This window comes from Chryseobacterium taeanense (assembly GCF_900099685.1).
In the GTDB taxonomy this organism is placed as follows: domain Bacteria; phylum Bacteroidota; class Bacteroidia; order Flavobacteriales; family Weeksellaceae; genus Chryseobacterium; species Chryseobacterium taeanense.
The window spans coordinates 57672-173014 of the sequence record NZ_FNDW01000004.1; the positions used below are offsets into that span (position 1 = coordinate 57672).

A 115343-nucleotide genomic window follows, 5' to 3' on the forward strand; every position below is an offset into this window, starting at 1 on the left:
ATGGGAATCGGAAAGGAGAAGGATTTTGGTCATGAAAAATATTTACATTGCAAATTTATGAAGATTTACTTTCTTATCAGCATCCCGGAATATTTAATTAAATTTGAAAAAATTAAAAAAATGAAGCAGAAACTTTCTTTTTTCCTTCTTTTGCTTGCTTTTGGTTTGGCCAATGCGCAGGTGGAAGAGAAAAAATTGGATGAATTAATACAAAACACGCTGAAAACTTTCGATGTACCGGGAATGTCGGTGGGAATCATTAAAGATGGTAAAGTAATTTATTCCAAAGGTTTTGGCGTACGTTCTTTGACCACTAAGCAACCGATGGACGAAAATACATTGGTCGGAATTGCTTCCAACTCCAAAGGTTTTACCTGTACAGCACTGGCAATTTTAGCAGATGAAGGAAAATTAAACTGGGACGATAAGGTGTCAAAGTATATTCCTGAATTCCAGATGTATGATCCGTATGTTTCCCGGAATGTTACTATTAAAGATCTGGTGACACATAGAGCCGGATTAGGATTAGGACAGGGAGATCTCATGTTCTTTCCTGAAGGTGGAAATTTAACCATAAATGATATCGTTCACAACGTTAGATATTTAAAACCTGAAAATCCTTTCAGAACAACATTAGATTACAATAATATTATGTTTATCGTGGCGGGTGAAGTGATTCACAGAGTTTCCGGGTTAAGCTGGGCTGAATTTATCGAACAGAGAATCATGAAACCTGTCGGAATGACCTCAAGTTTCGGAAGCTATAACAGAGCCAAAGCGGTTGCCAACAAAATCGATGCTCATGCACCTGTAGATGGAAAAGCGGTTGCTGTTCCTCACGACTGGAGCGAAACGGCCAATGCAGCCGGAGGAATTATGAGCAACATCAAAGACATGACCATCTGGGCAGAATTCCTGCTAAACAATTTCACCACCAAAGACGGTAAAAAATTAGTTTCAGACAAAAATATCCAGCAGCTTTGGAGTTTGCAGATTCCTGAAGCAGTGGCGGCGAAAAATCCTTATGACACCAGTTTCTACGGATATGGAATGGGTTGGTTCTTAAGCGATGTGAAAGGTCACAAACAAATTCAACACACCGGCGGATTGATCGGAACGGTGACGCAGTTTACCCTGATTCCGGATATGAAACTGGGAATCGTTGTCTTGACAAATCAACAGTCCGGAGCAGCTTTCAGTACAGTTACTAATACCGTAAAAGATTCTTATCTCGGTATTGCAGATCGCAACTGGCTAAAAACATACAGCGACAGAATGAAGAAATTGGAAGAGGGTTTTGACAAACAAAAAAAGGAAGCTTTTGCAAAATCTGAAGCTTTCCGAAAAGATAAAAATCTTCAACCAAAACCGGAGCAGTTTGTCGGAACATACAACGATAAATGGTTTGGGGATGTGGAAATTGCTCAACAAGGAAGTATTTACAGAATTTCATGTAAAAATTCTCCGAGATTAAAAGGTGAATTATTGCCTTTTTCCAACAATTCTTTTATCATCAAATGGGACGACAGAAGCTATGATGCCGATGCCTACATTATTTTTGATTATGACGAAACGGGAAAAGCACAGTCGGCGAGATTAAAACCTATTTCCGATGTTACGGATTTCAGTTTTGATTTTGATGATCTGGATTTGAGACGAAAATAATTAGCAACAAAGCTTTTTAAACACATGAGTCACGTTAGATTAAAGAATAAAGCTTTGCGCCTATTTTAGAACACATAAGTTTTTTAAAAATCTTTGATTTTTTTCTAATGCGTTTTGAAAATGTTTTTAATATTTAAAAAAAAATCTTCTGTGACTCATGTGTTAATTTTTCTGTGAAAACCTGCGCAATCTGTGGTAGATTTAACCACAAAAGTGGCAAAAGCTTTTAACACATAAGTCACATTAGATTAAAGAATAAAGCTTTGCGTAAATTTTAGAACACATAATTTTTTTAAAATCTTTGATTTTTTGTTTTGCATGAAAAATTGAAAGGTTTAGTGGCTCTCAGACCACGGCATCATCTGTAAAAATCCGTGCCAATCTGTGGTCATATAAAAAATAAACAGAATTATATTTTAACATTAAGAAGTTAAGATATTTTCTTAATTATCTTAATTTAAAATCAATGTATTGATTTCTTATATTTTTAGGTGTAATAAACTAAATTTCTTAATGTTAGAATTAAGAATAAACAAAGTTTATTTGAATGAAGCAAATTAAGCAAAATATCTCAAAAATTATTACGTAAAATTTAAACAGAATCTCGATGTTTTATTTAATCTTTCCCGGATCGTAAAAAAATATCAGTCTTTTTTTTGCACCGTCAAATTCAGACCAGGAATTACAGTCGATTTCAAAACCCGCTACGCCACAAGTCGGAAAGTGGAAAATATCTTCAGAAATAGAATTGGCAAAATTGGAAATGCCGTTATTGTGGGAGAAAAACGCTACGGAATTTACGTTGTCGTCCAGATCATAGATCACCGATTCAAAATTGCTTTCCGAAGGATTATAAAGCTTTTCATTCGTCGTCATATTGATATGGTAAGACTGGTTGAAAATTTTGCACGTATTCAATGCACGCACTGCGGGACTCGATACAAAATAATCGATCGACACATTATTGTTTTTCATGAACCTGGACATATGCATGGCTTCTTCTAAACCCTTGTCTGCCAATGGTCTGTCGAAGTCCTCCGTTTCTTCCGGCCAGTCACTTTTCGCATGTCTTACGAGAATGAGTTTCTTCATAATTACGTTTTTGGAAAATTAAATTTATAAAAAAATTAGCGGAATAAAAACATGATTTATAAAAAAAATGTGTTTGGAATAAAATCATTAAAATTTACTAAATTTGCAAACTTATGGGACAAATCCTTGCAATAGACTATGGAAAGGCACGTTGTGGTATTGCCGCAACCGACGATATGCAGATCATTGCAAGCGGTCTGGATACGGTTTCGACTCCGGTTCTCACTGAGTTTTTGAAGAAATATTTCAGCGAAAATAAAGTGGATGAAGTTGTGATCGGGCTTCCCGTAGATTTGAAAGGAAATATCTCCGAAGTGGAAACCGACATTTTGAAGTTTATAGAAATTTTTGAAAAAGAATTTCCAACGGTGAAGGTTAACCGCTTCGATGAAAGATTTACATCCAAAATGGCTTCTTTTTTTATCTCCCAAAGCGGAAAGAATAAAAAACAGAGACAGCAGAAAGGATTAATAGATAAAGTAAGTGCAACCATCATATTGCAGAATTTTTTAGAACAAAGAACAAGATGATTTTACCGATAAGAGCCTTTGGTGACCCCGTGTTAAGAAAAGTAGGAAAGGATATTGACAAAGATTATCCCAACCTGCAGGAATTGATAGAAAACATGTTCGAGACCATGTACAGCGCCAACGGAATTGGTCTGGCTGCCCCGCAGATCGGGCTGGATATCCGTCTGTTCGTAATCGACGTAAGTCCTTTGGCAGAAGACGAAGATTATGAGGACATCAAAGACGAGCTGGCAGAATTCAAAAAAGTTTTTATTAATGCTAAGATTCTTGAAGAATCCGGGGAAGAATGGAAATTCAACGAAGGATGTCTTTCTATTCCGGATGTGAGAGAAGATGTGAAAAGAAAAGGCACGATCGTGATCGAATATTATGACGAAAATTTTGTAAAACATACAGAAACTTTTTCCGATATTAGAGCCCGCGTAATTCAGCATGAATACGATCACATTGAAGGAATTTTGTTCACAGACCACCTCAGTGCTCTGAAAAAGAAGCTGGTAAAAGGAAAACTGACAAAAATAACCCAGGGTGACGTAAGCATCAATTATAAAATGAGATTCCCCAAATAGTTTAAATAAAAAAGAAGAAATAATAAAACGCAAAAAGTTGCCACACGGAGCTTGTTGAAGTGTACCGACCGATTGCAGAAATACAAAAAAATAAAATTATGCTGTTAGAAAAAATAATTTCAATTTCCGGAAAACCAGGACTTTTTAAATTAGTTTCTCAATTAAGAAACGGATTTATCATTGAAGATGTTACCACAAAGAAAAAAGTAAGCATTGGAAACTCCAGTCAGGTAAGTTTGTTGGATAACATCGCGATGTTTACTTTTGATAAAGAAGTTCCTTTGTTCGAAGTTTTTGAAAATATTGCTAAAAACTACGAGTACAAAGAAGCGATTCACCATAAGGCAACGGATGCCGAATTAAAAGAATTCATGACGGCTTCTCTTCCGAACTACGATACGGAAAGAGTTTACGCTTCTGATATCAAAAAACTGGCACAGTGGTACAACATCCTTCAGAAAGCAGGATACATCACTCCGGAAAGCTTTGTAAAAGCAGAGCCTGAAACACTGGATGGCGAACCGGCAACGGAAGAACTCAACGTAGAAAAAGAAGCGCCTAAAAAAGCAGCCCCAAAAGCTGAAAAGCCAGCCGCTCCAAAAGTAAAAGCGACTTCTGCAGCTAAAGCCGCTCCAAAAAGCACACACAGAAAACAGGGATAATTGATTTATCTTACTTAAAATATGAACCTCATCAGATTTGATGAGGTTTTTTTGTTGGTTTTGTGATGAAATGAAAAATATTCTGATATTAATTCAGTATAAATACGGATTGTCGTAAATATGAATAATTTCTTATTATTAAATTTGATATTTGAGTTATGAATAGATTTGTGTGATCTTAGAAATAATTTTTAAAATAATTTATTATAAATGTGAGGAGAAAAAGTTAATTCTGAAAAAGATTTAATTTTAGAATTAGTTTTTATAAATCCAACCTATATTCCCGTAGAAATTTATAAGGCACTTATTTCGACCAGTAATGGATTATAATTATTATAAATGTTGATAATAATATGAAATAAGAAAATAGCTATTACAAAATATCTTAATTATTAATTAAATATTATTATTTTAGTATTATAAGTAACTCATTTATTATTTAACCTGCATTAAAATACCCTTCATTAAAAAAAACTAACTATACATGAAACCACACATTAAGAATAAGTTAAAAGATTTAAAATATAATACTCATAAAGTCCAGCTGACTACAGGAAGATTAAAGAGAATACCGAATGAGCTAAAAATTTGTACTGAAGTTAAATATCTGGATTTATTTGGTAATTCAATTCCAGAAATTCCAGACTGGTTTTTTCAATTTAAAAGATTAGAACATTTAAGCTTAAAAAATAATACACTTAAAGAGTTACCAACAATTGTATTTACTTTAGAAAATATTAAATATCTGAATTTAGCAGACAATCAGATAAATTTGATAGATGGTCATTACTTTGAAAATCTAATGAATATTGAAAAAGTTGATATTAGCTACAATCAAATAACATTAATTCCAGAACATTTTATAGAATATCCGAAATGCAAAGATTTAAGTATTAAAGGCAACAGGTTACAAGTATTTCCGAAAGCTATTAGTGATGTATATACTTTGGAGAAATTAGATTTATCTGAGAATAAAATAGCTTCAATAGAAGATGATGCTTTTGATTGTTTGGAGAATTTAATTGAACTTGATCTGAGCTTCAACGAGCTTAAATATTTGCCAACTAGTATAGGTAAACTAAAAAAGCTGAAGAGACTGAATTTAAGTGGTAATAAAATTAGTTCATTACCGAAGGAGTTTGAAAATCTTACTTCACTTGAGTTTTTGGATTTTGATAGTAATCCAATTGGTAAAGTTCCAATAGAAATTTCCTCTCAGGGGGCTTCAGGAATAATAAATTATTATTTATCTCTTGGTGATAATGTACAATTATTTGAAGCAAAATTATTAATAGTTGGTCAAGGTAATGTTGGAAAAACTTACTTGATGAATCGTTTAATACATAACTCAATACCCGAAACGAATACTACGGAGGGAATTGATATAAAGTCATGGAAGGTAAAAACACAATCATCACCTGACTTTAGAGTTAACGTATGGGACTTTGGAGGTCAAGAAATTTATCATTCAACTCATCAATTTTTTCTAACAAACAGATCACTTTATTTATTAGTATGGGAAGCAAGAACAGATCAGCATTTGATTAGTTTTGATTATTGGCTAAATGTCATTCGTCTTTTGAGTAATAATTCTCCAATAATAATTGTATTGAACAAAATTGATGAGCGTATAATTAATATTGACGAGCGGTCACTCAAAGCAAAATTTAAAAATATTGTTTCATTTCACCAAGTGAGTGCTAGTAGCGGGCAAAATATTGATCTACTTACAACAAAAATTCAAGATGAAATCAATTCATTACCGCTGATAGGAGATAAGCTTCCTAAAGTTTGGTTAGAAATAAGAACAATATTGGAGTCTTTAGATTCAAATTATATTTCAGCAGAAGAATATTTAAATATTTGTAATCAACATGGATTGTCAAATCAAAGAGCACTTTTTTTAAGTCAGTATTTTCATGATCTTGGTGTTTTTCTTCATTTTCAAGATGACAATTTGCTAAGAAATATTTTATTTTTAAAACCTGAATGGGCAACTAATGCAGTATATAAGATACTTGATTCTAAAGAGGTTATCGCTCGTAATGGTGAATTTGACCCTGATATGTTAGATTCTATTCTTTATGAATTTCAGCGTGATAAGCATCCGTATATAGTTACGTTGATGAAAAAGTTTGAATTATGTTTTGAAGTTGAACAAAGTATTTTTTTAATCCCAGAGTTACTTAAACCAGAAAAACTTGAATTTGATTGGGATTATAATGATAATTTGCGTTTTGAGTATCATTATGATTTTATGCCGGCAGGAATAATGGCTAGATTTATTGTAAGAACAAGAAAATTGATTTATGATAAAACCTTTTGGAAAAATGGAGTAATTATTCAAAGAGAGAATACACGAGCATTGATAACTACTGATCAGTATTCTCGCAAACTATTTATTTGGATTCATGGCAATAACGCATCCTTTTTACTTGAAATAATAAGAAAAGAATTAAATGATATTCATCAGTCGTTAAATTATCCTGATGTTCCTGAAAAAATTCCATGTAATTGTCCAGAATGTATTAATTCAATGACTCCCCATTTATTTAATTATGTTTTTGTAAGAAGAATAGGGACAGAAAACACTTTTAAAACAATTCCATGTGAAGTAAGTGCTACAGGAGTGAATGTGCACAAACTTCTTGGTTTATATAAAATTGATAATGTAGAGCCAGAAAATAATCCTATGTATTCACTTGATAAGATTCTAAATGATCTGATTGAAATAGGATCACGAATTCTTGAGCGAAAATTTCAAAAGAGAATTGAAAATTTAATTAATGATGATATAGTTGATTTGTTGAGAACACAAGGACACAATGTTGCAGACCAGACAAGATCCGGAATTTCTAGTAATAGTAAAGATGCTGGTGAACTAGATATCATGATTAGGATGAACAATGGAATTCCAGTTACTATAATTGAATGCTTCAGACTTGAGAGTTGTGGACCTAAAAATACTGTAGTTTCAGGACATCTTATAAAATTACTCTCAAAATATGATACACATGAACTTCAACGCAAGTTTATTATTGTATTTGGAGAGGCTGAACGTTTTGATAACTTATGGGTTAGTTATTCTCACTATATTAGGAATTTAAATTCAAATGATAGTTATGGTAATAAATATCCTATTTCAGGATTTAGTGTTAGAGATGAACTTCATAGTTTTGCAAATATGAAAGTTGGTATTTCTAGACATGATAACAACGGCGAAACTGTTGAGGTTGTGCATATATTATTGAATATGAAATAGATATAGATTGAAACTCTTTAAAACCCCGTTTTTTTTTACATAGAATCTAATCTTATGTTTTGATTGAGAGAATAATAAATTTATTTTTTGAAAAGCTCTTCAATATTAATATCCAGAGCCTTACAAATTTTTAGAAGAGTAGAAAACAAAAAATCTTCTTTACCATTTTCAATGTCACTAATTTTAGATCGATCAATTTTACCAGCTAAATCTGCCAATTGTTGTTGCGATAGATTTTTTTCCTTTCGCTTATCTCTCAGATTTTCACCGATTGTTTTATAGATAGTTAAAAATTTTCCGTCCATATCAAAAAAAAATATTGTGGTTTTATTGCCACAATTAAAAATTGTTATTATATTTGTATCAGCGAATTAACAAAAGCCTCAAAAGACCTTTTAAAAAGACGCATTCCGAGTCAACAACGTCGGCAAAAATGTGTTCTTTACGCAGGTTTCAGGTGTAAAACTTTCATAATACACAAATGATGAGAAAGAAAATTTTAATCCCGTCGCTCACAGGTCCGCCGTAATAACTGCGGCCTTGCAACTTAGCCCAAGACAGCGCTACACCAAAACTGCCCGCAAATGCAGGAAGGCGGGGTATAGCCTCACCCAAAAACCGCCACCCTCCGAAATTCCTTTATGCCAAAAGGAAAGCCGAAGTACGCTAAAACTCATCCCTTAAAAGTACTGGCTTTCTGCCAATTTTCCAAATTATTTTCATCCCGAAAGGAATTTAAAAAAATGAACAGGGTCTTCCTGTGCATAATTGTTTTGTTATTCTTTGCATCCGGTAATGGTCTGCCAAAAGGCAGGCCGGCTCCGGTATGCTTAGAAAGCGAAGAATTTTTGAAATCCCCTGAATGAAAATCTTTGAATTCTTTGCTGAGTGAAATGCCTTTGCGAACTTAAAAACATTTGTTATAAAAGAATCTTATTGATCCTTTGCGTATAAAAAAGTATTATGCTTAATAGCGGATAATCAAAAAACAGAACGATGAAAAAGAAAAAAACAGACTTCGATGCCAAATTCTGGTCCGGAACAAGAAAACATTCTGCAGTAGGTTTGCTGGAAACCTTTTTCCAGTTCAATGATCTTGCTGCTACAAAAGAAACCCTTAATGAAATGGTTCAATCTTCGGTACAGAAAAACACCCGAATCGCGAAAGAACCAGACGAAATTTTCCATTTGTACCAATCATTACGTTCATTCATTCTCGTCTCTCATTACATCGCGAAAAAAACGAAAAAAGGAAAATTTAAAGTTTCAACGGAAGTCAGTTTTCCCAAAACAAAAATGATCTTCTCAGATAAAGGGCACAGGAATCCGTTGTGCGTATTTCAGGACGCTTTTAAAGTCTGCACTTTGCAGGATTTCGATGATTTTCTGTCGGCAGTAGCTTATTTCTCGTTAGGAAATTGCAGCTGTGACACAGAAAAGAATATCGTCATTCCGTACTTCCAACTCATAAAAATGCTGGAAGCCGCATGGATGATCGTGGAAAACTACCAAAGGATGAAGGGATAAGGTTGGCTTCGGCTCCGCTCAGCCAACTACAATGGTCTGTAAAATAAAATCTAAAATCAGAACAGAATGAGTAAAATCGTTGGCTGAGCGGAGCCGAAGCCAAGAACAACCCACTTTTATTCCAAGACAAAAGAACATTCAAAAAGATTTCCCGTAAATTTGTAAGACTTGAATTCTCAAACTATGAATACCAAACAGGAAAAACTGGAAGCGTTCGGAAGATTATTGGATATTATGGACGATCTGCGTGAGAAATGTCCGTGGGATCAGAAACAGACGCTGGAATCACTTCGGCATTTAACGTTGGAAGAAACTTACGAGCTATCAGATGCCATCCTTCAGAATGATTTACAGGAAATTAAAAAAGAATTAGGAGATGTTTTGCTTCATCTGGTTTTTTATGCAAAGATCGGTTCGGAGAAAGAAAGTTTCGATATTGCGGATGTCATTAATTCACTCAATGAAAAACTGATTTTCCGCCATCCTCATATTTACGGAGACACTGAGGTAAAAGATGAAGAAGAAGTAAAACAGAACTGGGAAAAATTAAAACTGAAAGAAGGAAACAAATCTATTCTGGGCGGCGTTCCGAAAAGTCTGCCGAGCATGGTAAAAGCGTACAGAATTCAGGATAAAGTAAAAGGAATAGGCTTTGAATTTCATGATGCGGAAGATGCCTGGAAAAAAGTAGATGAAGAAATTCAGGAATTTCATGCGGAAACAGATCTTAATAAAAAAGAACAGGAATTGGGTGATGTGTTTTTTTCATTAATCAATTATGCAAGAATCTCTGGAATTAATCCTGATTCGGCGCTGGAAAGAACCAATTTAAAATTTATCTCGAGATTTCAGAAGATGGAAGTTTTGGCGTTAGAAAAAAATCTGAAATTAGCAGATCTGTCGCTGGAAGAAATGGATGTTCTATGGGAAGAAGCTAAACTTTTGCAATAAATGAAAGTACAAAATCCGGGATATCAACGGTTTCAGTATTTACTGGAATTTAAACAGACAGAAAGAAAATGGCATTTTCCTTTTCTTGCAGCATTATGCATCGGAAGTTGCCTTTTCATCGGATATTTTTCAGGCAAACCGAATTATGGCGCACTTTCAAGTTTGGGTGCTTTAACGATTTTATATTTTACTTCCGCTCCCATCACGCAGAGAATGGTTCACCTGGCAGTTTGCGCATTCGGAATCGTTTTCTCGTTTTCAGTAAGTTCTTTTTTCGGTTTTAATATTTATTTTGCCGCGCTGTCGGTAGCCGTTATTTCTTTTCTGGCACATTTTATTTCTTCCTATTATAAAATTCCACCGCCTGGAAATTTTTTCTTTATTATGGTGGCGGCAATGGCGAGTACGTATAAATTTGATTTAGAACTGATTCCGGCAAGAGTAGGATTGGTGGCGATGGGAGCAATCTTATCGTGTTCCTTTGCTTTTCTGTACTCGGTTTTTATTGAAAAAAGTAAAGTGGTGGCGGTTCCCCGAAGAAGTTTTAATAAAAGAAGATACACCAAATTCGTCGAAAGCACGATTATCGGATTCTTTATGGCACTGACTTTAATTGTCGGTCATCTTTTACAGTTTAAAAATACGTACTGGATTTCTATTGCCGCGGTTGCCATTATTCAGGGACGTAATTTTGAGCATGTACGACAGAGAAATATGCACAGGATTTTAGGAACTTTCATAGGGATAGGTTTTGCATGGCTCATTCTTTTATTCAACCCTGAAAAGATTGTGATGATTATCATTATTACTGTTTTACAGTTTATTATTGAATTGCTGATCGTAAGGAATTATGGTTTTGCCGTGGTATTTATTACCCCATTAACAATTCTTCTGGCAGAAACGGGCAGCGACATTCATCATAATGTGGAAACACTAATGCAGGCAAGGCTTATTGATACGGTTATCGGGAGTTTAATCGGTCTGGCGGCAGGATTTTTTCTTCATCATCAGCAGATTATTAATAATTTAGAGAAAAATATCAGATTCTCTTATTTTCAGTTTAAAAAATTAAAAAAATAGATATGTTGCGTATTGTTATTGTATCGGCATTTTTCCTGTTGAGCTGCAATCCTAAAGCTCAGGATTCGCCTAAAACAGACGATTTAGAGATCGAATTTTCTTTACCTAAAAAGCTTAAAGAAGTTTCGGGAATTACCTTGTCGAAAGATAAAAATACGATCTGGGCTATTGAAGATCAAGGTAATAAAAATGTCGTTTATGGTTTGGATCTCAAAGGAAATCTTACGAGTGATGTTCTTGTAGAGAATACGGAAAATCATGATTGGGAAGATATTACTGCCGATTCTGCCGGAAATATTTACATCGGTGATTTTGGAAATAATGACAACGACAGGCGCAATTTATCCATTTTAAAAGTTGATTTGAAAGATGCTTCCCAAAAATCAACAACAGTTATCCAGACTACGAAATTTCATTATGAAGGACAAACGGAATTCCCGCCAAAAAAATCAAACTGGTTATACGATTGCGAGGCTTTTGTAGAATTAGAGGGTAATTTTTATCTCTTCACTAAAAACAGGAGCAAAGGCTTTGACGGAACTTTTCTGGTTTTCAAAATTCCGAACAGAGAAGGGGATTTTGAAGCGAAACTGGTTGGCCGACTGAAACTTAATGGAGGTTACAATGATGCAGCTATTACTTCAGCCGCAATTAACCAGACTAAAAATGAAATTGTTTTACTAAATCATAAAAATGTACAAATTCTGACGGGCTTTACATCTGACGATTTTAGCAAGGCGAAAATTCAGAAAATTCCTTTACATCATTTCTCACAAAAAGAAGCTGTTGTTTTTCTTGACGATAAAACATTGCTGATTGCCGATGAAAAGGATAAAAAAGAAGGAGGAAATGTTTACCAGTTTAAACTGAAATAAAATAACATCCGCGGAGATAACTCTGCGGATGTTTTTCTTGATAGATAAAAATTAAGTTCTTTAAAAGGTCATTCCGACACCTCCGGAGATTCTTCCGCCATCACTTCCGTAGAAGTAATTTAGCCTTGCGGAGAACATTTCAACGATGCTCATCCAGAAACCTGCGCCAACAGACTGATGCCACTTTTTAGAATCTTCGTGGTTCCACACTCTTCCTATGTCATAGCCCAGCAAAACGCCCATATTGGCAGGAACAATATTATTTTTCACCCTTCCGAAATCCCAGCGGATCTCAGAGTTGTTGGTAAAATACGATTTCCCTGAGAATCTTTCGTTTCTGAAGGCGCGCATTCCGTTGTTCCCACCGATTGCAGCGGCCTGATAGAACTCAAAGTTATTGTTGTTGATCCACATTCCATTGCTGGAGTTGGCAAAAACAAAATTCCCTCTTCTGTCTAATTTATGATCTAAAGATAAAGTACCTTTTATTATCAAAAAGTTAATTTTAGAATCATTCAGATTGGTTTTCCATTCAGCATTTGCTTTAAATTCCATGCCTAAGGTTGGGAAAGCTGTATTGTCAAGATTTTTGTATCCGAAAGTATAATTTGCACCCGCAAACTGCTGATTGTTAAAGACTTCTTGTCTTACATCCGGAGAAATATCCACAAAGCGGTCACCATTTCGCTGCACTTTATTATTTTCAAAAGTCATCTGAAACTGGTTGAAAACATTCGTCCAGCTCTTTTTATAAATGGATGGCGCAAAACTGATCTTTGAAATTCTGGCTCTGTTGAATTTTCTTTCTGTATCTTCCTTGTCATATTCACTTTCGTTAGACAGACCGAAAAAGTTCTCTGTGAAACGTGGGGTCGTAAAGGCAGCATCCAGATTAACATCCCAACTTCCGATTGCTTTTTTGAAGATGCCTTTGTAAGCCGCATTGAATCCGCCTGTTGCGGTATAAAAATTCACTTTCAGGCTGTGTTTCTGTGTGTACGGAGAGCGGATGAAATTATTCACAGTATAATTGGCTAAAACACCCAGGATAACGCCATCATCAGGATTATAGTCTGCATTCGGATAACCCGCAAAAAAGTTGTATTTCGGATGCTTATAATTGTATGTATTGATGTCGTAATCGTCTGAAATGTTTTTTGTGGCACCGTTTGTATTATACGTGTTTTTCTGTGATTTAAAATCATAAATCTTCACCTTTTTCCCATCAGCAACATTATAAGTATCATGATTATAACCTCCTATTAGACGTATGTTCATTTTGGGTCTTCCGTCGCCGGAAACTTCATAAATATCATCATCTTCCAAACCATATATCCAGAGTTCCTTCGTTTTGGAATCATCATAGGTTTTTTCAAAAACGAGTTCAGGATTTTCTTTATTTTTGTCTAACTTATATTGTTTTACATTAACCGAATTTCCGACCTTCGTAATCACAAATTTATCAGGATTAATTGTTCCGGCCAACGGAACTTTTTTCTGTAAGACATCGTAATATTGAGATGCATATTTCTCCAGTTTCGCTTTTCTGGATTTTAATTTTCCCTGAATCTCTGCGATTGTTTCATCCTGTACTTCTTTTGGCAGATTGCTGAAAGCTTCATCAATATCTTTATCTGTAAGATGTTCCTGGATATATTTTGCCTGTGCATCCCAGTCTTCTTTAGTTGAGCCTTTTAAAAATACCAGATCCAGTGGATAAGGTTCCATAGCGAGCCATTTTACACTGGAAATATCATCCTTAAAAGTTTTCATATGCCGAATGGCCGGAATATTCATGATGAGTTTAAAAGCATTCCCATCATATTTACTGAAAGCCTGATCTCTGTCTTTGCCAATGGGTTTATAAATGATTTTGTCTCCAACTTTATATTCTGCCCATTTCCATTGATCGGTGTGCCTGTCCCAGTCGCCGATCAGCATATCAAAAAGTCTGGCTCTGATGTATAATTCCTGATCTACAGAGTATTTATAGTTTTTATTAAAATTTTTCAGAACATCATCTGTCGAAACAATATCTCTGGCATCATCAAGTGAAGCCAAGGTTTTGGGATCTGAAGAAAAACGCTCTTCGATCATGTACATTTCATCGCCGTAATTCTGATTGTATTCTCCAAGAGCTTTTTGCTTCGGAATATAATATAATCTCGGATTGCTGTGATAAAGATTGATTTTATCTGCCATATTTCCAATTGCAAAAGGCGTAAACGGATGATTGGCTGTGTAAAAATCAAGTAAGAATTTTTCAGGAAATGTATTGTTCAATTCGTTTCCGAACGTACTTTTCTTGAAAGCCATATTGTTAAGAAAGCGCACTGCACTTTTTTTAATACCCCTCATTACAAATTCCTGTCCGTCCTCAGCTCTTAATCTTAGGCTGTTCGACTGATTTCCACCACCTTCTCTGAAAGGAATATAACCCCCATCAAGTGTTGAAATATTGGCTGTAGGAGCTTCTATAGGCATTCCGTAGTACTTTCTGTAATGTTCACCCCAAAGCCATGTATAAAATTTCCCTTTCTGCGTTAATTTTTCAGGATAAATCGTTGATGTAAAAGTTGCGGGAAAGGAATCCGGATAACTATTAACAAATTCTGCCGGTTTTTCAGTTACCTGAATATGTGAAAGCTTTTCAATACTATTATTTTTTGTTGAGAAATATTCAACATCAGAACTTTGATCTTTTCTTATATTTAAAACAGCAAAGCCACTTCCTCCGTACGAAAAATCAGTTTGTTCACCAATTGAAGAAGGATCTACTTTTGAACCTGCACCACTGATAATTTGCCGGATATTTTTTTCTTTATGATACTGTAAATTATGATCGTGCCCGGATACGAAGATCACATTTTCTTTGTCCTGAACAATGCTCTTGAGCCTGTTTGCCAAATCTGCGTAATGCTGGTTGTTGATGTCTTCAGGATTTGCTCCGGACGAGCTTCTTACAATATTGATGAGACTCGCCACACCAGGAGCCGGGATTTTACTTTTTAAAGGAAAAAGATGTGATTTTGCAGAGCTGTAGCCTGCATGCGTTCCGCTGCTTATGATGGGATGATGAAGCGCAACGATGATTTTCTTATCCTGATTTTTAACGATAAGATCTTTAAATTCCGTGTAAAGATCTTCACGCGTTTTAATGTCGCAGTCTTTATTAATTCCGGGATACTTGTCCCAGTTTACCAACGCCCATTCAGAATCGATTACAATCAGTTTGATGTCTTTCGTAAGGTTGATATCATCGATCGGACATGAATTTTTAGGAAGAAAAGCTTTTTTATCATCTAAATAGTTTTTCACAAAATCTTCCTGGGCTTTTAGTCCGTTCAGACCATGATACCAATCGTGATTCCCCGGAATAACCAATGTTTTTCCTTTAAAGTTTTTTACAATGGATAGCTGGTCTTCCAGCTTTTTTTTTGCCAGATCATACTCTTTATCAGATTTTTCCGGCATTCCTTTCGGATATATATTATCACCCAAAAAGATGAGCATTGAGTTACTGTCCGCGGTCTCCAACTGACCTTTAAGTAAATCCAAGGTACTCTGAGCCTGAGATTCGTCTGCATTTCCGGCATCTCCGACAAGAAAAACTTTAAAATCAGTTTCAGATTTTATATCAGAATTATTAATTTCAGATAAGTTTTTACCCTTTTTTACGTTATATGTTGCGCAGGAATAAAGAACCCCGGCGGATAATGCTACTCTTACGACAACGGAAGTATTTTTTAAATGTGTTTTAAAGGATAAATTCATAAATTTACATTAACAAAATTTCGGTGATGGACATTTTACAAAAAGCCAAGGATTATGTTGAAACCTTATTCAAAGATAAGTTATCTTCGGTATATTTTTATCATAATTTTATTCATACTACATTTACGGTAAATAAAGCTGAAGAGATTCTGAGAAACACTGATGTTTCACCGGAGGATCAGGAAAAGGTTCTGTTGGCTCTCTGGTTTCATGATACTGGATACATAGAATGTGCCAAAGAGCATGAGGAAGAAGGTGTAAAGATTGCGAAAAATTTTCTACAGAATGAAAATTATCCTGAAAGTTATATAGATGACGTTTCGAAGCTGATTTTGGCAACCAAAATTACCTATCAGCCACAGAATTTATTGGAAAAAATTGTGAAAGATGCTGACTGCAGCCATTTTGCCAGTCATGATTATAATGATATTTCCGATGCTTTGAGAAAAGAATGGGAACTGACAAACGTGAGATGTTTTTCCAACGACGAATGGAATGCCGGAAATCTTGATATGCTTAAAAACAGGCACCGTTTTTATACGGAATATGCACAGAAAAACTGGCAGCCTCTAAAGGATAAAAATATTAAAAAGATCGAAAAGAAGCTTGAAAAAGAGGATGTAAAAAAAGAATCTTCTGATAGCAAAAAGGTTAAAGAAAAGGAGCCGAAATCCGACCGAAGTGTTGATACTTTATTCAGGGTGACGTTGAGTAATCATACCAGGCTGAGTGATATTGCCGACAGCAAAGCGAATATTCTGCTTTCTGTAAACGCGATAATCATTTCGGTCTGTCTTTCTGTTCTCGTTCCAAAGTTGGATACGCCAAAAAATTCTCACCTGATTATCCCAAGTTTTATTCTGTTGCTTTCTGCTGTTTTAACGATTATTTTCGCAATTCTTTCTACAAAACCCAACGTTACAAAAGCAAGATTTACAGCGAAAGATATTGCCGACAGAAAAGTCAATCTTTTATTTTTCGGAAATTTTAACCGAATGATTTTTGATGATTATCAGGATGCTATGAATATATTAATCAAAGACAGAGATTATATTTACGATTCTATGGTGAAAGATCTATATTATCTGGGAAAAGTTTTGGACAGAAAATACAGGCTGTTATCAATAACCTATAAAATTTTCATGGCGGGTATCGTTATTTCGGTATTGTCTTTCGGTTATGCATTTTTAACTCTTTAGAAAAGAACATTTAACATAGTAAATGACTTATTTTCGCTAGTTTTTTTAAGCCAGAGAAACTCTCAAAGCAAGGAGTCCGGTTATTCCCTGTAGATCTTCGACTTTCAGGAATTCAATATCATTTTTCAGAATATCTTTTTTCTGTAGTTTGCTGATGTAATCGAGGTACTCTCTCTGGTTTTCCATCCCAAAATAAACAATAGTGATTTTTCCAGGGCAGGTAATTCTATCAGTAGAATCTTTAACAAGAGCTTTATCCAAACGTTTTTTAATGATTTCGTAATAAGAATTGTATGCACCATCTATATCAAAACGTTTTTCATCCATTCTGAAACGGATGTCTATTTTTTCATTGTATACAAAAATCAGCGAAGCAATATTCAGGTCAATCGGAAGATCTTTCCTGAAATTTCTGAAGTCAAGTTCCATATTGCAGACTGTTTTAAGTTGCCAGTACCTCAGTTTATGTACGATTTTGGAATGAAAGTGAAGATCAGGTGCAATATTCTTACCGATATATAAATTATGTTCAATACCGTCAGATTTAAACCTTTCGTAATAATGCGGGAAAATCTGCTGAGCCTTTATCTGAGCTTCGTCCAAAACATCAGCAAGCTTTCTGTTGACCAGTGTAATAGAATCGTCAAGGCTTTTTCTGTTCGTGTAGAAAAGATTGGTCTGGATAAAAACCTTAGCAAAATAATCTTTAATTTTTGCTTTTATTTCGCTTGATGGTTTTAGTTCAAGTTTTCCCTGTAGAAAAGGATGAATTTCATCCCGTAGTAATCTTTGAAAACGCTGTTCGCTGTCTGCTTTAATATCATTATTTAGTTCATTTTCAAAAATTTCTAAAGCCAGCATATATTTTTCCGAATCAGAATTAATTAAAGAAAAAATGTCATGAAGGGCATCAATCTGCTGGTTAAGATCCTCAAGCATCAGATGATATCTTTTTTCTGAAGATGAACGGATATCCGAAAACCCGAAAAGTGGTGTAAGACTTTTGAATGTGATCTGTTTTAAAGTATATATTTTTTTTGCCAGTGAGGCATTAAAATATTTTTCGGCTTCATTCCTGAATTTCCATACCACGCTGTCGTGGATAGTGGTGTATTCGCGCTGAATAATTGCCTCAATCTGATAGTTTTTTTCAAAACTGAAGCGGTTAAGAGAAAATAAAATCATATCCGTGAAAAATTCCATTTTCTTAAGCTTAATGCCATTAAAACTATTGGGAATGGGTGATGTAAATTCCATCATGGCGATCAATTCATTGTCTTTCATGATCGGAATAACCATAAAGCTGTTGATTTTATTTTCTCTTAAAATTCTGAATGATGGCATCGATTTAATGTCATGATCCAGATTTTCAATATTAGAAACGACAATCGGTCTGGAATTGTGATTTAAATTATTAAATGTTTTTTTCCTTGTTTCTTCATCTAAAGTATTGATCCAGAAATCTAAAATATGATTGGTAAAAACATTTTCATAAATCGGAAGTTTTTCAAGTTGCTGATCTTTTTTGTTAAAAAGCATGAGTCCAAAACTGAGATGAGCAACATCAAAATAAGATTTAAAGATTTCGATAAGATTTTCATCCGGACTTAAATCTTCCGGGTCGATCTGAATCATGGCAGACTTCAAATCTGAAAGCGCAACTTCGGAAGTGCAGTCGACGAGAGATACAATCGTAAATCCTTTTAATACCCAGGAATTAGATGGGAAATACTTTTTCCATAATTTAAAATCATCCAGATTTTCAAGAAGCGTATCAATCACTTCTTCTGACGGAATTTTTGCGTCTTTTGTCGGATAAACTTCAGTAAAATCAGCATTCACCGAAATTTTATAATGTTTCATGATTCCCTGTCTGTTGGGGATATCATAATAAAAGGGCATTGAACTTTTAATGTCTCTTTTAAAATAACTTTGTAAAATCAGGCAGCAGCAGAAAACATAAAATTCGTCGTCGTCGATATTTCTTAATTCTATTTCGAAATCTTTCCCGGCATCTTTTAATATAGCCTTGAATCTTTCTGTATAATTGAACGTAATGTTTGAAAGAGGTATGCTGGCCGCTTTTATTTCGTTATTCGTCAACCCGGTAGGGAAGAGGTCTGCCAATAGAAGTTTGATGAGATCTTCATTTTTTTCCAGCAGGGAAACGTCCTGAAACCCGTCTCTGAACTCCGTAAAATTTTTTGTTTTTTCAATTAATGATTTAGCATAATTCACTCGATATTCCAAACGGTCATTGTATCGGATATGTTCCAATACATCCAAATATTTTTTGAATGAAATATAAACCTGAAATGGAGCGTCCTGTTTATAAAGGTTTGCCAAAGCTGAAATTTAAAGTAAAGTTAAGAAAAATGCTTGATTTTATCTTTATTTAGAATGATTTTACTTAATTATTTTTTGAAGTGAAAGATTAAAAAAAATGAGTAAAATAAAATAGTCTGAATTGGTTTTTTCTGACAATTTTCATTCTAAACTTTAGAGCAAAATAAATAAAAAAACCACAACATTGCAGTTGTGGTTCTATATTTTTTAGTTGATTGTCTATAATCCGAACTGTTTTGCAAAAAGATCCGGAAATACACCTAATGCTATGATTGAGACTATAACAACTACAGCAACAATATTATAAGTAATGGTTACTTTTTCTGAAGATTTGAATGTACTTTCTTTAAAGAAAAACATTGAAATAATCAGTCTAAGGTAATAAGCAATAGATATTGCAGATCCTAAAACAGCTACCAGTACAAGGAACGTCCCATGATCGGAATTCATTGCCTGAGAGAATAATGCAAATTTCCCCATGAAACCTGCAGTTAATGGAATTCCCGCCATTGAAAGCATAGAAATCGCAGCAACTGTTGCCAGTAGAGGTTCTGTCTTTGCCAGACCTTTGAAAGCTCCGAAAGAAGTTTCTCTTTTTAGTTTTTCAACGTAAATTAAGCACATGAAAACTCCTACTGTTGCCAACGCGTAAGCAAATAAATAGAACGCTAAATTATAGGTAGAAAGGCTTGTCATTCCGAAGAATACCAATCCGATATATCCTGCGTGAGAAACTGAAGAGTAGGCCAACATTCTTTTTGCATTCGTCTGAGCAAGCCCCATAACGTTTGCCAAAAGCAATGTAATAATTAAGAATACTCCGAATACATTGATCCATTCTTCCGTAACGCCACCGAAGCCAATGGTCATCAGTCTGAATAAAGCATAGAATCCTGAAATCTTTACAACACTTGCCATAAAAGCAGTGATTAAAGAAGGTGCACCAAAATATACATCAGGACTCCACATATGGAAAGGTGCTAATGCTACTTTAAATGCCAACGCACAAAGAATTAATAATACTCCTAAGATAAACATTACATCTTTAGGATTTGAAACTCCGAAATCCTGGATTTTATATAAATCAAAACTTCCGACACTTCCGTAGATAAATGCGATACCGAATAACAAGAAACCTGTAGCGAATGCACCCATTAAGAAATATTTAATGGAAGCTTCATTTGATCTCAGATCCGTTTTGTTGGCTCCTGCCATTACGTATAGCGGAATAGAAAGAATTTCAACTCCTAAGAACAATGTTACTAAGTTTTGGTATCCGAAAAGGATGATTCCGCCACAAAGTGCAAAAAGCATTAGGGCGTATAATTCCGACTGGTGGCTTCTGTGGTTGCTGAATGCAAAACCTCCCAAAAAGAATAATAATAATGTCGTTACAATTGATATTTTAGTGAATAACGCCGTATTGTCAGTATAGTCATACATATGACGGTATTGCGCAAAGAATGCACATTCCGGCATAAAGCTTACCCATAACGCGATAATTAATCCCAAAATCCCAATGTACCTTGCGAATTTTCCCTGTTCAAAAACTCCTGAAAATAACGCAACAACTGCCGTTAGGAAAACAATAATTAAAACACTCATAATCTATATTTGAGATTTGAAGTTTAAAGTTCAAAGTTTTTAACCTTTTCTCTTCATTCTTCTCCGATCTCCTAGTTTTTTAATTTTTAAATCTTTTAATTTTTAGTTGGCCATTGCCGTGTAGATAAACTTCAATGAACTATTCACCATCTCAATGATCGGTTGTGGAAAAATACCAAATACAATCACAAAAACCGCTAAACTTGCCAATACAGAGAATTCTACTGCAGATAAATCTTTTGCTGTACTTAATACGGCATCATCACCAGGGCCAAACATTGCCTTTCCGTAAAATCTCAATAAATATACAGCGGCAAGAATTACGGTAAGACCGGCAATTACTGCTGCCAAGCCGTTAAAATCATAAATAGATTTCAATAAGATAAATTCCCCAATGAATCCATTAGTCAATGGAACTCCCATTGAACCTAATATAATAATTAAGAATAATACAGCAAACTTAGGTGCAACTTTTGCCAAACCTCCCATTTGTCTGATATCTCTTGATTTGAATCTCTTGTATAAAATATCACAGCAGTAGAATAAACCTACAACGTTGATACCGTGAGCAAAAGTCTGCACCAAAGCTCCTTCCGCTCCTTCAATATTGAAAGTTCCTCTTAAAGTAATTACTGCTGAAGCAAAAATACCTGCAACCATCAATCCAACGTGAGAGAAAGAAGAATACGCAATGATTCTCTTCATATCTGATTGAATAATAGCGATTAAAGCTCCATGTACAATTCCTACGATAGCAAGGATAATTACAATCTGCCCTGAAATTCCTGCAATTGGAAGCGGAGTGATTGGTAATAAATAACGCATAACTCCGTAGATCGCCATTTTAAGCATGATCCCTGATAAGAGCATCGATCCCTGAGTAGGCGAATACGTATAGGTATCCGGCTGCCAGGTGTGAAATGGAAATACCGGTAATTTCACTGCAAATGCAAAGAAGATAAACCAGAATACTACCGTCTGCTGTGTTTCGTTTAATTGAGCATTATACAAATCTGTTAGCGCAAAAGATGGTGAATGTATTCCAACATAAATCAATCCGGCTAACATGAATAATGATCCTACGAATGTATAAACAAAGAATTTCGTGGTGAACTCAAATCTTTTATTTTCCTGACCCCAAAGTCCGGCAATAAACCAGATCGGAATCAATGTTACTTCCCAGAAAATGTAGAATAATAGTCCGTCAAGCGAAGTGAAAACTCCTACAAGACCGAACTGCATCAGCAGGATCAAACCGTAGAATGTATTTCTGTAGCTTACATTTTCATTAAAAGAAGATAAAATAATGATTGGCGTTAAAATATTTGTCAGCAATAAAAGAAGTAGGCTCATTCCATCGATACCGAAGTGAAGAGAGCTTTTCATAAATTGTGACCAAGGGTAATTGATCTCATGCTGTAATACGCTGTCTACCGTTGGATTATAATCAAAATCCGCTGCAATGTAGAAGGTTATAAGCATTTGTACCAATGCAATTCCCAGTGCCAAATATTTGCTGGATTTATCTTTCCATGCAAAAACTAATCCCGAACCTACTAGAGGTAATAGTAATAATGTTAATAATAAACCAGACATTATTGTAATATAAAGTTAACAATCAGTATAATTCCCACCGCTAAAGACATGATTAAAATGTAATTCTCAACATTTCCATTCTGAATGCGCTTCATGGCTTTTCCGCTGTCTTCAGCACCTTCGCCTACAAAGTCTACAAAACGATCAAGAATACCTTTATCAAACATCTTTCCTCCGCGTCCTAATCCTTCAACAGTTTTTACAATCAATGCATTGTAAAGTTCGTCAACATATAATTTTCTGGCAGACAGTTTCTCCCATCCTGTGTACTGTTCTTCTGGTAATGCTTGCTTTTTCTTATTTACATAAGTGTTTTTAACAAGGAACCAAACTGCAAAGAACATCAAAACAGTCGCACCTAAAAGTATCATTTCAGTACCAAACGGAACTCCGGAAAGAGTTGCTTCCATTTGTTTAAAGCTTTCCTCAGTAAGAACCGGCTTCAGCCATTCCATTAATTTTGCATAATGACCGTGACCGATGAAGTGAGGAAGATTAATCAAACCGCCAACTACAGAAAGAATGGCCAATACGATCAATGGTAATGTCATATTTGTCGGACTTTCGTGTAAATGGTGTTTTTGTTCTTCAGTACCTCTGAACTCTCCGTGGAAAGTTAAATAGTACAATCTGAACATATAAGTTGCAGTAATTGCGGCTAAAATAAATAAGATCACCCAGTAGATTGGGTTTTTAGCAAAAGCAGCTACTAAAATTTCGTCTTTAGAAATCATCCCTGATAATAAAGGGAATCCTGAAATAGCCAATGTTCCGATAAGGAAAGTAGCGTGGGTAAGAGGAATATATTTCTTTAATCCCCCCATAAAACGCATATCCTGCTCGTTGCTCATCGCGTGAATTACAGAACCTGCTCCCAAGAACAATAAGGCTTTGAAGAAAGCGTGTGTCATTACGTGGAACATAGCTGTTGTATAAGCTCCGAGACCTAAAGCAATGAACATAAATCCAAGCTGTGAAACGGTAGAGTAGGCCAATACTTTTTTGATGTCGTTCTGACGTAATGCATAGAAGCCAGCTAAAGCAGCGGTTAAGAATCCGATGAATAAAATTCCTCCCTGAACGGTTGGTGCTAAAGTAAATAAGAAGTTAGATCTTACGACCAAATAGATACCTGCTGTTACCATTGTTGCTGCGTGAATCAATGCAGAAACAGGAGTTGGTCCCGCCATTGCATCTGGTAACCATGTATATAATGGAACCTGAGCAGACTTACCGGTAGCTCCGATAAACAAACTCGCCGTAATAAAGATAATTACACTTCCGTCCAATTCAAATTTTCCTGCATTTTCTCTGATCGTAAGATAATCAACCGCATTCGTTTGAGAAGCCAGCATGAAAATACCGATCAATAAAGCAAGGTCACCAATTCTGTTCATGATGAAAGCTTTTCTTGCTGCTTTACCATATTCTTCGTTGGTGTACCAGAATCCGATTAATAAATAAGAACACAATCCAACACCTTCCCATCCGATGAATAAGATCAGGTAATTGCTCCCCATTACCAATAACAGCATGGAGAAGATAAACAGATTTAAATAAGTGAAAAACTTATAGAAACCTTTATCATGGCTCATATATCCTATAGAGTAGAGGTGAATTAAAGAACCGATTCCTGTGATAATCATTATCATCATTAAGGATAACTGATCGATCTGGAACCCAAAATTGATTTGAACTCCGTTTACTCTAAACCATTCAAAAGCTTTTACAATGACAGGCTGGCTTTCAGAATCAAAATTCATAAAAATGCTTACTGCGATGCAGAAAGATGCAAAAACCATTGCCGTAGCCAAACTACCCACAACAATTTTTGGAAGATTTTTTCCGAATAACCCGTTTATAAGAAAACCTAAAAGTGGTAAAAGTATTATTGCATACACTAAATTTTCCATTCTTATCCTCTTAATTTATTAAATATACTTACATCAACAGAACGGGTATTTCTATACAGCATAGCAATAATTGCCAGACCTACCGCTACTTCCGCAGCAGCCACCACCATAATGAAGAAAACTAAAAGTTGTCCGTCGCCATTTCCTTTATATGCTGAAAAAGCAGCCAATAAAAGGTTTACAGAATTCAGCATAAGCTCTACACAACCCAAAATAACAATCGCATTTTTTCTCAACAATACGCCCAACACTCCTAAACTGAATAATACAGAAGAAAGAATGATGAAATAATTCAGAGGGATGCTTTGTATAAATGTATTTACTTCTCCCATAATTTTATAAATCTTTTTTACCGATTAATACCGCACCTACAATACCTGCCAAAATAAGGATGGATGCAAGCTCAAACGGTAAAACATATTCATTAAACAAAAGTCTTCCAAGATTTTTGGTAAGTCCAACACTTCCGTCCACATTTTCAACCATAACCTGGTTTTGCTGAACGCCTCTGAACACGCCTAAAACTCCAACTAATAAAAGACCAGCTGTAAAAACTCCAATAAATTTTAAAGTATTGTTCTTCTTACTTTCGTCTTGTTTATTAAGGTTAAGCATCATCAGGATATATAAGAATAATACCATGATGGCTCCGGCGTAAACAATAATCTGGATAATCGCAAGGAATTGTGCATTCAGCAGAATGTACATACCCGCAATAGAAAACATCGTAACAATTAATGACAAAATAGCATATAAAGGATTTCTCGCAAATACGAAATACACCGCACTTGCCACTGCTAAAAACGCCACCAAGAAAAATAAAAACTGATCCATTATTTTACCGCATTTTTTTGTTTCTCGGATTGTCTTTCTGTGATATCAATCCTTTCATTTATTTTTTCAACCAATTTATCTTTTCCGTAAATGAAAGAACCTCTGTTGGTTTCCACGTCTACCAGTCTGTCAGTAAGATAGATGGCAGATTTCGGACAAGCCTCTTCACACATTCCGCAGAAAATACATCTTAGCATATTGATTTCATATACTGAAGCATATTTTTCTTCTCTGTAAAGATCTCTTTCTTCCTTAGTTCTTTCAGCAGCAGTCATCGTAATTGCTTCTGCAGGACATGCTACCGCACAAAGTCCGCAAGCCGTACATCTTTCTCTGCCTTCTTCGTCTCTTTTCAAAACGTGCTGACCTCTCCAGATATCTGCTCTAGGTTTTTGTACCTCCGGATACGAATATACGGCAGGAGCACCTTTCAATACGGTTCTTACAGCATGCTTGAATGTAATCCCCATTCCTGTAAAAATTGCAGGCAAGTAGATTTTTTCAGCAAGGGTCATTTCCTTATTAGAAACAACTTTTGATCTGTTCGTAAGTTTCATTTAATTATAGATGTTAGATGTTAGACATCAGATTTTAGACTAATCTTGTCCGTTATCTTAATTAATTTTAATTGTTAATTTCCAAATGCTAAAATTACAGCTCCTGTAACCAGCAAGTTCACCAATGCCATTGGAATCAACGTTTTCCAACCTAAGTGCATTAACTGGTCATATCTGAATCTCGGAAGCGTCCATCTGATCCACATAAAGATCAAAATTCCGATTATCGTTTTGGTTAAAAATGCTACGATACTTAAAATTCCTGCAGTGTTTTCACCCCAGTGTTGAGTTACCCATTCAATTCCAGGATAATTGTAACCTCCGAAGAAAAGAACCACCATGAAAGCATTAGAAATAAACATATTCACGTATTCACCGAACATGTACAATCCTAATTTCATGGATGAATATTCTGTAGAATATCCTGTTACCAATTCAGATTCACACTCAGGTAAATCGAAAGGGTGTCTGTTTGTTTCTGCTAAAGCTGCTACGATAAACACCAGGAAAGCAATTGGCTGGTAGAAAATATTCCAGTTAAGACCGGAAACCCAAGGAATAACACCCCAAAGTTTTCCATTCGTCTGGCTCGCAGTAATTTCTTTTAAATCTAAACTTCCTGTCATCATAATGATAGAAAGTAAAGCCAATCCCATTGCCAATTCATAAGAAATCATCTGAGAAGAAGCACGGATGGCACCTAATAATGAGTATTTGTTATTTGAAGCCCAGCCACCGATCATGATTCCGTAAACACCAATTGAAGCCATTCCGATGATGAAAAGTACACCAACATCGATATTGGCAACCTGAAGATCATAAGAAGTACCTGCAATATTTAAACTTTTACCCCAAGGAATAACTGCTCCTGTGATTAATGATATAAACATTACTAAAGCCGGTCCCAATACGAAAAGGAATTTTTCTGCATTGGCAGGGGTAAAGTCTTCTTTAAAGAAAAACTTTCCACCGTCAGCAAGAGGTTGCAGCAATCCGAAAGGTCCTGATCTGTTGGGTCCGATTCGGTCCTGCATAATGGCAGCAACTTTTCTCTCTGCCCAGGTAGAGTAGGCCGCGATCGTTAATGAAAGCAGGAAAAGTGCTAATACAAGTATAAGTTTAAATGTAAGTAAATCCATTTTTATTTTTATAGATGTTAGATATTAGAAGTTAGAAATTAGATTAAATCTGTTTCTGAAATCCGTAATCTTATTTAAATTAAAATTTATTTTTCGTCTTTTTCACTGATTTCCTTAGCCATTGGATTGTCTAAAACTCTTAGTTCATCTTTTGGCTTTTCGTAATGGTTCAATGAAATTACAGAATGTCTGTCGATATGTCTAGGACCTTCAATGTTCCAGTCAGAAAGTTCTTTTCTTTCGAAACGGCAGGTATCACAGATAAATTCTTCAACCTCTCCCCATTGGTCTTTTCTTGCAGTCACTCTTACGATTTCGTCACCTTTCATCCAAACTACAGCTTTACCTGAACATTTATCGCAATTGCAAGACGCATTCATTGGCTTTGTAAACCAAACTCTGCTTGCAAAGCGGGCTGTTCTGTCTGTTAATGCTCCAACCGGACAAACGTCGATTACGTTTCCAATGAAATCATTATCCAAAGCTTTATTTAAATAAGTAGAAATTTCAGCATGATCTCCTCTGAACAAAATTCCGTGTTCTCTTTCACCTGTTAATTGATTGGCAGCCAAGACACATCTTGCACAAAGAATACAACGATTCATGTTTAATTTAATGTGCGGGCCAAGATCATCAGCTTCATAAGTATTTCTTTCGAATTCAGTTCTTGTATTTTCAACACCATGTTCATATCCCAGATCCTGAAGATGACATTCACCGGCCTGATCACAAATAGGGCAGTCTAATGGGTGATTAACCAATAAAAATTCAGTCACCGCTTTTCTGCCTTCCTGAGCTTTTTCGGAAGTAAGGTTTTTTACTTCCATACCATCCATTACATTGGTTCTGCAACTTGCAACCAATTTTGGCATAGGACGCGGATCTGCTTCCGATCCTTTAGAAACTTCCACAAGGCAAGTTCTGCATCTTCCTCCACTGGTTTCCAACTTGCTGTAATAGCACATTGCAGGAGGTACAGATTTTCCACCGATTTGTCTTGCTGCTTCCAGAATAGAAGTACCAGGCAAAACTTCGGTAGTCTGTCCGTCTATAGTTATTTTAAATTTTTTAACCTCTTCGCTCATATTCTATGCTTTTCGCTTATGCCTTAGCCATTAAGCTATATTTTAATTATACTTCTTCGTATTAAATGTATATCCGATTCCTGCTAAAACCTGTCCGAAAACAAAATCCTGACGGGCTTTATCCGGTTTGTTATTTAATGTAGTTTTGATATCCCACATATTGATATATCCGGCTTTTGCCTCTGCTCTTACCATCCAGTTTTTCCAGAAAACTAAGTTTAAGCTGGATCTAAGATCGGTTCCCATTCCGGCAACATGAAAACGGTCGCTTCTGTCATTACCAAAAAGCTTCACATTACTTTTCGGAAACATGAACCCGAGTCCGGCTCCGTAAGACCATACCAAATCTATATTTTTCTTATGAACCAGATTCTTATATTTTTCAAGACCTAAATTTTCATAATTCAATCCGTCTGTATGCTCAAAAGTGAGAAATTCGCCACTAGATAAATCTATTTGACCGTTCTGTACCATCGCCGCATATTTCGGATCTGAAATATATCCTGAAAAATCAACCGTCTGATTTTGCTTCATTACATATTTCATATGGTCAATCCCTAAAACTAGGGCTAAATTATCTTTAATAAAATATCCTAATCTGAAATTATACTGCGTTACTGTAAACCAGCTTGGATCAAAATATACAATCCCAAACTTTGTTGGTTTATCTCTTGCAGATACATTATTCAACTGAAAATCATAACCGTTTCCGGTAAAATGAATATCAGAATTACTGAATGCTCCTCTGTTCCATCCGTAAAAAACGAAAACCTGTCCTTTTTTGCTTAGTGGTAAAGGCTTTTCTTTTTTTTCAGCTTTAAATGGAGCAACCTCCAATTTATATTCTTTTTCTATTGTGTCTTTTTTGACTTGTCCGAAAGCAAAACCCGACACTATTAGACCGATTGCTAATATCTGTTTCATTTTAAGCATTATTCTCAACAGCAGGGATTGGGTCTGCATAATGCGCCAATCCGTAATTTTGTGTTAAACACAATTCTGGGTTTTTAACATGCCATTCAAATTCATCTCTGAAATGACGGATTGCTGCTGCAACAGGCCAAGCCGCAGCGTCACCCAATGGGCAAATTGTATTTCCCTCGATCTTTCTCTGAATATCCCAAAGCAGATCGATATCTTCCATTTTTCCTTCTCCTTTCTCGATTTTCTTTAAAATCTTATACATCCAACCTGTTCCTTCACGGCAAGGAGTACATTGTCCGCAACTTTCGTGATTATAGAATCTCGCTAGAGTCATGGTATGCTCTACGATACACTGGTCTTCATCCAATACGATGAAACCTCCTGAACCCATCATGGTACCGGTAGCAAAACCACCATCTGCCAATGATTCGTAGTTCATGTATCTTGGTTCTCCGTTTACGGTTTTTAATAATAAATTAGCAGGAACGATCGGAACTGAGCTTCCTCCGGGGATACAAGCTTTTAATTTTTTTCCGTCTTTAATACCGCCGCAATATTCATCTGAGTATATGAATTCTTCAACCGTAATGGTCATGTCGATTTCATAAACTCCTGGTTTGTTGATGTTTCCACAAGCAGAAATTAATTTTGTACCTGTAGATCTTCCAACACCGATTTTAGCGTATTCAGCACCTGTAATATCAATGATCGGAACAATTGCTGCGATAGATTCAACGTTATTAACTACTGTTGGTCTCTCCCAAAGTCCTTTCACAGCCGGAAATGGCGGTTTTAATCTTGGGTTTCCTCTTTTTCCTTCAAGAGATTCAAGCAATGCGGTTTCCTCACCACAAATATAGGCTCCTGCACCTCTCTGAACATAGATTTCAAGGTCGAAACCTGTTCCTAAAATATTTTTACCTAAAAATCCTGCTGCTTTCGCTTCTTCAATTGCCTCTTCCAGAATATCCGGAATCCATGAATATTCGCCACGAATGTAGATATAAGAAGTGTTTGAACCTAAACAATACGATGAAATCAGCATTCCTTCGATCAATAGATGAGGAAGAAACTCCATAAGATATCTGTCTTTGAAAGTTCCGGGTTCAGATTCATCGGCATTGACTACCAAGTGTCTCGGAACGCCTTCAGGTTTTGCCAAAAAGCTCCATTTCATCCCTGTTGGGAATCCTGCTCCACCACGTCCACGAAGTCCGGAAGCTTTTACTTCTTCAAGAATTTCGTCCGGTGTCATTTTCAAGGCTTTTTCAGCTGCTGTGTAACCTCCTTGCTTACGGTAAGTTTCAAAGTAGCGGATACCTTCTATATGTGCGTCTTTAAGTAAAAGTTTTTTACTCATTACTAATTATTAAATAAATTATTTTCTATAAACTTCAGCAGTTTATCTAAATTTTTGTTTTTATCTCTTTCAAAATTCCAAATGTCCAAACTTTGATATGGGATTTTTAATTTATCATCTCCAATTCCTTCAACTTGATACCTTCTGAATAAATCAATCTTTGAATATATAAATCCATGCTGAGCTGGAATATTCAAATTTTTAATTTCACTGCTTTCAATACAAGCTATCATTGAATTCCAACAGTCATCAAAAAAATTAAACTCTTCCTTAAAGCAAGTATTAATCAGATTTTCTAACATTCCTTCATTCTCATCATTAAATGGTAATAAGAATATAGAAAATTCAATTTCTAAAAGCGTTTTAATCTCATTAAGTTCTTTTAATCTTTCTTCTCTTCCACCTTTTTTATCTATACTGTCTGTATCAAATATTATTAGATTTTGAGAATTTTCCGAACGTCTTCTCTCATTAATCAGTAATGGACTGTTTTTTAATTTGTCTTTTCCTTCAACATCCACAACAATGCTTTTGTCATCAATTTTAAAGAAATGCAAAAGTAGAAAATCTATAAAAATTTTGTCTGATTTTCCTTCTACAAATATTTTATTTTCACCATATTCTTTCATTATGCTCTTAATTCTATGTCAGAATATAGTCCTGCTTCTATATTTTTAAAATTATAGGTTGTACTATAAATTTTATCTTGTTCTCCTTCTTGTAAACTTATTAATCTAATATCTTTTTGTTCATTTAACTCTTTGCCTGCTTCGTAAAATGCTTGAATGCACTCCTTAGAATGAGTACTAGCAAATAATTGAACATCTAATTCATTACAAATTTTAAGAATATTTGACCAAAAATCTTTTTGTCTGCTATAATGAATGCCTGTTTCAATTTCGTCAATCATTATCCTTTTTCCTTTAAGAGACATTATTTTTAAAATAATATAAAAAATCCTTTTAAATCCATCTCCTAAATAATTAACAGGAATAAATTCATCTTTATTTTTAAAGCTCAGCAGAAAAACTAAATTTAAATCCTCAAAGTTCTGTCTTAATTCAACATCAATTATATTAGTATCAATTACTTGTATAGTTCTTATTAAATTTTCTTTATCGCTTTTGGTTTTAATGTTATTATATAAAGAATAAATATCTTCAGTGAATAAAGAATTGAAACCTATAAATGGAGTTATATTTAAATATTTTGAAACATTTTTAATTTCATCAAAAGATATATTGTTGTGGAAAAAATCTAAATCATTATCTATTCTTTTTGAAGAGTAAAAACTAGATTTCAGAATAATTTTATTTAATAAATTTTGATCCTTTTCATCTATATAACTAAAAATCGCAACACCTTCGTCAACATTTTTTAGAATTCTATTTTTTATCCTCCGCTCATTTAATGAACTTGTGATTGAAATGTTATTATCCGCTGAAGTTTTATATTCCAAGAGACCTCTTCTTCGTAAAGAATCTAAAATATTAATTGCAAATAAGGCTTTACTTTTATCAAATAATAACGCTTCCAGAAAACACGTTTTCCCCACATTATTATCTCCAACAATTAAATTAAATTGACCAATATCTTTCACTTCAAGAGAATCAAATTTCTTGAAGTTTTCTACCTTGAAGTATGTAAGATGTTGGTTTTCCATAATATATTATTAGTCTAAAGCGATTTGTCCTTCTCTGCAAAGATCTAGGATTTCGTCTACTTTTTCTATCGTTAAATTTTCATGAAAGAACTTTCCTAACTGCATCATCGGCGCATATCCACAAGCGCCAAGGCATTCAGCAGGCTTTAAGGTGAACATTCCGTCTTCTGTCGTTTCTCCGTCTTTAATGTTCAGTTTAGTTCTGATATGATTAAGGATTTTTTCACTTCCTGAAACCATGCAAGGTCCCGTTCTGCAAACTTCCAAAACATATTTACCAACCGGCTTCATATTGAACATCGTATAGAAAGTTGCAACCTCATATACTTCAATTGGCTTAATATTCAATAATTCTGCAACATAATCCATTACTGGAACGTCTAACCATCCTCCGAATTCTTTTTGTGCTACGTGAAGTACAGGAATAAGAGCCGATTTTTGTCTTCCCTCAGGATATCTTGCGATAATTTTGTGTACCTGTGCTAAACTTTCCGGTTTAAAAGCTATTGTTTCGCTCATATCTAAAGATTTTAGATTTTAGATTCTAGATTTTAGATTAAAAATCATAGTCTAAAAATCTTATCATTTTTTATAATTTATCTTGAACAAGTATTTTAGATTAATTTAAAATCTAAAATTTATAATTTCAATTATGCGTCTAATTCTCCCGCAATAATATTCATACTACACATAGTCACGATCGCATCAGAAATTACAGAACCTGTAATCATCTCCGGATATGCCTGATAGTAGATAAAACATGGTCTTCTGAAGTGTAGTCTGTAAGGGCTTCTTCCGCCATCACTAACTAAATAGAAACCTAATTCTCCGTTTCCACCTTCCACAGCGTGATATACTTCACCTTTTGGTACATCTGTTTCTCCCATTACAATTTTAAAATGGTAGATTAACGCTTCCATTTTTTGATAAACATCAGCCTTTTCAGGAAGATAGAAATCAGGGACATCTGCGTGGAATGGTCCTTCAGGAAGATTTTCGTATGCTTGTTTGATGATTTTAATGGATTCCCAGATTTCCTGTTGACGAACCATGAAACGGTCGTAAGTATCACCTGCAGTTCCCACAGGGATAATAAAGTCGAAATCCTGGTAAGAAGAATATGGTTGTGCGACTCTTACATCATAATCTACCCCCGTTGCACGTAGGTTTGGACCAGTAAAACCATAGCTTAATGCTCTTTCTGCAGAAATAGCTCCTGCCCCGATGGTTCTGTCCATGAAAATTCTGTTTCTTTCTAATAGAGTACAGAATTCTTTAAATCTTGGCGGGAAAGTTTTAAGGAAATCCTTAATCAACTCATGGAATTTTGGTGTGAAATCTCTTTCAAAACCTCCAATTCTTCCCATATTGGTTGTCATTCTTGCTCCGCAGATCTGCTCGTACATATCATAAATACGCTCTCTTTCGATGAACATATAAGTAAGACCTGTGATTGCTCCGGAGTCCATCCCGGTTACACCGTTACAGATCAAGTGGTCACCGATTCTTGCAAGCTCCATTAAAATTACACGCATATAATCTACACGTTTTGGAACTTCAACTCCGATTAGCTTTTCCACTGTCATGTGCCACCCTAAATTATTGATCGGTGCAGAACAGTAATTCATACGGTCGGTAAGGGTAGTGATCTGAGCGTAGTTTCTTCTTTCAGAAATTTTCTCAAATGCTCTGTGGATATAACCTACCGTTTGCTCTGCGTGAAGGATTCTTTCTCCGTCCATCGTTAAAATGTTCTGGAAAATCCCGTGCGTTGCAGGGTGAGTGGGTCCTAAATTGAGGGTGTATAATTGTCCGTCAATCTGCTCCTTACTGTCGTACTGGTTTAGTATATTAGATAATGAGTTATCTTTCATAATTTAAATGCTTTAGGCTATAGGCATTAGGCGTTAAGCTTACTGCTTATTGCTTACTGCTTATTGCATTATTTTTTATCTTCCAAACATACTATCGTTCTTGTCGGTTCTTGTGCCGTCCTCCAAACGATATTCCTTCAACATTGGATGGTATCCGAGATCTTCCATATTCAAAATAGGTCTGAGATCAGGATGTCCTTTAAATTTAATTCCAAAGAAATCATAAGTTTCTCTTTCCATCCAGTTGGCTCCGGCGTATAATTCCACTAGAGAATCGACCTCGATATTTTCCCTGGACATAAAGATTTTAAGACGCAATCTGAAATTAGTCATCATATTATGCAGATGATAAACCACTCCGATTTCTTTTTCAGGGTATTCAGGGTAATGGATTCCACAAATATCTGTAAGGAAATTAATTTCTAAAGATGAATCTTTAAGATAATGTATAATCTTCTTAATATCTTCCTTTTTTACCTCAATTGTCAGCATTCCATAAGGCTCTGAACTCGAGATTACGGATTCCGGAAATTCTCTTGTGATTGCTTCTAATACAAATTCGTTTGTCATTTCCGTTAGTTGCTTATGTTGTAAGAATCTAATAATTTCTGGTATTCAGGCATATCTCTTCTTCTGATGCTTTCGCTTTCTGCCAAAGCCTGAACCTGCATTACACCTTCTATGATCTGCTCCGGTCTTGGAGGACACCCCGGAACATAAACGTCTACCGGAATAATTTTATCGATACCCTGCAAGACAGAATAGGTATCAAAAATACCACCGCTGGAAGCACATGCTCCAACTGCTACCACCCATTTCGGCTCTGCCATCTGAGTGTAAACTTCTTTTAGGACTGGTCCTAATTTTTTAGATATAGTTCCGCAAACCATCAGCATATCTGCCTGTCTTGGTGAGAAAGAGTTTCTTTCCATACCAAATCTTGAAGCGTCATATGTTGGGTTCAGGGTAGCCATAAACTCGATACCACAACAAGAGGTTGCAAAAGGCAACGGCCAAAGCGAAAACTTTCTTGCCATCCCGATTACACTGCTCAGTTTCGTTGCGAAAAACCCTTCTCCTTCAAATCCTTCCGGAGCAGGTGCATCTGTTCTTATTACTGGTTTGTTATCTGACATTTTTTTGATTTAAGATTTCTTTTTAGATTAAAAATCAATGTTAATGTTAGTTTTACAGAGATTCTTATATTCTAAAATTCTTATTTAAACTTTCTATTTCGTTATTTATCCCAATCTAATGCGCCACGTTTCCAGACATAGAAAAATGCCATAAAGAAAATCGCCACAAAGGTAAGAACGGCAAGGAATCCCTCCATCCCGAATTCTCTGAAGTTGACAGCATACGGATAAAAAAATACGATCTCAATATCGAATAATACGAATAATACCGCCGTTAAAAAGTATTTAATGGAAAACGGTGTTCTTGCATTTCCTTCTACCGGGACTCCACATTCCCAGCTTTGGTTTTTTACAGAATTTCCTTTTTTCTGTTTCGGACCTAAAAAATGCGCTCCAAGCAATGAAATGGCTACGAACCCTATCGCAACAGCTGCTTGTATAAGGATTGGAATATAACTTTCAGGTAAATTCATTTTTGCATTATTATCTCAATTTGCAAATTTAGCGAATAAACAAGAAAGCATGAAATTTATCGACTTAAAAGTCGCTTCAAAATGAAGAAAACCGATAATTTAGAATGAATAAAAATAGTGCTTATTTTTTCATTTTTTTGAGGAGAGAATAGGCCATAAAAGAAATATAGCCAAACAATATACTTGCATAAATAATATTAACAGCAGTATCAGTTCTGTCATCTCCCGATTGCAGGAAAATATTAAAAATGATGAATCCTGCAATTAAAACTCCAAAAATAATAAGATGGATTTTCATAAATCAAGACAAATAAGTCTACTTTTTTAAGTTAAAAAATTATTTAATATTTAAAGAATACGTTCGCCTTCTTTTATGGTTAACCGGGCCGTAATCCTGCCACAAAAGCTGAACGCTTTTGTTTTCTTCCAATTCCGGATTGGTTTCTAAGTATTTTACTCCTTTTTTCCTGAAAAGTTTCCAGATTTCCTTAAAAATGATGGAAGTAACGCCTCTTCGCTGGTAATCAGGATGGATTCCTATTAAATAAAAGTTTGCCCGGTCGTTCTTTTTTCCGGCTTTCAGAAAATGCCACCAACCGAAAGGCAGTAATTTTCCCTTTGATTTTTGTAAAGCCTTTGAGTAAGAAGGCATGGTAATGGCGAAAGCAATGAGCTGATCTGCATCATCTGCAACGCACACAATATAATCTTTATCGATTAACTTAAAATATTTCTCCTTGTACGTTTTGCGCTGTTCATCGGAAATAGGGGTGTAGGTAGATAAATGCTTATAGGTTTCATCCAGAAGATCAAACATAGGGTCAACATATTCAATAATTTCTTCCTTTGATTTGAAGTTTAAAACTTTAAGCTTGTATTTTTGTGAAATCAGTTCGTTGAATTTGTGGATTTTATCAGGCAATACTTCAGGGAACTGAAGCTCAAATTCCACCCATTCTTTTTCCTTCGTCAAGCCTAATTTTTCAAGATGTTTCGGATAATATTCATGATTGTAAATTCCGATCATGGTGGCAAGTCTATCGAATCCTAAAGTCAGCATTCCTGCTTTGTCAAGATTGGTGAAGCCCATCGGACCTTCTATTTTATCAATATTCTTTTCTTTAGCGTAAGCGATTGCAGTATCAATCAATGCTTTTGATACTTCGATATCATCAATAAAATCGATCCATCCGAACCGAACTTTTCTTATTCCAAGCTCTCGTTCTTCTTTGTGGTTTATTATCACGGCAATTCTGCCGGCTAATTTGTCATTTTTAAAAGCCAGAAACTGTTTCGCTTCAGAATATTGCATGGCGGGGTTTTCAGCAGGATTCCAGATATTAATTTCGTCATTAATGAATGATGGAACATAATACGGACTGTTTTTGTAAAGATCCATTGGAAACTTAACAAATTGCTTTAACTGTGCTGTGTTTTTTACTTCAATTACTGAAACTTTAGACATGGTTTTAAAGACAAATTAATGAGCAAATATAACCAATTAAATGTAATACTTTGGCACAGTTTTTACATCTTATCGTGTGAAAATATATTGTAAAGTTACTAAGATGAGTGGATATTACCTGATTATTATTGTTTCAATGGCTGTGAGCTGGTATGTCTCATGGAAATTGAAATCAAAGTTTGAACATTATTCTAAAATACACCTTAGAAACGGACTTTCCGGAAAAGAGGTTGCAGAAAGAATGCTTAGAGATAATGGAATTAATGATGTCCAGGTAATATCGGTTCCCGGACAACTGACAGACCACTACAATCCTGAGAATAAAACTGTAAATCTTTCCGAAGCCGTTTATATGCAAAGAAATGCAGCTGCTGCTGCTGTTGCAGCCCATGAATGCGGACACGCCGTTCAGCATAAAGTAGGGTATTCAATGCTACAGCTGCGTTCAAAACTTGTTCCTATTGTGCAGATCAGCTCAAATCTGATGCAGTTTGTAGTTATCGCAGGAGTCATGATTATGATTGCGACACGATCTATCGAAAATCCGACCGGTAACCGACTTGTATTGGCAATAGGAGTGATAATGTTTGCATTCACAACTCTTTTTGCATTCATAACATTACCTGTAGAATATGATGCCAGTAACAGGGCAATGAAATGGTTAAGAGATACAGGAACCGTAACAGCCGAGGAATATGTTGGGGTAAAAGACAGTCTAAAATGGGCTGCAAGAACATACGTTGTAGCTGCTATAGGTTCTCTTGCACAATTGCTCTATTTTGCTTCGTTATTGATGGGAGGAAGAAGAGATTAATAATCTTTAAAATTAAAAGTAATATATTGCATCTCTGACAATTTGTCTGAGATGCTTTCTTTTTGTGACAGTTTCATAGAAGCGGTGACAAGACACTGCTCATCGGCATCGAAATTCAACACTTTTGCGTCGTATTTTGAAAGCAGTGTGAAAATGATATTTTGTTGGTTGAAATTAAAGGTAATTTCTATAACTATCTCCAGTTCTTTTGTAATAATATTTGCCTCTTCAATGGTAATCTTTGCAGATTCTTTGTAAGCTTTTACCAAACCGGAAACTCCTAATTTTGTTCCGCCATAATAACGTACGGAAATCACCAGTACATTAGTAATTTCATTGGCTAATAATTGATTATAAATAGGAAGACCTGCGCTCCCTGATGGTTCTCCGTCGTCATTGGCGCGATAATTTTCTCCATTAAGACCTATTCTAAAGGCGTAACAATGATGTGTGGCTTTAGGATGTTCTGTTCTGATTTTTTCTAAAGCATTTTTAAGTTCTTCTTCATTGTTTACCGGAAATGCAAACCCGATAAATTTGCTGCCTTTTTCTTTTAATAAAGTATTTTCGACCGGAAATTCTATTGTTTTAAAACTGAACATATTGAATAGAAGAATGATTCTGAGTGGAATTGTTTAATTATTTCTCAAAGGTAAAGTTTTTATAAGAAATATTTAAAGGATAAAAAAAAGAGAACCATTAAAGTTCTCTATAATTTGTTTCAACGTTAATTTTTTATTCTGCGGTCCAGGAGATGTTATAGTTCAATTTCGGGATAGGCACATGCCTGATCGAGCGGAATACATCTTCCAAAGCAGTCGTAATAAAGATGCGGATTGCAAGGACAAACCATTTGATTAAGTACAATGTCAAAATAACAGTTTGGAATTCCTCCGTTTACAGATTTCAATTCTCTCTTTGAAAGTTTTTTTAAATTTTTCATGATGTATAGTTTTTTTAGTTCATCATAAATTTAAATAATTAATTTCAAAGTATAGTGATATTTATTAAATATTTTTTAGGTTAAATTTTGATTATTAAACTGTTATCGTTCTAATTTTATAAAATTCAATAATGTTGTCTCTGAATTTTTCGCTTCTAATAGGCTTATTATGGCTTGGAATTAATGGCGCTTTTGTACCGTTTTCAAGCTTTAAATTTTCATTTTTAATGACAATAGCTTCATCCCAAAGTTCTTCATCAATAAATTGTTGTAACGTGAATCTTCCCCCTTCAATAATCACAGACTGAATCTGTTCTTTATATAAAACATTCATTAACTTCTCTAGGAAATTATCTTTATCGATTTTAATGAAGTGAATATGATCCTGGATTTCTTCTTTTATGGAATTAATAACAATAGTTTTCGCTTCATTATTATAAATGTTGAAATCCCGGGGGACTTTAAGGTCAAAATCAATTAAGATTCTTACAGGATTTGTTCCTTCTATATTTCTCACGGTAAGACTTGGATTGTCGTTTAAAGCAGTTTGTGTTCCTATAAGAATGGCGTGTTCATCAGCTCTAAGTTGATGAACAAACTGATTTACCAAAGAGTTTGAAATTGAAAAAGGTTTAAAATCCTTGTCTAAAAACCCATCTCCGGATTCAGCCCATTTCAGGATAATATAAGGTCTTTTTTTCTCGTGATAAGTAAAAAATCTTTTATTTAAATTCAGGCATTCTTTTTCTAAAACTCCAGAAACAACCTCGATTCCTGCGTCCTGAATGATTTTTTTTCCTTTTCCGTTTACTTTATCGTGAGAATCCATTGCGCCGATTACGACTTTTCTGAACCCCAATTCTTTAATTTTTAAAGCACAGGGTGGTGTCTTTCCGTAATGGGCACAAGGTTCCAGTGAAACATAAATGGTTGATTCAGAAATCAGAGATTTGTCCTTCACTGAATTGATGGCATTGATTTCAGCATGATTTTCACCGGCTTTATGATGATATCCTTCCCCGATAATTTTGTCATTATGCACAATAACACTTCCTACCAATGGGTTGGGATAAGTTTTGCCAACGGCTTTTTCGGCAAGTTCAATACATCTTTTAATATAAAATTCGTCCTGCATATTGAATGAAAAAAGCGAAGACAAATTACTTTGCTCCGCTTTTTTAGGTTTTAAATTATACTATTCTCCAGCAATAATGCTGTGGAGATTTTGTTTTAATGTTTCCAGTTGAGCTTTTTTCCCGTCAATCGATTCAAAAGTTTCTTTTAATAAAGGGTTTTCTTTAGAAGGGTTTTTAAAGAATGAGAGATTATTTTCAAGCTTCACGATTTCAGCCTCAAGTTCAGAAATCTGGTTTTTCATTTTTCGGGCTTTATCCGTTAGTTGGTTTTCAGATAATCCTTCTTCTTTCAGTTCCAGTTCGTTGATTTTATTGAGCTTCAGCTTTTCTCTCAGCGTTTTGTTAAATTCCGTATTAATCGAAATTTTCTCTCTCGGTACTTTACCGATGTTGTTCCATGCTGTTTTAATGGCTTCTATTCTTTCAATGCTTCCTTCCTCGTTACTCACCGTTTTCAATTCTTCAAGAATAGCCTTTTTCTGCTTGTAATTATCTTTCCAGTTGTCATTAGAAACATTACTTTTTTCACGATAATTATTAAAAAAAGCATTACAAGCATCACGGAATTCATCCCAGATTTTATTCGTCATGCTTTTGGGAACATGTCCAATTTTTTTCCAGTCTTCCTGAAGTTTCTTAAATAGCGGAACCGCAATGTCCCATTCTTCATTATCCTGATTGTCTTTGGCAGTCTGAATTAATTTTAATTTCTCTTCCAGATTATTCTGCTGAGAGCCTTTTAATGATTTGTAATAAGTATTTTTAGTGGTGTTGAAAGATCGAAGGGTTGTTTTAAAATCGTTCCAGTTCTGATTGGAAAGTTTTCGCGGAACGCTTCCCGTTTTTAAAAATTCAGAACGAAGTTCTTCAACCTTTCTGATGGCGTTCTGCCAGTAATTGTGGTTAGGATTTTCAGACGGCTCTGAAAGTTTTTTTATTTCAGCAATAATCTGGTTTTTCTTTTCCAGATTTTCGTTTTGTTCTGCTTCAATCGCTGCCGAAAGTTCAGATTTTCTTTCGTGAATTTTGTTGGAGATTTCCTTAAATTCTTCCCATGTTTTTTCACGGAATTCTTCGGCTACAGGCTCCGCTTCTTCCTTCCACAGCTTGTGAAGGTATTGAAGTTCGTTGAGTGCTTTCTGAATGACAGGTTCGTGTTCCAGCTGTTTCGCACGCTCAATGATGTGCTGTCTTTTTTCAAGATTATGGCTGTATTCCTGCTCAAGAAATTCTTTATTTAAATCTAACATTTGATAAAACTGATTCAAATGATGGAAATAATTGTTATTAAGAATTTTAAATTCAGATTTAGCAACCTGACCTGCATTAGACCAGTCTTCTTTAATTTCTCTTATCGATTTAAAAAGATTGGTTCCCGGTTCGGAATTGGTATAAAGATTTTTAAGTCTTTCAATAATATTCTGGCGATGCTCAAGGTTTTTTTTCTGTTCTTCTTCCTGCCCCTTTTGGTAAGTGTCCTGCTTTTCTCTGAAAATATTTACCAAAGCTGAAAATCTTGCCTGCAAAGGATGCTCATAGCTAAAGGTCTCAGGAGCATTTCCTGCATCTGTATATTCATGTTTTTTGTCTTCCACTTCATCATGGATATAGTGACTTGCTTTATCTTTCAGCTGGTTAAATTTTTTGAAATTTTCACCGGCATTTGGAGCGTTGATGATTTTTTCCATTTCCTTCAAAGCTTCAGCGAGAGAGATATCGACCTCTTCATGTTGTTCCTCATGTTCATTTTCGTCATGTTGGACGTTCTCTTCCTTAGGTGTGACATTTTCCGAAGTTTCTTCCTGAGGCATTGGATTAGAATTCTTATTTTCCTCGTTTTCAGAAAGGTTGTTTTCTGTAATCATAGCAAATCGTTTATTGTGAGTGGCAATTAAATATATCCTCTAAATATATAGCAAAAAAGCCAATTATAGTACTAATTTATGTTATTTTTTTTGAAAATTCCAAATTTCCCAAGCTTTTTCTGCTTGTTGCTCAAGCATATAATATCCGTTCACTGTTTTGGCCCCTTTTTCCGAAGCTTTAATAATGAATTGTGTGTAGCTTGGGTTATATATGAGATCGATAACCAAGTGGTCTTTCGTTATCCCGTCAAACGGAAATTCCAGACAGTCATCTATATTGGGAAAAGTGCCTACAGGTGTACATTGAATGATGATTTTGTGTTTTTCAACAGTTTCTTTGTTAAGATTTTCGTAGTTGATTTCAGTGTTTCTTGAAACTGTCAGTGATGGAATATTGTGTTTGTCCAATACATATTTTACAGCCTTTGCAGCTCCGCCTTTTCCTAAAATGATCGCTGAATTCTGATGATCTTTTTTATGGAGAAGCAATGTTTTTTCAAATCCGAAAGCATCTGTATTATATCCTGTTTTTTTTCCGTTTTCAATTAAAACACAATTTACGGCACCAATTTTTTCAGCTTCGTCACTCAGGTTATCCAGATAGTCGATGATTTTTTCTTTATAGGGAATCGTTACGTTGAAACCAAGAAGCCCGGGAACGGAGAAAATATCATCCACTTCATTAATCTCTGTTAAGTCATAAATGTTGTAGGAATATCCTTTCAGCATGAGTTTCTGGAACTTATTTTCAAAGAATTTTTTAGAGAAAGAATAAGAAATATTTCTTCCGATCAGTCCTAATTTTTTATTGGAATCCATACTATAAAAATAAAAAAAAAGACCGGACAAAACCGGTCTTTGTTATAAAATATTTTTCAAGTCTTAGTCTACGATGAATTTAGCAGAAAAAGAGTCTGTTGCAAGAATGTAATTCCCTTTTGATAATCCTTTAAGGTTTATTTTATTTGAATTTCTGAAAGGATTTTCTATTGTTTCAATCAACTTTCCGGAAAGATCAAAAATCTGTGCTTTTGAGATTTTGTTAAGGTTTTCGCCTCTTACAAAAAGCTCATTGTTTTTTACAGGATTCGGGTAAATAGAGAAGTTTGTATTATTTTTTGATGTTTCTGTTGTTCCCAATGTGCTGTAACACGTCCAGCTCAGGTCGTCAATAGCAACTCTATTCCCGGAAACAGGATTTGTAATTTTGATAGTCACGTTTCCGGCTACATTAATATTGTTAATCGTAAATGTTCCGACAGTTGAGCTGTAAGGAATTGTTCCTACCTGAGTTCCATTGATTTCAACGTTTAATGAGTTTGCGGATCCCGAAAATTTTAATTGTGTGGTCACCGTTAAGCTCTGAATTCCTCCCGCTGCTGCACTTGTATTGGTAAGATATCCGTTTTGAATGGTGATGGCTTTACCATTGATCGTCTGATCTGTTCTTGCATCTGTTGCCGTCCAGGAAATATTATTACTCGTCCAGGTTCTGGTAGTATAATTTGTAGCAGATGCAGGAATACCCGAAAAATCTTCTGTTCCACAGCTTCCTCCAGGCTGGCCTCCGGCAAGAGTTGTTCCGGATGCTGTATTACTGGCTGTAGACGAATTCCCTGCAGCATCTTTGGCAATGATATAGAAATTGTAAGTTGTAGAAGGGTTCAATCCGGAAGCAGTGGCCGTCGTACTTGTAACGGTTGTGTATAAATTTCCGTCCTTATAAATTTCATATCCGGTCACTCCAATATTATCAGTAGAGGCCGTCCAGCTTAAAGAAATTGAATTTGCAGTAGGGTTGTTGGTAGCTAAGTTCGTAGGAGCTGTGGGTGCCTGAGTGTCAACAACAGGAGTTCCCCATATCTGATTAACATATTCAGGATGATCGATGTACGGATTTCTATTCCCTTGATAGGCGTATGAAGCATTATTTCTGGCGATTTCTGTCTGTGAAACAGGATCTGCAGCGTGCCATGCCAATAACTGATTGAGTTCCCAAGTCTGCAAGCCTGGAAATGCAGAGCCTCCTAATATATTTCCGGTTTCGAAGCCTGAAAGCTGAGATTCATATCTTGTTACAAAATATAAAATCATTCTTGCCACATCACCTTTAAAAGCATTCACCGGTTCAAAAACAATTCCTGAATATCCCGGTGAAACAGAATTTCCTAATTTTGAGCCATTCAGAGACGTGTAAGTTGCATTTCCCACTACTCCGAACGGGTAGTTTGATCTCATTCCATTTACCTTTCCGTCGGTAGGCCTGATAAAATTAATATCAGAAACCATCGGAGAAGCACTGTTGAATAAACTTTGCGGAACAATGTGTTCTCTGTTGTAGCAACTGCCTTCTGCGTTATAGCTTCCGCATTGATTGACGCTGTAATTGTAGGTGTAAGGATCTGTTCCGGTTGGGTTTTCAGAATATATGTCTAATATGGTTCCGTCATTTTCAAGGCCGGGAATTCCTGATATATTATCACGATCTGTTGTCTGGTAGCCTGTCCATAATCCACCGTAACCATGATCGACATGTCCGTTTGTAATGATTTGTTTAAGCTTTGTTTTCAATGCAGCGCCGGAAAGACCGGCAGTTCCGTCATAATATCCGGTAGGAATCTGAGCGAATACACTGGTAAATGCAAAACTCATCAATAAAGAGAATAAAGTACGTTTCATTTTTAAAAATTGGGGCGTAAAGGTACGAAAAAATGAATATTTAATATATTAATTTTTAGTAATATAATCTTTACCTATTTTAGAAAACACCCATGAAATGCCAAATCCGAAGAGTCCTGCGGTAAGGGAAACAATTAAATAATTTTTACCGACAATTTTTATAGGGAAAGGTAGCGTTTCATTTGCTTTGAAGAATTCGGTATATTGCTGGAAATAGCAAAGCGCAGTTCCTAATATAAGCCCGGAAATGATTCCTAATACAACGATAAGGATTCCGGTATAAAAATAGATCTGCCGCAGATGGCTTAAAGGAAGGCCCAGAGAAACCAGAGATTTAGCCTGTTGTTTTTTATCCAGTTGTAAAATGATAATGGCTCCCGCAAGATTAAAGGTAGTTATGAATATTACCAATGCAAAAATGAGATAAATGAACAGTTTTTCTGTATTAATCATTTTCCAGAACGCCGCATTTTCTTCTTCCTTGGTTTTAATTTCGATGTTTTTTCCGAGAGCAGAGAGAAGCTGCTGTTTTACAGTATTGGTATTGTCAGGGTTTTTAAGCTTAACTACAATCTGATAAGCAGAGTGTTTTGGGAGATCTAATAATTCTTCGGCCAGCTCAATAGGAGAAATAATGTAATTATCGAGCTGATCTTTTCCGGAGAAAATTCCCGTTACAAGAATATCTTTTTTATTGTAAATATCTTCTTCTCTATTGATAATTCCGGTTCCTGGTTTAGGCATAAAAACCGTTGCATATCCCGAGCTGGGTGATACCGGAATGGAAAGCCTGTTATCGAGGGAGTTTTCCATTAAAACCTCATTGGAATATTTAAAAGTAGGATAAGATCCGTAGAAAATATCTTTATCAATAGGGTTTACCTTGGTGTATGCAGAATCAACACCTCTCAGATAAGCAATATCGCCTTTTCCGTTGTAGTTGATATATACCTTTTCTTCAATTACTCTGGAAAAATGACTGATTTCCTTATTGTTTTTAAGTACTGAATTAATTTTATCGAAATCCTTCAATGTTTTTCCGTTAGTGCTTTTGATCGTAAGATCTGCATGGAGATTAGAAATCAGCTCCTGGTTAAGGTCTTCCAGCCCTGAGAAAACAGAAATAATCACAAACATTGCGGTAACAGCAACTGTCATGGCACCTACGGCCAGCCATGTAATAAATGTAACGGCAGTACTTCCTTTTTTAGATAAAAGGTACCTGGAAGCTATATAAAATGCAATGTTTTTCAAGTTTTACAGAATAGGATTGTCGCCTTCACCTCTTAATTCCCGGTCTAATCTTTCTACATCATCAAGGGCGGTGTCCAGATAAAAATTCAAATTAGGGATCACACGTACTTGTTTTGCCATTTTCTGACCGATAAAGTTTCTGTATTGAGCTTTATTTTCTTCAATTTCTTTCATCACGGCAGAACGAAATTCCTGAGGGAAAATACTTAAATAAATTTTGGCAATACCAAGGTCTGCAGTCACCTTTACATCGGAAACCGATACCAAAATACTTTGTCTGCTTTCTGCAGCTTGCTTGCGGAAAAGCTCTGCGAAGTCTTCCTGTATAATCTGTGCTACTTTTCGTTGTCTGTTACTTTCCATAAGTTGTGCAAATTTAGTACTTTTGTTTGAATTGATCCTTTGAAAATTTGAAGCTTTATCAAATTTACAATTTAATTATAAAATTTATGAAATTAGAACATATAGGTATTGCGGTAAAATCTTTGGGAGTTTCCGATGAGCTTTTTACGAAACTTTTAGGTAAAGAATCGTATAAAAAAGAAGCTGTGGAAAGAGAAGGGGTCGTTACTTCATTTTATACAGCAGGAGAAAGTAAAATTGAGCTTTTGGAAGCGAGTAAAGAAGAAAGTCCGATATCAAAATTTATAGATAAGAAAGGCGAAGGCATTCATCATTTAGCCTTTGGGGTTGAAAATATACTGGCAGAGATCGACAGATTAAAAAAAGAAGGTTTTTATTTTATTTCTGAAGAACCAAAAGAAGGTGCTGATAATAAATTGGTTGTCTTTCTTCATCCTAAATGTACCAATGGTGTCTTGGTAGAACTTTGTCAAGAAAAGCAATAAAAAATTTTGTAGTGCCAGAATTTTTCCTATTTTTGCAATCACAAAATTCAACCAATTTTGCGGTCCTATAGCTCAGTTGGTTAGAGCACCTGACTCATAATCAGGTGGTCCCTGGTTCGAGCCCAGGTGGGACCACTTTTTAAATCAAGCACTTACAATCTGTAGGTGCTTTTTTGTTACTAAGGCTGTTTTTCAATAGTTTACTATACTGTTGGGTTTTTAAATACTCAACATTTTATCAATTTTCAAATTAATTTGATTGTCTAAAAGGCATTCTATTAGGTGTACCATTTTTCTATTTTGGTGTACCATATTCTAAATTATAAATCAATGAATAACAATAAATTATCAATACTTTTTCTTTTGCAAAAAGTTAAAATAAATCAACAAGGAAAATGCCCTATAAGATGTAGGATTACATTCCAACAAGATAGGAAAGAGTTTTCTTTAGGGTTATTCATAAGCCCTAATTATTGGAATAACAAACAGCAGAAAGCTAAGCCACCTAATGAAGAGAATACTTTTATCAATTCTCAATTAAGCCTGATTAAGAACGAAATTAATCAGGCTTTTTTATTTTTACAGGTTAATGAAGAAGAGTTTGATGTGGAAGATATTTTCTTGCAGTACAAAGGAGATGCTCCTAAAAGGAATAAAACTATATTACAGCTCTTTCAAGAACATAATGATAGAATTGAAAAGCTGATTGATAAGGAATATTCTATAGCAACCTTATGGAAGTTTAAACAAGCAAGACAACTATTAAAAGACTTTATTAAGTACTCTTTTAATAAGGGAGACTATCATTTTAAAGATTTGGATTTAAAATTTATTCAAGATTATGAATTCTTCCTAAAGGCAGAGAGGTCTTTAGCTCTTGCAACTACTAACAAGATGATACAGAGGTTCAGAAAGATAGTCAAGCTTGCTATATCTCAAGATATTATAAATAAAGAACCATTTATTAGCTACAAAGTAAAGCATGTCAAAAAAGAGATAGTTTATTTAACTACAGAAGAATTGAGTAAACTTGAGAAGTACAAGTTTAAAGCAGAGAGATTACAAATAGTAGCAGATATGTTTGTATTATGTTGCTATACTGGATTAGCTTATAATGAGATGACTAATCTGGAAAAATCTCATATTGTAATTGGTTTTGATGGTAATGAATGGATTAATATGAAGAGAGCTAAAACTCAACAAATCTTGTCAATTCCTTTGCTTAATAAAAGTAAGATGATTATTGAGAAATATAATAATGCAGATGAGATAAAAGTATTACCAAGTTTAAGTAATCAAAAGTTCAATGTCTACTTGAAAGAAATAGCTGATATAGTTGGAATAGATAAAAGACTTACTCATCATCTTGCAAGGAGAACTTTCGCCACTACTGTATTACTTTATAATGATGTGCCAATGGAAATTGTAAGTGAGCTTTTAGGTCATTCTAAAATTTCCATTACTCAGGAATCGTATGCTAAGATTGTAAATAAGAAAGTGAGTGAGCAGATGGGTAGGTTAAATTCCAAATTAAATAAAATGGGCTACTCCTAAAAGTAGCCCACAAAAGAAGTTCAGTAATAATTATTCCCATATTTCAATCTTAAGCACAGGACTAGCTCCCACATTAATCCTCATAATCTTCTTCATGAAATTTTCCACTATTGGAACATATTTTTCAATAGTTACAATGGAATCATGAATTGTGAAAATTGGGATTTGAGGATAAGCATGACTAATCCTTTTACAGATTTTATCAAGAATTAATTCAGCCTCCAATCTTTGCAATAAAATTGAATAAGCCCTATGATTTCCATGACCAAGCTTTATTAGTTTAATCATTTCATAAACATTAGGGAAAACATTTGAAAATACTCTTACTTCTGAATTATAAGCCATAGCAGTGTTCGGACTGTAGAGAGTTGCAAAAGTAATTTCTTTAACAGTATCTCTAACAGAAGTATTCTGAATGTCTCCATCAAATAATTCATTTTGAACTAATATTTCACCAAATTTTTCATAGAACTCACCATTTGTTACCATTTCAAGATAATTTATTACATCTTGTTGATTTGTTACCCTTTCAATTTTTTCTACTAACATAATAGGGTAATTTGCTTGGGTTGTTAATCTTTGATTTAATATCTTATCGTAAATTTTATTTCTATTAAAGTAATTTAATTGGAATAATGGTCTTGCTAAAAAAGGCTGAGAATTTACTATGTCAATTGAGTGAAGTTTGTTTCCATCATATTTGATGTACTTTCTTAATTCCTTCATTGTTCTTGTAAGATTTGTATGAAGCCTAAAGCCTGTGTTATCTACACCAAAAGAATATTCTCCTTGAATAAGTTCCAGTAAAGGAAGTATTCTTGAATTATATGCTTGCTGTGCATGTAAACTACCAGACTCAATTTCTTGCTCTTTTAATTGAGTAAGAAATATCTGTGCACCTTCCAAATCAACTTGAATTTTGCAGTTGAACCATTTTTTCAAAAAGTGAATTTCTTCAGTTTTCTCAATGTTAACATTAGAATGATAGCCAGTAATACTTTTTATGAGTGTCCATTTAGTAATTTGAATAGGTATTAATTCAGATTGATACCTACTATTAAATTTCAAACCCATAGATTTCTTGCCAGGAACATAATGCCTGTTTTCTTCTAAAATACCATTTGAGACTAAATAAGAAATGTAAAGTTTATATTCATGAATTCTTCTCTGCAATATTACTTTATTTATTGCAGTGAATCCATTTCTGTCAATTAAATCCCAATCCCTCGTGGGAATGGAGGAAATTATATGCATTATATAAACAAAGCAGTCCTTATGGTAATTGAAATTAGGAGGATTGAAACTTAAAATTCTATCAATATTAACATTTCTGGGAATAAATAATGTTAATGAGCTTCTTCTCTCACAACCTGAATTATTTAGTGCTACATCTTCACTAAGGTTGTTTAATCTGTTTGAGTGCAGTACTGATGTAGAATGCACTGTATAAGCTGTGTTTATCACTGCCCCTCCAATGAAGGTCAGCTTTCCCAATGGGTGCTTTAATAAAAAGCAAGTGACTTTAAAAAGCTTGTACTAAACAAACAGATAAATAAAATTACAAAATTTCACAAAAATTGATTCACTTTTTTATTAACCTTTTTTAATCTCAAAATTAATTATGCAATTAAAACAATCACAAAGACAACAAGTCAAGTTAAGACTTGGCTTGTCTGGAGCATCAGGATTTGGAAAGACCAAATCAGCTTTATTATTAGCCTATGGAATGACACAAGACTGGAGTAAAGTAGCTGTAATAGATACTGAAAACTCTTCAGCTTCTCTTTATTCTGATTTAGGAAACTACAATGTTCTGGATCTGCAAACTCCATATAGTCCCGAAAGGTATATTCAAGCAATTGAACTATGTGAGAAATCAGGAATTGAAGTAATCATTATAGATTCAGCTAGTCATGAATGGAATGGAACAGGAGGATGTTTGGAAATTCACGAAAAATTAGGTGGGAGATTTCAAGACTGGAGTCAAGTCACCCCAAGACATCAAGCTTTCATTAACAAAATCCTACAATCAAGTTGTCATGTCATTACTACTACCAGAAGGAAAATGGATTATTCTTTAGATATTGGTTCTAATGGTAAGACTAAAGTTGTGAAACATGGAACTAAAGAAATCACCAGAGATGGCTTTGAATATGAGTTAACTATAAATTTTGAGCTTATTAATGAGAACCATCTTGCTAAAGCCTCAAAGGACAGAACAGGGCTATTTATGAATAAACCTGAATTTGTTATTACTTCTGAAACTGGAAAGTTAATTTTGGAATGGTGTAATTCAGGCTCGAAAAACAATTCTTCTGAAAATTTTACACAAAGCTCAGGCGGAAGAAATAATATGCCTAAAATAGACCCTAAAGAAGCATTTGAGGGTATTTCTCCTTATGAGAATAATCCAAGTCTAAATCTTTCCCATGTAACAGAGAAAGAAGTATATGAAGCTATTCAAAGCTGTAAATCTGTTACAGAGCTTTTAGCATTATACAGACAGTTTCCACAATTTCAGGAAAGCTTAAAGCCTGATTTTGAGGCTAAGAAATCTTTACTAATCAATTTAAATAATCCAAATAATTTCAGTACAAATGGACACTCAAAATTTCAATAATTCTACTACCATAATAGGGAAAGACCAGGGTTATATTTCTAATATACATCTGGTTCTTCAGAATGTAAATAAGAATAAAATAGTTAGTGATAATTTCTTTAATGATAATATTGATGAGGTTGAAGTATTTTACCCAAATAAAATGAATGAGGTAATTAAGCCTGAACCACCAAATCAAGTTCAGGCTTTTTTAATGCCTATTTCTAAAGAACATAATTTTGATGATACCTCTGCTAATCTAGGAAAAGGAGAAGACATTAAGCACAAGCCTTTTATTGTAGCCAATACATCTGAAGCTACATTGCATCATCTACAGAATGATTGTATTATTCCTGTATTCAGTAAGGATAATGAGAAAACTATTGCACATCAAGAATTCATTGAAGTTGTATTAAGTGCTGTTCAGAAAATATTCCCAAATCATAACATTACAAAACCAGAAATAAGAGTATCTCATCAAATCAAAGGCAGAATACCTTCAGCTATTCATAAGCCTGTAAAAGAGCTTTTGGAGCATGAAAAAACCATTTATTATGAAAGGATGGCATTCATTATAAAAGTCCCAACTATTACAGATATTGTGAATGGAAATAAGCTTTGTCTTACTATTGGAGGAGTACGCAGTTATAATTTGGAAAATCTTTACAATAAAAAGTCTTTGGAAAAGTTCAAACTGTTCATAGGTTTTCAAAATCAAGTCTGTATGAATCTTTGTGTGAGTAGTGATGGCTTTGTTGAAGATATGAGAGTAGGGAGTGCAAATGATTTGCATTCAAAGGCTTTAGAAGTAATGCAAAATTATAATGCAGAGCTACATCTTATGGAAATGAAAGAATTGACACAGGATTTTCTTTCAGAACATCAGTTTGCTCAGCTCATTGGAAGAGCAAGGCTTTATCAGCACTTGCCTAAGTCTGAGAAACAGAATATTCCTCTACTAAACTTTAATGACAGTCATATTAATATGATGGCTAAGGATTATTATGAGGACAAGAATTTCTGTAGAAGTCAGGATGGAAATATTAATCTTTGGGATGTTTACAACCTCTTTACACAAGCTAATAAAAGTAGTTATATAGATACCTTTCTTGATAGAAATCTGAATGCTTTTGAATTTTCAAAGGGTATTCAGAAAGCACTCAATGGTAGTTCTGATTATCATTGGTTTTTGAGTTGAATTTTCCACCTTGCTTTTGGTAAGGTGGATTTATATTTAGTCCTTTATAAAATATTCTCTCATTATTTCAACAATCTTTTGTGCTTTAGATTTCTGCGCTCTTGCTATAATTTCATTTTCACTTAAAAAATCTATTTTATATTTTCTTGACTTTTCTTTTCTATCTTGAAGTAAATCTTGAGCTTCTGTAGTAAAGCCAGAAGTTGACCAAAATTCAAATATGATGTCTTTATCATTTTCAAAGCTCCTAATCCAGTCATATATAACCGGAACTTTTTGGGTTAGCCACTTATTAGTTTGGTCTAAGTCTACACTTCTTTTGTATGCTTTACATTCGCAAATTGTTAAACTTCCTTGTGAACTTGCGTATACATCAATTTCTCTTTGAAATCCTGTATAATTTATTTTTCTACCAATGTCAATATTTTGAGATATATTACTATAATAATACCCTACAGCAAGTTCAAATAAATCCCCTTTTAAGTTATTAGTTTTACCATCCACTAATTTATTTAAATTAATTATTAAATCAATATAAGCCTGAGGGTTTTGCTTTAGAATTGCTCCTGCATTTGCTACAGTATTTATTAAAGATCTTAAGAGTTCTTCATATTCTGATCCAAATAACTTATTTACGAAACCAACAATAATTCCATTACTTTTTAAAAGTTTAAAGGCATCCTGATTAACATTATCTAAAATTAAATAAGGTAAAAAATTATTTTTACTCGTATTTTTGATAACATCAATTTTTGCCAAATATGTGTTAACATCTTCAATGGTAACTTTATTACCAATAAGAACATCTGTAAGTACAAATGCCGGATGTAAGATATTCTTTGAGAAGCTAGTAATACCACAAACGTAGCTTGGTGCAACGAATCCAAACTGAAATTTTGCAAACTCGCTGTGAAATTTGCCACTATTATAAGAAACCAAACCAATACTTTTAGAATAATTATAAAATTGTGAAAGAATAGTTTCTTTTGCAAGCTCAACGCCTTTATATAATTGAAAATTAGCTTTTTTTGAAGTAATTAAATCATTTAGCATGTAATAATCTCCATCATCGATTATGACTTCTAAACTCTTTAATTGAGTAATAACATCACTGATATTTCTATGGGATGTAAGGTTTTGTGTTGGACTAAAAGTAAATGATGACAGATGATCCTTTTTAATATAACCATAGTGATATTCTATTGCTCTTATAACTGAAAAATACTTTTTAGCATCAGTTTTTAAACATGCCCTTAAATTTTCAAAATATATTTGAGTTTGAAATTGTTCATCTAAAAAATAAAAGGCTTGATTATCTTTAAAGAAACCTATTATTTTATTTACTGGAGATTTTAATCTTGAAATCCTTTTTCTAATAGCTTCTTGTGAAAGACCATCATCTGAAAGCTCTTTTATTAATACTGAAGAAAGAGTAGGTCCATTCTTTTTTAAATACTGTTCAACTGTCACACCTCGCTATTTATAATAATTACTTATTTTAATCTGTTCTTATTTTTTTATAAAATACTGAAAATCAATTAAAAAGAAAAGTTAATTGTAAAAAGTCTTGTCCAAAATCTTAGTTTAATTGAAAATAATCATAAAATGACTGCTCACAATTTAATGTTGCTGCAATTTGTAATATTTTATTTTTTTTGTTTTCATTTTCATTGAATAATTTTGTTAAAGAGTCCTGTAACCAATAAGGTCTAATTCCATTTTCTACCATTTTTTTTAAACCCTCAACCATAACCTCATTTATATCTTTATATAAAAATAATAAAGTTATTAACTCTTCTTTAGAATTTATATAATTATAATCTTTAGTATAAATATTTCCTTCTACGAACATTATTTCATACGCAACATTATTAAAAGTATTATTATCAAACATTACTTTTTTTGAGTTATCATCTAAGTTAAGGTTTTGGTAGCCAGTTTGATTAAAATTTTTAAATATATCCTTATAAAATTCTTCAGTTTCTTGAGCGGGTATTTTATTATTTCTAATAAGAGCTAAAAGTATGTTATATTTTGCATGACCTAACATCCAAACACGTACTTTCCAAATATTTCTTATATCAACTTGATTATAATTAAGATAATTTATTGATATAGGAAATTCAATAACAAACTTTAAATCATAATTTTGAGCTTGATTTTTAATAAAAAAAACTAGTTCGTTAATAATTCTCTTATTCTTTATTTCAGATAAAATTCTAAAAAAGACATTTTGTTTATCTTCATCTGGAACATAATATCCAGAACCAATAATTTGAATATTGTTTAGGGAAGTAAAAAAATCTTTCAGATCTGAATACTCGACAGCATTTTCAATCTCATTAATTAAAATATCTGGACTTGCATTTATTGAAGTTTTAGTTCTATCAAAAAAATCACAAAATTTATTAAGTAAATTTTGTTTACTACCTTCTAAGCTTATCTTAGATAAATTAGATTTCAAAAATGACCAAAACATTTCTGTATGATGAAAATTAATCTCATTATCTTTGAAATGAGCACAATCATTTCTCCTACCTTTCCAATATTTAATTTGTTCTTTAATAGAATCATTAAATTTAAAAATTGCAGTATTACTTGAGTTCGTTAACTCTGTAAAAACTCTATCCTCCCAAAAATTTTCATCATTTAATGTGCGAATTATCTTATCCCATCTACTATTATCAATATGTGCAGGTTTTTTACCTGCAATTATCATTTCTTTAATATAATTCAGAAAGCCTAAATAGGAAAACAGTAAAGAAGCTCTGAAAGCTTCAATTTTATAGCATTTAATTGCTTCCTCAAATAGCAATTTAGAATCTAAGGAATGTTTAAATTTCTCTCTTATCCAATTTATCATTTTAATACCAATTTCCAGGAATTAATGCATCTTGATCCCATCTTTCTACAAGATGAAACGAATCAGTACTTATATTTTCCCACATTGATGTAGGCACATGTTCTAAAATAATTACTTGTATTTTATTATTTGTTCTTTTCATAAATTCATATGTAGTTTCGAATATTTTTTTTGTGTCTTCAATATCTTTTGATTCTTCAGTAAATTCTTTAGGATAATATACTTGACTGGGTTGATCAAGAACTAAAAAAGTAGGGACATAGTTAACTTTACCCACTCCTTTAAGCTGATTAAGATATTCATGCAAACCAAATAATGTTGCTAAATGATATCCCATATAATTGGCACCACTGCCAATCCTTGAAAGAAAATATTTATTTTTAGTTTTTATATCTTCAATCTTAATATTTAAACTTTCTGTAGGATCAAAATGTACTATTCTGTTATACTTGTCTTCAATAGGTAAGAGTTTTGAGTATTCTGAAATAATATTACTTAATTTTTTAAGAGATGCTTTTTTATTAAATTTCTTATACAGACCATCTAACTTTAATTTTTCTGTTGCAATATGTTCTTCTAATTTTTTAATTTCTAAAAAAAGTTCGCTTGAAGGTGATATTTTATTTAGATTATCAATAACGTGTTCTATCTTTCCCGAAAATTCATAGATTTTTTGAAGTGAATCATTTTCTTCTTTTTCCTTAGATAATAGTAGGTGTAAGTTCTCATCAATATCTGAAATAGCAATTTCATTTTGGTTAATTTCTAGTTTTAAAACAGCCTTTTCCTTCTCAAAACTAAGTTCATTTGATTTTGCTTTTTTAAGAACTTCTAAATTCTTTTGCTTTTCTTCATTTAAATAAATTAATTCATTAACAGCCTTTTTTGAATTCTCACCACAAAATGGGCAAGCATCATTTCCTTTCCTTTGTAAAAACCATTCTATTGGTTGTAATCTTTGTTCCTTCTCTCTTGCTACATCATCTACATAAGAGGCTCTTGAGTTGTCTAGTTGGATTATTTTGTTATATTTAAATTTTAAATCTTCCAGTACCCTTACTTTTGAATTTCTATCATTATTAAGCTCAGTTACTTTTTCAGAAAATCTATTTATACTACCATTTTTATATAATTCCCCAGAATTTACTCTCTTAACAATGCTGACTAACTCATTTTTAATCTCATCTACAGTGGAGTTTTGAATATTAATATCAGAAATTGTTAAACCTAAAGAAATAGCCTGTGTGTAGTATTTGTAAACATTTGCTTGCCAATTTTCATACTGAGCTTTGATATGTTCGAAAGTTATTACTTTTCTATTCTTTACTCTTTCCAACTCATTTATTTCTCTTTCTAAATCAATTATTTCATATGACTTATATCCTAATATTAATGGGAAAATTGTTTTCAACTTTTGCAAATGTTCCCAAGAATCAGTTTTATAGAACATTGTTGTTGGATTTGCAATAATATTTTGGGTCTGAAACTGAAATGCTGCTGTATCTCTAAAGCTTGCAGCATGGTCAAAAGAACTTTGATTGTCTCCAGTTTCAATATTTTTAAACCCAGCAATATCATTCATAAAAGATTTAAAGTAAGAAGTATTAATTGAGTAATCTTCTTTATTTCTTAACCATTTATTACTTCTAAGCTCAATTTTTTTATCACTATTCGATTCTTCTTTGTAGAAGTACATTTTAGATTTATGGTCATCAAAATTTTCTCTTCCAAAGAAAAAAAACTCATTATTGATTTTTACGTAGATTGCAAAAACTTCTGTAGTGTCTCTAATAAGTCCAATAGGTATGTTGCATTCACCACTACCCAAGCAATAATCAATTATATTTATTATTGCTGATTTTCCTTTTTGACTGGTGCCTGTTATAATATTAATTTTTCCCTCTTTAAAAGTTAAAAATCTAGGTTTTAGATCTTTATTTTTAGGGTATAGAATGATATTAAGTATTTGAAAATTCATTAAAATCTTATATTTAATTCTAATTGTATGTTTTTATCATCAGTTTTTGCAAACATATTACCCAGCCTCCTTGCTGTATCTTGTATATTTTTGATTGTATTTTCTCTACCAGAAAATGAGGGTATAGAAATTTTATTTCTTAGGTCTTCAGGTTTAATAGTGATTTCATTATTCTCATTAATTGATAATAATTCTCTATTGAATGCAAGGTTTAAGGCATCAAATGTTTGAGGAGACATTTTATTTGCTCTTTCTTGTAACCCTAAAAGAATAGATTTATTTTTTATTAGAACAGTATATAATTCTGTTGATGACTTAAATGTTCTCATAGTATCTTGATGGTATACTATTGGTAAAACATAGAATAAATATTCAAGTTTGGGGAAATTATTCTTATTCTTTTTATTTACAGCTAAAACACAATAACCTTGTACAAAACTATAGCATGCCAAAGCTCCTATTCCAACATTTTGGATAATATCGTAAAGGTTAAATTCTTGTTTAAGATTTTTTATCATCTTCTAATAATTTTTCCCAATTTGGATGCCATCCAATTTCAGGGATATTTGACAATTTTAAAAAACTACCATTTTTTACATACATATTTTCAATATTGAAACCTATATCAAACTTAAATTTCATCTTTAAATCCTTAATTATGTAAGTATATATTTGGAATCCTAATTGACCTAGTTCATCATCACTATACTCATGTATCTCTTTGCTTATAGTTGAATACAAATGATTTTCCCATTCAATTTTACAATTTTGTAAAAAATCAATAAAATCCTCTCTGGTTAGGTTTCCTGTACTTATAATGTGAGTATGCTCAATTTCATATCTAATAAAGTCTTCTATAGAATTTGTAATAAAATGTTCTTTTGATTTACTATTTATATTCAACAAATTAATTTGCTGTACAAAAATCTCATCTTTTTTGGATTCAATATCTATAGGTAATATATTGATATCCTTTTTTGCTCTAAAAATTGCATTGACAATGGAAGATGATCCTAAACAAAGTTTTAATCTTTCACTAAATTGAAGTTTTGTAAATTCTGCGTGTTGACTACTTTTCCAATTATAAAAACAGGTAGTTGTCAACCAGCCAAACAACTCTTCATATATTTTATCTTGCTGTTGCTCAGTATAAGAATCAATATGTAATTTAGTAATTATTGATTTTTTTATATTAGTACTTTCCTTGGTTTCAACATTCTTACAAATTATTTCCAACTCTTTTTCATTTGCTAGAGCAAAATCTATTAAATTCAGTATTTGAGATATAGTGTTACCCTTCTTACCACTCTTTGTTTTGTACCCATCCAATTTTTTTTGTTGAGAGTTTCTTAAATCTTGAATTATCTTTTTTACATCTTCAAAATTATTCTTTACAATAAACTTTAATAATGAAGTATCAGAAATTTCTTTATTAGTTGAGCAATATAATTTTGTATTAGAAGTTATTACCCCTGTTTGAAGTTTCTGAATCCATAGTTGAATTGTCCTCCATAAGGCATATTCTGTATCTTTGAAAGTTGACCCACTTTCTAATATTGAATGTTTATCCTGTTCTAAAAGTAGTATAGAACCTTCTTCAGAATGAGCAGCAATATCATCTATTTTTTCTATTGAAATGGATTGTGTTTTTTCCTCTAAATTACAAAGAAGAAAAAGTGCTCTTTCAAATTGAAATAAATAGCCTGATATAGAACCTACTGCAGAGTCTGTCATTTTGAAATTTCATGGTAATACCAAATATACAATTTATAATAATACAAGTAATAAGCAGGTGTAAAATAAGTCACTATTCAATGCTATATATCTTGCTAAAATCATATAATTAAATATTTATTGTTTTGCATAAAAAATAAAAACACTTGTCTTTGTATTTTCTAAGTTTTAATAATAATATCTGAATTCTTTTTTACTAATAACTTATATTGTACTTTTTCTATTGTTCCATTAGTACATTGTTTATATTTTAAAATTAAAAACTCAAATTATGAATTTTTTTAATAATAACATTACGGGTTTCCGTATTTAAAGTAAATACTACTCCAACCAAGATATTATTTCTTCATTTTCTTTATATATGTTTTTCATAACATCATAAATAAAAGAATTTTTATTTTTTAATGTGATAACAAGTGTGTCAATTGGTCTAGTTAGAGGTATCAATGACCATAAATATATAAATCTGTCTCTTTTTTGTTCAAATGTTTCTAAAGCCAGTTCATTTTCATTTTTTTCTTCTTTATATGTCTCCAATTTGTAACGAATAAATTCATCAAAATCTAAACAGATGACTGACCATCCTTCTAAACCTCTACAAGAATCATATTGAAATATTCTGTGCTGATTTGTATCAATTGGATATTGAGATTTACTTCTAAATTGATATGATGTACCATCCCATAATTTAGCTCCAAGCATATTAAATTCTTCTAATTTATTAAAATGAGAATAGGTATATCCTTTGTCATTCTTATGCTTTGTCACATTATTTGGTGGTGTAAAAAAGAGCATATCATAAGGAACATTATTATTTTTGTATAAATCAGTTAAGAGTTCATTATGTAGCTCATTTGTGTAATCTCCTATTTTTATAATTATTCTACCTCCATTCATTTCTTCTTTAGGTTCTAAAAGCCAATTTAGTCCAACCTTTTCCGCATACTTATTAATAAACCATACAATGCTTTTTTTCTGTCTTAAGCTCTTATTCTCATATGTTTTATTAAAGTCTCTTCTAGGTCTCATACCATAAGTCCAATTACAGTTTAGTTTTGTTCTAATTAGCTGGTCTGAACCTTCTGCTAAAATTATGTTATGCTGTCCAAATAGTTTGTACAAAACAACCTTTTCTCTTTCATCCCAATCTTGACATTCATCAACAAGTAAATACTCAAAGTCAATTGTATCATAATTACTCTTCATCAAATTTGTTATTTCCTCTTCATCAATAAGACCTTCATCTATAAAGTCAACTAATTCATTTAAAAGTTTATAATAAATTTCATCATCTAAATAATTGTCCAATTCAACATCTCCTACCTCATTTGGCTTTGTCCCAATATTGAACCCTTCTAATACATCTTTGAAAAACTTATGTAAAGTAGATATTTTAACAGTATGTGAATCAATTCCATCAGGTATCCCTTGCAGAGCTATTATTCTTCTGATATCACTTACTAATGCATGGTTATAAGTTAAAATAAGACATCTTTTTTGATGATTTAGTGCTAAGTCAAATGCAGCATTAAGTAATTTAGTAGTCTTACCTGTGCCTGCCTTTCCAGAGAAGATTATTAATTTTTTACCTAAGTCTTCTGCATAATTTTGATTTTTGAATAACTTCCTATTAAGTCTCTCTATCTTATCTCTGGTTAAAGAACCCATCCCTTTCTTGTTTTCCAAAAAAATGTCAAAAACTTTCGCTTGATTTTCTAAGTCTATATCATCATTTTTTAAAAAATAACTATCATAAGATGCAAAATGTCTATACATTCCATTCTCATCTTTTGCACATCTTGGAAAGTTTTGTAAAAAAGCTTTTTTAAATAAGTCAATTATTTTAAAATTAGAAGATAAGTAATTATTTAGGTTATTTTCTGTCAAATAATCTAATGATTCTGAACTAACATTTTTAAACCATATGAAATTTGAAATAAAAGGACTTTTTCCAGTATTTTCCTCTAAATAACTTTTTAGAGAATATTTTTGTTTTTCACTTTGAGAAGTTACATCCTTTTTTTTATTATCATATTTAACAAATAACGTAAGTCCTTCTCTTGTTATACTTTCTGCTCTATGACTTTTGATCTCAAAAACATAACAAAAGTTGTTAACAAAAATATTTTTACTTTCTTTAATAATAACAGGTTCTCTTAATGTTGTATCATAAATCTTGGTGTGTATATTTCTTATTAAATGACTTTTTAGTTTACCAATTACAATTAAATCTATGTCTTTAATTTCTTGCCCATAAAGAGTTGCAGAGGGAATAATTATTATTTCTCCATTATCATTTTGATTGAAATATTCTTCAAATGTTTTTTTTAGTTTTTTAGCTTCAGCATATTCAGAGGTTTCCTGACTGCCCTTTATGGTTATTTTTACTGACATAAAAAATATTTTCAAATATAAATCTAATGTTTTCCTCTGAATAGTTAAATATTTGTTTGTCAATTTTTTAAAAAATTACTATACATTATCAAAATGGTTGAACTAATTTTTTTAAAATATTTTAAGAACATATTCTAATACGAATCTCCCCACATCAAGCACCCTCATTTATTCCTAATACTCAGAAAAAATTTATACAAAATAAAATTTTAGAGGGTTTATTCTCTCGCAGAGGTCCTGTCAAAACAAGCCCCCTGTACATTTTCTTTCCCCAATATCCCGCACCCAATTCCAGAGAAATCTTTTTTCTAAGAGGAGATATTGATTTCAAAACAATTTAAGATAAATTTTATTCTCAAAGATTTGTTTTAAACACATTTAAACTTGGATGCTATTTTTAGTTTTTATGTCATGAGTTTCATGAATTTTTAAAATTGTTGACTTGTAAGACTTAAGTTTTTAATCAATCAGATGTTTTTTTATTTTAAAGCATAATACCTTTTTTCTCTATGTCACCCCCACCAAACACCTCCACTTATTCTTAGGTCTTAATAAATCAGGCTGTCCATTTAATATTTAACTCAAAAATCAAAAACAATGGTAAGAATTTTAGGCTACAAACAAAGACAAAAAGAAGATGGAACAGAGTTTTATCTTTTAGAAGTACAAGGTGGTATTGAAATGGTATTAAGTAAAGCCACAGGTCAATACTATGCTACAGCTAAGAAAGCTACTGTATCAACTACATTTGATGAAGAAACATGCAAAGCTTTGGTAGGAAGTCAGATGCCTGGCAAAGTTTCAAAAATTAAAACTGAACCATATCAGTATGTAATCAAAGAATCTGGGGAAACCATTTCTTTGGAACATAAATACATTTACCTTCCTGAAGGTGTAGAAAGTTCCGAAGAGAAACTGGCAAAGCAACTTGAAGAAGCTTTTGCATAAAAATAATCTGTCCATTTTTCCTAAATCCATATATTGGGTTTGAGAATTTTGGACGGATTTTTATGTTACTAAAATGTCCATTTTGTGTACCAGTATATAGTATTATCACATAAAATGGACATTTATTCAAAAATTATTTACTCACAAACACCCTTTTACCACATGAATCAAAATTTAAAAGTGGCAGAATTACTTGTTTCTTATTCTCCCAATATAATATCTGAACAAAAAATAAGTAATAGCAGAGAAACATACAGTTTAATCACAAACCATTGGAATCTTGATACAATGGAAATGTATGAGGAAGTTAAAATAATTCTTTTCAACAGAGCAAATAAGGCTTTAGGTGTCTATGATTTATCCAAAGGAGGTATGTCTTCTAGCATCATTGATGTGAAGATTATACTTTCAATTGTTCTGAAAACCTTAGCTAGTGGAATTATTTTAGTTCATAATCATCCAAGTGGAAATCTTGTCCCTAGCAAATTTGATATTGATGTAACCCAGAAATTAAAATCAGCTTGTGATTTGATGGATGTAGCATTTCTGGATCATTTAATTATTTCAAAAGAAAATTATTTCAGTTTTGCTGATGATGGATTGTTATAATTATATATTTAATTTTCTTTAGACCACTGTAAGGGAATTTAAATTTGGATGATTTTAGATATTTTTTATACTACATAAAAATATCACTACATATATATCATAGCCAAATCATAACTCTTTTTTAGCCATTAAGTTAATGGATTGAATAAACTCTACTAAGAATAATATTATTCTGAGCTACTAGATTAAAGTGGAAACAAACAGGATAAATAAGAAGTAAAGCTTAATATAATTAACAAATAGCCAAATTTTAAATTTCAGTAGATTCAAGATTTACTAAATCTGCAAGCTTCATATCCATTGCTTCTGCAATTCTGAAAAGTGTAATTACTGTAGGATTGGTTCTACCAGCTTCAATTCTTGAAATATTTGTAGGATCAATATTTCCATCCATTTTGCCAACTAAATCAGCTTGTGAGATTCCTTTCTGTAATCTCACCTCTTTAATTCTTTTACCAATTTTTTTAAGAATTTCAGATTTATCCAACTTGCCATATTTGTCAGGTCAAAGGAACTTAATATATTTACAGATTGTAATGCCATATATGGCAACATTGAATTTTATCTCGTTATGGATTCCCGTAATGTGTAAACATGAATTATAATTAATTTGCTAACTAAACTTAAAACAATGAAAAAAACTTTATTCCTAATCATTCTATTTTTCTCAACTTACCTATATTCTCAAACATCTCAATATGTTGAATTTCCGAATATAAATACAGAGGTTCTTCCTAATAAAGCAAGAATTTATGTTATTAGACCAACAGGGAAATTAAGCCATTATTATATAACCCTATCATCTAATGGAAATATGATAGGAAGGCTTGATTATAAAAACTATCTGTGTTGGGATGTAGATGCAGGTAAATACAATTTAGAAGGAGCTTTTGAGGGCAACAAGATTAGAAAGGATCAGACTGAAAATAAAGATTTCTTTACTGTAAATGCTAAAGAGGGAAAGACTTATTACATAAGGCTTAGTCCAGCTTATGGTCTAACAACAGGAAAAGCTTCATTTGATATTATTGAACCAGAAAAGGCTCAAGAATATATCAAAAAATTTCCGAAGCCAAAAGTGAAATATGTTGATTAACAAAGGTTACAATCTAAAATATTCAACTGATAACTAATTTTTAGCATGAAAAAATACTTTATTTCCTTAGAGGGGCAACAAACAGGACCATACACAATAGAAGAGCTAAAAGCTATGAACTTAACAAACAAATATTTGGTATGGACTGAGGGATTTAGTGGATGGAAAAATATTCAATCTGTTCAAGAGCTGAGAGAAAGTATTACAAAGCTTCCTCCCAAAATTGAAAATCAAAAACTGCCCCAAATAAGCAATTCTATTCTTAGCAGGATAGTATTATTTTCTTTTTTGATTTCAGCGAGTTTATTTTATTATTTAGGAGGGTTTACAGAAAAGAATGAACTGATGGAATTATATTTTGGAGAAAACTATCTATATAACACAAATTTAAATTCTTATGAGTCAGCACCACAAGTAAGGATGATAATTGCAGGTTTTTCTCTACTTCAAGGCTTGTTGATAGGACTTTTGATTTACTATGTAATTAAGATTAATATGTACAAAAAATTATATCTGAAGCTGTAAAATGAAACCACCTCGAAGCAGGTGGTTTTTTTAATCTCAAATGTAAATGAAAGATCTATTTCTATCTTTAGAAATAGGAGAGGATTATGAAAAATATGAATGGAATCTGGAAATATTAATTTGTGAAGAGGTACCAATGTGTGATAAGTATTTATGGGTTGGATCTAAAGTGAATAAGATTTTTAACTTAAAGCCAAGCATAACAAAAGTAATATTTTATTGGGATAGGCTTGAAGTAGTCATTCATGAATTTGATAATAAACACAGAACTGCCTACAATAAACTTAATGCTAATTTATCAAAGAATTTTTCAACATTAAGTAATGAAAATCTAAAATATGGTATTATCATAAATAAATTTTTTATGGGTAAAATAGATTTTTGGAGTCTATATCTGCCCTCTACCAATCAGATTAAACTAATATCTTTTTCAAACTCTTTTCCTTACACAAACAACTTAATTGGTTCAATTTTAAAAATCTAAAAAATATAAATACAAATGGGAAGAATACTTATCACAACTGACAATCATGGAAACTTAAAAGCTGTAAAACAAGTCTTAGAAAGATGCAAATTCAATCCAAATGAAGACCTATTAATAAATTTAGGAGATGTAGTTGATAGAGGTATTGAAAGTGCTGAATTAGTTCAATTCTACATTGACTTAGCAGAAAAATGCTTGTACAAACCTTTATTCATTAAAGGAAACCATGATAATTACTGCCACAAATGGCTTAAATCAGGAGAAATCAGTATGGAGTGGTTAATGAATGGAGGTACGGCAACTATTGATTCTTATATAAGAACAGCCTATTTGGATAGTGAAGCACATTTAAATTTCTTTAATGAAATGTTTGATTTCTACATTGATACTAAGAACAGAGGGTATGTTCATGCAGGTTTTACATCTCCTAATGGTTTAGGAAATGATAATTCTGAAACATACTATTGGGATAGAAGCCTTTGGGAATTAGCTTTGTTAAGTAATGAAACTAATGAACTTCCTGAAGAATTGAGAATATTTGAATCACATAAGGAAATATTTATAGGACATACCCCAACATTAAATTGGAATGAAACAAAACCTATGAATAACTATAATATATGGAATTTAGATACAGGGGCTGGTTATGGAGAAGGAAAGGTCACAATCCTTGAAGCTAACTCTAAAATATTTTGGCAGAGTGATATAATAGATGAACTAAACAAATAATTAAACATATTGAAATATATATCTTCCCCTATTATGATAGTATAATTTGTATAAACACAATTAATTGAAAGATTATCTTTTGTAAATAGTGTATTCAGACAGATAATTATAATTAACAATATAATCCAGACATTTCCCTATTATGATAGTAAAAAGGTACACTTTCAGGCACACCTTTTAAAGAAATAATATATAAAATACTCAATCTCAATTTGAAACATTGTCATATTCGAGCCCAGGTGGGGCCACTTTTTAAATCAAGCACTTACAGAAATGTGAGTGCTTTTATTTTTTTAATTAATTAAAGTAAAAATATTGGTTAACATAAGTAAACAAAATCTTTATTTAACTATGAAAATAGCCGCTTATTTCTAATGATTATTAAGATTCAATCTTTCTTAAAGCTATACATAATTTGCCAATCATTGTATTGCACTTCTGATAAAAACGAAAGAAGCTGTCCAAAAGTTATGAACAGCCTCTTTTTTACAGAAATGTTGTAATTTTGCAATAAATCGTATTATTAATTTTTGTAAAATCCGTTTGTTGCAATTCCTGTATTGAACGTTGATAGCAGCGAACCGTTGTTGGCGTTGTAAACAGATACTTTGCTGTCTGAAGTGAATGTTTTTGCATCCGCTACAAATAATCTTCTGTCGATTACATTGAATCCATACAGATTGGTAACTCCCGTCAATGTAACAAGTGCACTTGTAGGAGCTGTTGTAGAACTGATATTCATAGAATATACTTTAGTGTTGTCCACAAAATAGAATTTGTCTGAGTCTATTCTCAGCTTCTGTACCTGCGGGATAGATGTTAGCGTAACTGTATCATACGCTCCGGTTGCCGGATTGATTTTATAGATATAAGAACTGGTGTCGTTAGAGGTAAGAACATAAGCAGAACCATTGTAAGAAACAAGATCTTTGATGATTGCGCCTGTGTTTGGTAAATCTACTGTTTTAGAAACAGTATTTGTTAATGGACTTACAATGGTAATCGTATTTCCTGTTGGGTGTCCTGCGTAAGGAGGTGCTGAATCATAATAAATACCATCTGTCTGTACCACGATATTTCCCCCTGCCTCAACTACTTTTTCGGCATATCTGTCAAAATTAATGCTTTTTACAAATGAGTTGTCATTAGTATTATAAACATTCAGTTTTTTTACGGTTGAAAAATTGTTATTTGTAACAAAATACTGGTTTCCTGAATACGCGATATATCTCGGATTATCAAGATTTGATGTAACGGTAGCTTGTTTTCTGAAAGTATGCTTGTTTACAATTTCAATTTTATTAGGCGAATTCATCACCAAATAAGCATAATCTCCTTTGAAACCAACTGTCTGCAAAACACTTCCTAAAATTTCGTTGTTATTATTTGCCGCGTAGATTCCGTTCTGTAAAATCCCTAAATCATTGCTTACGTACGAAACGTCAGAAGTCGGTGTTGAGAATCCTCCTTCATTGGAAATGATGATACCGTTTGCATAATCTACCTGTGGAGTTTCCATTACAAATTCGTCATCACTACATGCAACGTTGAACAACAATGCCGAAGCAAATGCAAGAGATAAAATTTTTCTGATTTTCATTTATTTTTTATTTAAAAATTAATATTCAAATAGATACTGTAGTTTCTTTTAGGCAGCGGATAAAATGCAGTTGTCTGATAGATTTCGTTAAAAATATTATTCACTTTGCCTCCGATGGTATATTTTTTCATAAAAGTTCCTGCTACTCCTGCATTCATCACAAAATAAGGTTTTAATGCAGCACTTTGCTTTTCTTCTGTATCGGTATAAGTAAGACCATTATACATTCCCTGAACATAAAGCTTTATGCATGAATACTGATAATCAATATTCCCGAAAAACTTATGAAGCGGAACATACATCAGTTTCTTTTTTGTTTCAAGATTGATAGATTTCGTATAAGAATATCCTAAGTTTGTTTTTAAAATATGCTTTCCGAATTTCTTTTCGTATTCAAATTGAGAATCCAATCCGTACGATTGTACTTTGTAGGTATTTACAGGAGAGTAATATCCCATATTGCTTGGCAGCCAGGTAATCATATCAGTGATTCTGATATAATATGGTGTTAAAGTAATTTTTGCACCTGCAATTTTAAATTGATTTTTCAGATCAAACTGGTAAGCTGTTTCTGGTTTCAGATTCATATTCCCTCCGGGACTCCAGTAAAGATCATTGAACGACGGATATCTGAAATTTTTGGCAGCGTTCAGATTAAGGTTGTACCAGTTCGTTACGTTCCAGTTTCCTGAAAATGAAAGTAAAACCGGCGAACTGTAATCTTCTACAAAATCTTTTTTAATTCCGGCTTCAAAACGTAAATCGTTTGTCGCAAAATACCTCAGCAATCCGGCTAAAGAACCAACATTTCTACTGACATCTTTAATGCCGCTCATATATCCTTCGGCTTTGTTTACCTGAAATTCTCCGATGACGTTAATATTCCATTTTGAAGTCAGAAAATAATTAAAATCATTCTTGAGGATATAATTTTTTCCCGTTCCACCGCTGCTTTTAGGTTGGTCTATATTATCAAAATATTGGAAATTCTCTTCCGTGTAAGCGGCTCGGAATAGATTGCTCAGCTTAGAAGTATTCCAATCCCAGACGAGCAGGGTTCTTACATTCTGGGTTTCGTATTTTGTTTTGGTATAATCGTCAAGGAATACCGGAAAATGCTGATTTCCGTTAAATAATTCAGTGATCCATGACAACTGATGATGAGGCGCAATTTTGTAAGCCGCCGAAATATTGAAGTTCGTATTCGAGTATTCTCCGTTTCTGTTGATATAGTTGCGCGATTCTTCTACTTTATAATCATTTTCGCTCTCCGAATAATTTCCCGAAAATTTAAAGCTGAATTTTTCATTGGAAAATGAAGCTTTTGCAAAATTATTGTAAGTGCTAAAGGACGCAACCTCAGAAAATATGGATGCATGAAAGCCTTTATTAAAAGATAAGCTGTTGTTAAGATGAACTGTTCCCCCAATCGCTCCGCTTCCGTAGACAACTCCTACACTTCCGGATTTTACATCGAGCTGGTCGAATCCCATAAATGGAATATTATTGACATCTCCCTGTCCCAAAAACTGAGAATTGATGTTGATCCCATTCCATACAAAAGCAGTCTGTTGAGCGGTTGTTCCCCGAAAAGAAGGAGACGAAACCGCGCCACGTCCGTTTTCTTTGATGTAAATCTGAGACTGGAAACGTAATGTTTCCGAAAGGTTGGTTGAGTTTTTCTGTGCATCTTCCGGACTGATGGTATTCACTTTATGAAAAAGCTTTACTTTGCTCATCTGGTTGTCAAAAATATACACCGTGTCAATAGCTTTCTCCTGGGCAGAAAGCAAGCAACCGTAAGCCGAAAAAATCAGTACTAAAGATTTTTTTATATCCATTCTATTTTACTTTTCCTCCGAAAGCAATGTATTTAGTTACAATTCTGGCAGGTCTCCTGACTTTCGCTTTTCTACACCTTCCCGTTTGCACAGTGGTTTGTCGTAGAAAATTTTTGTTCGCGATCTACAGTTGCGGGGACAGTCCGGGATTTTCACCCGATTCCCTTTTCATTCCAAATGATTGGAAACCAAAATTTTTGCAAATATAAACTTATTACGTTGAAATCCAAAAACACAACGTAATTAAAGCCACACCATGATTTTAAATCAATATAATTTTAATTTATTAGGAGCCGGGAACCTGCTTTCCACTGCAATTCCTCATTACGCGGCTGCGCCGCTCCACTCCGGGATTTTCGTTGCAATCAGGGCTAAGGTTTTGTGGGAGCTAAAGTTCTCGAAGTCACTACAGAAATTATAGTTTTTTACGACAAGAATTCCACTCCTCTGGAGGGGTGGATTAATTTTCAGGGAAAATTAAGACGGGGTGGTTAAAAATACTAATTCTAAAAGTCAATGGTGAAAAGTCAATTTGCTTCGCTTGTCAATTTTCAAAATTCACCATTGACCTAAAAATCGCTACAAAAACGTAGCATCAAAATAAAAAGGTAGCAAATCTTTTATTGCATTCACTTTTACAACTTCTTCATTCATGCTCGAAAAATAAAGGTCAATATTCTCGTTCTGTTTGGTCTCATATTCCATTAAGCTCTGTCTGCAAGCGCCACAAGGTGGTATCGGAGGATTTCTTTCATGAAATTCCCTGGGACCGCCAACCACGAAAATCTTCTTGATTTTTACATCAGGAAAATTAGCCGCAATCCAGAATAAAGCTGTTCTTTCCGCACAAAGTCCCGACGGATACGCTGCATTCTCCTGATTATTCCCGGAATAGATTTCACCGTTTTCAAGCAGAACCGAGCAGCCTACCAGAAAATTAGAATAGGGGGCATATGCATTTTTGCGCGCTTCCTTGGCTTTTTCAAATAATTTTTTTTCTATATCGTTCAGTTCGGCGCTATTCTTAAAATATTCGTAACTGATGTGAGTTTCTTTTTTCATATATTGTGGATTAAAAAAAGGGGCATAAAATTACTTTTTTTTCATGAAGTGGACAATATGGGTCTGCTCTTTGCAATTCTCAATTTTTTAAATATAAAAAATAAAATGTTATATACTCCGATTAAATTCAGAAATGTTGAGTTAAAAAACCGTTTGGTAATGTCGCCGATGTGTATGTATTCCAGTGAAAACGGTTTTCCGAACGATTTTCATTTTGTACATTATGGAAGCCGTGCTCAAGGCGGCACAGGGTTAATCATCGTAGAAGCCACCGGTGTTGAACCTCGAGGAAGAATTACCAATCATTGCATGGGAATCTGGAATGACGAACAGGCAGAAAGTCTTAAGAAAATTGTAGATTTTGTTCATAAAAATTCAGAAAGTAAAATAGGAATTCAGCTGTCGCACTCTGGCAGAAAGGGTTCTACGGAAAATACAACTCAGATTTCAATTGAAGAAGGTTGGGAGACGATTGCGCCAAGCCCGATTCCTTATCATCCGACGGAAAGAATTCCTCATATTTTGACGGTTGAAGAAATAAAAGAACAGGTTCAGAATTTTAAAAATGCCGCAAGAAGAGCCGTAGCAGCAGGTTTTGATGTTATTGAAATTCATGCAGCACATGGTTATCTTATTCATCAGTTTCTATCACCACTTTCGAATATCAGAACCGATGAATATGGTGGAAGCTTTGAAAACAGGATCCGTTTTTTAATTGAAATTGTAGATGCGTTGAATCAGGAACTGAATGATAACGTCGCTTTATTTGTAAGGATTTCCGGAACAGAATATGCAGAAAATGGCTGGGACATCAAGGATAGTGTTGAATTATCAAAAGTTTTGAAAAATCATGCTGTTGATCTTGTCGATGTTTCCAGCGGTGGAAATATCCATGGGGTGAAAATTCCGCTGTTTGACGGATATCAGGTTCCGCTTTCCTCACAGGTGAGAAATGAGGCAGACGTAAAAACCGGAGCCGTAGGATTGATTAAAAAAATAGATCATGCAGAAGAGATCCTTAAAAAGGGTGATGCCGATCTTATTTTTATGGGAAGAGAAATTTTGAGAAATCCTTATATTGCCGTAGAGGGATCATTTGAAATGAATGAAGATTGCTTTTTTCCTCATCAGTATCTGAGAGCGAAAATATCTTCGTAATTTTATATATTTGATCAACAAAAAACGAAAATATGAAAGCAGAAGATTTCATGCTGCCTTGTCCCATAAAAAAAATCTTTGGTGTCGAATGTTTTGGATGTGGTACCCAAAGAGCAATAGTTATGGTTTTTGAAGGCAGATTTGCAGAGGCTTTTCATATGTTTCCTGCGGTGTATACCTTATTGCTTTTTTTTGCTACGGTCGCTTTAAATTTTGTTGATAAAAAAAGGAATTATGGGAACTTGCTTGTAATTTTAGCAGCTGTAAATGCTGTAATTATGGTAGTTTCATATTTCTACAAGCATCATTTTAGTCATTAAACAAAACATTAAAATATTATAAACTATGGAACAAAAATTGCCAAATGCACAGACTGTGCTTATTTTAGGAATCATTTCGGTGGTGGGTACCTGCTGTTGTTCGGGGCTTGTCGGTATTATTTGCGGGCTTATCGGTCTTAGTAAATATAAGAATGACAAATTAATTTACGATGCAAATCCCACCCAATACTCAGATTTTGGAAACCTGAATACCGGCCGTATATTATGTATTATCGGTCTTGTTTTAGGATGTATTCAGGTGGTTTATTTCATTTTCATGCTGGCAACTGTTGGTTGGGCAGGATATATGGAACAGATTAATCAGCTTTCCAGAATGGGAGGAAGAGGATAAAAATTAAGACCGCAAATGAGCGGTCTTTTTTTATTCATTTAATAAAGTAAATAAGTTTTACTTGGATATAATGAAGAGTTATTTTCTATTTCACAATAAATTTAAGACTTGCTGAATCCAGCTTCAAAATGTAAATATCTTGCGGAAGGTTTTTAATTTTAATTGAATTTCTACTGTTTTTAAAAGGCTCACTAATTGTCTCCATCAATTTTCCCTGAAGATTGTAAATCTCAGCTTTTTTGATGCTTTGTGTTTCACCTTTTACAAGAATTTCATTATTTGAAATCGGGTTTTGTGAAATCTGTAAGTGATTTTGATCCTGATTTATTTCTGGAAAAGTATTTTGCACTTGTTTAGAAGTTCCTGAATAACACCTCCAGCTCAAATTATCTATGGCTACTCTGTTGCTTGTTGAAGTATTTTCCAGCTCCACCACTACATTTCCTGAAACATTGATATTGCTGATCGTTGTTGTTGTAGCATTAGTGTTATAAGGTACCGTTCCTACCGTCGTTCCATTTACCTTTACATTGAACGTTCCGTTTGATCCTGAGAATTTTAGCTGGGTAGTCACTGTCAGTGAACCTATTCCGTTGGCAGAACTTCCAGACGTTAAAGCACCGTCTCTTACGGTAATCGCTTTCGTGGAAATAGTCTGGTCAGTTCTTGCATCTGTTGCTGTCCATGAAATTCCGCCGTTGCTCCAAGTTCTTGTAAGATATGAAGAAGAACTTGACGTTGGAATTGTTTCGAACGTCTCATTAGCACAAGATGTTGAAGTTGGCGGAGTTGTTGTTCCGCCACCACTGGTTGAAGATCCTGATCCCCAGATTAAATTAACATAATTAGGATTGTCGATAAAAGGATTTCTGTTTCCTTGGAAAGTGTACGAAGCATTGTTTCTGTTGATTTCCGCCTGGGATACCGGATCCTGATTATGCCAGGCCAGCAAAACATTCAGCTCCCAGGTCTGTAATCCCGGAAATGTTGAACCGCCGAGCATATTTCCTGAAGAAAAAGTAGAAAGTTTACTTTGATAGCGTGTTACAAAATAAAAAATCATTCTGGCTACATCGCCTTTGAACTCATCAATCGGCTCGAAAACCGTTCCTGAATATCCCGAAGAAACTGAATTTCCAAGCTTGGATCCGTTTTTGGAAGTAAATGTTGCAGTCCCAACTTTTCCAAAAGGATAATTAGAGCGCATACCATTTACCTTTCCATCTGTCGCTCTTATAAAATGGATATCAGAGACCATCGGTGAAGCCTGATTAAATAAACTTTGAGGTACGATATGTTCCCGGTTGTAGCAGTTTCCTTCTACAGAATACGTTCCGCACTGATTTGTTCCGGGAGTGTATTTATACGGATCGGATCCTGTGGGTTTTTCAGAATAAATGTCTAGGATCGAACCGTCATTTTCATAATTTTTGTCAATGTCGGTCGTTTTATACCCTGTCCACAATCCATTGTAACCTTTATCCTGGTGGCCGTTGCTAATGATAGTGCTCAATGCGGTCTTTAGAGCTGATCCCGATAATCCGTTTGCCGAATTATAATATCCTGACGGAGTCTGTGCATTGGCCATAATAGAGGCTAATGCAAGAATAAATAATGATTTTTTCATGTTAATACTTTAGTTTGGTAAGATTAATATAAATTTATGAATAAAAAATTACGGGATTGTTAATTTTTAAATGAACACAATTCTATGCATATATTTAAACAAAAAAAAGTCAATACGGTTTTTGTATTGACTTTCTATATATCTGATTAATTTAAAATCTTATTTTCTTTGCGGAGGATAATTCTTCATGATTTCCGCCATAATTTCAGGAATTTGTTTTTGTTTAGCTTTAGGGCGGTCTACTGAAATTCCGCTTCCGATTCCCTGCCAAACCAGTTTGTTTGATCTTGCATCAACCATATCCACGATGATGGCGCCTTCATTATAATTACTTGTCCAGGTTCTGTTCATCCCGATTCCCCATCCGAATGGTCCGCCCCAACCCCATGCTCCGTAAGGAGAAGAAGTCGTAACGTCGGTGATCTTCTTATGGTTAGCTTTTACATTAATGATCAGATCAGGATTTTCTCCTGACTGAAGACCTTTACTCTGAAGCTGTTTCGACAATTCGTTTAAAACTCTGTCTTTATCGATGTCATTCAGTTTCAGATCATCAATTCTCAGCTTGTAAGTTTTGTAAGTGGTGAAATTTGCAGTATCTGCATAGTCAGAACGTACATTGAAAGGACTACAAGATGTCAAACCCAAAGTAGCCGAGGCTAACAAAATAAAAATATATTTTTTCATTTTATTTAATTTTTTTATCGTTTTTAATAAATGTGTCGGTTTTTTTATCATATCCGTAAGGACAATGTCTACAGCCACTTTTACAGCAATGTCCTCTCTTTAGATGAAACTTTTCCGTAAAAACCTTATACCCCTGCTCGTTGTAGTAAAAATCTTCACCTTCTTTGATGTCAAAAAGTGCCATAGGTTAAATCTCTAAGCCAAAAAACTTTTTATATTTGTTATTATGATAATTGTATGCCATAAACCTTTAAAATTATTAAAAATCAGCGGCATTACTCTTTTTCCCTTCATCTTCGTTAGGAATCTCGAAGATAAGAAAAATAAAGTATTGATTAATCATGAAAAAATCCATTTAAAACAACAAATGGAAATGCTAGTGATTTTCTTCTATATTTTCTATGTCATTGAGTATTACTACTGGCTATTCAGACTTAAAAATCCTTATCAGGCTTACCGAAGAATTTCCTTTGAAAGAGAAGCCTACGACAATGAACACGACCTGAATTATCTGAGAAAAAGAAAATTCTGGAACTTCAGGGAATATTTTTAAGTTTAATAAAGTTGCTTTTATTTAACATTTAATGCTTTTTAAGTTTTGTTTAACGAATTTAAAAATTATCATGTAAAATAAATTCAGGAAATTTGCAGAGATGAAAATTCCGGATATCCATATTCCAATTGTTGAAATTCCTGTCGGAAAAAAGGTGAAGCTCTTTATGAAAAGAGAAGATCTCATTCATCCTGAAATTTCAGGAAATAAATACTGGAAGTTATTCTTTAATATCAACAACTATTTATCCAAAAATCCTGAAAAACCTTACATCATCACTTTTGGAGGAGCTTTTTCCAATCATATTGCAGCCGTTTCGGCTGTTGGTAATTTGTTTGAAATTCCCACATTGGGGATCATCAGGGGAGAAGAATTAAAAGATAAATGGCGGGAAAACCCGACGTTATCTTTTGCCGGAAAAAACGGAATGAATCTAAGATTTGTCAGCCGTGAAGAATACCGCCACAAAGAAAAACTAACCGAATTTTTACAGAAAGAATTTCCCGACGCTCTCATTGTTCCTGAAGGAGGAACCAATCAGGAAGCTGTAGAAGGCGTGAAAATGATGCTGAATGATGAAACAAAAGATTTTGATTATCTTTGCACCGCAGTCGGAACAGGAGGAACGATTGCCGGAATCTCAAAATTCTGTGAAGAAAATCAGAAAGTTATCGGATTTAAAGCGGTAAGCGATTCTTCAATGGAAAATAGAATTTCACAATTAACTTCCAGAGAGAATTTCAGTCTAATAGATTCTGCTTTTGGAGGTTATGGTAAAATAAATGATGAGAATATCCGTTTTATCAATGATTTTAAAGAACATTACGGAATTCCGCTGGAACCGATCTACACAGGAAAAATGATGCAGAAGATTTTTGAAATGATTGATGAAGAATTTTTTCCTGAAAACAGCAAAATTATGTGCTTCCATACCGGCGGGTTACAAGGTATTGAAGGCGCAAATATGCTTTTGGAAAAGCAAAACAGAAATTTAATTATATAAAATAAAATTGAAAATATGAAACACTAAGTGTTACATCTTTCATTTTAAAACCATAAAAATTATAAGATGAAAAGACTTTTCTTACTCGTAAGCCTTTTAGTTTTATCAAAATTCTCAGCCCAGAACTGGGCCACTGAAGATCAGTACATCCAGAAATTTGCAAAATACGCAGTAGAAGAAATGGAAAAATACAGAATTCCAGCTTCTATCACCCTTGCGCAGGGGCTTCTGGAAACCGGAGGCGGACAAAGCCGTCTCGCGCTCGAAGGCAAAAACCACTTTGGAATCAAATGTAAAGAAGACTGGACGGGCAAAACGATGAAGCACACGGACGATGCTCCGAATGAGTGTTTCAGGGTGTATGACGATCCGAGACAATCATACGAAGACCACTCGATATTTTTATCAACAAGGAAATATTACACAAACCTTTTCAATCTGGATATGAAAGATTATAAAGCGTGGGCAACCGGACTTAAAAAAGCAGGATACGCTACAAATCCTCGTTACGCTTCTATATTAATTGGAAAGATTGAGAAATACAGGCTGTACGAATTTGACAATACCAGTTCCAAAGAAGTTCTGTATGCAGTCCTTAAAATGTATCCTAATCTGAAAGACGATAGAGCTTTCATGGCTCAGCTGGAACCTGAAAAATCTACCAGAAAAACAAAAGATCCAGTAATAATTGAGGTTCCGTATAAACAGACTTCTTACGCCCAGCAGCAGAAAAGAGTAGAAAGAATCAAAACAAAAGCAGAAATGCTGAATTCTATTTTAATTAAAAGCCACCCAAACGACGGTTTAAAATACATCGTTATTCCTGAAGATACAAACGTAGAAGCCATTGCAAAGAAGTTTAAAATAAGCGAGAGCAAACTTGTAAAATGGAACGAGCTGGAAGGTGATGCTTTACACAAAAATGACATTGTTTTTCTTGAATCTAAGAATTCAGCAGGAAATACAGCAACCTATAAAGCCGAAGCCGGAGAAGATATGCATGATATCGCCCAAAAATTCGGGATTAAATTAAATAAATTGTACGCTAAAAATAGAATGGATGAGGGACAAAGACCTTCTCCCGGACAGCTTATTTATTTAATTGATAAAAAACCCAGAAACTAAAATTGGTTGTTTGGTTTTGGTTGATGGTTGTTGGTTTTTTATGACCCACAACGAATAACCATTAACAAACAACTGTCAATTAAGAAAAAATGAAATACCAAAGAAGTTCAGCTTTATTCGATGAAGCTTACCAATACATTCCGGGAGGAGTAAATTCCCCGGTTCGTGCATTCAAATCTGTAGGAGGAGTGCCGGTTTTTATGAAATCTGCCAAAGGCGCTTACCTTACCGATGCCGATGACAATACATATATCGATTATATTAACTCTTGGGGCCCGACTATTTTAGGTCATACACATCCCGAAGTTTTGGAGGAATTAAAGATCCAGGCGGAGAAAGGATTTTCTTTTGGAGCGCCTACCGAGCTGGAAACGGAGATCGCAAGATTCATTGTAGAAAACGTTCCGAATATCGACCAGATCAGAATGGTTTCTTCAGGGACAGAAGCTTGTATGAGTGCGATCAGGCTGGCAAGAGGTTTTACAGGAAGAGATAAATTTATAAAATTTGAGGGATGTTATCATGGTCATTCAGATTCGTTTTTAATCAAGGCGGGTAGTGGAGCCGCTACTTTCGGAAATCCTAATTCTCCGGGTGTAACGGCAGGAACTGCAAAAGATACTTTGCTTGCAAGATACAATGATTTTGATCAGGTTGAAGATTTGTTCAGACATAATCAGGGCGAAATCGCAGCAGTAATTATCGAACCTGTTGCCGGAAATATGGGCTGTGTTCTTCCTGAAAATGAATTCCTTCAGAAATTAAGAAAAATCTGTGATGAAAATGGGGCTTTATTGATTTTTGATGAAGTAATGACCGGGTTCAGACTTGCTTTTGGTGGTGCACAGGAACTTTTTAACGTAAAGGCAGATCTTGTCACCTACGGAAAAGTAATCGGAGGCGGCCTTCCGGTGGGAGCTTTTGCCGGAAGAAATGAAATTATGGATCATCTTGCTCCGAAAGGCGGCGTTTACCAGGCGGGAACATTAAGTGGTAATCCTCTGGCGATGAGAGCCGGACTGAAAACCTTACAGCTCATTAAAAAAGACCCTGAATTCTTCAACAGATTAGCCAAAACGACAGAAACGTTAGATTTTGAAATCGGGAAAATTTTAAATGAAAAAGGAATTGCCCATAAGATCAACCGAAAAGGATCGATGATGTCGGTATTTTTTCATATCAACAGGGTGTCTAATTTTGATGAAGCTCAGAATGCCAACCATGCATTGTTTAATAATTTCTTCCATCAGATGCTGACGAACGGAATTTATCTTCCGCCGAGTGGTTACGAAACGTATTTCATCAGTGATGCCATCAAAGACCGGGAAATTGATATGACATTAGAGGGCGTTAGAAAATTTGAATATTCTTAAATTATTTAAAAATAAATGTACAGGGATGAGGTTTTTAGCTTCATCTTTTTTTAATTTAAATAAATGACAGGAAAAATATTTTCTTTTATCTTTGTCTCACTGAAAATAACATTATGAGTATTCACATTAGTGCCGGTAAAGGAGAGATTGCTAAAGTAGTATTGCAGCCCGGAGACCCGCTTCGTGCGCAGTTTATTGCCGAAAAGTATCTTGAAAATGTAGAACTGGTAAGCAAAACGAGAGGTATTTTTTATTATACAGGTTTATATAAGGGTAAAGAAATCACCGTAGGAGCCAGTGGAATGGGCTTTCCGAGCATTGGTATCTATTCTTTTGAATTATTCACAGAATATGAGGTTGATACGATCATCAGGATTGGAACCTGTGGAGCTTACAGTACCGATCTTCAGCTTTTTGATATTTTAAATGTTGAAAATGCAGCAAGTGAAAGTACCTACGCCAAATATGCATGGGAAATAGAAGATGAAATTATTTCACATCAGGGAAATATTTATGACACCATCAACCGTACCGCGGAAGAGCTTTCGTTAAAGACAAAAGCGATTAATGTACATAGCAGCGATATTTTTTACAGAAAAAATCCTGCCGTACCCGCTATTGCAACAAAATATAATTGCCCTGCGGTCGAAATGGAAGCATTCGGATTATTTGCCAATGCACAACATTTAGGTAAAAACGCGGCGACGATTCTTACCGTTACAGATATCATTCCGACTCACGAAAAAATCTCTGCCGACGAAAGAGAAAGAGCGCTGAAGCCTATGATGGAACTGGCTCTGGAATCTGCCCTGAAAGGTCTTTAAATTATTACTGTTTATAGCATACAGAGAGCTTTACTTTACCGTAAAGCTTTTTTTATTTCTCAATCACTTTACCTGGAAACACGGATTGTAAATTAGTTATACATACCAGCTGTGTTTTTGTAACAGTTTAAGTTATTCATGTTTAATCTGATGTAAAATGCATTATATTTCCTTTCTGGTAGAGAGAATTTGATTAAATTTACGTCAATAATACCAATTGGTTTAGACACATAACTAAAATCCAGTATGAATAAAAAAAGTGCCACCATCTATGATATTTCGAAGAAGCTTAACGTAAGTGTGGCAACTGTTTCGAGAGCGCTGAACAACCATCCGAGAATAAGCCAGGCTACCAAAGATCTGGTGATGAAGACGGCAAAAGAGATGAATTATAAGCAGAATAACCTGGCCAAAGCCCTGAAAAGCGGAGAAACCAAAAACGTCGGCATCATTGTTCCTTTTGTAAACACCAATTTCTTTTCCTCTGTGATCCGTGGAATTGAGGAAGAACTTTCCCCTTTCGGTTATCACGTCATCATCTGCCAGAGCCATGAAGATGTGAATATTGAGAAAAGGCATCTCAATACTTTGTTGAATGCACAGGTCGACGGGATTTTCATGTCTGTTTCCAAAACAACTATTGATACCGAACATATTCGTAATATACTGGATACCAGCAATACCCCGATTATTTTTTTCGACCGTAAAAAAGACATTCCCGGAATCAGTACGGTAACTATTGACGATTATCGTGGAGGTTACATCGCAACAGAGCATCTGATAAAAGAAGGCTATAAAAATATCTGCCATTTTTCAGGAGACCTCAACCTTGAAATTTATCAGAACCGATTAAACGGCTACAAACAGGCACTTATCGACCATCATTTTCAGGTAAAAGAAGAAAACATTATTCCCACAGGAAGTTCCATTGATGCAGGTATTGAAGCGATTAAAAAATTATGGGACAGAAAATCGATTCCTGATGCTATTTTTTCGGCTAGCGATTTTGCTGCTTTGGGAGCGTGCCAGGAATTGAAAAAACGAAATATAAAAATCCCTCAGGAAGTTGCGGTAATCGGTTTTTCCAACGAACCTTTTACCCAGTTTATGGAATTGCCGATAAGCTCTGTAGACCAGACTCCTTTGGTAATGGGGAAAATGGCAGGGCAGGTTTTTCTGGAAAGTGTAAAAGAAAACGGTTCCGGGATTTCCATAGAAAAGAAAGTTGTTCTTGCTCCCCAGCTTTATATCAGGAAGTCATCCAAAAGAAAGTGATTCCTGATTAGTTTTTCCTTATGTGAAAACTGTTATTACGAAATAATTTTATTTTTGTTAAATGATGAAAACCAAATCTCCGTTTTTAGATACTTTATTTCTTCTCCGGAAAGATGAATGCATAACTATTTTTACAGATATTCAGGAAATTTCTGAAAAAGAAATCCTTGATGCCGCCGATTATTTTGAATCTGAATTTGAAAAAGAAAGACTCGAATTTTTATCCGAAACCATCCGCTATGATAAAGAAGCGGCTGTATTGGCGGCAAAAGTTTTATATCACAGTGCACAGTTACATCTGGTAAGAAAAAATACGGCAAAAGATTTAGATAAATTAATTCCGCCTTTTAAAGGAATAATAGATGTTTCTTCTATACTGTCCGCAGATTTGTCATTAAGGTTTTTGCCACAGATTATTTCTGTGTTACAAAGTGCCGATCCTGAAGATCCTTTAGTGAAAATGCTGGAAAATATCTTAAAACAATTTCATTATTCAGCCGTAGGATTTGATATCGAATTGGAAAATGTGAATTGGGAAGAAGAATTAAAAGATTCTACATACCGCAAATTATATCTTGAAAGGATTGTGGAAAAGAAAGCATATTCATTAGCGGAAATCCCGTACATCAACCGGCTTTTAATCGCAGAATTCGGGTTGCATAAAAATATTTTTTGGAGAGAATTAAAAAATATAAATGAATAATTTAATTCGGTTTTTAAGATAATACTATTAAAGTAAAAACAGCAGATTATAAAAGCAAGCTATCGTAAATAATAAAAACAATGACTCAAAATATAGAAAAATTAAACAAGGTTCTTGGCTACGTGAAAGACACTTTTGTCGGAAAAGATGATGTTGTGGATTTACTGGGAATCTGCCTTTTGTCAAGAGAAAATGCATTTCTGTACGGCCCTCCCGGAACGGCAAAGTCAGCTATTGTAAGAACGTTGGCCAATGCTGTAAAAGACGGAAAAAACTTTGAGTATCTCCTGACTCGTTTTACCGAGCCGAACGAAATTTTCGGACCTTTTGATATCCGAAAATTAAAGGAAGGAGAATTACTCACCAATACCGAAGGTATGATGCCGGAGGCTTCAATGGTCTTCCTGGACGAAATTTTCAATGCCAATTCTGCCATTCTGAATTCTTTATTAATGGCTTTAAATGAAAAGATCTTTAAAAGAGGAAAAGAAACCAGACATCTTCCGGCGCTTATGTTCGTCGGTGCCAGTAATGTACTTCCTGAAGACGAAGCCTTAAATGCACTTTTCGATCGTTTTCTGGTAAGAATCAATGTAGATTATGTGAATCCGGATCTTCTTCAACAGGTGCTTTTAGCAGGAAGAAAACTGGAAAATAATATTGAAACGGAAACTCCCGAAATTCTTTCCCACGAGATCAAAGAATTGCAAAATCTTTGTAAAACAATTGATCTGAAACCGATTTATGAGGTTTATTTAAATACAATCATCAGTCTGAGGAATACAGGAATTGCAATATCTGACCGTAGAGCCGTAAAAATGCAGAATCTTATCGCCGCAAGTGCTTTAATTTGTGGAAGAAACGAAGCCGTTCTTTCTGATCTGTGGGTGCTGAAACATATTTGGGACACCGAAGAACAGATCGAAATCCTGGAAGGAATTATCAACAGAACCATCGAAAAAGATGAAAATCCGAAATCCCACCCGCAGGCTCTTCAGAATAAAACTCCGAATCCGGAAGAAGTGATGAAAGACGTAAAAATTCTGGTCGAAAGATGGAATGCCGAAGTTTTAAACTTCGAGGAACAGAATGTAATCAAAGATAAATTAAGATATCTTCAGACCCGCTGCGACTGGATCAGGAATCCTGAGCAGAAGCAATATATCAAACAGGAAATTGAAAGTCTATGGCAAAAGATCCTTCAGAGCGTATAAAAGAATTTTGGGCCGAAATTCCACGTGCTGATGAAGATTTTCTGGGCTCAATACGCGACTGGAAAAATGTTCAGATCGCATTAGACGAAGATACAATCTGGCTCAAAGATTTTACTGCTGAACAGGCTGTTTCATCGGAAGTTCAACAATTACCGAATTTTCTTCTGTACGAATTGCGTGATGGTTTGCTGTTCCGGAAAAATGCCCTTGTTCCCAGTAAAAAAATGAGAACGGCTCTGCTTTGGACTTCCATCGATAAAGCTTTAAAACTTACATTTCCTGTTTCAAATAATAATTTCTTTGGAATTAATGAAAAAATTGAGGTAAAGTTAAAAGCTGGTAAAGAGGAGAAATCTGCTGTAGCTTTATTGAGTTCAATTAGCGAAATAAAAGAAAGTCTGATCGCTTTACCAAAGTTTAAACTCGAAAAACTGGATTGGATTATCATTGATGATAAAGCTTTGTTTTTGGGAAATCCTTTATTAAGCTTCCCAGGGAAAACATTTTGGGCAAAAGACGGCCATCTTTTACCGACAGGTTTTGATTTTGAATTTAAAAATATGAGTTCTCTACTACAAAAGAAATATAATTCCGATTTTGAATTTTGGCTTTTATGGGATGAAAACGGAAGTGTTTTGTACCTTAACAAAAGTGATTTCCGGAAATTGTCTGTAAGCTCGTTCCGTCTGACTGAAAAATCACAGGAATGGATATAATTGCTTATTTTCAATCATATATCAATTATTTCTGGGAATGGAAAACGGATGAGGATGTTCCTGACAGTACCGGATATAATGAAAATAATCTTATTTCGATTCCGAATGTAGGAGCTATTGCTTACAGGCCGTATATAATGGAGATCCTCAAAGAATTGAAAGAGCAGGGTTTTCCGCCTTTCGGATCTTTACTGCTCGTTTTGTATGCACTTCAGGAAGGCTATTTGAACCTTGACGGAGTTTTTTATTATCTGAACCGACAAAAAAATACTTTATCTGAAAATGATTCTGATATTGATCTTGCGATTAAATTTTTAGAAAATTTAAATCAGCTTGGAAGTTCATTAAAAAAAGGGCAGAACAAAATTGCTCTTCTGCAGACGCTTTTTAAAGAAAGTCATAATCGTGTTTCCTCCGTAAATTCAAGATTAATTTTAAAAGTATTTGAGACAAAACCTCAAATTATAAGTGAAGCTTCTGTTAAAAAGAAATTAACTTCAATTGTTGTCAACAGAGATGTTAAAACGTTAGCCTTACTACAGAATACATTTCCGACTACGGAATCAATTGTTAATGCCTTGAAAGGTTTTACAGATATCCCGGATCCGGAGGATGAAGTGGTGGAGGAAGAAACTACGATAGAAACCAATGAAGAGTTTATTCAGAAACTTATTGAAGAACCCAAAACCTTTCAGGTTGGAAGCTTAATCAAAAGAATATGGAGCGGACTGAAAATCCCGATGCGTCATCTTTCTCCAGGAGAACAACCTATCGGTGGAGTTTCGGACATGACGAACAAAGGCGAACTTCACAGAATGCTTTTGTCTGAATTTGCCCATGACGATGAAGTCTTCATAAACCGCGTTGTCAACAATGAAGCATTGTACATCCAACGGGAAATTCCGCCTGAAGAAAATATTTTTGAAAGAATTATTCTGATCGATACTTCCCTTAAAAACTGGGGAACTCCCAAAGTTCTGGCTTTTGCATCGGCGATTGCGGTTATCAAGCATCCGAAAGCACATTCTGAGTGTAAAGTTTTTGCATTGGGACAAAATATCATCCCGATTTCTTTGGATAATGTGAATGAAGTGGTGGAAACCCTTAACCACGTAAGTCCGGTTTTGGAAGTTTCTGAGGCCCTTGAAAAGTTTTTTAGTGAAGAGCATAAAGAGAAAGATCTGGAAGTTTTTTTAATTACGAATCATGAAAATATAATTCATAAGAATCTTCAGAAAGTAATTCACGAAAACAGGGATCGCCTGAAATTTTTAGTAACGACTTCTGCAAACGGTGAGCTGAACTTTTACAAGCATCATAAAGGAACGAGGAAACATATCCAGAAAATGATGCTTCCGTTACAGGAATTGTGGACAAATCCACCAAAGCAAAAAATAAAAAACGAAAGATCTGAAAATGGTATCAAGACGCTAACCCCCAAAAATTATCCATTATTATTTCCAACTCCGAAAGACAGGATTTGTACGTTTTTGTACGAAGGCGAATTTTATATTTTAAGCAATAAAAAGCAGTTGTTGAGAACGTATTTATCCGATAACTATTATAACAAAAATATTTACTACAGTTCGAATATCCAAAGAGGCTGCGAAGTAATCATTGAAAATATTTCGATAAAACCAAGAGGTCAGTTTGCTTTAGCTAAAGATAAAAAAGGGAATTATGTTCTAGCCCAGTATCAACGTGATAAAAAACTGCTTTCTAAGATTAATTTGAATACAAAAGAATATTCAGAATTAAACCTGACAGGGATGGATATTCCACTAGATTATTGTTTGCTTTATTTTAATAAGAATTTTTATCTGCACGAAGAAAATTCATCTCCTATATTCAAAATAAATATTGAAGGAACCCTTTCATTAGAGTCGGTAAAAAACGAAGATATCATTTATAAAAATGAGATTAAAGCAGAAACAGAAATCGACAGATTAAGAGACCAGGGAACTAAAATTTTAAACAATTTTACACGAATAGGAATTAATGAAGATGAGGAATTTATTATTTCAAATTTTGCATTAGAATTTCATACTGAAAACGTTTACTTTTTAGGCAAAAACCGTCAGAAAATTCAGGTTTTGGCAAGCCAGAACAAGAATAAATTTACTTTTGAAGACGGAAGTGAAGTGATAACAGATCATCGTGGAATACTTACTTTTATGAGCAGCAACAAAAATATTCCAACATTTTACATGCCTTCTGTGCGCTACGGATTTTTGGCTTTAGCAACGGAAAAAGAATTTGGCGGTTCAGAATATTATTTACCGAAACATTCAAAATTAAAAGTAAAAGAAATGGACGAAATGTACTCGGATTATATGGAAGCTTTTATTCAACATATTTTGGAATATGGAACTTAGAATTAAACCTTTTCCGAAAAATAATTATCCTAAAAAAGGACTTTTAATCAAAGGTTCTTCCCCTCTTGTATGGTTTTCCGAAATGGAAATGCTAGGAATAGATTTAAATGAAGTTCAGTCTTTTGCGATTCCTTCTGCCGAACCTAATATTTTGTACGGATGTTTTCTGGTTTTTAAAGAGCTGGCTCCGAATGAAATCGGCAAAAATTATTATTTCCAATGTATTGAAAATAAGTTTTTCATTCCTGAAAATACCATTTTTTATCCAAAAGTAAATCCTGAAGAATGGCAGAATATTGACGCGGAATATCTCATAATGCATCCTGAGTTTGGTTTGGTTAAATTAAATGAAGAAATCGACTGGCTTTCGTTAATTCGACATCCAAAAAAATCGGAAGATAAAGTAAGAAAGCCGGCAAAGGGAGTTCAGATTCCTCAAAAAATCGAGAGCTTCACTGTCGAAATGGATGATGAAAAAATTCTGGAATCTCTTGAAAAGCCTCAAACCGAAGAAGAATGGATGAAAAATCTTCCGTTTGACATGAAAAAGGTAATGTCCGGAAACAAAAAGGAGATCGAAAAATATTTAAAATATATCGAAAGATATCCTGACAGAGCAGTGGAACTGGGTGTTCCTCTTGACATTATGGGAACTGCGAGAGGAGACGGTTTCGGGATTTTTAAATTTCGTAATTCGTGGTTAGAAAAACTGTTCGGCAAAAATAGAGAAGGCAATTTTAGCGGAAAATCTTCCGGAAGAAATTACAGATGGATTTTCTGGATCGTTCTTTTAATGATAGGCTTGTCCAGAGTTTTTATGAATCTGAATAAGGATGAATCTAAAGAATCGCAACCAACTTCTTCAGGTAAAATTCAGACTCCTGAAAAACCGATGATGAAACCCGTGGTTGCTTATCAGTCGGGAGTAACGGATATTGATATGAAGATCGATTCGATGTATGGAAGAAAAAGACAAGACTTAGCTACTGAGAGATTAATGCTTCTTACAGGGAATATTGAAGAAGAAACGTATAAAGAATATCTTAAAAATGGAGGAAGACCAATTGAAAAAATTTCTAAAGAGTCTGATTCTTTAGAAAATAGAATTATAAATGCAACCGATTCATTAAAGAGAGTTTACCGAAAGAAAATTGTAAAATATCTGGCTCAGAATGAAGGAAGAATCAGAGAGAAAATTAAAGATTCCATTCAAAAATCAGGTTCAGGGAAACCTGCCGATGAAGGAGTTGTACAAACCGTTATGAAAAAGAAAGTTATTTTGGTAGAAGATTCTCTCGGAAGACTTTACGGAACAAAAGAATATCCGCAGGTTCCACCGCCTGTTGCAAGTGTAAATGTTGAAAATAATAATACTGAAGAAAAACACATCTCTTTTTCAGAGATTTTCTGGCTGATTGTGGCAATGACGGGCGCTGTGGGATTATATTCATTTATAATTAAAAAGAGATCTTTGAATGTGGGAGGAGAAAATGTTCCCGGTGGAATCAAGATTTTTTTAATGATCGTTCTGGTTGCTATGCTGGCATATATTTTCTATCCGCTGATTGAAATGTTTGGCTACAACTGGTTTGTGTGGATTCTCATTATCGTTATTGTATTACTTCTTTACCGTCTTTTCAGTGAAGATAAAACCATTTTAAAATCTGATAAGGATGAATAGACAGAAGTTTACAGAAAAATTTATGGCGGCATTCGTTATTCTTGCCATCATCAAAATCATAGGTATTCTTGCTCAATTGTTTCATCAGAGTTTTTTGAGCGTTATCGGAACCCTGGTGATTTTTGCGGTTATTACGCTCATTATTTTTGGTGTGCTAATGCAGCTGGAAAAGAAAGAAAGGGAAAACAACACTTCAGGGAGAGGGAGAAAAGGAGCCGGGAACTTTTATCTGGAAGCATCTCTTTTCGATAAGATCAGGAATAAATACGAAGATTTGGCTCAGAAATACATCAGTGAAAAAGATTATAAAAGAGCTGCAAAAGTATATATGAATTTACTAAAGGATCATTACCGCGGTGCAAGAACCTTAGAAAAAGGCGGGTTTTATAATGAAGCGGCAGTAATATATCTTAAGAAAGTTAAAAATAAATCTGACGCAGCCAGTTGCTATGAGAAAGCAAAACAATACAGAAAAGCAATAGAACTCTACAAAGAACTTGAGCAGAAAGAAAAAGTAGGTGATCTGTACAGAGAAATAAATGATCTGAAAAATGCAAACATCTATTATCAGATGGTTGTAGACGATTATGTAAACAATAATCAAATGGTAAAAGGAGCTTTGATTTATCGTAAAAAAATGGACTTGCCTGATGAAGCGCAGAAAATTCTTCTGAAAGGATGGGAAGAAAATCGCGATGCATTCAATTGCCTGAATAATTATTTTGCCAATATTTTTGATATGAAAAAGCTTGATCTGCAAATTAGAGAACTCTACGAAAAAACTCCTTCGGATAAAAAGATCATGTACCTTGAAGCGATGAAGCACGAATTTAAAAAAGATCCGAAACTTCAATCGACCACAAGAAACATAGCTTATGAAATTATTGCCGAAAAAGTAGCCACCCATTCGGAAATTGTGAACGAATTAAAACATTTCAACCCTGATGATGAGGCGATCCTGAAAGATATTTCGAGGTATAAAACGGGTAGAAATAAGATGTTTAGAAATTAAATTTGTTTCACATTTTAAAATTGTAAAATAAAATATTCCTAAAAAGATTTATCTTTGCAGCCATAAAATTATGACAATACAAAGAGCACATATCAGTTTAAATCTATGCGATCGCCCTTTACTAAAGGGATCGTTTGGATATGAATGGATGATATCTTATGAGGCGAAATGTGCTTGCTTTGAAAATTATTTACAATAATCTCGTAAAAAATAAATCAAAATATTGCAGAAACGCCTCGATAATCGGGGCGTTTTTTGTGTTTTTAAGCAAGGAATTATTTAGAATGAAAAAAAATAACCATAAAATTGAAAATTATTTAATAACAAATGAACAATCAATAAGAAAATAAAGCGTGATAAGTAGCCCGGTGAGAGACAGTCATTTAGGTATTTAAGACATCTGCAAAATATTGCGGACGGAAATTTCTTATTCTAAATTTTAATTGTAAATATTTGATTTTCAGTATTTTAAATTAAAAATAAATTTGCGAGTTAAAAAATTTCATCCTTACTTTGCAACCGAAAATTGAAAGCAACAGGTTTTCAAGCCTTTCAAAAACTTTTTTAAAACAAGAAAAATAAAATGAAGCAATTTAATAACATATCTAATCCACATTCAAGATTACACGGACAGGAGCCGATGGGACAGGATTATGCTTGTATTATTCTTCTTGATAGTGAATTTTTGGATAAAAGGTGCTTATATACATGGGTCAGCTAATGTAGCGACACGTCAAAATATATAAAGCGCCTCCCAAAAAGAGGCGCTTTTTTTATGGTTTCTCTAGCTTATTGGTAAAGCGCCGGTTTGTGGCACCGGAGAACAGGGTTCGATTCCCGGAGATACCTAAAAATGTGAATGGTCAATGGTGAAGTTTACTTCGCAAGTGAATTTAAAAATTGACGAGCAAAACGAATTGACAATTGTAAAAGGTCTATTGAGGTAATGGTAACCTTCCCGACTGTCTCTCGGGCACTGCGGGTTCGATTCCCGCATAGATCGCAAAGATTCACGGGAAATTTCTGATCCGACTGTCTCTCGGAGAAGATTTTTAAAGTGAATCTGCAAAACTGGAAAGATAACGGTGGTTGTTTACCCGTCTTGGACGCGGGAGGTCGCAAGTTCGAATCTTGCTTTCCAGACGAAAAGTGAATAGTCAACAGTGAATTAAAAATTGACGAGCAAAGCGAATTGACAATTCACTATTCATACTAAGTTAATTGTTTCAAGAAGAGAAAAAGAAAAGGTTTGTCGAGAGAAGAAGATCTTTATGCCAAAAACACGATATAATATAGACAAATTTTTTCTTAACTCACTTTGAGACTGGAAGATTGGATGATGGAAGTTTTAAACATAATATAAATTTTTAGATAAAATAAAGTTTGTCAAAGCGCAGAAGTTCTTATATCAAACAAAATTAAGACAGGCTTTATTTTTTGATTAGAAGTTAGATGTTAGAAATTAGAGATGAAGTATTATCTAAAAACCATCAACCAATTACAAAAAAAAACGATGGTTCGCCGAAGTGGAAGAGTCGGGGCGGTCTGCAAAACCGTTGCGTAAGCTGAGTGGGTTTGACTCCCACAACCATCTCAAATAACTAAAATGAGATTAGTTCCGAAGAAAAGGTAAAGTCTGTCAAAGCGCAGAAGTTCTTATATCAAACAAAAATTAAGACAGGCTTTGTTTTCTTCAAAAAAATGAGAAAGGGTAATGATATAGAAATATCAATTATAATTAATAAAACTGATTCATAGTGTAATTGGTCAGCACACAAGACTTTGACTCTTGTTGTTCAGGTTCGAATCCTGATGAATCAACAAAAAACTACTCCGATGTTGTAATGGTAGCATCTCAGTCTCCAAAACTGGGGGTATTGGTTCGAGTCCGATTCGGAGTGCAGTAAATAATACATAGTTTAGAAAATAACATATTTAAAATCATTTATGAATTATAAAAAATATAAAACTTAAAAAATGTAAAAAAATGGAAACGCAACAACAAACATGGCAGAATATGAGCGGAAAAATCTTCCGAAACTCCATCACGCAGCTGGTAGAAGAAGCCATCATCCGCGAACAGGCTAATGGTCATCGACTTAAAGTATGTGTGGGTTCAGACTCTCACGTTTACGGGAATGCCATTAATTATGCTACGGCAGTTGTCTTTATCCGTGAAGGAAAAGGAGCGTTTACCTTTATCAGAAAAGAAAGAGAAATACAGAGTATCAGTATCAAAGAGCGTATGCTGAACGAAGTAAATAAATCTGTGGAAATTGCATATGCCATCTGCCATGTGCTGGATGCTTACGGGATAGAAATGGAGGTACACGCAGACATAAACACCGATCCGGATTTTAAATCCAACGTCGCTTTGAAAGACGCTATGGGATACATTCTGGGAATGGGATATGTGTTTAAAGCAAAACCATATGCATTTGCAAGTTCCAATTGTGCTGATATGATGGTGTAATAAATTTAGCAGGAAGCAGGAGGTAGAAGGATGGAAGTTTTTGAAATGGATATAAACTTCCAGCTTACATCATCAGACTTCAAACTTTAAAATTTTAAACAAATGAAAACAACAGAAAATATATTAATTATAGACCTTGAAGCGACTTGCTGGAATGACCGGCCGCCAAGAGGTCAGGAAAGTGAAATTATTGAAATCGGAGTTTGCATCATGAATGCAGAGACCGGAAAGATTTCACAGAATGAGGGCATTTTAGTGAAACCGCAATTTTCAAAAGTAAGTCCGTTTTGTACGGAACTGACTTCCATTACTCAGCAAATGCTGGATGATGAAGGCATTCTGCTTGAAGATGCTTTGGATATTCTCCGAGCAGAATATGATTCAGAAAATCTCACCTGGGCAAGCTATGGAAACTATGATCTGAATATGCTTCAAAATCAGGCAAGACGATTCAGGGTAGATTATCCGTTAAGTAACGACCACATCAACGTGAAAACATTATTCGGTGAGTTACATCCAACCGTTAGGAAAAGTGTAGGGATGGCAAGAGCGTTAAGCGAACTGAATCTTACGCTTGAAGGAACCCATCACAGAGGCGTAGATGATGCCAAGAACATTGCGAAGATTCTGCATTGGTGTTTACAGCAATAATTTTTAAAAAAGATACAAGTAACCGCAAGGCTGATGTAAGAAGACAAAGTGTTCTTGAAGCTGAAAGAGATTTTCGCAAAATAAAAACTAATAACTGTCTTTATAGATCCAGGCTTTGCTTTAGCAAAGTCCGGATCACCTTTTTTTTCCACTTATGATATTTTTTCCAGCCATTCTTCATAAGAAAGTATGCCCCATTCAGATTGTCCTTCACCTTCTAAGACAGAAATAAATTCAAGCTGATTACCGTCCGGATCATTAAAATAAATCGCCAAAGCCGGCATCCATGAAAAAACCATAGGCTTTTCGATTCCATCTTTTAAGAAATTATAAGGTTTCAGATTTTTCTTTTTCAGAAAATCAACGGAATAATTCAGAATGTCTTCTTTATCTGCCGTAAAAGCAAAATGTCTTGTCTGTAGATTTTCTTTCTGTTCCCAAAGCCCTAGCATTGATTCTTTATTTTTGCCGATCCATAAAAATGCAATCGGGCGTGTCTTATCTCTGTGTGCCAATTCTAATCCTAAAACTTCAGTGTAAAATTGTATGCCTTTTTCAAGATCACTTACCTGAATATGAGTTTCATATAATCCTTTAATCATGATATAAATTTTAATAGGTCAAAGCTATGAAAAGCCTTTTCTAAAACTTATGACTGCTGATTTTTTTAGGTAAAACGTCTCATAGATAGAGTTTATAGGTTATAAAGTCGTTAAGATTTTTAAAAGACGTACATTAATTTTCTGTACGCTTTATAATATCATGAAAGTTTTAGCTTAATCAGATAAAAACATATTTGTGTGCTGTTATTTCGAATTTTATAGCGACATCAAAATTATACAAAGTCATAAAAAAATATTAAAAACTCCGACAACTTTTACACATTAATTTAAAAATTTTATCTTTGGATTAAATTGAAATCAGAAGAAGAATTGATGATAAGAATTATAGTAACTTACTAAGCATCTTTTTCAAGAATAAAGCTAAGCAGAACTTTAACTAAACCATTTTGAAAACAGATATAGACATCCACAATCATTCACATTTTTCTTTCGATCTGTGGCTTACTTTAATAAAATCTCATCCTGAATTTAAGGCAAAAAGAGTTGAGCTCTTCTCCTCATTTTTTGAGGTGAAAAAACCGATAGATGAGGTGGCGAAAGTCGTAAAATATTATGATGATCTCTGCAATTCTATCAATGAAGTCATTGGCGGAAATATAGATGCTTTTGAAATTTATTTACTGATCTTAAACTCTTTAGAAGTAGATTTAAAACAGATACATAAAGAGCAATTAGAGGAATTTTACAGAAGAAGTGAAGATTTATTTCTAAAATATAAACCGGTTGTGATTTTTGAAAATTTACATCAGCTTTTTGATGAAATTAAAAACCAGGGAAAGACAATTAATATTCTCAGCAATACAGGATTCATCAAAGGAAAAACCATGAGGAAATTTCTGATGAGTGAAAATCTCGATCAGTATATTGATTTTCATATTTATTCCGACGAGATTAATTGTTCGAAACCCAATCCTCAGGTCTTTCAGGAAGTGAAAAATTTAATTAAAAATCAGGATTTGGATTTAAAGCAGATATTACACATTGGAGACAATCCTATTGCCGACTATAAAGGCGCAAAGGATTTTGGTTTCAGCGCACACTTATTGACACACAAAATATAATTATGAACAAAAGATACAGCTTACACCACATACACTCTGCGGATGAATTCACGTTTTCGCCCGCGGAATACAGCTTTTTCAAGTATGGTGACAAGTCCTATGCGGAAAAATTTGCCAAAGAACTGTTCGAAGGATTTATTTCAGAACATGAAAATATTTTAGATACAGATAAAGAAATTGTAGTGTTGCCGAGTCCTTATATGGCGATTCCTACAGCTTCTAATTTTCTGTGCTTTTATTTTAAAAAACATCTGGATTTTTATTTATTTCAAAAAGGAAAAAAATCGAGTATTCTTTCAAAAATTAATAGAAATCATACCTACACGACCGATTACGGAAATCTAAGTTTTGAAGACCGTAAAAATTTAATATCCAACGATACTTATTATCTTGATAAAGATTTTCTTAGAGAAAAACTTTGTATTTTTATAGATGATATTAAAATTACGGGAAGCCACGAGTTTACGGTAAATAAAATTCTGGACGAATACAAGGTGAAAGCAGATTTTTTATTCATGTACTATGCAGAACTGATAAATTTTGATCTGGATCCTAAAATTGAAAACTACTTCAATTACTATGCGGTAAAAAATGTAGAACATGTCGCAGAAGTGATGACGAAACCGAGCTTTCAGTTCAATACAAGAATTGTAAAATACATTTTGAGCCTGGATTCAGGTAATTTTGAGTATCTTTCGTCTAAAGTAAAAAAAGAACAGATGGATCAGCTGCTGGAACTGGCGATCAGCAACAATTATCATTTAATAAAAGAATACGAAAACAATATAAACACTTTAACACAAACCGAATTATATTATGGCTATTAACTTACAGAAAGGACAGAGAGAAAATATAAATGCCCCAAAATTCACCGTTGGTTTAGGATGGGATACCAATAATACTTCAACAGGGGCTGCTTTTGATCTGGATGCTTCCTTATTTTTATTAGGTGAAAATAAAAAGTTAATTTCAGATAACCACTTTATTTTTTATAACAACCTTGAATCTCCCGATAAATCGGTAATCCATACTGGTGATAATCTTACTGGTGAAGGTTCCGGTGATGATGAGCAGATTAAAATTGACCTTACTAAAATAGATCCTGCCGTAAAAGAGATCACTGTTGTGGTAACGATTCACGAAGCAGATTCAAGAAGACAGAACTTCGGACAGGTGAGAAATTCTTTCATCAGAATTTTTAATACAGATACCAATGAAGAGATTTTAAAATACGAATTAGACGAGGATTTCTCAATCGAAACGGCAGTGGAATTCGGAAGAATCTACAACAGAAACGGAGAATGGAAATTTGAAGCAGTTGGCGCAGGACAAAGAGAGGGACTTGAAAAATTTGTAGCAATTTATCAATAATTTATCATGGACAATCAGGAAAATCAATCTATAGATCCGCTTGGATCAATCGAACCATTAAAGACATTTGAACCTACTCCGATGGCACAGCCACCAATTGCGGAAACGCCCAATACGCCTCCTGCTCCTTTGGTAGACCGGGAAGGGAATGTCAATCTTTCCCAACTGCAATCTGAAGAACGCCAGAAATACGAAACACTTGCCAACTCCATCGATGAAACCAATCCGGGATCTATCGTAAACTTCGGTGCAGATCTGCAGAAGACTTTATCGAACCAGAGTGACAGTTTCCTTGGGAATGTACGAAGATCAAACTCAGGAGAAGTGGGTGAATTAATAAATAATTTACTTGTTGAGCTGAATTACGTTGATGTAGAAGAATTAAATCAGAATAAATTCAAGAGTTTTTTAAGCAAATTGCCTTTCATGAAAAGTGTAATGACGCAGATTGAGAATTTATTTGCAAAATATGATAAGATCATCAACAATATCGACCAGATTTCATACAAAGTAAATGCAGGAATCATTACTTCTACAAAAGATAATGCCGTCTTACAGACAATTTTTGAAAGCAATATTACGGCAATCAAACAAATTGAAGAGCTTGTGATTGCAGGAAATCTGAGAATGGAAAAAGCGAGTTCTGAACTGGCAGTAATGGAAGCTGCACCACAAAATTATCAGGATTACGAGATTGCGGATAAAAGAGATTTTATTGCGAGATTAGACCGAAGATTAGCGGATCTTAAAGTAGTCCGTTTAATTATGATGCAGTCGCTTCCGCAGATCAGATTGGTTCAGAATAATAACGTATCGATTGCTGAAAAAGCGCAGACAATTCTTACGACAACGCTTCCACTTTGGAAAAACCAGCTTTCATTGGCTGTTGCGATGTACAGACAGCAGCAGAATATTGAAATTCAGCAGAAAGTATCTTCCACGACAGAGGAAATTTTAAGAAAAAATGCAGAACGTCTGGGACAGAATTCAATTAATGTTGCAAGAGCTAATGAGCAGACAGTTGTTTCCATTGAAACGTTGAGAGAAACAACATCGAAATTAATCAATACATTAAACGAAGTAAAACAGATACAAAAGCAGGGTGCTGAAGGAAGACGAAAACTGGATCAGGATCTGATGACTTTAGAACACGAACTAAAAGCAAACGTAAGAGGATAATATTGGCAAAAAGGTGAATGATGATGCAGTAAACATAATGTCACAAAGCAAAAGAAGATTAACAAAACTTAAACTTCTTGCGAATTTTTTTGAAAATGTTGATATTATTTCGATCTACATTAAGACGGATATTATCCATAATCTTTTTCAGGAAAATAAAGAACTTGATTACAGCAAACTCGAACTTTTTCACCTACAGTACACCGACAGTCTCATTGAACTTTTAACCAAGATAAAAAAACAAAAGGAAAATGATATGCTGGCGGTTATTAAAGAAATTGAGGTCAATAACAAATACATTGCAAGCTTTGAAGAAAAGCATACAGACGGATTTGAAACAGAAAGGAAGATGTACAGTGGTATTTTTTCCAATCACCTAAAAAATCTGTATAAAGATCTTACGGAAGATAAATTCCGCCTGAAATGGGACAGCGTTCTGTATTTTTATAAAAAATATGCTTCAGAGTTTTACAGGTCAAATGTTGATGAGGAGTTACTGAAATCAGGAGCGTTTCCTGCCTATCAGTATCAGGAATATCAGATTGAGAGAAAACTTTTGGGAAGGCTTAACATTCAGAATTTTAAAGTTCGTTTCGTCTGCGGATACAGCATTACAGGAAATGAATATGAGCTGTTTAAAATTTTTCAGTCAGAAGATCATTTTATATTCGATATTGAAGGTAGAAAAATGTATCTTATTGATCCTAAAAAAATGGAAAAGCTTGATACAATGCCTAATGAATCGAATCTGGGTACAATTGTCTCTCAGTTAAAAAGTAAGAATGAGTACTTGGAAGAAACGATGAACGAAAGGAAAAAAATATTGCCTGAGCAGGTCATTAACGTATTGAAAGATTATATTAAAAATCTTGAAAATACTGATATTATGAGCAAAATATTTGACATCAATGAAGAAACCAATATACTTCGCGCAATGCTGAATTTAAATTTGAATAATTAAAGTAAATCACAAAATAAACAAACTAAACATAAAAAGATGGCTATTAACTTACAAAAAGGTCAGAGAATAAACCTTAAAAAGGAAAATGGAGCAATGCTTACACAGGCTTGTGTCGGAATCAACTGGGGTGCAATTGAGAAAAAAGGGTTTTTCGGAGGAATTACCAGAGAAGCAGTAGATCTTGATGCAAGCTGTATCTTATATGATGCCAACAAAAATGCTACGGAAGTGATCTATTTCGGAAACCTTAAATCTAAGAATGGTGCAATAAGACATAGCGGAGATGATTTAACAGGTGATATAGATGGTGATGACGGTTTAGATAATGAAGTAATTACAGTAGATTTCAGCAATCTGGATTCTAATGTAGAACATGTTGCTCTCGTTCTGAATAGCTACAAAGGCCAGGATTTCGGAACCATTCCTTTTGCTTCGATCAGAATTTATGAAGGAACGCCAACCAATGTGAGAGAGGTTTTTGCTAAATATGATATTGCGAATGATGCATCTTTCCGAGGTCACGTATCTATGGTAATGGGTGTTTTCTACAAAAGAAACGGCGAATGGAAATTCAATGCAATCGGAGATCCCACAAAAGACAGAAAATTGCAGGAGACAATTGAAACCGTAAAACAGCAATATTTGTAATCATTACAAATTCAATAGGAGAGCTCTTTGGCCAAAACCTTTTGAACTAGTGGATTCATCAATAAAAAAATTAAATGGCAATATTTGTACTCGTACAGCTATTGCTTTTATCATATAATAAGCACATATAAAAAGTGGACAAACATCAAGGTATTTTAGATCTTCATCCCGGTCTGGTTGTGGGATTTGCGATAACAGTAGTTATCATGCTGCTCCTGGATTTAGGGGTTTTCAACAAAAAAAGTCATGAGATTTCTTCCAAAGAAGCTACCATCTGGTCAATCGTATGGATCTCGCTGTCTATGGTTTTTTCAGGAGTTGTGTATTGGGTGTACAATTCAGATTTGGGACCGGGAAGTCATGAACTTGCGGTAGAAAAATTTACACAATATCAGGCAGCATATTGGATAGAAAAAGCGCTTTCAGTAGATAATTTATTCGTATTTATCCTGGTTTTTGGGTTCTTTAAAGTTCCAAAATACCTGCATCACAAAGTGCTGTTCTGGGGAATTATTGGTGCGCTCATCTTTAGAGCAATCTTTATTTTCGCCGGAGTAGGTTTAATAAATCTTACTTATCTCCCGGAAATGAATATCTTCGGACATCCGGTAAAAATCAATATCGTAATGACTTTATTCGGGCTCTTTCTTGTTTATGCAGGAATTAAATCCTGGGGCGATGGAGATGATGATGACGAAGAAGATTACAGCAATACAGCCGGAGCACGATTAATAAAAAGATTCTGGAAAGTTTCTGATAACTATGTCGGCGATAAATTCTTCACCGTTCAGAATGGAATAAAAATGGCGACTCCACTTTTGGTCGTAGTAGCGGTTATCGAATTTACGGATGTACTTTTCGCGGTAGACTCTATTCCTGCGATTTTTGCCATCTCAAATGATCCGTTTATCCTTTATACCTCAAATATTTTTGCGATTTTAGGATTAAGATCTTTATATTTCCTGTTGGCGAATTTTATTCATATGTTCAGCAAATTACCGTACGGACTGGCAATTATTCTGTCTTTCATCGGGGTAAAAATGCTGATCGCCCCATGGATTCATATTCCGTCTCCGGTTTCCTTGGGAATCGTTGGGGGTGTCTTAGTGATCTCAGTCATTCTTTCCATTATTTTCCCTGATAAAAAGGAAGCTGAGAAAGAACTGGAAGAATAAAATTTATAAAGTAGAAAGGCATTTGTACTCAGCATCCAGCCTTTCTACTCAAAAACCACTTAAAAAGGCTGAATTTCCACCTTTGTAGGCTCATCAATGAACCTTTTAGGATGAAAATTCAGCCTTTTTGGTTGAATTTTCACCCTTTTTGCCTGAAAAACGAACCTTTTAGGCTGGTTGCTGAACCTAAAAGGCTCGTTTTTGAATCCTGAACTTGTTTACTGTTCTTTCTAAAGTCCATTGTGATAGATTTTCCTTACAAATCTTTCACTAAGATCTTCATAGTCTTCTTTTACTTTATTTTTATTTGGAGCTTTTCCTGCTTTCCGCACTCGCTATTTTTTGTATTGGGCGGCGCGGCGAAGCCGCGCCGCCCAATACAAAAAATGAGCTCAAACAAATGCTTCAATCAGGGCTAAAATTTGCAGTCAGGCAAATGAAAAATTCACAATGTTTATTTTTCATTCTCAAAGCAAAATTCACTTTTTATCTGTTGTATTTTAGAAGCTTATTCATTTTAAGTCTCGTTTGCATCGAAACCTTATAGGCTTCATCTCTCAGTTTCTGAATTTTTCCTACAGGCTGAAAAAAGATCTTACTTTCAAAAGGATTAAATGAAAGAAGTTCGGTCTCACAGGCTTTTGGATTCAAAAGACCATCGCTGTTAATTTTTATTTCACCGATTTTTATATAAGGTGAATTTTTCCATTCTACATTGAGTTTATTGACAGGTTGATCTTTCAGATTATAACACAGCTGAATCAGAACTTCAGCGGTGAAGTCATCTGTTTTAAAAAAGTTTTCCAGACTGTCTTTTACGTTCAGCTTTTTCCCGAAATTTTCATCAACAGATATAGGTTTTAGTCTTATTTTCATCATATATTCTCCCAGGCGATAGACTCCTACGGAATGATAATCGAAAGAGAGAAGAAAATCGTTTCGCTTTGTCCATAATTTGAATGCATTTTTTATGAAAGAAAAGGTAAAAGTTGACGGAATCACCTTAAATATTTGCATCATCAAAGAAAATGAACTCCATTTCTTTACAAAAAAACGGTTAACGGAAGTGAACAGCTTTAGAAAAGTACTCACCGAATTGATCGGAAACAATGGAAAATTTACCAATGGAAAATTCGCTATCAAATCACCGTTATTATCCTTAACCTTTACAGAAAAGCCATAGGCCGGGATGTCTTTTTTACCAGTATTCACCTTCGGATGTGCGTTTGAAAAACGAATTGTAAGGTCATATTTTTCTTTGTCAAAAAAAGGTTGAAGTCTCTCGGGAATATTTTCCTCGATAATAAACACACCTTTGGCGACAGCATATGTTTTAGCGTGAGCATTTCTTGTAGCATAATTCACATCACTCACGGAAGGTGACTGCTCAACAAAGTCAACAATACTTTTTTTATTGATCTCGAGGAGTTTTTTTTCCTCATCTGTCAGCCTGTCAAAGTTCTTATTATATTTTTGTGGATTTGGCATTTAGTTTTAAATTCAATTATAATGACAAGTTTCTGAAATGCTATTAACATAATATTAAGCATATTTGAATTTTCTGAAATCAGGTCCTACACCATAATTAGTTAATAATTTATCTAAAAAACTTCCTGCATCATGCTTCCATCTTCCAGCTGTAAAATCCTATCTTTGTAAAAAATATCAATTATGGGAGTCGCAGATATGTTATTTAAACGTAAAAAAGAGCAGGCAGAAAAAAACCTGAAAGATGGTCAGGAATATATGGCAGAATACGGAAAAAGAGAAACCGTTGTTGAGTTGCCAAGCGGATTGCAATACGAGATCATCAAGGAAGGTGACGGCGAAAAGCCGGGGCCGAGATCTACCGTAAAATGCCACTATCACGGAACGACTATTTCCGGAAAAGTTTTCGACAGCTCTGTAAAAAGAGGAACTCCGGCTTCATTTCCGCTGAATAAAGTAATTAAAGGATGGACGGAAGCTCTTCAGCTGATGCCTGTAGGAAGTAAATGGAGATTGATCATTCCGCCACACTTAGCGTACGGAGATCAGCAGATCAGCAAAGAAATCGGCCCGAATTCCACCCTTGTTTTTGAAGTGGAGTTATTGGATATTAAATAAGTCTTCATTAATATTTAAAAAATTACCTGACTTTCGGGTAATTTTTTTATTTAAAATTTAATAAAGATTTAACTGTAATAAATTTTGTTACATTAAAAAGATTTTCTACTTTTGTATAGTAATTACAATGAACAATACAAGATTTGCTACGGCAATACATATCATGACTTTATTGGCGGAAAGTCCGCAGGAATGGCTCACCTCCGAATGGATGGCTGGAAGCATTAATATTAATCCTGTGATGGTTCGTAAAGAATTGAGTGTACTGAGAGAAGCCGGACTGATTATAAGCCGTCAGGGGAAAGTAGGAGGTAGTCAGTTAGCGAAAAATGCGGATGATATTAAGATTTCCGACATTTACCTGGCTGTGAAAAATACTGAAGTGCTGGGTAAAAAGAACAATAATCCTAATCCTAAATGTTTAGTCGGAAAAGAAATTAATGAGCATTTGCAGACATTATTTTCTGAGACAGATCAGTTGGTCATCAGATTTTTAGGAAACAAAACATTGCAGGAATTTATGGATAATTTTAAGTGAAAAAAATTTAACCATTAATGTAACAATAATTATTACAATTTAATTTAAAAAATAAAATATTATGAAAAAAGTCGCAGTAATAGGCGCTACAGGATTTGTAGGTACACAGGTTGTGAATGAATTATCAAACAGAGGTTACGAAGTGCAAGCTATTGCAAGAGATGCTTCAAAAGTTCATCAGAACGAAAACGTAAAGGCAAAAAGTGTCGATGTAAACAATGTGGATGAACTGGCAGAAGCCCTGAAAGGTAATGATGCCGTCATCAATACATTCAATGCCGGTTGGACGAATCCTAATTTGTATGATGACTTCCTAAATGGTTCTGTCAATATTGAAAAAGCCGTTGAAAAGTCAGGAGTAAAAAGATTTATTACAGTAGGAGGTGCCGGAAGTTTATATATTGATGGAAAACAATTGGTAGACGGTCCTGATTTTCCGGCAGACATCAAACCGGGAGCTACAGCCGCAAGAGATTATTTGAATAAAATTAAAGAAAACAACACATTAGACTGGACTTTCTTCAGCCCAGCCATCGAAATGCATCAGGGAACTGCCGGAATTAGAACCGGAAAATACAGAACAGCCCTGGAAAATCCTGTCTTCGACGAAAACGGAAGAAGTGTTCTTTCCGTAGAAGATGTGGCAGTAGTTCTTGCAGACGAACTTGAGCAGAACAATCACATCAGAGAACGCTTTACAGCAGCATACTAATTTTGTAGGGAGTAAAAAATTTCGGCGGCACCAAAGGTGCCGCCGAAATTCATATCAATTCAATTAATCATAAAATTAGAGATTCATGAACAGCTTCGGATTTACCGGGCTGTTATTTTTGTGTACTTCATATGAAGATGAGGTCCTGTAGAACGTCCGGAATTTCCTGATTTAGCAATAACCTGTCCTACTTTTACCTTATCATTTACTTTTGCTACCAGCTGAGATAAATGTCCGTACAATGTTGCCAGTCCGTTTCCGTGAGAAACAATCACACAATTTCCATAGCCGCCTTTTTGGCCTGAAAAAATAACGGTTCCTGCGGCTGTTGCCACAACATCAGATCCAAACGGAACGGCAATATCCAATCCTTTATGAAACTGCATCTGATCGGCTTCTGCAGGAGCATTATTTTTTTCTGTAGGTTTTGCATTCGGTGCAACAGTTGCTGTGCTTTGTGAAGCAGGTGTAGGATTAACTTTTGGTGTTACCATCACTTTTACCTGTCTTTTTTCACCATAGCTATCAGTTACTTCAATAATCCTTTCTACAGGCTCTGCTTTTACTTCCGAAGCAGCTGCTGTTGCTGAAGGTTTTGCCGCTGTATTTTTTACAGAAGCAAAAACAGTTTTAAAAGGAATAGGATTTTTTCTGACACCGAAATTAGAAGAAATATAGCCTTCCGTTGGCATTCCTAAAGGAACCTGAAGCAGTTTTTTCTGAAGATCCATCAGATACTGGCTGTATCGGTTGGCCTGTTTGGCAAGATAAACGGAATTTGAAATACTGTCTTTGCTGAGAATGGCCAGTTTCGTATTCGGGACATCTTTAGATCTTAGGAAAGAATTAAGCTGATTTACAGTCTGATCTACTAATGTAAGATCTGTTTTTATTTTTAAATAATCTACACTGTCTTTTTCAGTGTTAATTTTTACAAGGTTTACTTCATAGTTTTTGTCATCTTTTTCAGAGTATAACTTTGCAATAAAGATGCTCTGCGCAAAAACTACTAGTAAAAGGACTCCCAAAAGCACATTTACGTTCTTTTTGCTGCTTAGAAATTTTTTCATTTTCTTCTCTTAGTATAATTACAAAACGGTTTTAAGCCTGCAAATTTAATTAAAAATGTATTTTATAGCTTATTTTTAGCAAAAAAATAAATATTCCTATAATAAACGTAGAATTAAATATTTAATTGCATTGATATGTTAATTTTAAAATAAAATGGATTTTATCATGCGCTGAAAACGTCTCATCATTCTTTGTTTTAATATATTTGCAGTTCACATTTCTATTATGGCTAAAAAGAAAACGAATACAGAATCGAATCCTAAAAAAAGCAAAAATGATGTTGCCGTAGGTGTCGTAGGAAGCGGAAGTTTTGCGACAGCTATTGTAAAAATGCTGGTGGAGAACTGCAAAGTAGTACATTGGTGTGTAAGAAACGAGTATGTAAAAGGAGCAATTGAGCAGCGCGGACACAACCCGACTTACCTTACAGCAGTCAACTTTAACCTGAAAAACCTGAAGCTTACAACAGATATCAACGAGCTTGTGTCTGCCTGTGATACCATTGTTCTGGCGACTCCGTCAATTTATCTTTCCGATACATTGGATAAAATGACCTGTGATTATAAAGATAAGGTTTTTGTTTCTGCCATTAAAGGAATTATACCTAAGGTAAATGATGTTGTAGCACACTATTTAAGAGACGAATTTAAAATAGGTTTTAGAAATCAGGCCGTTATAGCAGGTCCGTGTCACGCGGAAGAGGTGGCGATGGAAAGACTTTCATACCTTACAGTGGCAACAGTGGAAGACGAGGTTTCAGCAAAACTGGTGGATATCTTTAATTCCGATTTTATTAAAGTTCATTCCAGTAAAGATATTCTAGGAAACGAGTACAGTGCCATTCTTAAAAATATTTTTGCGATAGGTGCGGGTATTGCAAGTGGTTTAGGATATGGAGATAACTTTACTGCCGTTTTTGTGTCCAATGCAATTCGTGAAATGGAAACCTTTTTGGAAGCGATCTATGAAGCACCAAGAGATGTTAACGAAAGTGCCTACCTAGGAGATTTGCTAGTAACAGCTTATTCATTATTCTCCAGAAACAGAAATTTAGGCAATCTTATCGGTAAAGGTTACACTGTGAAATCTGCAATCCAGTCGATGAATATGGTCGCAGAAGGGTATTACGCAGCAGATTCTATTTATAAAACGGCAAAGGAAAAAGGGCTAAAATTACCTATCGTTGATACCATTTACGGAATCCTTTATGAAGAAAAAAATGCAGAAAAACAATTCAAAAAACTCACTGCAAAACTTAATTAGTTCTTAATTACATAAAGTTTAGCATGATATCATCGCAGATAATATAGATTATTTACAATGATATCATGTTTATTTTTTTAGCATCATACCTAGAGTTTACTCACCATTAATCTCAACCTCGATCTTCTTAGCCTTAGCCTCAACCTTCTTCAAAATTGATGTTAAATATCCATAAACAAAGCCTCATTTTAAGAACTTTTACCGAACTTTGATATAATAAAATTTAAATTATGTCACAATCGCTTACAAGCAGAACGCCGAAACCAAAATACGACGTTGTTCTGATAGGTGGTGGAATTATGAGTGCCACATTAGCTACATTATTACATGAATTTGATCCTGATCTTGACATCGCCATCTTTGAAAGGCTGGGAAGGTTTGCTAAAGAAAGTTCGGCAGCATGGAATAATGCAGGAACAGGTCATTCTGCGTTTTGTGAACTTAATTATACACCCGAAAAACCTGATGGAACTATCGATATTTCAAAAGCAGAAAGCATAGCAGAACAATTTGAAATTTCTAAACAGTTCTGGTCTTATCTCATTACCAAAGGGTATGTTCAGAATCCGAAAGATTTCATCAATTCGTGTCCGCATATGAGTCTGGTATTTGGTGAAAAAGACGCTGAATATCTTAAAAAACGCCATCAGAAAATGTCGGAATCTGTTTTATTTAAAGGAATGGAATTTTCTACAGATCACGAACAGCTGAAAGAATGGATTCCTCTTATCATGAGAAAAAGAAATGATTCTGAGGTAATGGCTGCTACCAAAATGGATTTGGGAACAGATGTTAATTTCGGAACCCTCACGCGAAAAATGGGAAGACATCTGCTGGAAGATTCCAATGTAGAGGTTTTCCTGTATCATGAAGTAAAAGATATTGACCCTAAAGACGACGGAACGTGGGAAATGAAAGTGAAGGACAGGATCCACAATCATAAGCAGGAAGTGAAAGCAGATTTTGTATTCATAGGAGCCGGAGGATATGCGCTGCCGTTACTGGACAGTTCGGATATTAAAGAAAGTGAAGGCTACGGAGGATTTCCTGTTTCGGGAGAATGGCTGGTGAGCTATAATCAGGAGCTGGTAGAAAAGCATCATGCAAAAGTGTACACCCAGGCAACGGTAGATGCACCTCCAATGTCGGTACCACACCTTGACTTGAGAATTATCGACGGACAGAAAGCATTGCTTTTCGGACCTTTCGCAGGATTCTCAACAAAATTCCTGAAAGAAGGAAGTTATCTCGACTTACCTGAAAGCGTTAATACAAAAAATATACGGTCTCTTTTCGGAGCCTGGTGGCATAATATTCCTTTAACGAAATACCTTATTCAGCAGGTTGCTATGACCAAAGCGCAGAGAATTCAGCATTTAAGAGAGTTTATCAAAGATGCGAAAGAGGAAGACTGGGAACTTAAAGTAGCCGGACAAAGAGTGCAGATCATTAAAAAAGATGAGAAAAACGGAGGAAAACTGGAATTCGGAACCGAAGTTGTCGTCAACAAAAAAGGAACTATCGCTTCCTTATTGGGAGCTTCGCCGGGAGCATCAACAGCAGTTTATGCGATGCTCAGCGTTTTAGAAAAATGCTTCCCAGAAAAACTTCATGGGGAATGGAAAGATAAGCTGATGGAAATAATACCATCTTACGGACAAAAATTAGCAGATAATCCCGAGCTTACCGAAAAGATGAGAAATTATACCAAAGAAAAATTAGAACTCGAATATTAAAAGTGAAATGTGAATGGTCAATTGTGAATTTAAAATTGACCATTCACTAATTCACTATTCACCACAAGAATATGTCAGAAACCATTGCCAAACCTGTTATCGTTAAACAATTACTGGAATCTCTTCAGGCTAAAGTGCAGGAAGAACAGCAGGTCATCGTACATTGTTGTTTTCCGGCTTCGCCATTTCTGGGAAATCTGATCAGGATATGGCATTCCACTTATCTTTTCGATAATCAGTCGGATCATAAAAGCAGACTGATTCATGCTGAAAATATAACCATTTATCCCAACTGGACACCGGTGCCTTTTATGCGTGACTTTTGGTTTACTTTGGTATTTTCGGGATTACCGAAGGATTGCAAAAGTTTTGATCTGAAAGAAGTAATCCCTGAAGAAGGCGGTTTTTTTGTAGAATCGATCAAAAGAAATTCCTCTGATATTTACCGGGTGAAAATTTCGGAATCGTATGTATAAGGTTGTGGCTTAGCTCGAGGTTGTTTTTTTGCTGAGCGGAACGCCTTTGCGAACGGAAATACACGATAAAGTATAAAAAAAATCTTAGTGAACTTTGCGTTAAAGTAAAACTATCTTACAATAAAAAATGCTTATTTATATTTTTATTTATTCCTTTAATGGTCTTCTCCCAAAAGATTTCCAAAGAACAATCTGAAATAAAAAAATTCCAGCAGGAGCTGAATGCAGAATATCTTAACCCCAAAGAAACACCTTTACGTGGAGATAATTTCAAAAATTTCAGACAACATCCATTTTTTCCTGTTGACTTAAAATACAGGGTAACGGCGAAATTTACCAGAACAGAAAATGCGGAGCCTTTTGATCTGCCAACTTCTTCAGGAAAAACAAAATTGTATAGAGAATATGGGAAGGCAACCTTTCAGCTGGACGGAAAATCTTATACATTAACTTTATATCAAAGTTTAGATTTAATCAAACAAAAAAAATACGAAGACTATCTCTTTCTGCCGTTTCGTGATGCCACCAACGAAAAAGAAACCTACGGCGGCGGAAAGTATATGGATTTAAAGATTCCCAAAGGCAATACTATCATTCTTGATTTTAATAAATCCTATCAGCCTTACTGTGCGTACAATGCTTATGATTACAACTGTCCGGTGGTGCCTGAAGAAAACAGGCTGCCGGTTGAGATCCGTGCAGGAGTCATGTATGAAGACATCTATCATCATTAAAATATGGTAAAATTAAATTTTTTTCAACAGAAAGATCTTCCCGGACTAAGTTATACCTTGGACGAACTACAGTCACAGTACACTGCAACCGCACAACAGGCATTACAAAAGATTGAAGAGCGAAGCGATACGCTTGCATTTCCGATCACCATTTTTGAAAATGAAAATTCTGCAGGTTTTTTTGTACTCGATTTCGGAAACGATAAACTGGAGTTAACGGATAATCATCATTCTATGTTACTACGATCATTTTCTATAAATCCCGAACTGCAGGGAAAAGGAATCGGAAAGAAAGCAATGATTCAGGTTGATGAATTCATTCGGGAAAACTTCAAAGAATGTGACGAAATCGTTCTGGCGGTGAATCAAAACAACATTTCTGCCTATAAACTGTATCTTAAAGTAGGATATCATTTCGATGAAAAAACAAGGATCGGCAGAACCGGATTACAATATCTTATGTATAAAAAACTCTAATCTCTGATTTGCTTTTATTTGTAAAAAGCAGTTTAATCCCGCCCCAAAAAACTACCCGCCTCATTTTTTACCATCCAATATTTTAAACTTTAAGAATTTTTTAAGTACGTATTTTCATGTTTGGCGTGATACTTTCACCTGAATTCAATAACATCAAATAATAAAACATGGAAATTTCTCTCAACAACCAGGTTGCCATTATCACGGGAGCCTCAAGCGGAATAGGATCAGGAATTGCTAAATCAATGGCTTCGGCAGGTGCAACAGTCATTGTTAATCACTCATCAGAACATTCGAGGGATGATGCGAACGCAATTTTAAAAAAAATTACTGATGCGGGCGGAAACGGTATCATTTACCAGTGCGATGTTTCAAAAGAAGATCAGGTTGTCAGAATGTTTCAGGATGTTGTATCACAATTCGGGACAGTTGATATCCTCGTGAATAATGCCGGTGTCCAGAAAGATGCAAAATTTACGGAAATGACGTTGGAACAATGGAACACCGTAATCGATATCAATCTCACGGGACAGTTTCTCTGTGCGCGAGAAGCCATTAAAGAATTTCTGCGTCGCGGAATCGATACGAGCCGGTCTATTGCCTGTGGAAAAATCATACATATCAGTTCGGTTCATGAAATCATTCCGTGGGCAGGACATGCTAATTATGCAGCAAGTAAGGGAGCGATCAGAATGCTCATGCAAACTCTTGCTCAGGAGTATGGAGCCGATAAAATCCGTGTCAATTCTATTTGTCCGGGTGCTATTCAGACACCGATCAATAAAAATGCCTGGGATACCCCGCAAGCCTTGAATTCTTTGATGAATCTCATTCCCTACAACAGGATCGGAAAGCCAGAAGATATCGGAAACCTTGCTGTTTTTCTTGCGAGCGATTTAGCAGATTATATCTCCGGAGCCAGCATCTTTGTCGATGGTGCGATGACTACTTTCGAGAGTTTTTCAACCGGCGGATAAGATAATGGCGCACATTTCCGGCTTTCACTACTCGCTTTTTTGTATTTCGGCGGCGGCGAAGCCGCCGCCGAAATACAAAAAGAGCTCAGACAGGCCGTTCAATCCGGGGCGCATTTCAGCCGAAACAGGAGAGTAGACATTTGAAAGCGAATAATCAATGGTCAATTATGAAAAGTCAATTGTAAATAGTGAATTCGTTTACTATCAATTTAAAGATGTAGAAATAATTGCTCTATTTGTCATTCTGACGAAGGAAGAATCTATTGTATGTTGAGATTCTTCATTCCGCTTCGCTCCATTCAGAATGACAGACGTAATGAAGATTTCTTTTTTAAACTTATAACTTAAAAACTACACAATTTCTCGAAAGAGCTTCGTAATTTAGACTAACCATCAACTATCAATTATCAATCATCATTTATTAAAAAGCATGAAAGAAAAAGAAAGACTCTCCGACCTCATCTGGAAAAAATGGGGACCTTACGTCAGCAATCGTGAGTGGGGATTAGTGCGTGAAGACTACAGCCCCAACGGAGATGCGTGGAACTATATCACACACGATACTGCAGAGGCCAAAACCTACAGATGGGGCGAAGAAGGAATCTGTGGAATCTGCGACGATCTTCAGAAATTGGTCTTTTCTTTTGGATTCTGGAACAAAAAAGATAAAATGGTAAAAGAGCGGTTCTTTGGACTTGCCAATGAACAGGGAAATCATGGCGAAGATGTGAAAGAATATTATTATTATCTGGATTCCACACCGACGCATTCTTATATGAAGATGCTTTATAAATATCCTCAAAACGCTTTCCCGTATGAAGATCTTCTTAAAACCAATGCAGAAAGAGGGAAAGAGGAAGCCGAATACGAACTGATCGATACAGGAATTTTCGATAAAAACAAATATTTTGATATTTTTATCGAATATGCAAAAGCAGATCCGAACGATATTTTAATAAAGCTGACCATCGTTAATAAATCCAAAAATGAAGCACAGTTGGTTATTCTTCCCACCTTGTGGTTCAGAAATACTTGGCGGTGGGGATATGATTCTTATAAACCTCAAATGCATTCAGAAGACACAGGATGTATCACCGTGACTAATAAAGATCTGGAAATTAAAAACCTTTACGCAAAACAGTCACAGAAAGTTCTTTTCTGTGATAACGAGACCAACAACGAAAGACTCTATCAGTCTCCAAATGAAACCCGTTATACCAAAGATGGAATTAATGATTTCGTTGTTAACGGAAATTCTCAATCAGTTAATCCAAAAGATTTCGGAACAAAAGCCGCATTTCTGATTGATGAACTTTTCGGTGCTGAAGAAACCAAAACATTTGAATTCAGACTTTCGGATAAAGATTTAGCACAACCTTTCACCGATTTCGAAACTGTTTTCGATGAAAGAAAACAGGAAGCCGACGCATTTTACGAAAAAGTTCAGAGCGGAATAAATTCAGAGGATGAAAAGCTCGTTCAGCGACAGGCTTTTGCCGGGATGTTATGGAGTAAAATCTTTTATCATTATAATGTAGAAAAATGGCTGAAAGGAGATCCTTCGGAGCCAACACCTCCAAAATCCCGAAAGAAGATCCGAAATTTCCAGTGGAAGCACCTAAATAACCAGCATATTATTTCCATGCCCGATAAATGGGAATATCCATGGTATGCAACCTGGGATTTGGCTTTCCACACAATCAGCTTTTCCCTGATTGATCCTGATTTTGCAAAACATCAGTTGAAGTTATTTCTTTTTGAATGGTATATGCACCCCAACGGTCAGCTTCCTGCCTACGAATGGGATTTTAATGATGTAAATCCACCGGTACATGCCTGGGCTGTATTTAGGGTTTTTAAAATTGATGAGTACCTAAAAAACAAACCGGATCTTGAGTTTTTGGAAAGTGCTTTTCAGAAATTATTAATGAATTTCACGTGGTGGGTCAACAAAAAAGATAGCAATGGTAATAATATTTTTGAAGGTGGATTTTTAGGTCTTGATAATATTGGAGTTTTCGACCGCAATGCTAAACTTCCGAATGGTGAGCATCTTGAGCAATCTGACGGAACCAGCTGGATGGCCATGTTTGCCCTGAACATGATGAGGATCGCCCTTGAGTTAGCCCTGTACAATAATGTGTATGAAGAAATGGCTATGAAATTCTTTGAACATTTTCTTGCAATTGCCAATTCTCTGGACAATATGGGAGAAGAATGCTTCAGTCTCTGGGATGAGCAGGATGAATTTTTTTACGATGCGATTTCGCTTGGGGATGGCAATCATATGTACTTAAGATTGAGGACGATAGTGGGGCTTATTCCAATGTTTGCCGTTGAGGTGATTGATGATGAAATGATCGAAAGACTTCCGAATTTTAAAAAAAGAATGCAGTGGGTTTTAGACAATAAACCCGAACTTGCCGCCTTGGTTTCTCACTGGGAAGTAAAAGGTGAAGATTCTAAGCATCTGCTTTCTCTGTTGCGTGGTCATCGACTGAAAAGACTTCTTCACAGAATGCTGAATCCGGATGAATTTTTAGGTGAATTCGGGGTTCGTGCTCTTTCTAAAGAATATGAGAAAAATCCTTTCAGCATCAATTTTAACAATACAGATTATACGGTGAAATATACTCCTGCGGAAAGTGACAGCAGCCTTTTTGGAGGCAACAGCAACTGGCGAGGGCCGATTTGGTTTCCTATAAATTTTTTAATTATAGAAAGCCTTCAGCGGTTTTTCTTTTACTACAGCCCGGATTTTCTTGTTGAATATCCCACAGGAAGTGGAAACTATTCAAATCTGGATGAGATTGCCGATGCACTGAGCAAAAGATTGGCAAAGATCTTTTTGACAGATGAAAACGGAAACCGTCCTTTTAATAGGCAATACCCAAGATTTCAGACTGATCCCGACTTTAGGGATTATATTTTATTTTATGAATATTTTCATGGAGATAATGGCCGTGGAGTAGGAGCATCACATCAAACAGGATGGACGGGTCTGATTGCAAAAATCCTCATGCCAAGATTTTCCAAAAAGAAAATTGCTGAATCTGAAACTGAAACCCCAAAAGAAACAAAACCATAAAATAGACAAGTTATTCGAAAATCTGCTGAATAATTTCAAGAGATGCCGGAATCCTAAAATCGGTAATATGATAGTGATAATATACAAGAATACTGTCGAGAAAATCTTTTCTGAACGCTGAAGGAATTTTTATCTGGTAAGGATTGGTTGATGAAAGTACGGCTTGCCATATCGCTGAAATTTCTTCCGTAAAAATCTGTTGCATCATCTCCAATGAAAAAGTTCCCGTTTCAGGATCGAGAAATTTTCCATCATTTAGTAAAGGCGCGACTCCCTGGACTTTTAAAATTTTAATTAAAAAAATCAGATGTGACTGGTAGTTCTGGCTTTCCAGCTCATCAATAAATTCTTCAAGACAAAAGAAAATGTGATGGTTTTTGTTTTCGTGCTTTAAATTTTGATTCAAAAAATCAGAAATAAAAAAAACGACAGTGTTGCATCGTATATCTGTATAAATATCGTTACTTTTTACCATCTCAAATTTTGAGATCGTCTGTATTCCGTTTCCTTTTATGGGAAGCAAAGAAAAATTGAGTTTGCTCAACGGCAAAAGCAGACCTTTTTTCTTATTCTTTTTGGTGTAAAGACCTTTTAAAAAATAAGACTGAAAGCCCTCTTCTTCTGTAAAACAATGCAAAACCGCATCATTTTCACTGTATTTGATATATGATAATAAAAATCCGTTCTGTGAATTCATTAATTAACTACCGCGATCTTTGCTGTTGCTTTATCAGAACCATCTTCATTGGTCATCAGGACAAAATATACCCCGGAAGCCACTCTTGTCCCTCTCTGGTTATTAAGATCCCATTCATAATATCCGCCTCTTGCCACCGCAGCATGTACCACATTTCCGGCTGCGTCTACGATTCGGATGTTCGTAACTTCTGCTAATCCTTTAATGGTTACTTTTCCTTTGAAATTAGAATACACAACGGGATTCGGGTAAACAAGCACGTTTCCGAAACCTGACCCTACATCGGCAACATCTCCCTGATAGGTTACGATACCGTCATATGTTGCGAAATATACTTTCCCGGTTTTTTTATCTACTTTGATGTCAGTAACGCTGTTGGTAGGAAGCGGTGAGTTTTCTTTGGTAAAATGTTTTACTGTTTGCTGGCCGTCTGCAGATAGATAATAAACTCCTCCACCATCTACAGAAACCCATTTGTGATCTCCGCCATCTACTTCAATCTGTAATATTTGTGAATCTCTGAAAAGCTCTTCACCCAAACCATTTTGCTCAATAATGATAGGTTCTACTTTTGCGCTTTCAGGAGTTTTTATTTCGGAAACAGCATTCTGTAATACTCTTAATCCCATATCTCCCCCAATCCAGGCATCTCCTGATTTATCAAGAGCAACAGAGATATTTCCTCCTGAATTTGTTGCAAAACCGTTAGACTGATTTAAAATATAAGCTGTATCGTCAGACATATTTATCGTTTTTTTTGCATCATAGGCAAGAAAAGCGTTAGCCCGGGGAAGTGGTACCCACAGCAAGCCTTCATAAAACAAAGGTTTTTGTGCAGCACCAAAGGTAGTTGTATTTTTTATGAGAAAATTGTCAGTTGCCCTATCGTACGCTCCAATCGCGGTATATTGACCAATATCCGTTCCGTCGCCTGAAAATGCTATCGTTACAAAAAGGTTGTTTACATCATCAAAAGCCAATCCCACAGCACGTCTTGCTAAAGCGTTAGTGCCAAAATTGTAGTTTTTAACAAACGTGAAATCCTTATTCGAGGCATTGTATTTCATTTTATAAACGCCGCGTTCTGCAGTCGTAACATAGTTTGTAAAGAAAAAGTCATCCGGATTTGCAGGATCGGATACAACATCAAGAACATTAAATCCTGTCGTATTTCCAACGAAATAGGAGGGATAAATCCATTCCATCCCATTGAAGTAATAGAAACCTGGGTTTTTAGGATTATTAATCGCTGTATTGAACCTTCCTTCTCTTCCTCCTGTAGAAACCAGAATCTGGTTATCACCATAGAGACTCAGTTTATAAGCATAATTGAAGTAAGGACCATCCGGTTTGAAAGAATTACTGCTTTCATTTTTTATTCCTGATAAAACAGTTCCGCCATACACGCTGCTTCCCACGGTTATTGCTGTGTTGCATTCTTCTCCGAAACTGACAGTATTATTAAAATTTCCGTTGGTATTGAATGTATAAACTCTGTTTACATCTGTTACTATGATATTGTTACTGTTTACGACGATATCATGCACATTGCTGAAAGTTTGAGACAAGGGTACAGAAGCTCCACTATTGTAAAGATACCCCGTTGTAGCTGATGAAAAACTTAGAACTCCTTCCGAGTCAATATGCTTGAAAGATCCTGCCATTTCAGTAGTCCAGGTCGAGAAAACTGGAAATATAGTATTCATTTCATGGCTTTTTAAACCTGTATTTGTTACTGAATATACTTTATTTCCGAAAATTGTAGCTTCATTACTGGCTTCATAAACTCCTCCGGATAAGAAGAATGCAGAATCTTTAAACTCTTTTTTCTTAAGGTCAAATATAGAAACTCCGTATCCTGCGGAAATAACGGCAAGATCGCCTGTTATCGAAATATGATTAATTTTTTTACTGCCATTATATCCTGTTGCAATAGGAATATCCACAACGTAGGTAACGCCATCCGGCTTGACTACATCCAGCGAACCGTTTTGGTAACCTATAAGAGCAATTTTATTTTGCGGATTGTAGTCGAAAGCTGAAATTTTAACCTCATGCAAGCCGTTTGCTTTAGACAGCTTGGTAATTTCGCCTGATGAAATTGTATAATAGAAAATCCCGTTTTCGGCGGCTGCAACTATTTTTCCGTTATCTTCTTTCATGGCAGTTACATTATTGTAAGAAAAAAGATCTGCCCATTTTTTTGAAGAAATAGTTTGTGCATTTGCAACGTGCAGGGATGCTAAAATACCAAGAGAGATTAAAGAGAGTTTTTTCATGCTTATGCTATTATGCTGCTGTCAATCACCTGATTATTCCAGGCGATATGTTTTATGTTTTTATTTGAGTCAAAGAAGAAATCTATTCTGCCTAACAGAAGCCCTGCCCATCCTACTTGATTGACTAGAACATTTTTGCCCTGTCTGTTGGTGAAAGTTTGGGGTTCAGGTAAGAAAGTGTGCGTGTGACCACCCAAGATAATGTCTATATTTTCTGTTTTTGCGGCTAAGATTTTATCATTTATTTTATCCGGATCTTCTTCATAATCGTATCCTATATGAGAAAGGCAGATTACAAGATCGCATTTTTGTTCGTTTTTAAGAAAATTTGAATAATGTTGCGCAACTTCTATCGGGTCATTGTACATCGTTTCACCATAGTCTTTCTTCTTTACAAGGCCGTCAAGCTGAATGCCGACTCCAAATATCCCGACTTTAATTCCGTTTTTATTAAATATTTTATAAGGAGAAGTCTTTCCGTCGAGAATCGTATTTTTAAAATCATAGTTTGAACAAATAAAAGGAAACTGTGCATTTGGTAACACCTTTAAGAATCCGTTAAGACCATTATCAAAATCATGATTTCCCATGGTAGAAGCATCGTACTTCATCATCGACATCAGTTTAAATTCAAGTTCGCCTCCAAAGAAATTGAAATAAGGAGTTCCCTGAAAAATATCTCCGGAATCCAGAAGCAAAACATTATTTTCCTGATTTCTGATTTGCTGAATTAAACTGGCCCTTCTTGCAAAGCCTCCCTGATTAGGATTATGTGTAAAGCTTGCATCAAAAGGTTCTATCCTGCTGTGCTGGTCGTTGGTATGAAGAATCGTAAGTTTATTGGCAGATTTCAGATCAAAAATCTTCAAATCTTCCGCCATCATCATATTGGGAGCCAAAGCCATTGCCAGAGTTCCGCCACCTATTGCTTTTAAAAAACTTTTTCTGTCCATTACTTCTTACCTATAAAATTTAAACGAATATCTGTATTGGGAACTACTTCACGAGAGTTTTTAAAATAACCGATAAATAAATCTCTTAATTTAATTCCGGTAGAAATCATTTCTCCTTTGGAAAAGAACTTCATGTTATCGCCCCCTAACGCCAGATAATCTGAAGTAGCAATATAATATTCCTGAT

107 protein-coding genes, 7 tRNA genes, 1 pseudogene and 1 riboswitch (2 of these 116 cut by a window edge) are annotated in these 115343 nt (G+C 34.5%); of the genes and pseudogenes, 62 read left to right on the top strand and 53 right to left on the bottom strand.

Annotated features, from left to right (window positions below):
• A protein-coding gene (locus tag BLR30_RS07395) for a metallophosphoesterase family protein (RefSeq protein ID WP_089856660.1) crosses the window boundary here: on the bottom strand, window positions 1-33 show its start. Its footprint begins 465 nt before the window's first position; only the first 33 of its 498 coding nucleotides appear in the window; the start codon lies at window positions 31-33; its stop codon lies beyond the left edge, outside the window.
• Between the two features lie 87 nt (window positions 34-120).
• On the opposite strand from BLR30_RS07395, the gene BLR30_RS07400 reads away from it, so the two are divergent.
• Window positions 121-1665, top strand: a complete 1545-nt coding sequence (locus BLR30_RS07400; RefSeq protein ID WP_089857156.1) for a serine hydrolase — start codon at window positions 121-123, stop codon at window positions 1663-1665.
• 612 nt (window positions 1666-2277) lie between these two features.
• Here the strand turns inward: BLR30_RS07400 and BLR30_RS07405 are convergent.
• Entirely contained in the window at window positions 2278-2757 is a 480-nt protein-coding gene (locus tag BLR30_RS07405; RefSeq protein WP_089856662.1) for a SixA phosphatase family protein, read from the bottom strand.
• 113 nt (window positions 2758-2870) lie between these two features.
• On the opposite strand from BLR30_RS07405, the gene ruvX reads away from it, so the two are divergent.
• The 4 genes from ruvX (at window position 2871) to BLR30_RS07425 (ending at window position 7780) form a co-directional block, all read left to right on the top strand.
• Window positions 2871-3287 carry a Holliday junction resolvase RuvX gene (gene ruvX, locus BLR30_RS07410; protein WP_089856663.1) on the top strand — a complete coding sequence of 139 codons (417 nt, stop codon included), beginning with the start codon at window positions 2871-2873 and terminating at the stop codon, window positions 3285-3287.
• Window positions 3284-3856: a peptide deformylase gene (gene def / locus BLR30_RS07415; RefSeq protein ID WP_089856665.1), complete on the top strand. Its 573-nt coding sequence runs from the start codon at window positions 3284-3286 to the stop codon at window positions 3854-3856. The genes ruvX and def overlap by 4 nt, the downstream gene beginning before the upstream one ends.
• A 98-nt stretch (window positions 3857-3954) precedes the next feature.
• Entirely contained in the window at window positions 3955-4518 is a 564-nt protein-coding gene (locus BLR30_RS07420) for a DUF5606 family protein (protein ID WP_089856667.1), read from the top strand.
• Window positions 4519-5002: 484 nt separating this feature from the next.
• Entirely contained in the window at window positions 5003-7780 is a 2778-nt protein-coding gene (locus tag BLR30_RS07425) for a COR domain-containing protein (RefSeq protein ID WP_089856669.1), read from the top strand.
• 80 nt (window positions 7781-7860) lie between these two features.
• Here BLR30_RS07425 and BLR30_RS07430 read toward each other — a convergent pair whose 3' ends face one another.
• The gene (locus BLR30_RS07430) at window positions 7861-8085 is read right to left on the bottom strand and encodes a helix-turn-helix domain-containing protein (RefSeq protein ID WP_089856672.1); all 225 of its coding nucleotides are present in this window, start codon (window positions 8083-8085) and stop codon (window positions 7861-7863) included.
• 691 nt (window positions 8086-8776) lie between these two features.
• Here BLR30_RS07430 and BLR30_RS07435 point away from each other — a divergent pair.
• The 4 genes from BLR30_RS07435 (at window position 8777) to BLR30_RS07450 (ending at window position 12213) form a co-directional block, all read left to right on the top strand.
• The gene (locus BLR30_RS07435; protein WP_089856674.1) at window positions 8777-9307 is read left to right on the top strand and encodes a hypothetical protein; all 531 of its coding nucleotides are present in this window, start codon (window positions 8777-8779) and stop codon (window positions 9305-9307) included.
• A gap of 183 nt (window positions 9308-9490) precedes the next feature.
• Window positions 9491-10258, top strand: coding sequence for a nucleoside triphosphate pyrophosphohydrolase (mazG, locus tag BLR30_RS07440; RefSeq protein ID WP_089856676.1), 768 nt, complete (start codon window positions 9491-9493; stop codon window positions 10256-10258).
• Window positions 10259-11338: an FUSC family protein gene (locus tag BLR30_RS07445; protein ID WP_089856679.1), complete on the top strand. Its 1080-nt coding sequence runs from the start codon at window positions 10259-10261 to the stop codon at window positions 11336-11338.
• 2 nt (window positions 11339-11340) lie between these two features.
• On the top strand, window positions 11341-12213 hold the full coding sequence (locus BLR30_RS07450; protein ID WP_089856682.1) for an esterase-like activity of phytase family protein: 873 nt from the start codon (window positions 11341-11343) through the stop codon (window positions 12211-12213).
• A gap of 60 nt (window positions 12214-12273) precedes the next feature.
• On the opposite strand, the gene BLR30_RS07455 is transcribed toward BLR30_RS07450, so the two are convergent.
• Window positions 12274-15987 carry a metallophosphoesterase gene (locus BLR30_RS07455; RefSeq protein WP_089856685.1) on the bottom strand — a complete coding sequence of 1238 codons (3714 nt, stop codon included), beginning with the start codon at window positions 15985-15987 and terminating at the stop codon, window positions 12274-12276.
• 26 nt (window positions 15988-16013) lie between these two features.
• Here BLR30_RS07455 and BLR30_RS07460 point away from each other — a divergent pair, with 26 nt between their 5' ends.
• Entirely contained in the window at window positions 16014-17186 is a 1173-nt protein-coding gene (locus BLR30_RS07460; protein ID WP_089856687.1) for a Pycsar system effector family protein, read from the top strand.
• A gap of 45 nt (window positions 17187-17231) precedes the next feature.
• Here the strand turns inward: BLR30_RS07460 and BLR30_RS07465 are convergent, their stop codons facing one another.
• The 20 genes from BLR30_RS07465 to BLR30_RS07555 all read right to left on the bottom strand — a co-directional run bounded on the left by BLR30_RS07465 (window position 17232) and on the right by BLR30_RS07555 (window position 37156).
• On the bottom strand, window positions 17232-19532 hold the full coding sequence (locus tag BLR30_RS07465; protein WP_089856689.1) for a GAF domain-containing protein: 2301 nt from the start codon (window positions 19530-19532) through the stop codon (window positions 17232-17234).
• A gap of 219 nt (window positions 19533-19751) precedes the next feature.
• Window positions 19752-21137, bottom strand: coding sequence for an NADH-quinone oxidoreductase subunit N (locus tag BLR30_RS07470; protein ID WP_089856690.1), 1386 nt, complete (start codon window positions 21135-21137; stop codon window positions 19752-19754).
• A 102-nt stretch (window positions 21138-21239) separates the two neighbouring features.
• Complete coding sequence (locus BLR30_RS07475; protein WP_089856692.1) at window positions 21240-22733, bottom strand: complex I subunit 4 family protein; 1494 nt, start codon at window positions 22731-22733, stop codon at window positions 21240-21242.
• The gene (gene nuoL / locus BLR30_RS07480; protein ID WP_089856694.1) at window positions 22733-24646 is read right to left on the bottom strand and encodes an NADH-quinone oxidoreductase subunit L; all 1914 of its coding nucleotides are present in this window, start codon (window positions 24644-24646) and stop codon (window positions 22733-22735) included. Before nuoL ends, BLR30_RS07475 begins: the two co-directional genes overlap by 1 nt.
• A 2-nt stretch (window positions 24647-24648) precedes the next feature.
• Window positions 24649-24978: an NADH-quinone oxidoreductase subunit NuoK gene (gene nuoK, locus BLR30_RS07485; protein WP_029298757.1), complete on the bottom strand. Its 330-nt coding sequence runs from the start codon at window positions 24976-24978 to the stop codon at window positions 24649-24651.
• 4 nt (window positions 24979-24982) lie between these two features.
• Window positions 24983-25480, bottom strand: a complete 498-nt coding sequence (locus BLR30_RS07490; RefSeq protein ID WP_089856695.1) for an NADH-quinone oxidoreductase subunit J family protein — start codon at window positions 25478-25480, stop codon at window positions 24983-24985.
• Window positions 25480-26037: a NuoI/complex I 23 kDa subunit family protein gene (locus BLR30_RS07495; RefSeq protein WP_089856697.1), complete on the bottom strand. Its 558-nt coding sequence runs from the start codon at window positions 26035-26037 to the stop codon at window positions 25480-25482. Before BLR30_RS07495 ends, BLR30_RS07490 begins: the two co-directional genes overlap by 1 nt.
• A gap of 74 nt (window positions 26038-26111) precedes the next feature.
• The gene (nuoH, locus tag BLR30_RS07500) at window positions 26112-27176 is read right to left on the bottom strand and encodes an NADH-quinone oxidoreductase subunit NuoH (protein WP_089856699.1); all 1065 of its coding nucleotides are present in this window, start codon (window positions 27174-27176) and stop codon (window positions 26112-26114) included.
• 86 nt (window positions 27177-27262) lie between these two features.
• Window positions 27263-28261 (bottom strand): NADH-quinone oxidoreductase subunit G, encoded by a 999-nt coding sequence (locus BLR30_RS07505; protein ID WP_089856701.1) that lies wholly within the window; start codon window positions 28259-28261, stop codon window positions 27263-27265.
• A gap of 42 nt (window positions 28262-28303) precedes the next feature.
• Window positions 28304-29185 carry a hypothetical protein gene (locus BLR30_RS07510; RefSeq protein ID WP_089857157.1) on the bottom strand — a complete coding sequence of 294 codons (882 nt, stop codon included), beginning with the start codon at window positions 29183-29185 and terminating at the stop codon, window positions 28304-28306.
• Between the two features lies 1 nt (window position 29186).
• On the bottom strand, window positions 29187-30545 hold the full coding sequence (gene nuoF / locus BLR30_RS07515) for an NADH-quinone oxidoreductase subunit NuoF (protein ID WP_089856702.1): 1359 nt from the start codon (window positions 30543-30545) through the stop codon (window positions 29187-29189).
• A 2-nt stretch (window positions 30546-30547) separates the two neighbouring features.
• Window positions 30548-31174 carry a DUF3226 domain-containing protein gene (locus tag BLR30_RS07520; protein ID WP_089856704.1) on the bottom strand — a complete coding sequence of 209 codons (627 nt, stop codon included), beginning with the start codon at window positions 31172-31174 and terminating at the stop codon, window positions 30548-30550.
• Window positions 31174-32208 carry an AAA family ATPase gene (locus BLR30_RS07525; RefSeq protein ID WP_089856705.1) on the bottom strand — a complete coding sequence of 345 codons (1035 nt, stop codon included), beginning with the start codon at window positions 32206-32208 and terminating at the stop codon, window positions 31174-31176. The genes BLR30_RS07520 and BLR30_RS07525 overlap by 1 nt, the downstream gene beginning before the upstream one ends.
• A gap of 9 nt (window positions 32209-32217) precedes the next feature.
• Entirely contained in the window at window positions 32218-32727 is a 510-nt protein-coding gene (locus BLR30_RS07530; protein WP_089856707.1) for an NADH-quinone oxidoreductase subunit NuoE family protein, read from the bottom strand.
• Between the two features lie 131 nt (window positions 32728-32858).
• Window positions 32859-34082: an NADH dehydrogenase (quinone) subunit D gene (nuoD, locus tag BLR30_RS07535; RefSeq protein WP_089856709.1), complete on the bottom strand. Its 1224-nt coding sequence runs from the start codon at window positions 34080-34082 to the stop codon at window positions 32859-32861.
• 75 nt (window positions 34083-34157) lie between these two features.
• The gene (locus BLR30_RS07540) at window positions 34158-34652 is read right to left on the bottom strand and encodes an NADH-quinone oxidoreductase subunit C (RefSeq protein ID WP_089856711.1); all 495 of its coding nucleotides are present in this window, start codon (window positions 34650-34652) and stop codon (window positions 34158-34160) included.
• 5 nt (window positions 34653-34657) lie between these two features.
• Window positions 34658-35218 (bottom strand): NADH-quinone oxidoreductase subunit B, encoded by a 561-nt coding sequence (locus BLR30_RS07545; protein ID WP_047397471.1) that lies wholly within the window; start codon window positions 35216-35218, stop codon window positions 34658-34660.
• A 101-nt stretch (window positions 35219-35319) separates the two neighbouring features.
• Window positions 35320-35691 (bottom strand): NADH-quinone oxidoreductase subunit A, encoded by a 372-nt coding sequence (locus BLR30_RS07550; RefSeq protein WP_089856713.1) that lies wholly within the window; start codon window positions 35689-35691, stop codon window positions 35320-35322.
• Between the two features lie 121 nt (window positions 35692-35812).
• Complete coding sequence (locus BLR30_RS17690; protein WP_175443622.1) at window positions 35813-35989, bottom strand: hypothetical protein; 177 nt, start codon at window positions 35987-35989, stop codon at window positions 35813-35815.
• 39 nt (window positions 35990-36028) lie between these two features.
• Window positions 36029-37156, bottom strand: a complete 1128-nt coding sequence (locus tag BLR30_RS07555; protein WP_089856715.1) for a GNAT family N-acetyltransferase — start codon at window positions 37154-37156, stop codon at window positions 36029-36031.
• Window positions 37157-37259: 103 nt separating this feature from the next.
• On the opposite strand from BLR30_RS07555, the gene BLR30_RS07560 reads away from it, so the two are divergent.
• Window positions 37260-37970 carry a zinc metallopeptidase gene (locus BLR30_RS07560; RefSeq protein ID WP_089856717.1) on the top strand — a complete coding sequence of 237 codons (711 nt, stop codon included), beginning with the start codon at window positions 37260-37262 and terminating at the stop codon, window positions 37968-37970.
• Here the strand turns inward: BLR30_RS07560 and BLR30_RS07565 are convergent.
• The 8 genes from BLR30_RS07565 to rbfA form a co-directional block, all read right to left on the bottom strand.
• Complete coding sequence (locus BLR30_RS07565) at window positions 37967-38572, bottom strand: IMPACT family protein (protein WP_089856718.1); 606 nt, start codon at window positions 38570-38572, stop codon at window positions 37967-37969. The genes BLR30_RS07560 and BLR30_RS07565 overlap by 4 nt on opposite strands.
• A 155-nt stretch (window positions 38573-38727) precedes the next feature.
• Window positions 38728-38913: a bacteriocin-like protein gene (locus BLR30_RS07570; RefSeq protein WP_089856720.1), complete on the bottom strand. Its 186-nt coding sequence runs from the start codon at window positions 38911-38913 to the stop codon at window positions 38728-38730.
• A 94-nt stretch (window positions 38914-39007) separates the two neighbouring features.
• The gene (ribD, locus tag BLR30_RS07575; RefSeq protein ID WP_089856722.1) at window positions 39008-40048 is read right to left on the bottom strand and encodes a bifunctional diaminohydroxyphosphoribosylaminopyrimidine deaminase/5-amino-6-(5-phosphoribosylamino)uracil reductase RibD; all 1041 of its coding nucleotides are present in this window, start codon (window positions 40046-40048) and stop codon (window positions 39008-39010) included.
• Window positions 40049-40108: 60 nt separating this feature from the next.
• Window positions 40109-41914, bottom strand: coding sequence for a DUF349 domain-containing protein (locus tag BLR30_RS07580; RefSeq protein WP_175443623.1), 1806 nt, complete (start codon window positions 41912-41914; stop codon window positions 40109-40111).
• Between the two features lie 81 nt (window positions 41915-41995).
• On the bottom strand, window positions 41996-42733 hold the full coding sequence (locus BLR30_RS07585) for a shikimate dehydrogenase family protein (RefSeq protein ID WP_089856724.1): 738 nt from the start codon (window positions 42731-42733) through the stop codon (window positions 41996-41998).
• A 63-nt stretch (window positions 42734-42796) separates the two neighbouring features.
• Window positions 42797-44593: an endonuclease gene (locus BLR30_RS07590; RefSeq protein ID WP_089856726.1), complete on the bottom strand. Its 1797-nt coding sequence runs from the start codon at window positions 44591-44593 to the stop codon at window positions 42797-42799.
• A gap of 48 nt (window positions 44594-44641) precedes the next feature.
• Window positions 44642-45847, bottom strand: coding sequence for an ABC transporter permease (locus BLR30_RS07595; protein WP_089856728.1), 1206 nt, complete (start codon window positions 45845-45847; stop codon window positions 44642-44644).
• A 3-nt stretch (window positions 45848-45850) separates the two neighbouring features.
• On the bottom strand, window positions 45851-46210 hold the full coding sequence (gene rbfA / locus BLR30_RS07600; RefSeq protein WP_089856730.1) for a 30S ribosome-binding factor RbfA: 360 nt from the start codon (window positions 46208-46210) through the stop codon (window positions 45851-45853).
• Window positions 46211-46296: 86 nt separating this feature from the next.
• Here rbfA and mce point away from each other — a divergent pair, with 86 nt between their 5' ends.
• The 3 genes from mce (at window position 46297) to BLR30_RS07615 (ending at window position 48249) form a co-directional block, all read left to right on the top strand.
• Window positions 46297-46695 (top strand): methylmalonyl-CoA epimerase, encoded by a 399-nt coding sequence (gene mce, locus BLR30_RS07605; protein ID WP_089856733.1) that lies wholly within the window; start codon window positions 46297-46299, stop codon window positions 46693-46695.
• A gap of 61 nt (window positions 46696-46756) precedes the next feature.
• Window positions 46757-46830, top strand: a tRNA-Ile gene (locus BLR30_RS07610).
• Between the two features lie 195 nt (window positions 46831-47025).
• Window positions 47026-48249 carry a site-specific integrase gene (locus BLR30_RS07615; RefSeq protein WP_089856736.1) on the top strand — a complete coding sequence of 408 codons (1224 nt, stop codon included), beginning with the start codon at window positions 47026-47028 and terminating at the stop codon, window positions 48247-48249.
• A 30-nt stretch (window positions 48250-48279) separates the two neighbouring features.
• Here the strand turns inward: BLR30_RS07615 and BLR30_RS07620 are convergent, their stop codons facing one another.
• Window positions 48280-49743, bottom strand: coding sequence for a hypothetical protein (locus BLR30_RS07620; protein ID WP_139164607.1), 1464 nt, complete (start codon window positions 49741-49743; stop codon window positions 48280-48282).
• Window positions 49744-49870: 127 nt separating this feature from the next.
• On the opposite strand from BLR30_RS07620, the gene BLR30_RS07625 reads away from it, so the two are divergent.
• Window positions 49871-50869 (top strand): AAA family ATPase, encoded by a 999-nt coding sequence (locus tag BLR30_RS07625; protein ID WP_228400738.1) that lies wholly within the window; start codon window positions 49871-49873, stop codon window positions 50867-50869.
• Window positions 50847-52046, top strand: coding sequence for a DUF3871 family protein (locus BLR30_RS07630; protein WP_089856740.1), 1200 nt, complete (start codon window positions 50847-50849; stop codon window positions 52044-52046). The genes BLR30_RS07625 and BLR30_RS07630 overlap by 23 nt, the downstream gene beginning before the upstream one ends.
• A 36-nt stretch (window positions 52047-52082) precedes the next feature.
• On the opposite strand, the gene BLR30_RS07635 is transcribed toward BLR30_RS07630, so the two are convergent.
• The 6 genes from BLR30_RS07635 to BLR30_RS07660 form a co-directional block, all read right to left on the bottom strand.
• Window positions 52083-53516 carry a hypothetical protein gene (locus tag BLR30_RS07635; protein ID WP_089856743.1) on the bottom strand — a complete coding sequence of 478 codons (1434 nt, stop codon included), beginning with the start codon at window positions 53514-53516 and terminating at the stop codon, window positions 52083-52085.
• A 109-nt stretch (window positions 53517-53625) separates the two neighbouring features.
• Window positions 53626-54909 carry a hypothetical protein gene (locus tag BLR30_RS07640; RefSeq protein WP_089856745.1) on the bottom strand — a complete coding sequence of 428 codons (1284 nt, stop codon included), beginning with the start codon at window positions 54907-54909 and terminating at the stop codon, window positions 53626-53628.
• A 1-nt stretch (window position 54910) separates the two neighbouring features.
• Entirely contained in the window at window positions 54911-56887 is a 1977-nt protein-coding gene (locus BLR30_RS07645) for a DUF3732 domain-containing protein (RefSeq protein ID WP_089856748.1), read from the bottom strand.
• On the bottom strand, window positions 56887-57405 hold the full coding sequence (locus tag BLR30_RS07650) for a three component ABC system middle component (protein ID WP_089856750.1): 519 nt from the start codon (window positions 57403-57405) through the stop codon (window positions 56887-56889). The genes BLR30_RS07645 and BLR30_RS07650 overlap by 1 nt, the downstream gene beginning before the upstream one ends.
• A complete protein-coding gene (locus tag BLR30_RS07655; protein ID WP_089856752.1) occupies window positions 57389-58621 on the bottom strand; it encodes an ABC-three component system protein in 1233 nt (410 codons plus the stop codon). The genes BLR30_RS07650 and BLR30_RS07655 overlap by 17 nt, the downstream gene beginning before the upstream one ends.
• Before the next feature lie 321 nt (window positions 58622-58942).
• Window positions 58943-61015 (bottom strand): AAA family ATPase, encoded by a 2073-nt coding sequence (locus tag BLR30_RS07660; protein WP_089856754.1) that lies wholly within the window; start codon window positions 61013-61015, stop codon window positions 58943-58945.
• Window positions 61016-61612: 597 nt separating this feature from the next.
• Here BLR30_RS07660 and BLR30_RS07665 point away from each other — a divergent pair.
• Together BLR30_RS07665 and BLR30_RS07670 are read left to right on the top strand one after the other, a co-directional pair.
• Window positions 61613-61963, top strand: a complete 351-nt coding sequence (locus tag BLR30_RS07665; protein WP_089856756.1) for a hypothetical protein — start codon at window positions 61613-61615, stop codon at window positions 61961-61963.
• Between the two features lie 180 nt (window positions 61964-62143).
• The gene (locus BLR30_RS07670; protein WP_228400739.1) at window positions 62144-62572 is read left to right on the top strand and encodes a JAB domain-containing protein; all 429 of its coding nucleotides are present in this window, start codon (window positions 62144-62146) and stop codon (window positions 62570-62572) included.
• Between the two features lie 250 nt (window positions 62573-62822).
• Here the strand turns inward: BLR30_RS07670 and BLR30_RS07675 are convergent, their stop codons facing one another.
• Entirely contained in the window at window positions 62823-63059 is a 237-nt protein-coding gene (locus BLR30_RS07675) for a helix-turn-helix domain-containing protein (protein ID WP_089856759.1), read from the bottom strand.
• Between the two features lie 144 nt (window positions 63060-63203).
• On the opposite strand from BLR30_RS07675, the gene BLR30_RS07680 reads away from it, so the two are divergent.
• From BLR30_RS07680 to BLR30_RS07695, 4 genes are read left to right on the top strand one after another with little or no spacing between them, the layout of a single operon-like run.
• Entirely contained in the window at window positions 63204-63668 is a 465-nt protein-coding gene (locus BLR30_RS07680) for a hypothetical protein (RefSeq protein WP_089856761.1), read from the top strand.
• A 45-nt stretch (window positions 63669-63713) separates the two neighbouring features.
• Window positions 63714-64193, top strand: a complete 480-nt coding sequence (locus BLR30_RS07685; RefSeq protein WP_089856763.1) for a DUF4339 domain-containing protein — start codon at window positions 63714-63716, stop codon at window positions 64191-64193.
• A 46-nt stretch (window positions 64194-64239) separates the two neighbouring features.
• Window positions 64240-64677, top strand: coding sequence for a hypothetical protein (locus BLR30_RS07690; protein ID WP_089856765.1), 438 nt, complete (start codon window positions 64240-64242; stop codon window positions 64675-64677).
• Between the two features lie 15 nt (window positions 64678-64692).
• Window positions 64693-65406, top strand: a complete 714-nt coding sequence (locus BLR30_RS07695; RefSeq protein ID WP_089856767.1) for a metallophosphoesterase — start codon at window positions 64693-64695, stop codon at window positions 65404-65406.
• 523 nt (window positions 65407-65929) lie between these two features.
• Here BLR30_RS07695 and BLR30_RS07700 read toward each other — a convergent pair.
• The 3 genes from BLR30_RS07700 to cdd form a co-directional block, all read right to left on the bottom strand.
• The gene (locus BLR30_RS07700) at window positions 65930-67006 is read right to left on the bottom strand and encodes a hypothetical protein (protein ID WP_089856769.1); all 1077 of its coding nucleotides are present in this window, start codon (window positions 67004-67006) and stop codon (window positions 65930-65932) included.
• Between the two features lie 11 nt (window positions 67007-67017).
• On the bottom strand, window positions 67018-68847 hold the full coding sequence (locus BLR30_RS07705; protein ID WP_089856772.1) for a TonB-dependent receptor plug domain-containing protein: 1830 nt from the start codon (window positions 68845-68847) through the stop codon (window positions 67018-67020).
• 29 nt (window positions 68848-68876) lie between these two features.
• Window positions 68877-69055, bottom strand: a riboswitch (cobalamin riboswitch).
• A gap of 371 nt (window positions 69056-69426) precedes the next feature.
• On the bottom strand, window positions 69427-69909 hold the full coding sequence (cdd, locus tag BLR30_RS07710) for a cytidine deaminase (RefSeq protein ID WP_089856775.1): 483 nt from the start codon (window positions 69907-69909) through the stop codon (window positions 69427-69429).
• Between the two features lie 105 nt (window positions 69910-70014).
• Between cdd and namA the strand changes: the two genes are divergently transcribed.
• From namA to BLR30_RS07725, 3 genes are read left to right on the top strand one after another with little or no spacing between them, the layout of a single operon-like run.
• Complete coding sequence (gene namA / locus BLR30_RS07715; protein ID WP_089857173.1) at window positions 70015-71067, top strand: NADPH dehydrogenase NamA; 1053 nt, start codon at window positions 70015-70017, stop codon at window positions 71065-71067.
• Between the two features lie 32 nt (window positions 71068-71099).
• Window positions 71100-71387 carry a DUF2752 domain-containing protein gene (locus tag BLR30_RS07720; RefSeq protein ID WP_089856777.1) on the top strand — a complete coding sequence of 96 codons (288 nt, stop codon included), beginning with the start codon at window positions 71100-71102 and terminating at the stop codon, window positions 71385-71387.
• A gap of 25 nt (window positions 71388-71412) precedes the next feature.
• The gene (locus BLR30_RS07725; RefSeq protein ID WP_089856780.1) at window positions 71413-71739 is read left to right on the top strand and encodes a CCC motif membrane protein; all 327 of its coding nucleotides are present in this window, start codon (window positions 71413-71415) and stop codon (window positions 71737-71739) included.
• Between the two features lie 85 nt (window positions 71740-71824).
• On the opposite strand, the gene BLR30_RS07730 is transcribed toward BLR30_RS07725, so the two are convergent.
• From BLR30_RS07730 to BLR30_RS07740, 3 genes are all read right to left on the bottom strand, one after another.
• Window positions 71825-73366, bottom strand: a complete 1542-nt coding sequence (locus tag BLR30_RS07730) for an endonuclease (protein WP_089856781.1) — start codon at window positions 73364-73366, stop codon at window positions 71825-71827.
• Between the two features lie 159 nt (window positions 73367-73525).
• Entirely contained in the window at window positions 73526-74053 is a 528-nt protein-coding gene (locus tag BLR30_RS07735) for a DUF4136 domain-containing protein (protein WP_089856783.1), read from the bottom strand.
• A 1-nt stretch (window position 74054) separates the two neighbouring features.
• Window positions 74055-74237 (bottom strand): DUF5522 domain-containing protein, encoded by a 183-nt coding sequence (locus BLR30_RS07740; protein ID WP_082384278.1) that lies wholly within the window; start codon window positions 74235-74237, stop codon window positions 74055-74057.
• Window positions 74238-74279: 42 nt separating this feature from the next.
• Between BLR30_RS07740 and BLR30_RS07745 the strand changes: the two genes are divergently transcribed.
• The 20 genes from BLR30_RS07745 (at window position 74280) to BLR30_RS07830 (ending at window position 91031) form a co-directional block, all read left to right on the top strand.
• Window positions 74280-74606 carry a hypothetical protein gene (locus BLR30_RS07745; RefSeq protein ID WP_089856785.1) on the top strand — a complete coding sequence of 109 codons (327 nt, stop codon included), beginning with the start codon at window positions 74280-74282 and terminating at the stop codon, window positions 74604-74606.
• A 100-nt stretch (window positions 74607-74706) separates the two neighbouring features.
• Entirely contained in the window at window positions 74707-75609 is a 903-nt protein-coding gene (locus BLR30_RS07750) for a 1-aminocyclopropane-1-carboxylate deaminase/D-cysteine desulfhydrase (RefSeq protein ID WP_089856786.1), read from the top strand.
• Window positions 75610-75675: 66 nt separating this feature from the next.
• Window positions 75676-76734, top strand: coding sequence for a glucosaminidase domain-containing protein (locus BLR30_RS07755; RefSeq protein WP_089856789.1), 1059 nt, complete (start codon window positions 75676-75678; stop codon window positions 76732-76734).
• 89 nt (window positions 76735-76823) lie between these two features.
• Window positions 76824-78107: a glutamate-1-semialdehyde 2,1-aminomutase gene (gene hemL, locus BLR30_RS07760; RefSeq protein ID WP_089856791.1), complete on the top strand. Its 1284-nt coding sequence runs from the start codon at window positions 76824-76826 to the stop codon at window positions 78105-78107.
• A gap of 113 nt (window positions 78108-78220) precedes the next feature.
• On the top strand, window positions 78221-78931 hold the full coding sequence (gene deoD, locus BLR30_RS07765) for a purine-nucleoside phosphorylase (protein WP_089856793.1): 711 nt from the start codon (window positions 78221-78223) through the stop codon (window positions 78929-78931).
• Between the two features lie 246 nt (window positions 78932-79177).
• On the top strand, window positions 79178-80206 hold the full coding sequence (locus BLR30_RS07770) for a LacI family DNA-binding transcriptional regulator (protein WP_089856795.1): 1029 nt from the start codon (window positions 79178-79180) through the stop codon (window positions 80204-80206).
• Between the two features lie 61 nt (window positions 80207-80267).
• Window positions 80268-80909, top strand: a complete 642-nt coding sequence (locus BLR30_RS07775; RefSeq protein WP_228400740.1) for a hypothetical protein — start codon at window positions 80268-80270, stop codon at window positions 80907-80909.
• Window positions 80910-80989: 80 nt separating this feature from the next.
• The gene (locus BLR30_RS07780) at window positions 80990-82123 is read left to right on the top strand and encodes an AAA family ATPase (protein WP_089856797.1); all 1134 of its coding nucleotides are present in this window, start codon (window positions 80990-80992) and stop codon (window positions 82121-82123) included.
• Window positions 82096-82839 (top strand): hypothetical protein, encoded by a 744-nt coding sequence (locus BLR30_RS07785; protein WP_089856799.1) that lies wholly within the window; start codon window positions 82096-82098, stop codon window positions 82837-82839. Before BLR30_RS07780 ends, BLR30_RS07785 begins: the two co-directional genes overlap by 28 nt.
• Window positions 82830-85214: a hypothetical protein gene (locus BLR30_RS07790; protein WP_089856801.1), complete on the top strand. Its 2385-nt coding sequence runs from the start codon at window positions 82830-82832 to the stop codon at window positions 85212-85214. Before BLR30_RS07785 ends, BLR30_RS07790 begins: the two co-directional genes overlap by 10 nt.
• Window positions 85204-86895 (top strand): hypothetical protein, encoded by a 1692-nt coding sequence (locus BLR30_RS07795; RefSeq protein WP_089856803.1) that lies wholly within the window; start codon window positions 85204-85206, stop codon window positions 86893-86895. Before BLR30_RS07790 ends, BLR30_RS07795 begins: the two co-directional genes overlap by 11 nt.
• Window positions 86888-87907, top strand: a complete 1020-nt coding sequence (locus BLR30_RS07800; RefSeq protein WP_089856804.1) for a tetratricopeptide repeat protein — start codon at window positions 86888-86890, stop codon at window positions 87905-87907. Before BLR30_RS07795 ends, BLR30_RS07800 begins: the two co-directional genes overlap by 8 nt.
• A gap of 777 nt (window positions 87908-88684) precedes the next feature.
• A tRNA-His gene (locus tag BLR30_RS07810) sits at window positions 88685-88756 on the top strand.
• An 83-nt stretch (window positions 88757-88839) separates the two neighbouring features.
• A tRNA-Asp gene (locus BLR30_RS17695) sits at window positions 88840-88910 on the top strand.
• 68 nt (window positions 88911-88978) lie between these two features.
• A tRNA-Pro gene (locus tag BLR30_RS17700) sits at window positions 88979-89050 on the top strand.
• A 369-nt stretch (window positions 89051-89419) separates the two neighbouring features.
• Window positions 89420-89501: transfer RNA gene (locus BLR30_RS17705), tRNA-Cys, on the top strand.
• Window positions 89502-89655: 154 nt separating this feature from the next.
• Window positions 89656-89728, top strand: a tRNA-Gln gene (locus tag BLR30_RS07815).
• 9 nt (window positions 89729-89737) lie between these two features.
• Window positions 89738-89808 (top strand) — tRNA-Trp (locus tag BLR30_RS07820).
• Between the two features lie 86 nt (window positions 89809-89894).
• Window positions 89895-90380: a ribonuclease H-like YkuK family protein gene (locus BLR30_RS07825; RefSeq protein ID WP_089856809.1), complete on the top strand. Its 486-nt coding sequence runs from the start codon at window positions 89895-89897 to the stop codon at window positions 90378-90380.
• 102 nt (window positions 90381-90482) lie between these two features.
• Window positions 90483-91031, top strand: coding sequence for a 3'-5' exonuclease (locus BLR30_RS07830; RefSeq protein ID WP_089856811.1), 549 nt, complete (start codon window positions 90483-90485; stop codon window positions 91029-91031).
• A gap of 152 nt (window positions 91032-91183) precedes the next feature.
• On the opposite strand, the gene BLR30_RS07835 is transcribed toward BLR30_RS07830, so the two are convergent.
• Window positions 91184-91633 (bottom strand): VOC family protein, encoded by a 450-nt coding sequence (locus tag BLR30_RS07835; RefSeq protein ID WP_089856813.1) that lies wholly within the window; start codon window positions 91631-91633, stop codon window positions 91184-91186.
• Between the two features lie 407 nt (window positions 91634-92040).
• On the opposite strand from BLR30_RS07835, the gene BLR30_RS07840 reads away from it, so the two are divergent.
• From BLR30_RS07840 to BLR30_RS07870, 7 genes are all read left to right on the top strand, one after another.
• On the top strand, window positions 92041-92715 hold the full coding sequence (locus BLR30_RS07840; RefSeq protein WP_089856815.1) for an HAD family hydrolase: 675 nt from the start codon (window positions 92041-92043) through the stop codon (window positions 92713-92715).
• A 2-nt stretch (window positions 92716-92717) separates the two neighbouring features.
• On the top strand, window positions 92718-93542 hold the full coding sequence (locus BLR30_RS07845) for a phosphoribosyltransferase family protein (protein ID WP_089856817.1): 825 nt from the start codon (window positions 92718-92720) through the stop codon (window positions 93540-93542).
• A complete protein-coding gene (locus tag BLR30_RS07850; RefSeq protein WP_089856819.1) occupies window positions 93532-94086 on the top strand; it encodes a TerD family protein in 555 nt (184 codons plus the stop codon). The genes BLR30_RS07845 and BLR30_RS07850 overlap by 11 nt, the downstream gene beginning before the upstream one ends.
• A 6-nt stretch (window positions 94087-94092) precedes the next feature.
• Window positions 94093-95265 (top strand): toxic anion resistance protein, encoded by a 1173-nt coding sequence (locus BLR30_RS07855; RefSeq protein WP_089856821.1) that lies wholly within the window; start codon window positions 94093-94095, stop codon window positions 95263-95265.
• 37 nt (window positions 95266-95302) lie between these two features.
• Entirely contained in the window at window positions 95303-96226 is a 924-nt protein-coding gene (locus BLR30_RS07860; RefSeq protein ID WP_089856824.1) for a hypothetical protein, read from the top strand.
• A gap of 36 nt (window positions 96227-96262) precedes the next feature.
• Complete coding sequence (locus BLR30_RS07865; RefSeq protein ID WP_089856825.1) at window positions 96263-96874, top strand: TerD family protein; 612 nt, start codon at window positions 96263-96265, stop codon at window positions 96872-96874.
• A 134-nt stretch (window positions 96875-97008) separates the two neighbouring features.
• On the top strand, window positions 97009-98049 hold the full coding sequence (locus BLR30_RS07870) for a TerC/Alx family metal homeostasis membrane protein (RefSeq protein ID WP_089856827.1): 1041 nt from the start codon (window positions 97009-97011) through the stop codon (window positions 98047-98049).
• A 486-nt stretch (window positions 98050-98535) separates the two neighbouring features.
• Here BLR30_RS07870 and BLR30_RS07875 read toward each other — a convergent pair whose 3' ends face one another.
• Window positions 98536-99537 (bottom strand): catalase family protein, encoded by a 1002-nt coding sequence (locus BLR30_RS07875; RefSeq protein ID WP_089856829.1) that lies wholly within the window; start codon window positions 99535-99537, stop codon window positions 98536-98538.
• 183 nt (window positions 99538-99720) lie between these two features.
• Here BLR30_RS07875 and BLR30_RS07880 point away from each other — a divergent pair, with 183 nt between their 5' ends.
• The 3 genes from BLR30_RS07880 (at window position 99721) to BLR30_RS07890 (ending at window position 101405) form a co-directional block, all read left to right on the top strand.
• On the top strand, window positions 99721-100155 hold the full coding sequence (locus BLR30_RS07880; protein WP_089856831.1) for an FKBP-type peptidyl-prolyl cis-trans isomerase: 435 nt from the start codon (window positions 99721-99723) through the stop codon (window positions 100153-100155).
• A 127-nt stretch (window positions 100156-100282) separates the two neighbouring features.
• Complete coding sequence (locus BLR30_RS07885) at window positions 100283-100693, top strand: Rrf2 family transcriptional regulator (protein ID WP_089856833.1); 411 nt, start codon at window positions 100283-100285, stop codon at window positions 100691-100693.
• Window positions 100694-100754: 61 nt separating this feature from the next.
• On the top strand, window positions 100755-101405 hold the full coding sequence (locus BLR30_RS07890) for an NAD(P)-dependent oxidoreductase (protein WP_089856835.1): 651 nt from the start codon (window positions 100755-100757) through the stop codon (window positions 101403-101405).
• Between the two features lie 75 nt (window positions 101406-101480).
• On the opposite strand, the pseudogene BLR30_RS07895 reads toward BLR30_RS07890, so the two are convergent.
• A pseudogene (locus BLR30_RS07895) lies at window positions 101481-102475 on the bottom strand (M23 family metallopeptidase).
• A 226-nt stretch (window positions 102476-102701) separates the two neighbouring features.
• Between BLR30_RS07895 and BLR30_RS07900 the strand changes: the two are divergent.
• From BLR30_RS07900 to BLR30_RS07930, 7 genes are all read left to right on the top strand, one after another.
• Window positions 102702-103739, top strand: coding sequence for an NAD(P)H-dependent glycerol-3-phosphate dehydrogenase (locus BLR30_RS07900; RefSeq protein ID WP_089856837.1), 1038 nt, complete (start codon window positions 102702-102704; stop codon window positions 103737-103739).
• Between the two features lie 230 nt (window positions 103740-103969).
• Window positions 103970-105475: a malate dehydrogenase (quinone) gene (gene mqo, locus BLR30_RS07905; RefSeq protein WP_089856839.1), complete on the top strand. Its 1506-nt coding sequence runs from the start codon at window positions 103970-103972 to the stop codon at window positions 105473-105475.
• Window positions 105476-105546: 71 nt separating this feature from the next.
• Window positions 105547-105951, top strand: coding sequence for a hypothetical protein (locus tag BLR30_RS07910; RefSeq protein ID WP_089856841.1), 405 nt, complete (start codon window positions 105547-105549; stop codon window positions 105949-105951).
• Between the two features lie 158 nt (window positions 105952-106109).
• Window positions 106110-106685 (top strand): DUF1684 domain-containing protein, encoded by a 576-nt coding sequence (locus BLR30_RS07915; RefSeq protein ID WP_089856843.1) that lies wholly within the window; start codon window positions 106110-106112, stop codon window positions 106683-106685.
• Window positions 106686-106688: 3 nt separating this feature from the next.
• Window positions 106689-107162: a GNAT family N-acetyltransferase gene (locus tag BLR30_RS07920; RefSeq protein ID WP_089856845.1), complete on the top strand. Its 474-nt coding sequence runs from the start codon at window positions 106689-106691 to the stop codon at window positions 107160-107162.
• A 167-nt stretch (window positions 107163-107329) separates the two neighbouring features.
• The gene (locus BLR30_RS07925) at window positions 107330-108139 is read left to right on the top strand and encodes a glucose 1-dehydrogenase (RefSeq protein WP_089856847.1); all 810 of its coding nucleotides are present in this window, start codon (window positions 107330-107332) and stop codon (window positions 108137-108139) included.
• A 430-nt stretch (window positions 108140-108569) separates the two neighbouring features.
• Window positions 108570-111227, top strand: a complete 2658-nt coding sequence (locus tag BLR30_RS07930) for an MGH1-like glycoside hydrolase domain-containing protein (RefSeq protein ID WP_089856850.1) — start codon at window positions 108570-108572, stop codon at window positions 111225-111227.
• 10 nt (window positions 111228-111237) lie between these two features.
• Here BLR30_RS07930 and recO read toward each other — a convergent pair whose 3' ends face one another.
• The 4 genes in view from recO to BLR30_RS07950 are tightly spaced (at most 2 nt apart) and all read right to left on the bottom strand, a layout consistent with a single transcriptional unit that may run on beyond the window.
• Window positions 111238-111924, bottom strand: coding sequence for a DNA repair protein RecO (gene recO, locus BLR30_RS07935; RefSeq protein WP_089856852.1), 687 nt, complete (start codon window positions 111922-111924; stop codon window positions 111238-111240).
• Window positions 111924-114203 (bottom strand): type IX secretion system anionic LPS delivery protein PorZ, encoded by a 2280-nt coding sequence (gene porZ, locus BLR30_RS07940; RefSeq protein WP_175443624.1) that lies wholly within the window; start codon window positions 114201-114203, stop codon window positions 111924-111926. The genes recO and porZ overlap by 1 nt, the downstream gene beginning before the upstream one ends.
• A 2-nt stretch (window positions 114204-114205) precedes the next feature.
• Window positions 114206-115156 carry a bifunctional metallophosphatase/5'-nucleotidase gene (locus BLR30_RS07945; protein ID WP_089856854.1) on the bottom strand — a complete coding sequence of 317 codons (951 nt, stop codon included), beginning with the start codon at window positions 115154-115156 and terminating at the stop codon, window positions 114206-114208.
• Window positions 115156-115343, bottom strand: partial view of a 5'-nucleotidase C-terminal domain-containing protein gene (locus BLR30_RS07950; protein WP_089856856.1) — the end only. The gene runs 580 nt beyond the window's last position; only the last 188 of its 768 coding nucleotides appear in the window; its start codon lies beyond the right edge, outside the window; the stop codon is at window positions 115156-115158. Before BLR30_RS07950 ends, BLR30_RS07945 begins: the two co-directional genes overlap by 1 nt.

What these genes read in the sequence shown, in the direction of transcription:
- def (WP_089856665.1), top strand. Translation starts at nt 3,284, where the DNA reads ATGATTTTACCGATAAGAGCCTTTGGTGACCCCGTGTTAAGAAAAGTA.
- mqo (WP_089856839.1), top strand. Translation starts at nt 103,970, where the DNA reads ATGTCACAATCGCTTACAAGCAGAACGCCGAAACCAAAATACGACGTT.
- BLR30_RS07510 (WP_089857157.1), bottom strand. Translation starts at nt 29,185, where the DNA reads ATGAAACAGATATTAGCAATCGGTCTAATAGTGTCGGGTTTTGCTTTC.
- BLR30_RS07825 (WP_089856809.1), top strand. Translation starts at nt 89,895, where the DNA reads ATGGAAACGCAACAACAAACATGGCAGAATATGAGCGGAAAAATCTTC.
- BLR30_RS07890 (WP_089856835.1), top strand. Translation starts at nt 100,755, where the DNA reads ATGAAAAAAGTCGCAGTAATAGGCGCTACAGGATTTGTAGGTACACAG.
- ruvX (WP_089856663.1), top strand. Translation starts at nt 2,871, where the DNA reads ATGGGACAAATCCTTGCAATAGACTATGGAAAGGCACGTTGTGGTATT.
- BLR30_RS07585 (WP_089856724.1), bottom strand. Translation starts at nt 42,733, where the DNA reads ATGGATTCCAATAAAAAATTAGGACTGATCGGAAGAAATATTTCTTAT.
- BLR30_RS07505 (WP_089856701.1), bottom strand. Translation starts at nt 28,261, where the DNA reads ATGAGCGAAGAGGTTAAAAAATTTAAAATAACTATAGACGGACAGACT.
- BLR30_RS07740 (WP_082384278.1), bottom strand. Translation starts at nt 74,237, where the DNA reads ATGGCACTTTTTGACATCAAAGAAGGTGAAGATTTTTACTACAACGAG.
- BLR30_RS07525 (WP_089856705.1), bottom strand. Translation starts at nt 32,208, where the DNA reads ATGGAAAACCAACATCTTACATACTTCAAGGTAGAAAACTTCAAGAAA.
- BLR30_RS17690 (WP_175443622.1), bottom strand. Translation starts at nt 35,989, where the DNA reads ATGAAAATCCATCTTATTATTTTTGGAGTTTTAATTGCAGGATTCATC.
- BLR30_RS07730 (WP_089856781.1), bottom strand. Translation starts at nt 73,366, where the DNA reads ATGAAAAAATCATTATTTATTCTTGCATTAGCCTCTATTATGGCCAAT.
- recO (WP_089856852.1), bottom strand. Translation starts at nt 111,924, where the DNA reads ATGAATTCACAGAACGGATTTTTATTATCATATATCAAATACAGTGAA.
- BLR30_RS07705 (WP_089856772.1), bottom strand. Translation starts at nt 68,847, where the DNA reads ATGGATATAAAAAAATCTTTAGTACTGATTTTTTCGGCTTACGGTTGC.
- BLR30_RS07885 (WP_089856833.1), top strand. Translation starts at nt 100,283, where the DNA reads ATGAACAATACAAGATTTGCTACGGCAATACATATCATGACTTTATTG.
- BLR30_RS07420 (WP_089856667.1), top strand. Translation starts at nt 3,955, where the DNA reads ATGCTGTTAGAAAAAATAATTTCAATTTCCGGAAAACCAGGACTTTTT.
- BLR30_RS07460 (WP_089856687.1), top strand. Translation starts at nt 16,014, where the DNA reads ATGGACATTTTACAAAAAGCCAAGGATTATGTTGAAACCTTATTCAAA.
- nuoK (WP_029298757.1), bottom strand. Translation starts at nt 24,978, where the DNA reads ATGGGAGAAGTAAATACATTTATACAAAGCATCCCTCTGAATTATTTC.
- BLR30_RS07400 (WP_089857156.1), top strand. Translation starts at nt 121, where the DNA reads ATGAAGCAGAAACTTTCTTTTTTCCTTCTTTTGCTTGCTTTTGGTTTG.
- namA (WP_089857173.1), top strand. Translation starts at nt 70,015, where the DNA reads ATGTTATATACTCCGATTAAATTCAGAAATGTTGAGTTAAAAAACCGT.
- cdd (WP_089856775.1), bottom strand. Translation starts at nt 69,909, where the DNA reads ATGAAAAAAGAAACTCACATCAGTTACGAATATTTTAAGAATAGCGCC.
- BLR30_RS07720 (WP_089856777.1), top strand. Translation starts at nt 71,100, where the DNA reads ATGAAAGCAGAAGATTTCATGCTGCCTTGTCCCATAAAAAAAATCTTT.
- BLR30_RS07915 (WP_089856843.1), top strand. Translation starts at nt 106,110, where the DNA reads ATGGTCTTCTCCCAAAAGATTTCCAAAGAACAATCTGAAATAAAAAAA.
- BLR30_RS07755 (WP_089856789.1), top strand. Translation starts at nt 75,676, where the DNA reads ATGAAAAGACTTTTCTTACTCGTAAGCCTTTTAGTTTTATCAAAATTC.
- nuoF (WP_089856702.1), bottom strand. Translation starts at nt 30,545, where the DNA reads ATGAGTAAAAAACTTTTACTTAAAGACGCACATATAGAAGGTATCCGC.
- BLR30_RS07690 (WP_089856765.1), top strand. Translation starts at nt 64,240, where the DNA reads ATGAAAGATCTATTTCTATCTTTAGAAATAGGAGAGGATTATGAAAAA.
- BLR30_RS07550 (WP_089856713.1), bottom strand. Translation starts at nt 35,691, where the DNA reads ATGAATTTACCTGAAAGTTATATTCCAATCCTTATACAAGCAGCTGTT.
- rbfA (WP_089856730.1), bottom strand. Translation starts at nt 46,210, where the DNA reads ATGGAAAGTAACAGACAACGAAAAGTAGCACAGATTATACAGGAAGAC.
- BLR30_RS07790 (WP_089856801.1), top strand. Translation starts at nt 82,830, where the DNA reads ATGGATATAATTGCTTATTTTCAATCATATATCAATTATTTCTGGGAA.
- BLR30_RS07865 (WP_089856825.1), top strand. Translation starts at nt 96,263, where the DNA reads ATGGCTATTAACTTACAAAAAGGTCAGAGAATAAACCTTAAAAAGGAA.
- mazG (WP_089856676.1), top strand. Translation starts at nt 9,491, where the DNA reads ATGAATACCAAACAGGAAAAACTGGAAGCGTTCGGAAGATTATTGGAT.
- BLR30_RS07470 (WP_089856690.1), bottom strand. Translation starts at nt 21,137, where the DNA reads ATGAGTGTTTTAATTATTGTTTTCCTAACGGCAGTTGTTGCGTTATTT.
- BLR30_RS07860 (WP_089856824.1), top strand. Translation starts at nt 95,303, where the DNA reads ATGTCACAAAGCAAAAGAAGATTAACAAAACTTAAACTTCTTGCGAAT.
- BLR30_RS07615 (WP_089856736.1), top strand. Translation starts at nt 47,026, where the DNA reads ATGAATAACAATAAATTATCAATACTTTTTCTTTTGCAAAAAGTTAAA.
- BLR30_RS07745 (WP_089856785.1), top strand. Translation starts at nt 74,280, where the DNA reads ATGATAATTGTATGCCATAAACCTTTAAAATTATTAAAAATCAGCGGC.
- BLR30_RS07925 (WP_089856847.1), top strand. Translation starts at nt 107,330, where the DNA reads ATGGAAATTTCTCTCAACAACCAGGTTGCCATTATCACGGGAGCCTCA.
- BLR30_RS07565 (WP_089856718.1), bottom strand. Translation starts at nt 38,572, where the DNA reads ATGTTCAGTTTTAAAACAATAGAATTTCCGGTCGAAAATACTTTATTA.
- BLR30_RS07900 (WP_089856837.1), top strand. Translation starts at nt 102,702, where the DNA reads ATGGCTAAAAAGAAAACGAATACAGAATCGAATCCTAAAAAAAGCAAA.
- BLR30_RS07700 (WP_089856769.1), bottom strand. Translation starts at nt 67,006, where the DNA reads ATGAAAATCAGAAAAATTTTATCTCTTGCATTTGCTTCGGCATTGTTG.
- BLR30_RS07780 (WP_089856797.1), top strand. Translation starts at nt 80,990, where the DNA reads ATGACTCAAAATATAGAAAAATTAAACAAGGTTCTTGGCTACGTGAAA.
- BLR30_RS07545 (WP_047397471.1), bottom strand. Translation starts at nt 35,218, where the DNA reads ATGTCAGATAACAAACCAGTAATAAGAACAGATGCACCTGCTCCGGAA.
- BLR30_RS07640 (WP_089856745.1), bottom strand. Translation starts at nt 54,909, where the DNA reads ATGATAAATTGGATAAGAGAGAAATTTAAACATTCCTTAGATTCTAAA.
- BLR30_RS07650 (WP_089856750.1), bottom strand. Translation starts at nt 57,405, where the DNA reads ATGATAAAAAATCTTAAACAAGAATTTAACCTTTACGATATTATCCAA.
- BLR30_RS07625 (WP_228400738.1), top strand. Translation starts at nt 49,871, where the DNA reads ATGCAATTAAAACAATCACAAAGACAACAAGTCAAGTTAAGACTTGGC.
- BLR30_RS07590 (WP_089856726.1), bottom strand. Translation starts at nt 44,593, where the DNA reads ATGAAACGTACTTTATTCTCTTTATTGATGAGTTTTGCATTTACCAGT.
- BLR30_RS07800 (WP_089856804.1), top strand. Translation starts at nt 86,888, where the DNA reads ATGAATAGACAGAAGTTTACAGAAAAATTTATGGCGGCATTCGTTATT.
- BLR30_RS07945 (WP_089856854.1), bottom strand. Translation starts at nt 115,156, where the DNA reads ATGGACAGAAAAAGTTTTTTAAAAGCAATAGGTGGCGGAACTCTGGCA.
- BLR30_RS07845 (WP_089856817.1), top strand. Translation starts at nt 92,718, where the DNA reads ATGAACAAAAGATACAGCTTACACCACATACACTCTGCGGATGAATTC.
- BLR30_RS07490 (WP_089856695.1), bottom strand. Translation starts at nt 25,480, where the DNA reads ATGGATCAGTTTTTATTTTTCTTGGTGGCGTTTTTAGCAGTGGCAAGT.
- BLR30_RS07875 (WP_089856829.1), bottom strand. Translation starts at nt 99,537, where the DNA reads ATGCCAAATCCACAAAAATATAATAAGAACTTTGACAGGCTGACAGAT.
- BLR30_RS07795 (WP_089856803.1), top strand. Translation starts at nt 85,204, where the DNA reads ATGGAACTTAGAATTAAACCTTTTCCGAAAAATAATTATCCTAAAAAA.
- BLR30_RS07850 (WP_089856819.1), top strand. Translation starts at nt 93,532, where the DNA reads ATGGCTATTAACTTACAGAAAGGACAGAGAGAAAATATAAATGCCCCA.
- BLR30_RS07685 (WP_089856763.1), top strand. Translation starts at nt 63,714, where the DNA reads ATGAAAAAATACTTTATTTCCTTAGAGGGGCAACAAACAGGACCATAC.
- BLR30_RS07830 (WP_089856811.1), top strand. Translation starts at nt 90,483, where the DNA reads ATGAAAACAACAGAAAATATATTAATTATAGACCTTGAAGCGACTTGC.
- BLR30_RS07580 (WP_175443623.1), bottom strand. Translation starts at nt 41,914, where the DNA reads ATGATTACAGAAAACAACCTTTCTGAAAACGAGGAAAATAAGAATTCT.
- BLR30_RS07750 (WP_089856786.1), top strand. Translation starts at nt 74,707, where the DNA reads ATGAAAATTCCGGATATCCATATTCCAATTGTTGAAATTCCTGTCGGA.
- BLR30_RS07665 (WP_089856756.1), top strand. Translation starts at nt 61,613, where the DNA reads ATGGTAAGAATTTTAGGCTACAAACAAAGACAAAAAGAAGATGGAACA.
- BLR30_RS07455 (WP_089856685.1), bottom strand. Translation starts at nt 15,987, where the DNA reads ATGAATTTATCCTTTAAAACACATTTAAAAAATACTTCCGTTGTCGTA.
- BLR30_RS07405 (WP_089856662.1), bottom strand. Translation starts at nt 2,757, where the DNA reads ATGAAGAAACTCATTCTCGTAAGACATGCGAAAAGTGACTGGCCGGAA.
- ribD (WP_089856722.1), bottom strand. Translation starts at nt 40,048, where the DNA reads ATGCAGGACGAATTTTATATTAAAAGATGTATTGAACTTGCCGAAAAA.
- BLR30_RS07430 (WP_089856672.1), bottom strand. Translation starts at nt 8,085, where the DNA reads ATGGACGGAAAATTTTTAACTATCTATAAAACAATCGGTGAAAATCTG.
- deoD (WP_089856793.1), top strand. Translation starts at nt 78,221, where the DNA reads ATGAGTATTCACATTAGTGCCGGTAAAGGAGAGATTGCTAAAGTAGTA.
- BLR30_RS07930 (WP_089856850.1), top strand. Translation starts at nt 108,570, where the DNA reads ATGAAAGAAAAAGAAAGACTCTCCGACCTCATCTGGAAAAAATGGGGA.
- BLR30_RS07425 (WP_089856669.1), top strand. Translation starts at nt 5,003, where the DNA reads ATGAAACCACACATTAAGAATAAGTTAAAAGATTTAAAATATAATACT.
- BLR30_RS07910 (WP_089856841.1), top strand. Translation starts at nt 105,547, where the DNA reads ATGTCAGAAACCATTGCCAAACCTGTTATCGTTAAACAATTACTGGAA.
- BLR30_RS07655 (WP_089856752.1), bottom strand. Translation starts at nt 58,621, where the DNA reads ATGACAGACTCTGCAGTAGGTTCTATATCAGGCTATTTATTTCAATTT.
- BLR30_RS07680 (WP_089856761.1), top strand. Translation starts at nt 63,204, where the DNA reads ATGAAAAAAACTTTATTCCTAATCATTCTATTTTTCTCAACTTACCTA.
- BLR30_RS07770 (WP_089856795.1), top strand. Translation starts at nt 79,178, where the DNA reads ATGAATAAAAAAAGTGCCACCATCTATGATATTTCGAAGAAGCTTAAC.
- BLR30_RS07735 (WP_089856783.1), bottom strand. Translation starts at nt 74,053, where the DNA reads ATGAAAAAATATATTTTTATTTTGTTAGCCTCGGCTACTTTGGGTTTG.
- BLR30_RS07775 (WP_228400740.1), top strand. Translation starts at nt 80,268, where the DNA reads ATGATGAAAACCAAATCTCCGTTTTTAGATACTTTATTTCTTCTCCGG.
- BLR30_RS07540 (WP_089856711.1), bottom strand. Translation starts at nt 34,652, where the DNA reads ATGACAAACGAATTTGTATTAGAAGCAATCACAAGAGAATTTCCGGAA.
- BLR30_RS07570 (WP_089856720.1), bottom strand. Translation starts at nt 38,913, where the DNA reads ATGAAAAATTTAAAAAAACTTTCAAAGAGAGAATTGAAATCTGTAAAC.
- BLR30_RS07660 (WP_089856754.1), bottom strand. Translation starts at nt 61,015, where the DNA reads ATGTCAGTAAAAATAACCATAAAGGGCAGTCAGGAAACCTCTGAATAT.
- BLR30_RS07785 (WP_089856799.1), top strand. Translation starts at nt 82,096, where the DNA reads ATGGCAAAAGATCCTTCAGAGCGTATAAAAGAATTTTGGGCCGAAATT.
- BLR30_RS07450 (WP_089856682.1), top strand. Translation starts at nt 11,341, where the DNA reads ATGTTGCGTATTGTTATTGTATCGGCATTTTTCCTGTTGAGCTGCAAT.
- BLR30_RS07530 (WP_089856707.1), bottom strand. Translation starts at nt 32,727, where the DNA reads ATGAGCGAAACAATAGCTTTTAAACCGGAAAGTTTAGCACAGGTACAC.
- BLR30_RS07475 (WP_089856692.1), bottom strand. Translation starts at nt 22,733, where the DNA reads ATGTCTGGTTTATTATTAACATTATTACTATTACCTCTAGTAGGTTCG.
- BLR30_RS07435 (WP_089856674.1), top strand. Translation starts at nt 8,777, where the DNA reads ATGAAAAAGAAAAAAACAGACTTCGATGCCAAATTCTGGTCCGGAACA.
- nuoL (WP_089856694.1), bottom strand. Translation starts at nt 24,646, where the DNA reads ATGGAAAATTTAGTGTATGCAATAATACTTTTACCACTTTTAGGTTTT.
- BLR30_RS07920 (WP_089856845.1), top strand. Translation starts at nt 106,689, where the DNA reads ATGGTAAAATTAAATTTTTTTCAACAGAAAGATCTTCCCGGACTAAGT.
- BLR30_RS07555 (WP_089856715.1), bottom strand. Translation starts at nt 37,156, where the DNA reads ATGTCTAAAGTTTCAGTAATTGAAGTAAAAAACACAGCACAGTTAAAG.
- BLR30_RS07560 (WP_089856717.1), top strand. Translation starts at nt 37,260, where the DNA reads ATGAGTGGATATTACCTGATTATTATTGTTTCAATGGCTGTGAGCTGG.
- BLR30_RS07520 (WP_089856704.1), bottom strand. Translation starts at nt 31,174, where the DNA reads ATGAAAGAATATGGTGAAAATAAAATATTTGTAGAAGGAAAATCAGAC.
- nuoD (WP_089856709.1), bottom strand. Translation starts at nt 34,082, where the DNA reads ATGAAAGATAACTCATTATCTAATATACTAAACCAGTACGACAGTAAG.
- BLR30_RS07695 (WP_089856767.1), top strand. Translation starts at nt 64,693, where the DNA reads ATGGGAAGAATACTTATCACAACTGACAATCATGGAAACTTAAAAGCT.
- BLR30_RS07880 (WP_089856831.1), top strand. Translation starts at nt 99,721, where the DNA reads ATGGGAGTCGCAGATATGTTATTTAAACGTAAAAAAGAGCAGGCAGAA.
- BLR30_RS07725 (WP_089856780.1), top strand. Translation starts at nt 71,413, where the DNA reads ATGGAACAAAAATTGCCAAATGCACAGACTGTGCTTATTTTAGGAATC.
- hemL (WP_089856791.1), top strand. Translation starts at nt 76,824, where the DNA reads ATGAAATACCAAAGAAGTTCAGCTTTATTCGATGAAGCTTACCAATAC.
- nuoH (WP_089856699.1), bottom strand. Translation starts at nt 27,176, where the DNA reads ATGGATTTACTTACATTTAAACTTATACTTGTATTAGCACTTTTCCTG.
- porZ (WP_175443624.1), bottom strand. Translation starts at nt 114,203, where the DNA reads ATGAAAAAACTCTCTTTAATCTCTCTTGGTATTTTAGCATCCCTGCAC.
- BLR30_RS07445 (WP_089856679.1), top strand. Translation starts at nt 10,259, where the DNA reads ATGAAAGTACAAAATCCGGGATATCAACGGTTTCAGTATTTACTGGAA.
- BLR30_RS07630 (WP_089856740.1), top strand. Translation starts at nt 50,847, where the DNA reads ATGGACACTCAAAATTTCAATAATTCTACTACCATAATAGGGAAAGAC.
- BLR30_RS07855 (WP_089856821.1), top strand. Translation starts at nt 94,093, where the DNA reads ATGGACAATCAGGAAAATCAATCTATAGATCCGCTTGGATCAATCGAA.
- mce (WP_089856733.1), top strand. Translation starts at nt 46,297, where the DNA reads ATGAAATTAGAACATATAGGTATTGCGGTAAAATCTTTGGGAGTTTCC.
- BLR30_RS07645 (WP_089856748.1), bottom strand. Translation starts at nt 56,887, where the DNA reads ATGAATTTTCAAATACTTAATATCATTCTATACCCTAAAAATAAAGAT.
- BLR30_RS07495 (WP_089856697.1), bottom strand. Translation starts at nt 26,037, where the DNA reads ATGAAACTTACGAACAGATCAAAAGTTGTTTCTAATAAGGAAATGACC.
- BLR30_RS07835 (WP_089856813.1), bottom strand. Translation starts at nt 91,633, where the DNA reads ATGATTAAAGGATTATATGAAACTCATATTCAGGTAAGTGATCTTGAA.